This is a genomic window from Thermomonospora echinospora, assembly GCF_900108175.1.
Classification (GTDB): Bacteria; Actinomycetota; Actinomycetes; order Streptosporangiales; family Streptosporangiaceae; genus Thermomonospora; species Thermomonospora echinospora.
Map to the genome: position 1 here is coordinate 283,776 of NZ_FNVO01000005.1, position 112,994 is coordinate 396,769.

At 72.2% G+C, this 112,994-nt stretch carries 109 protein-coding genes and 1 tRNA gene (2 of these 110 cut by a window edge); 58 read left to right on the forward strand and 52 right to left on the reverse strand.

The features are described from left to right. The 19 genes from C4U03_RS14405 to C4U03_RS14495 form a co-directional block, all read left to right on the forward strand. On the forward strand, positions 1–346 hold the 3' end of the coding sequence (locus tag C4U03_RS14405; RefSeq protein WP_103938249.1) for a phage major capsid protein. Its footprint begins 1,058 nt before the window's first position; only the last 346 of its 1,404 coding nucleotides appear in the window; its start codon lies beyond the left edge, outside the window; its stop codon occupies positions 344–346. Between the two features lie 70 nt (positions 347–416). Further along, positions 417–632 (forward strand): hypothetical protein, encoded by a 216-nt coding sequence (locus C4U03_RS14410; protein WP_103938250.1) that lies wholly within the window; start codon positions 417–419, stop codon positions 630–632. 3 nt (positions 633–635) lie between these two features. Beyond that, on the forward strand, positions 636–1,205 hold the full coding sequence (locus C4U03_RS40415; RefSeq protein WP_160146985.1) for a hypothetical protein: 570 nt from the start codon (positions 636–638) through the stop codon (positions 1,203–1,205). Continuing rightward, positions 1,205–1,663 (forward strand): hypothetical protein, encoded by a 459-nt coding sequence (locus C4U03_RS14420; protein ID WP_103938252.1) that lies wholly within the window; start codon positions 1,205–1,207, stop codon positions 1,661–1,663. The genes C4U03_RS40415 and C4U03_RS14420 overlap by 1 nt, the downstream gene beginning before the upstream one ends. An 11-nt stretch (positions 1,664–1,674) precedes the next feature. Then, positions 1,675–1,890 (forward strand): hypothetical protein, encoded by a 216-nt coding sequence (locus C4U03_RS14425; protein WP_103938253.1) that lies wholly within the window; start codon positions 1,675–1,677, stop codon positions 1,888–1,890. Continuing rightward, positions 1,890–2,918: a phage tail tube protein gene (locus C4U03_RS14430; RefSeq protein WP_103938254.1), complete on the forward strand. Its 1,029-nt coding sequence runs from the start codon at positions 1,890–1,892 to the stop codon at positions 2,916–2,918. Before C4U03_RS14425 ends, C4U03_RS14430 begins: the two co-directional genes overlap by 1 nt. 6 nt (positions 2,919–2,924) lie before the next feature. Next, positions 2,925–3,443, forward strand: coding sequence for a hypothetical protein (locus C4U03_RS14435; protein WP_103938255.1), 519 nt, complete (start codon positions 2,925–2,927; stop codon positions 3,441–3,443). After that, positions 3,440–3,898: a hypothetical protein gene (locus C4U03_RS14440; protein WP_103938256.1), complete on the forward strand. Its 459-nt coding sequence runs from the start codon at positions 3,440–3,442 to the stop codon at positions 3,896–3,898. Before C4U03_RS14435 ends, C4U03_RS14440 begins: the two co-directional genes overlap by 4 nt. Positions 3,899–3,991: 93 nt before the next feature. Then, entirely contained in the window at positions 3,992–7,000 is a 3,009-nt protein-coding gene (locus tag C4U03_RS14445; protein WP_103938257.1) for an NlpC/P60 family protein, read from the forward strand. Further along, positions 6,997–7,455, forward strand: a complete 459-nt coding sequence (locus C4U03_RS14450; protein WP_103938258.1) for a hypothetical protein — start codon at positions 6,997–6,999, stop codon at positions 7,453–7,455. The genes C4U03_RS14445 and C4U03_RS14450 overlap by 4 nt, the downstream gene beginning before the upstream one ends. Beyond that, positions 7,455–8,156: a hypothetical protein gene (locus C4U03_RS14455; protein ID WP_103938259.1), complete on the forward strand. Its 702-nt coding sequence runs from the start codon at positions 7,455–7,457 to the stop codon at positions 8,154–8,156. Before C4U03_RS14450 ends, C4U03_RS14455 begins: the two co-directional genes overlap by 1 nt. A gap of 3 nt (positions 8,157–8,159) precedes the next feature. Continuing rightward, positions 8,160–8,477: a hypothetical protein gene (locus tag C4U03_RS14460; RefSeq protein WP_103938260.1), complete on the forward strand. Its 318-nt coding sequence runs from the start codon at positions 8,160–8,162 to the stop codon at positions 8,475–8,477. 10 nt (positions 8,478–8,487) lie between these two features. Then, a complete protein-coding gene (locus C4U03_RS14465) occupies positions 8,488–8,970 on the forward strand; it encodes a hypothetical protein (RefSeq protein ID WP_146087380.1) in 483 nt (160 codons plus the stop codon). A 2-nt stretch (positions 8,971–8,972) separates the two neighbouring features. Further along, on the forward strand, positions 8,973–10,514 hold the full coding sequence (locus tag C4U03_RS14470) for a hypothetical protein (RefSeq protein ID WP_103938262.1): 1,542 nt from the start codon (positions 8,973–8,975) through the stop codon (positions 10,512–10,514). A gap of 2 nt (positions 10,515–10,516) precedes the next feature. After that, positions 10,517–11,158, forward strand: a complete 642-nt coding sequence (locus tag C4U03_RS14475; RefSeq protein WP_103938263.1) for a hypothetical protein — start codon at positions 10,517–10,519, stop codon at positions 11,156–11,158. An 18-nt stretch (positions 11,159–11,176) separates the two neighbouring features. Then, positions 11,177–11,518: a hypothetical protein gene (locus C4U03_RS14480; protein ID WP_103938264.1), complete on the forward strand. Its 342-nt coding sequence runs from the start codon at positions 11,177–11,179 to the stop codon at positions 11,516–11,518. After that, the gene (locus C4U03_RS42825) at positions 11,515–12,042 is read left to right on the forward strand and encodes a collagen-like protein (protein ID WP_200827234.1); all 528 of its coding nucleotides are present in this window, start codon (positions 11,515–11,517) and stop codon (positions 12,040–12,042) included. Before C4U03_RS14480 ends, C4U03_RS42825 begins: the two co-directional genes overlap by 4 nt. Continuing rightward, on the forward strand, positions 12,042–12,779 hold the full coding sequence (locus C4U03_RS14490) for a peptidoglycan recognition protein family protein (RefSeq protein ID WP_103938265.1): 738 nt from the start codon (positions 12,042–12,044) through the stop codon (positions 12,777–12,779). Before C4U03_RS42825 ends, C4U03_RS14490 begins: the two co-directional genes overlap by 1 nt. 10 nt (positions 12,780–12,789) lie before the next feature. Then, the gene (locus C4U03_RS14495; RefSeq protein WP_103938266.1) at positions 12,790–12,972 is read left to right on the forward strand and encodes a hypothetical protein; all 183 of its coding nucleotides are present in this window, start codon (positions 12,790–12,792) and stop codon (positions 12,970–12,972) included. 62 nt (positions 12,973–13,034) lie between these two features. Here the strand turns inward: C4U03_RS14495 and C4U03_RS14500 are convergent, their stop codons facing one another. The 5 genes from C4U03_RS14500 to C4U03_RS14515 all read right to left on the reverse strand — a co-directional run bounded on the left by C4U03_RS14500 (position 13,035) and on the right by C4U03_RS14515 (position 15,118). Next, complete coding sequence (locus C4U03_RS14500) at positions 13,035–13,712, reverse strand: hypothetical protein (RefSeq protein ID WP_103938267.1); 678 nt, start codon at positions 13,710–13,712, stop codon at positions 13,035–13,037. A gap of 116 nt (positions 13,713–13,828) precedes the next feature. Next, positions 13,829–13,972 (reverse strand): hypothetical protein, encoded by a 144-nt coding sequence (locus tag C4U03_RS40420; RefSeq protein WP_160146986.1) that lies wholly within the window; start codon positions 13,970–13,972, stop codon positions 13,829–13,831. A gap of 47 nt (positions 13,973–14,019) precedes the next feature. Next, entirely contained in the window at positions 14,020–14,205 is a 186-nt protein-coding gene (locus tag C4U03_RS14505) for a hypothetical protein (protein WP_146087381.1), read from the reverse strand. A 113-nt stretch (positions 14,206–14,318) separates the two neighbouring features. Then, positions 14,319–14,555 carry a hypothetical protein gene (locus tag C4U03_RS14510; protein ID WP_103938269.1) on the reverse strand — a complete coding sequence of 79 codons (237 nt, stop codon included), beginning with the start codon at positions 14,553–14,555 and terminating at the stop codon, positions 14,319–14,321. Beyond that, positions 14,552–15,118: a hypothetical protein gene (locus C4U03_RS14515; protein ID WP_146087382.1), complete on the reverse strand. Its 567-nt coding sequence runs from the start codon at positions 15,116–15,118 to the stop codon at positions 14,552–14,554. The genes C4U03_RS14510 and C4U03_RS14515 overlap by 4 nt, the downstream gene beginning before the upstream one ends. A gap of 222 nt (positions 15,119–15,340) precedes the next feature. Between C4U03_RS14515 and C4U03_RS14520 the strand changes: the two genes are divergently transcribed. Next, positions 15,341–16,195 carry a helix-turn-helix domain-containing protein gene (locus C4U03_RS14520; protein WP_103938271.1) on the forward strand — a complete coding sequence of 285 codons (855 nt, stop codon included), beginning with the start codon at positions 15,341–15,343 and terminating at the stop codon, positions 16,193–16,195. Beyond that, complete coding sequence (locus C4U03_RS14525) at positions 16,195–16,389, forward strand: DUF397 domain-containing protein (RefSeq protein ID WP_103938272.1); 195 nt, start codon at positions 16,195–16,197, stop codon at positions 16,387–16,389. The genes C4U03_RS14520 and C4U03_RS14525 overlap by 1 nt, the downstream gene beginning before the upstream one ends. A gap of 218 nt (positions 16,390–16,607) precedes the next feature. Here C4U03_RS14525 and C4U03_RS14530 read toward each other — a convergent pair whose 3' ends face one another. Continuing rightward, positions 16,608–16,898 (reverse strand): hypothetical protein, encoded by a 291-nt coding sequence (locus C4U03_RS14530; RefSeq protein ID WP_103938273.1) that lies wholly within the window; start codon positions 16,896–16,898, stop codon positions 16,608–16,610. 85 nt (positions 16,899–16,983) lie between these two features. Here C4U03_RS14530 and xseA point away from each other — a divergent pair, with 85 nt between their 5' ends. Then, positions 16,984–18,195, forward strand: coding sequence for an exodeoxyribonuclease VII large subunit (gene xseA, locus C4U03_RS14535; RefSeq protein ID WP_103938274.1), 1,212 nt, complete (start codon positions 16,984–16,986; stop codon positions 18,193–18,195). Between the two features lie 10 nt (positions 18,196–18,205). Continuing rightward, a complete protein-coding gene (locus C4U03_RS14540; RefSeq protein WP_200827235.1) occupies positions 18,206–18,436 on the forward strand; it encodes an exodeoxyribonuclease VII small subunit in 231 nt (76 codons plus the stop codon). A gap of 34 nt (positions 18,437–18,470) precedes the next feature. On the opposite strand, the gene C4U03_RS14545 is transcribed toward C4U03_RS14540, so the two are convergent. Then, positions 18,471–19,187, reverse strand: a complete 717-nt coding sequence (locus C4U03_RS14545; RefSeq protein ID WP_235017858.1) for a DUF4245 domain-containing protein — start codon at positions 19,185–19,187, stop codon at positions 18,471–18,473. 20 nt (positions 19,188–19,207) lie between these two features. Further along, positions 19,208–19,894, reverse strand: coding sequence for a TetR/AcrR family transcriptional regulator (locus C4U03_RS14550; protein WP_103938276.1), 687 nt, complete (start codon positions 19,892–19,894; stop codon positions 19,208–19,210). Between the two features lie 212 nt (positions 19,895–20,106). Here C4U03_RS14550 and glpX point away from each other — a divergent pair, with 212 nt between their 5' ends. Continuing rightward, positions 20,107–21,159 (forward strand): class II fructose-bisphosphatase, encoded by a 1,053-nt coding sequence (gene glpX / locus C4U03_RS14555; RefSeq protein ID WP_407701429.1) that lies wholly within the window; start codon positions 20,107–20,109, stop codon positions 21,157–21,159. Positions 21,160–21,196: 37 nt separating this feature from the next. Here the strand turns inward: glpX and C4U03_RS14560 are convergent, their stop codons facing one another. After that, the gene (locus C4U03_RS14560) at positions 21,197–21,775 is read right to left on the reverse strand and encodes a DUF1707 SHOCT-like domain-containing protein (RefSeq protein WP_235017859.1); all 579 of its coding nucleotides are present in this window, start codon (positions 21,773–21,775) and stop codon (positions 21,197–21,199) included. Between the two features lie 138 nt (positions 21,776–21,913). Between C4U03_RS14560 and C4U03_RS14565 the strand changes: the two genes are divergently transcribed. Continuing rightward, positions 21,914–23,116 (forward strand): MFS transporter, encoded by a 1,203-nt coding sequence (locus C4U03_RS14565; RefSeq protein ID WP_103938279.1) that lies wholly within the window; start codon positions 21,914–21,916, stop codon positions 23,114–23,116. 9 nt (positions 23,117–23,125) lie between these two features. Here the strand turns inward: C4U03_RS14565 and C4U03_RS14570 are convergent, their stop codons facing one another. Continuing rightward, positions 23,126–23,365: a hypothetical protein gene (locus C4U03_RS14570; protein WP_103938280.1), complete on the reverse strand. Its 240-nt coding sequence runs from the start codon at positions 23,363–23,365 to the stop codon at positions 23,126–23,128. Positions 23,366–23,397: 32 nt separating this feature from the next. After that, a complete protein-coding gene (pdxR, locus tag C4U03_RS14575; RefSeq protein ID WP_103938281.1) occupies positions 23,398–24,801 on the reverse strand; it encodes a MocR-like pyridoxine biosynthesis transcription factor PdxR in 1,404 nt (467 codons plus the stop codon). An 86-nt stretch (positions 24,802–24,887) separates the two neighbouring features. On the opposite strand from pdxR, the gene C4U03_RS14580 reads away from it, so the two are divergent. Together C4U03_RS14580 and C4U03_RS14585 are read left to right on the forward strand one after the other, a co-directional pair. Next, positions 24,888–25,847 carry a DMT family transporter gene (locus tag C4U03_RS14580; RefSeq protein ID WP_103938282.1) on the forward strand — a complete coding sequence of 320 codons (960 nt, stop codon included), beginning with the start codon at positions 24,888–24,890 and terminating at the stop codon, positions 25,845–25,847. Between the two features lie 40 nt (positions 25,848–25,887). After that, positions 25,888–27,528, forward strand: a complete 1,641-nt coding sequence (locus C4U03_RS14585; protein ID WP_103938283.1) for a fumarate hydratase — start codon at positions 25,888–25,890, stop codon at positions 27,526–27,528. Between the two features lie 3 nt (positions 27,529–27,531). On the opposite strand, the gene C4U03_RS14590 is transcribed toward C4U03_RS14585, so the two are convergent. Continuing rightward, positions 27,532–29,007, reverse strand: a complete 1,476-nt coding sequence (locus tag C4U03_RS14590; RefSeq protein WP_200827236.1) for a serine/threonine-protein kinase — start codon at positions 29,005–29,007, stop codon at positions 27,532–27,534. 173 nt (positions 29,008–29,180) lie between these two features. Between C4U03_RS14590 and C4U03_RS14595 the strand changes: the two genes are divergently transcribed. Both C4U03_RS14595 and C4U03_RS14600 read left to right on the forward strand, forming a co-directional pair. Next, positions 29,181–30,437 carry a serine/threonine-protein kinase gene (locus C4U03_RS14595; protein ID WP_103938285.1) on the forward strand — a complete coding sequence of 419 codons (1,257 nt, stop codon included), beginning with the start codon at positions 29,181–29,183 and terminating at the stop codon, positions 30,435–30,437. 105 nt (positions 30,438–30,542) lie between these two features. Then, positions 30,543–31,943, forward strand: a complete 1,401-nt coding sequence (locus C4U03_RS14600) for a class II fumarate hydratase (RefSeq protein ID WP_103938286.1) — start codon at positions 30,543–30,545, stop codon at positions 31,941–31,943. Positions 31,944–32,008: 65 nt separating this feature from the next. Here the strand turns inward: C4U03_RS14600 and C4U03_RS41130 are convergent, their stop codons facing one another. From C4U03_RS41130 to C4U03_RS14650, 10 genes are all read right to left on the reverse strand, one after another. Beyond that, a complete protein-coding gene (locus tag C4U03_RS41130) occupies positions 32,009–32,509 on the reverse strand; it encodes an aggregation-promoting factor C-terminal-like domain-containing protein (protein WP_200827237.1) in 501 nt (166 codons plus the stop codon). Between the two features lie 221 nt (positions 32,510–32,730). Beyond that, positions 32,731–33,639, reverse strand: coding sequence for an aggregation-promoting factor C-terminal-like domain-containing protein (locus C4U03_RS14610; protein WP_235017860.1), 909 nt, complete (start codon positions 33,637–33,639; stop codon positions 32,731–32,733). Positions 33,640–34,065: 426 nt separating this feature from the next. Beyond that, positions 34,066–35,397, reverse strand: coding sequence for a PhoH family protein (locus C4U03_RS14615; protein WP_103938288.1), 1,332 nt, complete (start codon positions 35,395–35,397; stop codon positions 34,066–34,068). A gap of 168 nt (positions 35,398–35,565) precedes the next feature. Further along, positions 35,566–36,381 carry an isoprenyl transferase gene (locus C4U03_RS14620; RefSeq protein ID WP_200827238.1) on the reverse strand — a complete coding sequence of 272 codons (816 nt, stop codon included), beginning with the start codon at positions 36,379–36,381 and terminating at the stop codon, positions 35,566–35,568. 42 nt (positions 36,382–36,423) lie between these two features. Continuing rightward, on the reverse strand, positions 36,424–37,137 hold the full coding sequence (locus tag C4U03_RS14625) for a hypothetical protein (RefSeq protein WP_200827239.1): 714 nt from the start codon (positions 37,135–37,137) through the stop codon (positions 36,424–36,426). A gap of 78 nt (positions 37,138–37,215) precedes the next feature. Beyond that, complete coding sequence (locus tag C4U03_RS14630) at positions 37,216–37,737, reverse strand: hypothetical protein (protein WP_103938290.1); 522 nt, start codon at positions 37,735–37,737, stop codon at positions 37,216–37,218. 81 nt (positions 37,738–37,818) lie between these two features. Continuing rightward, positions 37,819–38,949: a C40 family peptidase gene (locus C4U03_RS14635; RefSeq protein WP_235017861.1), complete on the reverse strand. Its 1,131-nt coding sequence runs from the start codon at positions 38,947–38,949 to the stop codon at positions 37,819–37,821. Between the two features lie 301 nt (positions 38,950–39,250). Then, on the reverse strand, positions 39,251–41,239 hold the full coding sequence (locus C4U03_RS14640) for a thioredoxin domain-containing protein (protein ID WP_103938292.1): 1,989 nt from the start codon (positions 41,237–41,239) through the stop codon (positions 39,251–39,253). Between the two features lie 54 nt (positions 41,240–41,293). Continuing rightward, a complete protein-coding gene (locus C4U03_RS14645; protein ID WP_103938293.1) occupies positions 41,294–42,664 on the reverse strand; it encodes a dihydrolipoyl dehydrogenase family protein in 1,371 nt (456 codons plus the stop codon). Between the two features lie 90 nt (positions 42,665–42,754). Then, the gene (locus C4U03_RS14650; protein WP_103938294.1) at positions 42,755–43,690 is read right to left on the reverse strand and encodes a ribonuclease Z; all 936 of its coding nucleotides are present in this window, start codon (positions 43,688–43,690) and stop codon (positions 42,755–42,757) included. Between the two features lie 94 nt (positions 43,691–43,784). Here C4U03_RS14650 and C4U03_RS14655 point away from each other — a divergent pair, with 94 nt between their 5' ends. After that, on the forward strand, positions 43,785–44,231 hold the full coding sequence (locus tag C4U03_RS14655) for a pyridoxamine 5'-phosphate oxidase family protein (protein WP_407701432.1): 447 nt from the start codon (positions 43,785–43,787) through the stop codon (positions 44,229–44,231). A gap of 25 nt (positions 44,232–44,256) precedes the next feature. Here C4U03_RS14655 and C4U03_RS14660 read toward each other — a convergent pair whose 3' ends face one another. The 3 genes from C4U03_RS14660 to mca form a co-directional block, all read right to left on the reverse strand. Continuing rightward, positions 44,257–46,254, reverse strand: coding sequence for a hypothetical protein (locus C4U03_RS14660; RefSeq protein ID WP_103938296.1), 1,998 nt, complete (start codon positions 46,252–46,254; stop codon positions 44,257–44,259). 155 nt (positions 46,255–46,409) lie between these two features. After that, positions 46,410–46,718: a hypothetical protein gene (locus C4U03_RS14665; RefSeq protein WP_200827240.1), complete on the reverse strand. Its 309-nt coding sequence runs from the start codon at positions 46,716–46,718 to the stop codon at positions 46,410–46,412. Then, positions 46,709–47,563, reverse strand: coding sequence for a mycothiol conjugate amidase Mca (gene mca, locus C4U03_RS14670; RefSeq protein ID WP_103938297.1), 855 nt, complete (start codon positions 47,561–47,563; stop codon positions 46,709–46,711). The genes C4U03_RS14665 and mca overlap by 10 nt, the downstream gene beginning before the upstream one ends. A gap of 175 nt (positions 47,564–47,738) precedes the next feature. Here mca and C4U03_RS40425 point away from each other — a divergent pair, with 175 nt between their 5' ends. Further along, on the forward strand, positions 47,739–48,125 hold the full coding sequence (locus C4U03_RS40425) for a DUF4307 domain-containing protein (protein ID WP_160146988.1): 387 nt from the start codon (positions 47,739–47,741) through the stop codon (positions 48,123–48,125). 138 nt (positions 48,126–48,263) lie between these two features. Further along, complete coding sequence (greA, locus tag C4U03_RS14680; protein WP_103938299.1) at positions 48,264–48,764, forward strand: transcription elongation factor GreA; 501 nt, start codon at positions 48,264–48,266, stop codon at positions 48,762–48,764. Here greA and C4U03_RS14685 read toward each other — a convergent pair. After that, positions 48,749–49,384, reverse strand: a complete 636-nt coding sequence (locus C4U03_RS14685; protein WP_103938300.1) for an Lrp/AsnC family transcriptional regulator — start codon at positions 49,382–49,384, stop codon at positions 48,749–48,751. The genes greA and C4U03_RS14685 overlap by 16 nt on opposite strands. A 125-nt stretch (positions 49,385–49,509) precedes the next feature. On the opposite strand from C4U03_RS14685, the gene hppD reads away from it, so the two are divergent. The 5 genes from hppD (at position 49,510) to C4U03_RS14710 (ending at position 56,244) form a co-directional block, all read left to right on the forward strand. Then, positions 49,510–50,604, forward strand: a complete 1,095-nt coding sequence (gene hppD / locus C4U03_RS14690; protein WP_103938301.1) for a 4-hydroxyphenylpyruvate dioxygenase — start codon at positions 49,510–49,512, stop codon at positions 50,602–50,604. A gap of 76 nt (positions 50,605–50,680) precedes the next feature. Continuing rightward, positions 50,681–51,364, forward strand: coding sequence for an RDD family protein (locus C4U03_RS14695; protein WP_103938302.1), 684 nt, complete (start codon positions 50,681–50,683; stop codon positions 51,362–51,364). A 151-nt stretch (positions 51,365–51,515) separates the two neighbouring features. Continuing rightward, entirely contained in the window at positions 51,516–52,997 is a 1,482-nt protein-coding gene (locus tag C4U03_RS14700; RefSeq protein ID WP_235017862.1) for a M1 family metallopeptidase, read from the forward strand. A 105-nt stretch (positions 52,998–53,102) separates the two neighbouring features. Continuing rightward, positions 53,103–54,713 carry a M1 family metallopeptidase gene (locus C4U03_RS14705; protein ID WP_235017863.1) on the forward strand — a complete coding sequence of 537 codons (1,611 nt, stop codon included), beginning with the start codon at positions 53,103–53,105 and terminating at the stop codon, positions 54,711–54,713. 106 nt (positions 54,714–54,819) lie between these two features. Beyond that, complete coding sequence (locus tag C4U03_RS14710) at positions 54,820–56,244, forward strand: M1 family metallopeptidase (RefSeq protein ID WP_235017864.1); 1,425 nt, start codon at positions 54,820–54,822, stop codon at positions 56,242–56,244. Positions 56,245–56,309: 65 nt separating this feature from the next. Here the strand turns inward: C4U03_RS14710 and ilvA are convergent, their stop codons facing one another. Genes ilvA through C4U03_RS14725 form a run of 3 tightly spaced genes read right to left on the reverse strand, consistent with a single transcriptional unit; the run spans position 56,310 to position 59,692 of the window. After that, the gene (gene ilvA, locus C4U03_RS14715) at positions 56,310–57,527 is read right to left on the reverse strand and encodes a threonine ammonia-lyase (RefSeq protein ID WP_103938304.1); all 1,218 of its coding nucleotides are present in this window, start codon (positions 57,525–57,527) and stop codon (positions 56,310–56,312) included. Between the two features lie 54 nt (positions 57,528–57,581). Further along, positions 57,582–58,526 carry an ROK family protein gene (locus tag C4U03_RS14720; RefSeq protein WP_103938305.1) on the reverse strand — a complete coding sequence of 315 codons (945 nt, stop codon included), beginning with the start codon at positions 58,524–58,526 and terminating at the stop codon, positions 57,582–57,584. Next, positions 58,523–59,692: an FIST signal transduction protein gene (locus C4U03_RS14725; protein ID WP_103938306.1), complete on the reverse strand. Its 1,170-nt coding sequence runs from the start codon at positions 59,690–59,692 to the stop codon at positions 58,523–58,525. The genes C4U03_RS14720 and C4U03_RS14725 overlap by 4 nt, the downstream gene beginning before the upstream one ends. Before the next feature lie 154 nt (positions 59,693–59,846). Here C4U03_RS14725 and C4U03_RS14730 point away from each other — a divergent pair, with 154 nt between their 5' ends. From C4U03_RS14730 to C4U03_RS14740, 3 genes are all read left to right on the forward strand, one after another. Beyond that, positions 59,847–61,271, forward strand: a complete 1,425-nt coding sequence (locus C4U03_RS14730) for a sigma 54-interacting transcriptional regulator (RefSeq protein ID WP_200827242.1) — start codon at positions 59,847–59,849, stop codon at positions 61,269–61,271. Between the two features lie 90 nt (positions 61,272–61,361). Then, a complete protein-coding gene (locus tag C4U03_RS14735; RefSeq protein ID WP_103938307.1) occupies positions 61,362–63,335 on the forward strand; it encodes a vWA domain-containing protein in 1,974 nt (657 codons plus the stop codon). 34 nt (positions 63,336–63,369) lie between these two features. Then, positions 63,370–63,906, forward strand: a complete 537-nt coding sequence (locus C4U03_RS14740) for a hypothetical protein (RefSeq protein WP_103938308.1) — start codon at positions 63,370–63,372, stop codon at positions 63,904–63,906. A gap of 3 nt (positions 63,907–63,909) precedes the next feature. Here C4U03_RS14740 and C4U03_RS14745 read toward each other — a convergent pair whose 3' ends face one another. Together C4U03_RS14745 and C4U03_RS14750 are read right to left on the reverse strand one after the other, a co-directional pair. Beyond that, positions 63,910–64,896, reverse strand: a complete 987-nt coding sequence (locus tag C4U03_RS14745; protein WP_235017865.1) for an alpha/beta hydrolase — start codon at positions 64,894–64,896, stop codon at positions 63,910–63,912. A gap of 94 nt (positions 64,897–64,990) precedes the next feature. Continuing rightward, entirely contained in the window at positions 64,991–66,139 is a 1,149-nt protein-coding gene (locus C4U03_RS14750; protein WP_103938309.1) for a cystathionine gamma-synthase, read from the reverse strand. Positions 66,140–66,296: 157 nt separating this feature from the next. Between C4U03_RS14750 and C4U03_RS14755 the strand changes: the two genes are divergently transcribed. Further along, positions 66,297–68,456, forward strand: a complete 2,160-nt coding sequence (locus C4U03_RS14755) for an MMPL family transporter (protein WP_103938310.1) — start codon at positions 66,297–66,299, stop codon at positions 68,454–68,456. Between the two features lie 403 nt (positions 68,457–68,859). Here C4U03_RS14755 and C4U03_RS14760 read toward each other — a convergent pair whose 3' ends face one another. Continuing rightward, a complete protein-coding gene (locus C4U03_RS14760; protein ID WP_103938311.1) occupies positions 68,860–70,227 on the reverse strand; it encodes a cystathionine beta-synthase in 1,368 nt (455 codons plus the stop codon). A 202-nt stretch (positions 70,228–70,429) separates the two neighbouring features. On the opposite strand from C4U03_RS14760, the gene C4U03_RS14765 reads away from it, so the two are divergent. The 4 genes from C4U03_RS14765 (at position 70,430) to C4U03_RS14780 (ending at position 74,689) form a co-directional block, all read left to right on the forward strand. Further along, a complete protein-coding gene (locus C4U03_RS14765) occupies positions 70,430–71,464 on the forward strand; it encodes an SGNH/GDSL hydrolase family protein (protein WP_103938312.1) in 1,035 nt (344 codons plus the stop codon). A gap of 117 nt (positions 71,465–71,581) precedes the next feature. Continuing rightward, positions 71,582–72,901, forward strand: a complete 1,320-nt coding sequence (locus C4U03_RS14770; RefSeq protein WP_235017866.1) for an outer membrane protein assembly factor BamB family protein — start codon at positions 71,582–71,584, stop codon at positions 72,899–72,901. A 153-nt stretch (positions 72,902–73,054) separates the two neighbouring features. Continuing rightward, entirely contained in the window at positions 73,055–74,275 is a 1,221-nt protein-coding gene (locus C4U03_RS14775; protein WP_103938314.1) for an acetyl-CoA C-acetyltransferase, read from the forward strand. A gap of 186 nt (positions 74,276–74,461) precedes the next feature. Beyond that, on the forward strand, positions 74,462–74,689 hold the full coding sequence (locus C4U03_RS14780) for a DUF4287 domain-containing protein (protein WP_103938315.1): 228 nt from the start codon (positions 74,462–74,464) through the stop codon (positions 74,687–74,689). Positions 74,690–74,793: 104 nt separating this feature from the next. Here C4U03_RS14780 and C4U03_RS14785 read toward each other — a convergent pair whose 3' ends face one another. From C4U03_RS14785 to eno, 9 genes are all read right to left on the reverse strand, one after another. Then, entirely contained in the window at positions 74,794–75,579 is a 786-nt protein-coding gene (locus C4U03_RS14785) for a Bax inhibitor-1/YccA family protein (protein WP_103938316.1), read from the reverse strand. A gap of 90 nt (positions 75,580–75,669) precedes the next feature. Then, a tRNA-Leu gene (locus C4U03_RS14790) sits at positions 75,670–75,746 on the reverse strand. A gap of 156 nt (positions 75,747–75,902) precedes the next feature. After that, the gene (locus tag C4U03_RS14795) at positions 75,903–77,216 is read right to left on the reverse strand and encodes a class I SAM-dependent methyltransferase (RefSeq protein ID WP_103938317.1); all 1,314 of its coding nucleotides are present in this window, start codon (positions 77,214–77,216) and stop codon (positions 75,903–75,905) included. A gap of 18 nt (positions 77,217–77,234) precedes the next feature. Next, positions 77,235–78,599 (reverse strand): NAD(P)/FAD-dependent oxidoreductase, encoded by a 1,365-nt coding sequence (locus tag C4U03_RS14800; RefSeq protein ID WP_103938318.1) that lies wholly within the window; start codon positions 78,597–78,599, stop codon positions 77,235–77,237. Positions 78,600–78,865: 266 nt separating this feature from the next. Then, positions 78,866–79,699, reverse strand: coding sequence for a uracil-DNA glycosylase (locus tag C4U03_RS14805; RefSeq protein ID WP_103938319.1), 834 nt, complete (start codon positions 79,697–79,699; stop codon positions 78,866–78,868). A 76-nt stretch (positions 79,700–79,775) separates the two neighbouring features. Next, positions 79,776–80,702 carry a Ppx/GppA phosphatase family protein gene (locus C4U03_RS14810; protein ID WP_103938320.1) on the reverse strand — a complete coding sequence of 309 codons (927 nt, stop codon included), beginning with the start codon at positions 80,700–80,702 and terminating at the stop codon, positions 79,776–79,778. After that, positions 80,699–81,256 carry a DUF501 domain-containing protein gene (locus C4U03_RS14815; protein WP_103938321.1) on the reverse strand — a complete coding sequence of 186 codons (558 nt, stop codon included), beginning with the start codon at positions 81,254–81,256 and terminating at the stop codon, positions 80,699–80,701. Before C4U03_RS14815 ends, C4U03_RS14810 begins: the two co-directional genes overlap by 4 nt. Positions 81,257–81,279: 23 nt before the next feature. Further along, positions 81,280–81,705, reverse strand: a complete 426-nt coding sequence (locus C4U03_RS14820) for an FtsB family cell division protein (protein ID WP_103938322.1) — start codon at positions 81,703–81,705, stop codon at positions 81,280–81,282. A gap of 10 nt (positions 81,706–81,715) precedes the next feature. Then, complete coding sequence (gene eno / locus C4U03_RS14825) at positions 81,716–82,999, reverse strand: phosphopyruvate hydratase (protein ID WP_103938323.1); 1,284 nt, start codon at positions 82,997–82,999, stop codon at positions 81,716–81,718. Positions 83,000–83,213: 214 nt separating this feature from the next. On the opposite strand from eno, the gene C4U03_RS14830 reads away from it, so the two are divergent. The 3 genes from C4U03_RS14830 to C4U03_RS14840 are packed head-to-tail and all read left to right on the forward strand — an operon-like array spanning position 83,214 to position 85,943. Next, positions 83,214–84,266 (forward strand): ABC transporter substrate-binding protein, encoded by a 1,053-nt coding sequence (locus C4U03_RS14830; protein ID WP_103938324.1) that lies wholly within the window; start codon positions 83,214–83,216, stop codon positions 84,264–84,266. Then, positions 84,263–85,069, forward strand: a complete 807-nt coding sequence (locus tag C4U03_RS14835; RefSeq protein ID WP_103938325.1) for an ABC transporter ATP-binding protein — start codon at positions 84,263–84,265, stop codon at positions 85,067–85,069. Before C4U03_RS14830 ends, C4U03_RS14835 begins: the two co-directional genes overlap by 4 nt. After that, positions 85,059–85,943 (forward strand): ABC transporter permease, encoded by an 885-nt coding sequence (locus C4U03_RS14840; RefSeq protein ID WP_103938326.1) that lies wholly within the window; start codon positions 85,059–85,061, stop codon positions 85,941–85,943. The genes C4U03_RS14835 and C4U03_RS14840 overlap by 11 nt, the downstream gene beginning before the upstream one ends. Positions 85,944–85,996: 53 nt before the next feature. Here C4U03_RS14840 and C4U03_RS14845 read toward each other — a convergent pair whose 3' ends face one another. From C4U03_RS14845 to C4U03_RS41830, 6 genes are all read right to left on the reverse strand, one after another. Continuing rightward, on the reverse strand, positions 85,997–86,362 hold the full coding sequence (locus tag C4U03_RS14845) for a tetratricopeptide repeat protein (protein ID WP_103938327.1): 366 nt from the start codon (positions 86,360–86,362) through the stop codon (positions 85,997–85,999). Positions 86,363–86,400: 38 nt separating this feature from the next. Further along, a complete protein-coding gene (locus C4U03_RS14850) occupies positions 86,401–87,492 on the reverse strand; it encodes an NAD(P)-dependent alcohol dehydrogenase (protein ID WP_103938328.1) in 1,092 nt (363 codons plus the stop codon). Continuing rightward, complete coding sequence (locus tag C4U03_RS14855) at positions 87,489–88,253, reverse strand: helical backbone metal receptor (RefSeq protein ID WP_103938529.1); 765 nt, start codon at positions 88,251–88,253, stop codon at positions 87,489–87,491. The genes C4U03_RS14850 and C4U03_RS14855 overlap by 4 nt, the downstream gene beginning before the upstream one ends. A 125-nt stretch (positions 88,254–88,378) precedes the next feature. Then, the gene (gene icmF, locus C4U03_RS14860) at positions 88,379–91,606 is read right to left on the reverse strand and encodes a fused isobutyryl-CoA mutase/GTPase IcmF (protein WP_103938329.1); all 3,228 of its coding nucleotides are present in this window, start codon (positions 91,604–91,606) and stop codon (positions 88,379–88,381) included. 61 nt (positions 91,607–91,667) lie between these two features. Next, complete coding sequence (locus C4U03_RS14865) at positions 91,668–92,204, reverse strand: MarR family winged helix-turn-helix transcriptional regulator (RefSeq protein WP_103938530.1); 537 nt, start codon at positions 92,202–92,204, stop codon at positions 91,668–91,670. Positions 92,205–92,255: 51 nt separating this feature from the next. Beyond that, positions 92,256–92,510: a hypothetical protein gene (locus C4U03_RS41830; protein WP_235017867.1), complete on the reverse strand. Its 255-nt coding sequence runs from the start codon at positions 92,508–92,510 to the stop codon at positions 92,256–92,258. A gap of 189 nt (positions 92,511–92,699) precedes the next feature. On the opposite strand from C4U03_RS41830, the gene C4U03_RS14870 reads away from it, so the two are divergent. Both C4U03_RS14870 and C4U03_RS14875 read left to right on the forward strand, forming a co-directional pair. Further along, positions 92,700–94,349, forward strand: coding sequence for an FAD-dependent oxidoreductase (locus C4U03_RS14870; RefSeq protein ID WP_235017868.1), 1,650 nt, complete (start codon positions 92,700–92,702; stop codon positions 94,347–94,349). After that, positions 94,346–95,764 (forward strand): ATP-binding protein, encoded by a 1,419-nt coding sequence (locus C4U03_RS14875; protein ID WP_103938330.1) that lies wholly within the window; start codon positions 94,346–94,348, stop codon positions 95,762–95,764. The genes C4U03_RS14870 and C4U03_RS14875 overlap by 4 nt, the downstream gene beginning before the upstream one ends. 22 nt (positions 95,765–95,786) lie before the next feature. Here C4U03_RS14875 and C4U03_RS14880 read toward each other — a convergent pair whose 3' ends face one another. The 4 genes from C4U03_RS14880 to mfd all read right to left on the reverse strand — a co-directional run bounded on the left by C4U03_RS14880 (position 95,787) and on the right by mfd (position 103,480). Further along, the gene (locus C4U03_RS14880) at positions 95,787–98,162 is read right to left on the reverse strand and encodes a transglycosylase domain-containing protein (RefSeq protein WP_160146989.1); all 2,376 of its coding nucleotides are present in this window, start codon (positions 98,160–98,162) and stop codon (positions 95,787–95,789) included. Positions 98,163–98,270: 108 nt separating this feature from the next. After that, positions 98,271–99,257, reverse strand: coding sequence for a MazG family protein (locus tag C4U03_RS14885; RefSeq protein WP_103938331.1), 987 nt, complete (start codon positions 99,255–99,257; stop codon positions 98,271–98,273). Between the two features lies 1 nt (position 99,258). Further along, complete coding sequence (locus tag C4U03_RS14890) at positions 99,259–99,942, reverse strand: restriction endonuclease subunit S domain-containing protein (RefSeq protein WP_146087384.1); 684 nt, start codon at positions 99,940–99,942, stop codon at positions 99,259–99,261. 34 nt (positions 99,943–99,976) lie between these two features. Next, complete coding sequence (gene mfd, locus C4U03_RS14895) at positions 99,977–103,480, reverse strand: transcription-repair coupling factor (protein WP_103938533.1); 3,504 nt, start codon at positions 103,478–103,480, stop codon at positions 99,977–99,979. Between the two features lie 211 nt (positions 103,481–103,691). Here mfd and C4U03_RS14900 point away from each other — a divergent pair, with 211 nt between their 5' ends. From C4U03_RS14900 to C4U03_RS14935, 8 genes are all read left to right on the forward strand, one after another. Continuing rightward, on the forward strand, positions 103,692–104,405 hold the full coding sequence (locus tag C4U03_RS14900) for a class I SAM-dependent methyltransferase (protein ID WP_235017869.1): 714 nt from the start codon (positions 103,692–103,694) through the stop codon (positions 104,403–104,405). A 172-nt stretch (positions 104,406–104,577) separates the two neighbouring features. After that, complete coding sequence (gene cysC / locus C4U03_RS14905) at positions 104,578–106,059, forward strand: adenylyl-sulfate kinase (protein WP_103938334.1); 1,482 nt, start codon at positions 104,578–104,580, stop codon at positions 106,057–106,059. Between the two features lie 68 nt (positions 106,060–106,127). Beyond that, on the forward strand, positions 106,128–107,111 hold the full coding sequence (locus C4U03_RS14910; RefSeq protein WP_103938534.1) for a sulfite exporter TauE/SafE family protein: 984 nt from the start codon (positions 106,128–106,130) through the stop codon (positions 107,109–107,111). A 79-nt stretch (positions 107,112–107,190) separates the two neighbouring features. Continuing rightward, positions 107,191–107,976: a hypothetical protein gene (locus tag C4U03_RS14915; protein ID WP_103938335.1), complete on the forward strand. Its 786-nt coding sequence runs from the start codon at positions 107,191–107,193 to the stop codon at positions 107,974–107,976. A 123-nt stretch (positions 107,977–108,099) separates the two neighbouring features. Beyond that, the gene (locus C4U03_RS14920) at positions 108,100–109,371 is read left to right on the forward strand and encodes a hypothetical protein (protein ID WP_235017871.1); all 1,272 of its coding nucleotides are present in this window, start codon (positions 108,100–108,102) and stop codon (positions 109,369–109,371) included. A 182-nt stretch (positions 109,372–109,553) separates the two neighbouring features. Next, positions 109,554–110,762: a glycoside hydrolase family 26 protein gene (locus tag C4U03_RS14925; protein ID WP_103938336.1), complete on the forward strand. Its 1,209-nt coding sequence runs from the start codon at positions 109,554–109,556 to the stop codon at positions 110,760–110,762. Positions 110,763–110,816: 54 nt separating this feature from the next. After that, complete coding sequence (locus C4U03_RS14930; protein WP_103938337.1) at positions 110,817–111,548, forward strand: class I SAM-dependent methyltransferase; 732 nt, start codon at positions 110,817–110,819, stop codon at positions 111,546–111,548. Positions 111,549–111,572: 24 nt separating this feature from the next. Then, positions 111,573–112,298, forward strand: coding sequence for a class I SAM-dependent methyltransferase (locus C4U03_RS14935; RefSeq protein WP_103938338.1), 726 nt, complete (start codon positions 111,573–111,575; stop codon positions 112,296–112,298). Positions 112,299–112,413: 115 nt separating this feature from the next. Here C4U03_RS14935 and C4U03_RS14940 read toward each other — a convergent pair whose 3' ends face one another. After that, positions 112,414–112,994, reverse strand: partial view of a PKD domain-containing protein gene (locus tag C4U03_RS14940; RefSeq protein WP_235017872.1) — the end only. 2,173 nt of this gene lie beyond the right edge of the window; 581 of the gene's 2,754 nt are visible here — the last part of the coding sequence; the start codon falls outside the window, past its right edge — the gene reads right to left on this strand; it ends in the stop codon at positions 112,414–112,416.

A 112,994-nucleotide genomic window follows, 5' to 3' on the forward strand; every position in this document is an offset into this window, starting at 1 on the left:
GGGCGTCGTGCCCCAGACCCTCGGCGCGAACTACGCCGAGGTGTACGGCCGGGGAGTGCGCGGCATCCTGCCCAACGGCACGCCGGTGATCGTGGACAACAACATCGCCACCAACCTCGGCGCGGGCACCAACGAGGACGAGGTCTACCTGGTGGACCGGCGCGAGTGCCACCTGTGGGAGGACCCGTCCGCCCCGATGTACATCCGCGCCGAGCAGACCAAGGCCGCGACCCTGGGCGTGCTCATGGTCGTGTACGGCTACTACGCCTTCACCTTCCAGCGGCAGCCGCACGCCCGCAAGATCAGCGGCACCGGCCTGGTCACCCCGACCTTCACCGGCGCCTGACCACACCCGTCGACGCGCGTCCGGGGCCCGCACCGCGGGCCCCGGCGCCGTGAGGAGGAACGGAGGAACGATGGCCGACGAGCCGCAGACCGAAGACCCGATGGTCGCCGCGCTGCTGCGCGAGCGCGCCGGCTACGTGCAGCGCGGCCTGGACGACCGGGTGGCGGCCGTGGACGAGCAGCTGAAGCTGCGCGGCCACACCCCGCCCGACCAGGACGCGACCCTGCGCGAGACGGACCCGCCGCGGCGCCGCACCCGCCCCAAGAGCACCACGGCCAAGGACTGACCCGTGGGGGCGCTCGACATCATCTCGACGACCGACGCCAAGGCCCAGCTCAACATGTCCGACTCCACGTCGGACACCGAGCTGGCCGGCTACGTCTCGGCGGCCTCCCGGGTGGTGGAGAAGTATGTCGGCGCAGTCATCCACCGCACGGTCACCGACACCTTCGACGGCGGCCGCTCCCAGCTGCTGCTCAGCACTCTCCCGGTGGTGTCGATCACCTCGGTGACCGACACCGGCACCGCGCTGGCCGCTGACGGCTACACGGTCGACCTGCGGGCCGGGGTGCTGACCCGCCTGGTCGGCACCAGCCCAACGCCGTTCGAGGCCGGCTATCAGAGCGTGCAGGTGGTGTACACGGCCGGGCAGGCGGCGGACATCGCCGCGGTGGCCGCCGACCTGGCCGACTACCGGCTGGCCGCCCTCATCATCGTGCAGCACCTGTGGGAGACGCAGCGCCCGGCCGCCCGGGGCCCATTCGACCAAGGCGCCGACGACTACGACCCGCGGTACTCCTACAGCATCCCGCGCAGGGCGCTGGAGCTGCTCGGCGAGCCGGTCGGAGGGATCGCCTGATGGCCAGCAAGGTTCCCGACGCGATCGACCGGCTGTATGCCCTATTCGAGGCGGCGCTACCCGCTGCAACGGTGGTCGACGGGTTCCTGATCGCCTGGCCCCCCGGCGACTGGGCGGTGGTCGGTGGCGACGGTGCCGTCTCGGAGGAGGAGGACGCCGCCCGTTCCACCCAGATGTGGAAGGGCCTGGGCGCACGGATCCGTGACGAGTCGATCGACGTGATCTGCGCCGTCGGCAGTTCGACCGGCAACACCGAGGACGGGCCCCGCACCCGCCGGCAGGCGGCCTACGCGATGCTCACCGCGATCGAGGCCGGCCTGCGCGCCGACCCGGGTCTGGGGGGTTTCACGACGGGTGGGGCGGCTGCCATCACGGACCAGGCGCTGCGGTACGTCGCCAACGACAAGGGCACTGCGGCGGCGATCGTCTTCACGATCAACGTCCCGGTCCGCTCCTGAAGGAGAGAGGCATGCGCAAGAAGTTCGTCGGGCCGGTGAACCCGGGCCCGGACGGCAAGGACATGGGCCACGACGTGGTCATCGGCGGCCGGTCGCTCGGCAACGTCAAGCGAAACGACGTCATCGAGGTGCCCGCCGACATCGCCCAGATGGACCCGGCACCGGTGTGGCCGGAGGGCCTGTGGGAGGACGCTCCCGCCAAGAAGAAGAGCGAAGGTGAGAGCTGATGGGAACCCGGTCGGGTCTGGACGCGCAGCTGGGGTTCGCGGCTGAGAGCGTCTATGGAACGGGAGTCGTGCCGTCCCGGTTCCTGGAGTTCGACGAGGAGGACCTGCGGGAGACCCCCACCTGGTTGGAGGGTGAGGGGATCCGCGCCGGCAGGAAGTACAAGCGGTCCAGCCGTCTGTCGATCTCCCGGTTCGACGTGAAGGGCAAGGTCGACCTGAAGGCGCCGTCCAAGGGTCTGGGTCTGCTGCTGAAGCACATGATCGGGTCCAGCGCGACGGCAACGCAGATCGCGAGCACCACGGCCTACAAGCAGATCCACACCCCCGGCGACCACGTCGGCAAGTCGCTGACGTGGCAGGTGGGGCGGCCGGAGCCGGGTACGGGCACTGTGCGCCCGTTCACTTACCTGGGCTGCAAGTGCCTGTCCTGGGAGCTGTCCGTCTCCGACGGCGAGCACGTCAAGCTCAGCACGAACTGGTCGGGCCGGGAGGAGAGCACCTCGACTGGCCTGGCCGCCGCGTCCTACGCCAGCGGGGCGGGGCTGTACAACTTCTCGCACGCGTCGCTGAAGCTCGGCGGCACCGCGTCCACGTCCAGCGGTGAGATGTCGGTGTCGGGCGGCAGCGCGGTCACCACCGTCATCAACTCCATCAGCATCAAGGGTGAGAACCCGATGGCCGACGAGCGGTACGGCATCGGCAACAGCGGCCGCAAGAGCGAGCCGCTGGAGAACGACTACCCCACGCTGACCGGCAGCCTCGACGCCGAGTTCAGCAAGGCTGAGCTGTACGACGTGTTCAAGTCGGCCGACTCCATCCCGCTCGAGCTCGTCTTCGCGTTCGGCGACGCCGGCGGTGGCAACCCCTTCGAGCTGTCGTTCATCGGGCCCGCGATCACGATGAAGGAGGCGGCCCCCAGCGTCAACGGGCCCGGCCTCGTGCGGATGAGCACGGAGTTCGAGGTGTACGACGACGAGACGAACGCCCCCTACCAGTTCCGGTACGTCTCCACCGACACGACGGTCTGAGACGCCATGGAGGTGCACGTCCGGCACAGCGACCTGCGCGAGCTCGGCCGCGACTTCCGCGCGGCCGGGCGCCGGGACCTGTCGCGGGACATGCTCAAGGAGATGCGCGGCAGCGTGAAGCCGATCGTTCCCCAGCTGCGGTCGGCGCTGCGCGGTAGCCCATCGCGGACCGGCGACCAGCGGACCGAGTCCGCCCGCCAGGCCCGGCCGCGGGGGCTGCGCGATGCGATGGCGCGCGGCGTCCAGACCAAGGCGTCCCTGGCCGGGCCGCGGGTCGGCGTGCGCCTGCGCATCGACCCGCGGCATTTCCCGGACAAGCAGAAGAGCCTGCCGAAGTACCGGGAGGGCGTGCTACCTCGCTGGCGGTCCCCGAACTGGGGACGGGACGAGTGGAAGCAGCAGCAGAGCCACCCGGTGTTCTTCCCGACGATCCGCCCGCACATCCCCCGCGTGCAGCGGGACCTGCGCCGGATCGTCGATGAGTACGTCGACCGCGTCGCCCGAGAAACGGACACCCCCGAATGATCATCATCTCCCATAAGTGCCTCGTCGCCGGCTGCCCGGAGACCTCCCACAAATGGGAGTGGAACGGACAGCCGACCCTGCGTGAGCTGCTGTACGTCCAGGAGACCCTCGGCATGGAGCCGGCCGAGTACCGCGAGGCGCTCAACTCGGCGATGACCGGGCTGACGACCGCGGGCATCAAGGCGGCGCTCATGATGGTCCATCTGCTGCATCGGCGGGACGGCATCCTCACCCCGTTCGAGGACGTCGACCTGGACCCCACCCAGCTGGAGACCATCCTCGACCCGGCGCCGGACGACCCTGCCGAGAGCGAGGGAAAAGGTACCGGCACGCCGACGACTCCCTCCCGCCCCCTCGACGACGCCACGAGCTCAACATCTGGCCCCGCAGCCGAGGAGGGCTCAGAGCCCAGGTCGTCCACTACGCCGCCGACCTCTGGCGGTGGTACGGGCTGACCGTCGTCACCGTGTGGGACGTCGACCCGCCGACGTTCTCCGGGCTGATCACCGGCATCGACCGGGCGCGCGAAAGGGAGGAGGTGACGCCAGGTGGCTGACGAGCGGCGCAGAGTCCAATTCGACTTCATCGGCCGCGACCAGCTGTCGCAGGTGATGCGGCGCATGGGCGAGGACGCCGAGAAGCTCGACGGGCAGATGGCCGCCATGGGCGCCGCGGCCGGCGCGCTGGCCGGGCCGATCGCCGCCGCCGGCGCCTCCTTCCTGGGCTTCGCCGCCGTCGCGCGCCCGGCGATCATGGGCGTGGTCGAGGCGCAGGAAGACCTGGTCGGCAGTTGGGAGGACCTGAGCAGTACGCAGCGGGTCAGTGCTGCCGGGCTGCGGGACCTGCGGGGCGAGTTCCAGGAGCTCGCGGCCTCCTATGAGCCGCAGGCCCTGGCCATCTTCAACCAGGTGATGGACGACGCCACCGACCTGTTGCCGGAGTTCACCAAGCTCGCGGACGCCGGCGCGATCGGCGTGGACAGCCTGGTCGATCGGCTGGGCGCTTTCGCCACCGGTCCCGAGGTCGCCTCGTTCGTACAGTTCGCCGCGGAGACCGGCCCGGAGGCGATGGACCAGCTGGGGCAGGCGGCCACCACCACTGGTGAGATCGCTCTCCAGACGGTGCAGGACATGGCGCCGCTGGGCCTGAGCATGTTGCAGCTGGCCAACGGCACGCTGTCGGCGGTGAACGCCGCGGCGTCCTGGAATCCGGCGCTGGCGCAGATGGCCGTTACCACGCTGCTGCTGCGCGGCCCCCTCACTGCGATGGTCGGTGGCGTCGGGGGCATGGCCACCCGGATGCGGGAGGCCGCCGCCCCCACCCAGAACCTGTCCCGCGGGCAGAAGGCGCTGAACCTCGCCGCCGCGGCCGGGCCCGGCCTGTACATCGCGGCCGGAGCGGCGCTGGGCTTCCTCGCGGTCAAGACGCTGACGGCCAAGTCCGAGACGGAGAAGATGGCCGACTCGCTCCGGTCGACGTACCGGGCGTTCGGCAACAACGTCGAGGGCTTCCAGACCTGGGCCGGTGTGCTCCGGACCCAGTTCACCCAGGCGGTGGGCGGCGCCGACGTCGCGCTGCGGAAGGTCAACATCGGCGGGCGCGAGATGGAGGCCTGGGTCGACACCTCGACGGGCAAGGTGCGGATCCTGTCCTCCGGCCAGCAGGACCTCGCCGACAAGATCGCGTTCGCGGACGGGCATGTCCGCAAGCTGAACGGTGCCATCGCCCAGGTGGCGTCCACGTTCGGGATCTCCCAGGACGCGGCCAAGCGGCTGGCCGATGCGGCGGGCGTGGACCTGGCGGCGAGCCTGGACAAGTCGGGGAACCTGACGCAGGAGGCCGTGCTGAAGCTGGGCGCCTACCGCAGCGCGGCCCAGCAGGCCAACGACCCGTCGTGGCGTCTGTCGCAGACGATGAAGATCCTGGCCGACAATACGAGCACGGCTGAGCAGCGGACGCAGGCGCTGACCAGCGCGTACAACGCCGAGCTTGGTCCGGCCATCGCCGCGATCAACGCCAACCTTCAGCTGAAGGACGGGTACGCGCAGCTGTCGGAGCAGCTGTCCAAGGCCAAGGCCCGGATGAACGGCAGCGGCGAGGCGTCCCGCCAGCTGCAACAGAACCTCGTCCAGCAGATCGACACCGTGTGGCGGCTGTATCAGGCCAACGTCGAACAGAACGGGACCACCGAGCAGGGCACCGCCGCCGTGCGCCGGCAGCTGCCGGTGCTGTACGCGCTGGCCGGCCGCAACACCGAGCTGCGCAAGCTGGTGGACGCGCTGGCCCGCAGCACGGGCAACGTCACCGGCGTCACCGACATCTCCCGGCGGTCGTTCCTGCGGATGGCCGAGTCGATGAGGATCGGCCGCGCTGCTGCTGAGCGGCTCTGGGACGAGCTGAAGCAGATGAAGGACCGCAAGGTCGACATCCTCGTCCACGGCAAGGGCAACTGGAGCGTTGGCGGCGCGCACCCGGGGGCGAAGTTCCCGGGCATGGCGGCCGGGGGTGCCGTGCCGCTGGTGTCCGGCGCCGAGCCCGGCAAGGACAGCGTTCCGGCGTTGCTGATGCCGGACGAGCACGTCTGGACCACGAGGGAGGTCGCCGCCGCCGGCGGACACGAGGCGATGTTCCGGCTGCGGAAGGCGGCGCTAGCCGGGCACCTGAAGGGCTACGCCAAGGGCGGCCCGGTCAACATGACCTCTGCGCGGGTGTCTCCGCAGCGGGCGGCCGACATCATCACCGAGCCGATCTGGGAGGGCATGACCGGGCTGGTCGCCTCGATCGGCCGGGAGATGGGCCGCCAGTGGAAGAAGTACATGATGTCGGGCGGCGGTGTGGTTGCCGCGGCCCGGTCGATGATTGGCTACCCGTACAGCTGGGGTGGTGGCGGAAAGGGCGGCCCGTCCTACGGCATCGGCCGCGGCGCCCGGACGTTCGGCTTCGACTGCTCAGGTCTCACCGAGTACGCCTGGTGGAAGGGCCGCGGCATCTCCATCGGCGGCACCACCTACAGCCAGCACCCCAACAGCGTGGCGATCGGTACGCCGAAGCCCGGCGCGCTGGGCTTCCCCCACATGGGCCACGTGGTGATCGCCAGCAACCGGCCGGGCTACATCATCGAGGCGCCCTACACCGGCGCGCACGTGCGCGAACGGGCAGCCTCCAGCGGCTACGACTGGCGGTGGCCAAAGGCGGCCTTCTACGCCGGCGGCCCGGTCAAGCGGCTGGGTGAGCTGGCCACCACCCCCATGGCACTGCGCGCCGAACGGGAGATGGCCCGCCTCGCCCAGGTCATCGGCAACCCGTCCCGGCGCCGCGCGCACGGCGGCCCCATATCGGCTGGCCTGCCGTACCTGGTGGGCGAGATGGGCCCGGAAGTCGTCGTGCCCCGCGTCGGCGGGACGGTGCACCCCGCCGCCAGCGCCGCCGGCGGGACGACCATCACGATCGAGCGGCTGGAGCTGCGCTTTGCCGATGACCGCAACCTGGTCGAGAAGGGTCGCCAGTTCGCCGAGGCATTGCGCGCCTACAAGTCCAAGGGAGGGCAGCTCCCATGAGCGGCAGTGACGGCGTGTTCACCGTGGCCAAGGGCCGGGTCGGCCACTATGCCGGGCTGCCGGCCGCCGATGACGTGCTGGTCGGTGTGCTCCTCCAGGCCGATGGGCTGGAGGACGACAGCGTGCTGGCCGATCACGACACCCTGGCGTCGGTGCTGTCCGGAGGGAACGCTGAATGTGACTTCACCGGCTACGTGCGGCAGGTCCTGGCCGGGGTCGCCTGGGTGGTGGACGACGACGCGGGCACTGCGGACGGCAGCGTCGATGTCATCGTGTGGCCGTCGGCGGGCGGCGCCCACAACAACGCGGTGGGCAAGCTGCTGATCTGCTACCGGCCGGCGGCGGCCAGCACCGATGAGGAGATCGTGCCGCTGACCTTCCACTCGGTGGACGTGGAAACGAACGGGAGCACGGTCAGAGTGCGGCTGCCGTCCGGGTTTGTGCGGGTGGCGTGATGGCCGTCGCCTTCGTCGCCGCGACCGCGAACGCGGTCAACTCCACCACGTTGCCCCTGACGTGGCCGGCGGTGTCCAGCGGGCATGTGGCGCTGCTGGGCTGGTCGGGCCTGTCGACCGCGGTGTGGACGCCGCCGGCCGGGTGGACGCTGCTGGACGCGGTCACCGCCGACAGCGGCAACCACGCCTCCCGCGTCTACTGGCGGCCGTGCGACGGCAGCGAGTCGGGCACGATCACCCTGACGCACGACACCCTCAACAAGCAGTCCGCGGTCCTGATCGTCTGGTCCGGCGTGGACACCGCGACGCCGATCGACGCCTACGCCGTGCGCGACGAGAACACCGCGGGCACCTCGCATGCCTCGCCGTCGGCGAGCGCCACCATGGCCGGGGTGGTGGCCGTGGCCATGGTGTCCGAGCGGGTCACCGACTCCACCCCGTCCTACACCGCGCCGGCCGGGTACACGATCCGGGCGCAGCCGACGCCGATCGGGCTGGGCGGGTCGGTGTCGCTGGCCATGGCCGACCTGCTGACCGGCACCGGCGGCGCCACCACCGTCACCCCGGGCGCGTGGACCGGGACCGTGTCCACCGCCAACGTCCTGACCTGGACGATCCTGCTGCGCCCGCTCGTGGTCGTGGCTGGGGCGTCCCCTGTTCCGTCCGCCGCCCGGCGGCTTCGCCCCCTACTCGTGAGGTGACTCATGGCAATCGTCGTTGGCACGTCCCTGGACGCCGCCGCCACTCCGGGGCCGGGGGCGGTGGTGGACTGCGAGGCCACCACCTACCGGCTGCACACCGCAATCGTGACCGTCGCCGGCACGGCAGTGACCGACGTACAGGTGGCCCTGGAGGTCTCGCACAACACGACGGACTGGGCGCTGGCCGAGACGCTGGCGCTGCCCGGCGCGGGCTGCCAGCAGGTGACCTTCAGCAGCGCCGCCCGATACCTGCGGGCGAACCTGACCACCCTGAACGGTGATGCGGACACCACGGTCACCGCCGTCATCTCCAACGGCTGAGGAGGCCGCAATGAGTCTCGGAATGATGTACACCGCCGTGTTCACCGGCGTGGCCGTCACGGCTCAGCAGGACCTGTTCGAGCTGACCGCCCCGTCCACCCGGGCCGTGGTGATCCACCAGGTGGTGCTGTCGCAGTCCACGGAGGTGGGCGACGCCCAGGAGGAGAGCCTGTCGGTGCTGCTGCGCCGCGGGTCCAGCGCGACCACGTCCGGGTCGGGCGGCGGCACGGCGACCCCGGCCCGGCTGCAGTCCGGGTTCGCGGCGGCCGGGTCCACGGTCGAGATCAACAACACCACGAAGATGAGCGGCGGCACGATCACGACGGTGCACAGCGAGAACTGGAACGTGCGGGCGCCGCTGGTCATCCTGCCGCCGCCGGAGCTGCGGATCGTCCTGTCGCCCGGTGAGCGGTTCACCGTCGAGCTGGCGGCCACGCCGGCCGACTCCTTCACCGTGTCGGGCACGCTGTACTTCGAGGAGATCGGCGGCTGACCATGGCCCGCTCCTATCCGTCCCGCTCGTCCCGGCCGGGCGTCTACCGGCCGGCGTCGCGGCGTGCGTTCCGGCCGCGGCCTGTGGTGCCGCCGCTGAACGTCACCGACGTCACCGCCGGACCGGCGGCAGAGGCGTACACGGCGGGCTCGGCGGTGGTCGAGACGGTGGCGGGTGGGCTCACGCAGATGCCGCGCCTGATCGTGGAGGTCGCCTTTGCCAGCGGGGCCAGCACGGTCAGCAGTTACCTGACGGTCGATGACCCGACCCGTGGCCTGATCGGCGTCGGGAAGATCGCCCCCGCCGGAGGTGGCGGCGACTCCAGCCAGGATCCCGTCTGGACGGACATCACCGACTGGGTGCTGTCCGGGACGATCCGCCGCGATTCCGGTCGGATCGACTCGCCGGTGGTGCGCTACGAGCCGGGCACGTGCACGATCGCCCTGGACAACTCCGACAGACGATTCGACCCGACCAACGCCGCCGGACCCTACGTCGACGGCGACGGCGTCACCCAGGTCCGCCCGATGCGGGCCGTGCGGGTGCGCGCCGTCTGGGATGACGAGTACTACGAGCTGTTCCGCGGCTACGTCGATGAGTGGGGCATCACCTGGGAGGATCCCGGCTGGTCCACGGCGGTGCTGACCGCCACCGACGCCATGAAGGTGCTGCGCAACATCAAGCGCATCCCCGTGGCGGCCACCGGCACCGGCGACACCACCAGTACCCGCATCGGCCGCATCCTCGACTCGATCGCCTGGGACCCCGGCGACCGGCTGATCGGGTCGGGCAGCGTCACCGTCCAGGCCACGACCCTGGAGGGTGACGCGCTCGCTGAGCTCCAGCTGACCGCTGACACCGAGCTGGGCGAGCTGTACGTGGACGGCGGCGGCCGGGTCGTTTTCCGGGGGCGGGCGGCGGCTACGAGCGAGGACCGCTCGCGTCTGGCGCAGGCGGTGTTCAGCGACGGCGACGACGGCCTCACCTACCACAACCTGGCCATCTCGGCCGACCACGAGACGATGTTCAACCGGGTGCGGATCACGCGGGTCGGCGGGTCCGAGCAGAACGCCCTGGACTCGGTGTCGGTGACCGAGTACTTCGAGCGCACCTACCAACGTGACGACCTGGTGATGCAGACCGACGCGCAGGCGCTGGCCTACGCCCAGTACGTCCTGGCGCTCGCCCGTGCCCCGGAGCTGAGGTTCACCGAGCTTGCCGTTGAGCCGACCGCCGACCCGGCCGGGCTGTACCCGCACGCTCTGGGCCGGCAGATCGGTGACCGCATCAACGTCACCCGGCGCCCACCCGGCGGCGGCGCACCCATCACCCGGGACGTGTGGATCCGCGGCATCACGCACGAGTTCGACGACAGCACGTGGCGGACGCGGTGGACGCTTCAGCAGGCGCTGGACGGGGTGGCTCCGCCGCCGCAGCTGTCGCCACCCGGCCTGGACCGCCGCCACCACGTCCGTATCCGCCGCACGCCCGCCCTACGGGCCGCGCGGCGGCGTCCGGTTCCGTTGCCAAGCAGGAGGGGATAGAGATGGGATCTGGCTGGCGGGACTGGCAGCCTGGGGACACGGTCACCGAGCCGTTCATCCAGGGCTACCTCCAGGATCAGACGGTCATGGTGTTCGCCAGCGGGACTGCCCGGGACGCGGCGATCACCAGCCCACAGCGCGGCATGTGCGTGTACCTGCTGGACACCAAGCGGTTCAGCATCTACGAGTCGTCGGCGCCGGCCGGGTGGATCTCCAGCATCCAGATCGGCGAGTGGTCCACCTACACCCCGCAGCTGCTCGGCAGCATCCAGAACTTCGGCGCCGGCAACGGCAGCGCGACGGGCCGGTGGGCGAGGTGGGGCAGCCTGGTCACCTTCTACGCCGAGATCGTCTACGGCTCCACGTCGACGTCCGCGCTCGGGAACTTGTCGATGACGCTCCCGGCGACCGGGCCCAGGACCGGCAATGAGCAGTGGGTCGACTGCTCTCTCAAGGACGCCTCGGCCGGCAGGATCTTCCCCGGCCAGGCGGGGCCGCTGGCTGCCGCCTCCGTGCCGCTGTACACCCAGTCGGGCACTGGCGGGTCCCTGGAGCGGATGACGGACATCAGCCCCGCCGGGCAGGTGGTGACGAACACCGGCGACGCGATCCGCATGTGGGGCCAGTACGAGGTCGCCGTATGAGCACCGTGAGGGGGCCCGGTGCATGAGCCGACCACCGGTGAGCTCTCCCGCAGCTTGGCCGATGCGAAGACGGACTTCCGCGAGCGGTCCGCCGCCCTGTCCGCGCGCATCGACACCATGACCCCGCTGGCGCTCTACCAGGCACACGTCGAGGGCGCCCGCCGCGAGCATGACGAGCTCGCGGCCGACATCGCGGCCCTGTCCGCTCGGCTGGACGCCGAGCGAGAGCAGCGGGAGAACGCCGAGCGGCAGCGCGCGGCCGACCGGCGGATGACCCTCACCGCCATCTTCACCGCGCTGCTGGCACCACTGGCGCTGATGCTGCTCCAGTTCTATGTGATCAGCCGGGGCCGGGCATGAGCCGGGCGCGGATGGTGGGGCCGCCGCTGCTGATCGCGGCCGGCGCGACGCTCGTCCTGATCGTGATCGCGTCGCTGCTGCTCGACCAGGACCAGCGGATCGGGCAGCTGGAGCGCGACCGGGCGACCCTGGCCGAGCAGGTGCGGGAGATGGGCGGTGAGCCCCGGGTGCCGGTGCCCACGCCGCCGCCCGGTGAGCAGGGTCCGACTGGGGAGACCGGCCCGGCCGGTGCTCAGGGTGATGCGGGGCCGCGGGGTCCGGCCGGTCCGGCGGGGCCGTCCGGGGCGCCGGGTGTTGCGGGCCAGCGCGGCGAGCAGGGGGAGGCGGGGCCGGCGGGCCCAAAAGGTGACCCGGGCGAGCAGGGTCCGGCCGGTCCGCGCGGTGAGCCTGGGCCGCCTGGCGAGCAGGGCCCGTCCGGGCCGCCGGGTCCGGCGTGTCCGCCCGGGTGGCGGCGCGAGCAGGTGACCGTGATGACGCCCGGTGGCCCGCGTGAGACGACGACGTGTGTGCGAGAGGACGGCTGATGGAGTTCGAGCGGCGTTCGGTGTTCGGCTGGGGTGCGACCCCGGCTCCGTTTGCCCCCTGTGATGCGGGGCTGGTCGTCCACTACGACGGCTCGAATCAGGGCCTGGCCAGCAAGCCGCACTCGGCGTGCCGCCGCTACTGGGACCAGACCCGCGACTTCCACATGCGGGCCAACGGGTGGATTGACGTGGGCTACGGGTTTGCCGTCTGTCCGCACTCCATCGTCATGGAGGGCCGCGGCTGGCAGCGCGCCCAGGCGGCCCAGCCTGGTGGCAACACCACGTGGACGTCGGTGACGTTCATGAGCGGGCCGGGCGAGGACCCCACCGCCGGGCAGATCCGCGCCTTCAAGGAGTTGCGGGCGTGGCTGCGCGGCAAGGGCCTGGGGTCGGGGATCCGCGGCCACCGCGACTTCATCTCGACCAGCTGCCCGGGCGACCGGCTGTACCGGCTGGTCCGGGACGGCACCCTCACGGGCGCCCCCGCGAAGAACTGGACGGAGGACATGGTGAAGAAGCTGCCCACCCTCGGCAAGGGCGCCAAGCCGTCCGAGGACATGCAGACCCTGCGCTCTTTGCTGCTGGCCCGCTCGCACCCGGAGGTGGGCGGCATCGAGGGCGGGTTCGACGCGACCGTGGAGCGCGCGGTCAAGGCCGTCCAGGAGTGGGGCGGCATCGAGGCTGACGGGATCGTCGGCCCCAAGACGTGGCCCGTGCTCCTGCGGGTCCACAAGTAAGGAGATCGAGATGCGAGTCTCTGCCTACACGAAGTTCATCGTGGCCGCCCTGGCCGCGGTCGGCGTCGCGCTGAACCTGGCGATCGGCGACGACACCCTGACCACCTCGGAGATCGTGGACCTGGTCCTGGTCGGGCTGGGTGCGCTGGGCGTGTACGCCCTGCCGAACCGTCCGGCCGGGCCGCGCCCGTAGCAGCCCCTGCCGACAGAACGGCCCCGCCCCGATTCCCCGGGGGCGGGGCCGTCTTCCTGCTCTCAGTCCACCCGCAACCACAGACCGCAGTCCCGGCTGGTGAACCCGCCATCGCTCGGTGCGATGGTCACGGTCACGCCCTTCGGAGCGTTGGTGACGAAGTTGTTGTCGATCGTGTCGCCGCCACCTGTCGACCGTTCCCAGTAGCAGTCGGTCACTCCACCGTCGGTGCGGTAGGTGCCCGGCTTGATGTCCTCACCGACCTCCCACGTCCCGTCCTCGAAAGAGCCCTCCAGGCGCTTCTGCTCCTTCTTCAGCAGCGGCAGGTACTTGGGGCACAGGTGGGTGATCGCCGCCTCGTACAACGATTCGTCGGGGTTGTCGCGCAGGATCTTCGCCGTGGGGGGACCGTCCACGTCCGGGAACTCGTCGCCGGCGAGGTAGTCGCGGTCATCGCCGGTGCATGCATACCACCCGTTCCCGAGGGTTCCCTTGTGTTCGCTGGTGTAGGGCTCCTCTTCCCCCATCTCTTCCAGGAAGGCGCGCTCACGGTCGCTGAGGGCTGTTAGAGCGGTCTCGGTGGGGGAGGGTGTCGGGCTGGTGATGAGTGGCAGGTCGACGGGGGGTGGGGCGGCGGACTCGTCCCGGCCGGCGGCCAGCGCCCATACCACCAGGATGACGATCATGCCGGCTGTGATGATGGCCCCGGCTTTCTGGTGGCGGGTGGTGGGCTCGCTCATGGGGGTGCTCCAGGGTGAGGGGTTCGGACCTGTGACGCACGGCACTGCTGGGCGGTTCACACGAAGCGGCCCCGCTCCCCTCGCTGGGGGCGGGGCCGCTTCGTCGCGTCCGGGGATCAGGGCTCGTTGCAGGAGCAGCCGTCGCTGCTCCCACACCCCAGGCAGGCGTCCTCATCCACCATGGACAAGTCGTTGCAATGGCACTCCTTGTCCTCGGCGTTCGGGTATCGGACGTAGTCGCAGTTCCACGAGTGGTTCATGGTCACCTCCAGGTGCTCGTCATCGGGTACGGCCTGCCCGATGGGGGTCAGGCGTCGGGCTGCTCGTCCTGCTCGCCGCGAGCTCCCGGCCGCCGCTCCTCGAACGCGGCCAGCGCTCGCTCGGCGATCTCCGGGTCACCGTGGTCCGGGTGGCCGACCTTCGGCAAGTTGTCCAGCCACACCCCGAACGCGGCGGCCCGCTCGGAGATCCTGCGGCGCTCATCCCTGTCCATGGTCACCTCCAAGGGGCGGGCCCGCCGGTCCTCCCCTCCCAGGGAGCCGGCGGGCCCGCGCTTCGAGGGGCGGCGGCCCTCCCCGCGAGGCTGTACCTGCCGCCGCCCCAGCTCTATACGATGCCGAGCCGACCGAGCGCGAGCCGCGCCTGAGCAGCCGGCGAGTACTCCACCGTCCACCCCTCGCGCTTCAGGTCGCCCTCGCGCGGCCACCAGTGGATCGCGCACCACAGCTCACGCTCTGGCGTTCGCACCACAGCGGGAATCGGGTGGTCGCCGTGGATCGCCGCTTCGCACCACCGCTCGGGTGGCGCGGCGTCGACCCGGTAGACCAGCGCGTCGTCGCTCATGCCGCCGCCTGGACGAGTCCGAGCCGCTCGCCGAGCCGCCACATGCCATTGCGGCGGTGCGGCTGCGCGGGCGGGCTGGCGCTGGACTCGACCGGCCAGCCCTCCGCACGGCGGCTGTGGCGGGGGACGTAGGCCTCGTCCGTCGGGCTGGTGGGCGCGGTGGGGCGGGACGCCACGGGGTCGGTGGTCGGCGTCGACCGCGCCACCGCGCCACCCTCACCGGGCCGGGGCTGCTGGGCCGGGGCCGGGCGAGGGGTCTGGGAGGTGGCCCCGGCCGGCGCGCGGCGCTGGGTCGGACGCGCGGGCGCCGGACGGGGGGAACGGGGGTGCCGGGCGTAGTACTCGCCGAGCTCGTAGCGCAGCGCGCTCAGGCTGGCGGCGGACACCAGGCACTCGGAGTCGGCTCCGGCGGGGAGCGCCCACCAGGCGCCGGTCGCCTCACCGAGCCACACGACCGCGCGGGGGTGGTCGCGGCGGATCGCGGCCAGGTGCTGCTCGGCGGTGGTGGTGTGCACCGTCCAGGGTGCGGGCGTTACGGGGGCGCGTTCCTCGGTACGATTCATGACAGCCAGGACCTCCATCCTGGTCAGGTCCCGGACTCGGTGATAGCGCACCGGCCGGGGCCGCTTCGTGTCAGGGGCAGCCGCGCCGATCCCTTCTCGGGAGCCGGTGCGGCTGCCCCTTCACCATGCACGAATCCTTCATTGATCACAAGAAACGTTTCGATTTTCTTCGCTTCTCAGTGCCCGTATTGCTACCCACCGGTACGGGCGTAGCGTGCTCGCATGACCGAGCACGGACCCACCACCCGGCAACGTCGGCTGGCGGCCGAACTGCGCAAGCTCCGCGAGGCGAACGGTCTGACCATGGACCGCGCCGCTACCGCCCTCGGCTGGCCGCAGTCGAAGCTGTCCGAGCTGGAGACGGCAAGGCAGATCCCCAAGACAGGGGACGTGGAAGCGATCCTGGCGACCTACGGCGGCGTCGACCAGGCGGTCAAGCTCGCGCTGCTCCAGCTCGTCCGCGACGTCCGCCAGCGCGGATGGTGGGCGTCCTTCGGCGATGTGCTCTCCGGGAGCTACGCCGAACTTGAGTACGCCGCCGACCGCATCCGCATCTGGCAGGTCCAGCTCGTGCCCGGCCTGCTCCAGACCGAGGACTACGCCCGCACGCTGATCCGCCGCCACTTCCCCGACGAGTCGGACGCCGAGATCGACCGGCGCGTCCAGGTCCGTGTCACCCGTCGGGCGATGCTGACCCGCCAGAAGCCGCCACGCCTGGAGGTGCTGCTGGCTGAAGAGGTCATCCGTCGTCCGGTCGGTGGCCGGGAGATCATGCGTGGCCAGCTCGGCGCGCTGCTGCACGCCGGCCAGCGCCCGAACGTGTCCATCCGGGTTGTGCCGATCTCGGCGGGTGACTATCCGTCGATGGGCACTGGTGGGGTGGTCTTGTTCGAGTTCGATGAGAGTTCGGTGGTGGACCTGTCGGTCGCCTACCTGGAGACCATGGCGGGCAGTCGATACGAGGAGGACATATCGCAGGTCAGAGCTTGTAGTTTGATGTACGACCGCATCGCCGAATTCGCGCTGACCGAGTCGGATTCGGCGGACCTTATCCGCACCACCATGAAGGAGATGTGATGGGCGACTTCCCCAGCCCACGCCCGCAGTGGCGCAAGAGCAGCCATAGCGGTGGCGGGAACGACGCGTGCGTCGAGGTGGCCGACCTGGGCCAGGCCGTCGGGATCCGGGACAGCAAGGACCCCGACGGCCCGGCGCTGGCCGTCTCGCGCACCGCTCTGGGCAGCTTCCTGAAGGGCATCCGGAACAGCTGACCGTCCCCCTGGTTGCGCAACAGCCCCCGGCCCCGACGGGTCGGGGGCTGTTCCATTGAACCTCATGTCGGCCCAGTGCGCAGGCTGGTCGGGCCCCGCCCCGGGGCGACTTACCGGCGGATACCGGGGGCACATCGAGGGCACATCGACGCGGTAATAGCGGGTATCCGCCGGTATCCCCAGGTAACCCGTATCGGCAGGTCAGACGGCAACCGCGATCATCGCCGCAGGTCACAAAGCCCCCGGTTTCTGAAGTACGAGAACCGCATCGCCAAGCTCAACGGCACCGCCTGAGACGACAGCCGATGCCGGGAACGCCGCCGCTCGGCGCGTCCCCGGCATCGGCTTGCCCGGCCACGGGCCCGCGGCGGGCCGCCGTCGGTCAGCGAGCCCAGCACCGCCGTCTGCTGCGAGGTGACCGGCTGGTCGGCGCTAACCCGGCGCAGCAGCACCACCGCGCGCATCCGCAGGTTGAACTCCTCGGCGAGTTCCAGCTCGCTGCGGCCCACGATCACCTCTTAGATACTTAGCCAAGCTAACTTAGCCTTGCTAAGCGTTCATCGTGGGGCCGGTCACGCGGTTAGGCTGCCGGACATGGCGATGGAGACCTCGGCCGAGTCCCCGGTACCGGTGCGGACCGTGCTGAACGCGGTGTCCGGCTGGGTCGGCAGGCTGGGCCGCATCTGGGTGGAGGGCCAGATCACCGAGCTCAACCGGCGCGCCGGCACCGTCTACCTGACGCTGCGTGACCCGGTGGCCAACATGTCGGTGCGGGTGGTCGGCCCCCGCGCGGTGTTCGAGGCCGCCGGGCCGGCGGTGACCGACGGCGCCCGGGTGGTCGTCCACGCCAAGCCGGACTTCTGGGTCAACCGGGGCACCTTCTCGCTCAGCGCGCTGGAGGTCCGCCCGGTCGGCGTCGGCGAGCTGCTGGCCCGGCTGGAGCGGCTCAAGCAGGTGTTGGCCGCCGAGGGGCTGTTCCGGCCCGAGCGCAAGCGGCCGCTGCCGTTCCTGCCAGGGACGGTCGGGCTGATCTGCGGGCGCGACTCCGACGCCGAGCACGATGTGCTGCAGAACGCGCGGCGCCGCTGGCCGGCCGTGCGGTTCCGGGTCGAGAACACCGCCGTGCAGGGCTCCCACGCCGTCGGCGAGGTGCTGGAGGCGCTGCGCGGGCTGGACGCCGATCCGCAGGTCGAAGTGATCATCATCGCCCGGGGCGGCGGGGCCATGGAGGACCTGCTGCCGTTCTCCGACGAGGCCCTGGTCCGCGCCGTCGCCGCCGCCCGCACGCCGGTGGTCAGCGCGATCGGGCACGAGCAGGACAGCCCGATCCTGGACCTGGTCGCCGACGTGCGGGCCTCGACCCCGACCGACGCGGCCAAGAAGGTCGTCCCGGACGTCCGCGAGCAGGTCCAGCTCGTCCGGCAGTTGCGGGACCGGGGGCGGCGCTGCCTGTCCGGCCGGGTGGAGCGGGAGCGGGCCTGGCTGGAGGCGACGCGGTCCCGGCCCGCGCTGGCCGACCCGGTGCGGGAGGTCGAGCGCAAGGCCGAGCAGGTGCTGGCGTTGCGCGACCGGGCCCGCCGCTGCCTGTCGGGCGCCCTGGACCGGGCCGGCGACCAGTTGTCCCACACCCGGGCGCGGCTACTGGCCCTGTCCCCCGCCGCCACGCTGGACCGCGGCTACGCCATCGTGCAGCGGCCGGACGGGGCGGTGCTGCGGTCGGCGGCGGAGGCGGAAAAGGGCGGCGAGCTGCTGATCAGGCTGCCGGACGGGCGGCTGCGCACCACCGTCGAGGGGCCCGCCGACTAGGCTGAACGCCGTGACGGACGACAACAGGCCCTCCTACGAGCAGGCCCGGGACGAGCTGGCCGACGTGGTGCGGCGGCTGGAGGCCGGCGGGCTCACGCTGGAGGAGTCGCTGAACCTCTGGGAACGCGGCGAGAAGCTCGCCGAGATCTGCGAGGAGTGGCTGGAAGGGGCCCGCGCCCGGCTCGCCGCGGCGATGGCCGAGCCCGGGAACGGAGCCGGGCCCGAGCCCACCCCCTTCTAGCGGCCCCTCCTGCTCAGGGCCGGCGAATCCGGGCTCAGGGCCGGTCCGCCGGTGTGGCCGATGGAGACGTGCTCGCGGCCGGGGCCGACGGGGACGCGGACGCGCCGTTCTTGGGCTGCGGCTTGAGGGCGGCGGCCAGCACGGCCAGTTCCTCGTAGGAGGCGGTGCCGGTGACCACCAGGGTGAGCCCGGGCAGCGTGCGCACCAGCGAGCGCTGGTCCTTGTCCTTGCGGTAGTAGCGCTGCCAGGTCTGCCCGGCGACCTGCTGGACGCCGACCGGCTCGCGGGAGTTGGTCATCCGCCACAGGTACTCGCCGACGGGCCGCTCGTCGCTCTGCTCCAGCGCCGCGTACTCCTCCGACGGCGTCACCATGCCCAGGTGCCAGGCCACCGGCCCCTCGCCGTCCAGGCCGGACACCCGGGAACTGGTGGTCCGCCAGGTGAAGGGCAGGCCCTGGGGGGCGTACGGGGTGTAGGGGGCCTTGTTGCGCAGCGCGAACAGGTGGTTGCCGTAGTCGGCGGTCGGCAGGGTCTCCTTGTGCTCACGCGGAGTGATCAGCGCGATCAGGCCGACGATCAGCAGGCAGGACAGCATCGCGATGCTGTAGCCGCCCAGGCCGGTGGTCAGCCGTTTGTAGACCCCGGGCGTCACCTCGTACGGCCCCTCGGCCGCCGCGGCGGGGCCCGCGGCGGCCTGCCGAGCTGCGGTTCGCGCGGAGTCGACGGGCTGCTGGGAGGTCTTGTCGGTCACCCTGCCAGGATCGCGCACGTTCAGGACTGCTCCGCACGGGGGTTCCGGATCGTGCCGATGATGGTCATGATGTCGGAGGCCAGCCGCCGGGAGGCCGCCTCGTCCTCGCCGAGGGAGATCTCCGTCACGGCCGCCGCCATCGCGCCGGTGAGCACGGTGACCAGCGGCTCGTCCACCCCGCCGTCGGGGGTGTGGAACAGTGCCGCATTGCGGCGGGCCCACTTGCGCAGCCGTTTCTGCATCACCCGGTCGAATCCGGGCGGGCCGTCGCCCCGGATGAACAGCCGGGCGATCCGCCGGTCGGCCAGGCAGCCGTCGAGGTAGGCGGTGGCGCCCGCGATGAACAGCTGCATCGGGTCGTTCTCGCCGGCGGCGCGGGCGGCGTGCACCGCCTCGCGGGTGCGTTCCTGCTGGCGGACCTGGAACTCCTCCCACAGGGTCAGGTACAGGTCGGCCTTGCCGTTGAAGTGGTGGTAGAGGCTGCCGACGCTGGCGCCCGCGCGGGCGACGATGTCGGTCACCGCGGCCTGGGCGAACCCGGACTCGGCGAAGACGTCCCGCGCCGCGGCAAGCAGGGCGCTGCGGGTGGCGGCCCCGCGGTCGGAGACCCGCACCGCAGGCTCGCCGCCGACCGGGCCCCGGTCGGTGTCCCCGGCGGCACCGCCCGTCCCGGACTCGCCGGGCGGCACATGGATGTCGCTGCTCATGGAAGCAGAGATTACGCCCTAAGCGGCGGTGGCAACGATTCCTCGCTACGGCCCGTCATCTGATCGAAACGGCGGGGCGTGGGGGAGAACCGCCGTACCGGGGGTAGGTCCCCCTCGTCACCAGCGCCGTCGGTTGGTCTGGTCCAATTTTGCAGGCCCGGCCGGTCGAACGGAGAATTCCAAGCACCTGCCGACCGAAAGGGCTGTAACGCATGTCTGCCATGTCCGCCAGGTCCGACACCACGCCCGTCCCGTCCCCGCTCGCCACGGAGCCGGCCGCTCCCGACCGCAACCTGGCCATGGAGCTGGTCCGGGTGACCGAGGCCGCCGCCATGGCCGCCGCCCGCTGGGTGGGCCGCGGCGACAAGAACGGCGCGGACGGCGCGGCCGTCAACGCCATGCGCCAGCTGATCAACACGGTGTCCATGCGGGGCGTCGTGGTCATCGGCGAGGGCGAGAAGGACAACGCCCCCATGCTCTATAACGGGGAGGAGGTGGGGGACGGCGGCGGCCCCGAGTGCGACGTCGCGGTCGACCCGATCGACGGCACCCGGCTGACCGCGATGGGCATGCCGAACGCCATCGCGGTGATCGCGGTGGCCGCCCGGGGCTCGATGTACGACCCGTCGGCGGTCTTCTACATGGAGAAGCTCGTCACCGGCCCGGAGGCGGCCGACGTGGTGGACATCCAGCGGCCGATCGGCGACAACATCAGGGCGGTGGCCAAGGCCAAGGGGTCCTCGGTGGAGGACGTGACCGTGGTGATCCTGGACCGGCCGCGGCACGAGGCGATCGTCAAGGAGATCCGCGAGGCCGGCGCCCGGATCAAGTTCATCACCGACGGCGACGTGGCCGGCGCGATCATGGCGGCCCGCGAGGGCACCGGGGTGGACATGCTGCTGGGCATCGGCGGCACCCCCGAGGGCATCATCGCCGCCTGCGCGGTCAAGGCGATGGGCGGGGTCATCCAGGGCCGGCTGTGGCCGCAGGACGAGGCCGAGCGGCGCAAGGCCCTCGACGCCGGGCACGACCTGTCACGGGTGCTGACCACCGACGACCTGGTCACCTCCGACGACGTGTTCTTCGCCGCCACCGGCATCACCGACGGCGAGCTGGTCGGCGGGGTGCGCTACCGCAAGGGCACGGCGGTCACCCACTCGCTGGTGATGCGCTCGCGCAGCGGCACCATCCGCAAGGTGGAGAGCGAGCACCAACTGGGCAAGCTGCGCGCCTACAGCGCGATCAACTTCGACCAGGCGGTCTAGCCCGGTCCGGCCGGCCCGGCCCCCGGCGGGCGGGTGGTCAGGGCTCCTTGCGGAGCCGGCCGCGCATCCTCTCACGCAGCGTGCGTCGGGGGGCGCGGGCCCGCACCGAGCCCAGGACCATCCGTCCGCTGATCTCCACGGTGGGCCCGTCGTCGGCGGGCCTGACCCGCACCTCGCGGGTGCTCAGGATGCTACGGCCCGTCACGTCCACCCGTACGCCGTCCGGGACCAGCAGCCGGATGCGCCCGCACAGCACCAGCGAGTCCAGCACCACGTGGCGGCGCTGCAGGATGGCTTCGCGCAGGTCGAGTTCTACGGTGCCGAACAGGGCCAGCAGCGGCAGCCGCACCGGCATCACCCAGCGTCCCTCCCGCCGCAGGGAGCCGAAGGTGGCCTGCAGGGGCCGGTCGTCGACGAGGATGGGCTGCGCCTCGGCGGGGGTCAGGTCGCCGGTGAGGCCGGTCAGCTCGCCCAGTGTGCGGGCCGAGTAGACCAGGGAGGTGCGCTCGGCGTGCTCCTCGATGGTGAGCCGCCCGTCCGCGAGCGCCTCGGAGAGCACCTGCGCCACCCGCTCGCGGTCGGCGTCGGAGGCGCGCAGGTCGTGCACGCGCGTCACCGGCTCCGCGGGAACCGGGCGCCAAGGGACTTCCACACCTAGACGATAGCGTTCCCCCGCCATTGACCCCGGCGATCCGCGCTCCCTACGCTGACGTGAATCTCCTTCATGTTCATCGCCCGACCCGGAGGAACGCCCATGGGCTCACGGGACCGCCAGGCCCGGCTGTCGGCGTACGCCGCGTTCGCGGTCCAGGGGCTGTGCTTCGCCACGCTGGTGACCCGGGTGCCGCAGGTCCAGGACGCGCATGGCCTCAGTGACGGGGCGCTGGCACTGGTGCTGCTGCTGGTGCCGCTGATCGCCGGGGTGGGCAGCGTGGTGGCGGGCGCCCTGTTCGCCCGGCTCGGCAGCGGGCCGGTGCTGCGCGTCGCGCAGCCGGGGGTGTGCGTCGCCGTGACGCTGGTCGGTCTGACCGGTGGCGAGGTGCTGCCGCTGTACGCGGCCGTGGCGCTGTTCGGGCTGTTCGTCGGCGCGGTGGACGCGGGCATGAACGCGCAGGCGGTGGCGGTCGAGCGGCGGTACGGGGTGAGCCTGCTGACCGGCTTCTACGCGGTGTGGAGCGTGGCCGGCATCCTCGGCGGGCTGTGGGTGGCGCTGGCCAACCGGCTGGACCTGACGCTGCTGGCGGGCTTCGTCGTCCCCTCCGTGCTGGGCGTGGCCGTGGCGCTGGCCACCGGCCCGCGGCTGCTGCGCAAGGACGAGGAAGGGACAGGACCGAGCGCCGAGGAGCTCAAGGCGGCGGCGAGGCGGGTGCCCTGGCGTCCGGTCCTCGTCGTGGGCGCGGCCATGGGGGTCTTCTACCTGGCCGACGCCGCCGTCTCCAACTACAGCGCCAAGTACCTGCAGGACGAGCTCGGCGCCGGCGACTACGCCGCCCCGCTCGGGTACGTGGCGTACCAGATCGCCATGGTCGCCAGCCGGGCCGCCGCGGACCTGGCGGTGCGCCGCCACGGGGGCGTCCTGATCGTCAGGCTCGGCGGGCTGGTGGGGCTGCTCGGGATGATCGGTGTCGTGGCGGCCCCCAACGCCGCCGCCGCCATCGCCGCCTTCGCCGTGGCCGGGCTCGGGCTCGCCGTCGTCGCCCCGGTGGCGTTCTCGGCCGCCGGTCGGGTCGACCCGACCGGGCTGGGCGTGGCGGTGGCCCGGCTGAACGTCTTCAACTACGTGGGCTTCGTGCTGGGCGCGGCGGTGGTGGGGGCCGTCGCACCGCTCAGCGCGACCGACGGACTGCGGCTGGCCTTCGTCGTACCCGCCGCACTGGTCGCGACGATCGTCGTGCTGGCCCGGGGCTTCGCCCCGCAGCCGGTCACCGCGGCACGCCCGGCCACCGTGACCGGCTGACCGGGCCTGCTAGGCCGAGTGGCGTTCCTCCAGAGCGGCCACCGCCTGCTCGCCCTGGGCGGAGGCCTCCTCGGGACTGAGGCTGTGCAGCGCCTGCTGCAGTGACAGGGCCGCGGCGTCCACCGCCGCACGTGCCGTGATCACGTGCTCCTGCGCCCGCTCCAGATCGCCCAGCCCCACACAGTCGAACGCCACCTGTGCGTCGTGCACGGCCAGTTTGAGCTGGCGAGCCGTCTCGTCCAGACTCATCCGTCACCCCTCTTCCGTCTGGTCGCCCCCTCCTACCCGTGAATGCCACGGGCAATCACCCGATCCAGGATGTCCACCGCGGACCTCAGCCGGGTCTCGTTTACCCGCGCATAGCCGATGACCAGGGCGGGCTTTGCCGGCCTGGACCACATGGGGGCGGCGCCCTGCAGCAGCAGGCCGTGGTGGGCGGCCTCGGCGACCACCTTCTCCTCGTCGCACCCGGCGGGCAGTTCGACGTACAGGTGCAGCCCCGCCGCCACCCCCTGGACCCGTACGTCCGGCAGGCGGGCGGCGAGCGCGCCGGCCAGCGCGTCACGGCGGGCGCGGTACCGGCGCCGCATCGCCCGCAGATGCCGGTCGTAGGCGCCGGAGGCCAGCAGGTGCGCCAGCGCGTGCTGTTCGAGGACGGGCCCGCCGATGTCGGTGTTCATCCGGTGCATTCGCAGCCGTTCGGCCAGCGAGGCCGGGACGACCGCCCAGCCCAGCCGCAGCGCCGGGGCCAGCGACTTGCTCACCGACCCGGCCAGCACCACTCGCTCGGGCGCCAGGCCCTGCAGGCAGCCCACCGGACTGCGGTCGTAGCGGAACTCGGCGTCGTAGTCGTCCTCGATGACCAGGCCGTTCACCGCGCGGGCCCACTGGATCAGCTCGGCCCGGCGGCCGGGCGCCAGCACCACCCCGGTCGGGTACTGGTGCGCCGGGGTGACCAGCACCGCGCGGGCCGGGGAGGCGGCCAGCGCGGCGACGTCGATGCCGTGGGCGTCCACCGGGATCCGCACCAGCCCGACCCCGGCGGCCTCCAGCATCGGCGGCTGCCGGTGGCCGGACGGGTCCTCCACCGCCAGCACCGTGTGCCCGGCCGCCGCCAGCAGCCGGACGACCGAGGAGATCACGTGTGCGACCCCGTTCATCACGACGATCCGCTCGGGGACGGCGTGGGCGGCCCGCACCCGGCCCAGGTATCCGGCCAGCTCGCCGCGCAGCTCGGCGGCCCCGCTCGGCTCCGGGTAGGACAGCGCGTCGCTGGGGATCGTGCGCAGCGCCGTCCGGATCGCCGCCGCCCACAGCTCCCGGGGGAACGCCGACAGGTCCGGGCCCGGCCGCAGGTCGCACGGGCTTGTCCCGGCCCGCGCGGCGGGCTCCTCGTCCGGCCAGACGGGGGCCGACCGCAGCGGCGGCAGGTCCGGCCGGGCCAGCGGCGCCACCCGGGTGCCGTCGCCGCGCCGCGAGACCAGGAATCCCTCGGCGACCAACTGCTCGTAGGCGGTGACCACGACCCCGCGGGAGACGCCCAGGTCACGGGCCAGGTCCCGACTGGAGGGCAGCCTGGTTCCACCGGCCAGCCGGCCGTCGCGGACCGCGGCGCGCAGCCCGGCGGCGAGCTGCGCCGACAGCCGTCCGGCCGCCGGGTCCAGGGGCAGATGCAGGTCCGTCACATCGCTCTCCGGGGAGGGTTGGTCCGGGTTTTCGCGGGTCGATTGGTCCTGTCTCCCGGTCCAATCGGCTCCTAGCGTGACATGCCATGACCTCCTCCACCAGATCCCCGGCCACCGGGCCGCGCGGCGCCGCCGAGGCGGCGGCCGCCATGTTCCTTGTCGGGACGCTGACCGCCGTCTCGGCCACCATCGGCGGGTATCCGCTCTTCGGCGGGCAGGCGCTGCGTTACACCGTCGCCGCCGCGCTGCTGCTGGCCGTGGTCCGGCTGATGGAGCGGGGGCGGCCGGCGATCCGGCCGACGGGGCGGGAGTGGGCGCTGCTGGCGGCGCTGGCGGCGACCGGGCTGGTGGCCTTCAACGCGTTCGTGGTGGCGGCCACCGAGCACACCGGCCCCGCCACCGTGGGCACGGTGATCGCCACCGTGCCGGTCCTGCTGGCCGTGGCCGGGCCGCTCCAGCAACGCCGCCGCCCCGCCGCCCGGGTGGTGGCCTCCGCCGTGGTCGTCGCGGCCGGCGCCGGCCTGGCCACCGGGCTGGGCGGCGGCGACCCGGCCGGGGTACTGCTGTCTCTGGGGGCGCTCGCCGGCGAGCTGTGCTTCTCGCTGCTGGCCGTCCCGCTGCTGCCCCGGCTGGGGCCGCTGCGGGTGTCGGCCTACTCGGCGGCACTGGCCGTGCCGATGCTGGTGGCCCTCGGGCTGCTGGTGGACGGCCGCGCCCTGGTGCGGGTGCCGACCGCCGGGGAGGCCGCCGCGCTCGGCTACCTGGCCGTGGTCGTCACCACTGTGGCGTTCTTCCTCTGGTACGACGCGCTGGGCAGGTTGGGCGCCGACCGTGCCGGGCTGCTGGCGGGCGTCCTGCCGATCAGCGCCGTCATCACCACCATGGTCCTCGGGCTCGGCCGGCCGGGCGCCGCGGAGTTCGCGGGCGCCGTGCTGGTCGCAGCGGGCGTCGCGGTGGGGATGCGGCCCGACCGGCGGCCCGACCGGCGGTCCGGCCTGCGGTTCGCCGGCCCCGCGCAACACCGTCCCGGGCGCGTCGTAACCTGAGGGACGCCCCTGCCACTGGCGTGATGCGAGGAACGTGACGATGGCTGAGTTCTCCTATACCGATCTGCTGCCGACCGGCCCGGACGAGACCGAGTACCGGTTGCTCACCGCCGACGGGGTGTCGACGTTCGAGGCGGGAGGCCGGACGTTCCTCCAGGTCGAACCGGAGGCGCTGCGGCTGCTCACCGAGACCGCCGTCCACGACATCTCGCACCTGCTGCGCCCGGCCCACCTGCGCCAGCTCCGCCGGATCCTCGACGACCCCGAGGCCTCCCCCAACGACCGCTTCGTCGCGCTGGACCTGCTCAAGAACGCCAACATCGCCGCAGCCGGGGTGCTACCCATGTGCCAGGACACCGGCACGGCCATCATCATGGGCAAGCGCGGCCAGCACGTGCTCACCGACGGCCGCGACGAAGAGCACCTGTCGCGCGGTGTGTACGACGCCTACACCAAGCTCAACCTGCGCTACTCCCAGCTCGCTCCGCTGAGCATGTGGGAGGAGAAGAACACCGGCAGCAACCTGCCCGCGCAGATCGAGCTGTACGCCACCCCGGGCGAGGCCTACAAGTTCCTGTTCATGGCCAAGGGCGGCGGCAGCGCCAACAAGTCGTTCCTCTACCAGGAGACCAAGGCCGTCCTGAACCCCAAGCGGATGATGGCCTTCCTGGAGGAGAAGATCCGCTCCCTGGGCACCGCCGCGTGCCCGCCGTACCACCTGGCCATCGTGGTGGGCGGCACCAGCGCCGAGTACGCGCTCAAGACCGCCAAGTACGCCTCCGCGCACTACCTGGACGGGCTGCCGACCTCGGGCTCGATGTCCGGGCACGGGTTCCGCGACCTGGAGCTGGAGCAGCAGGTGTTCGAGCTGACCCAGAAGCTGGGCATCGGCGCCCAGTTCGGCGGCAAGTACTTCTGCCACGACGTGCGCGTGGTGCGCCTGCCCCGGCACGGCGCGTCCTGCCCGGTGGCCGTCGCGGTCTCGTGCAGCGCCGACCGGCAGGCCGTCGCCAAGATCACCGCCGAGGGCGTGTTCCTGGAGCAGTTGGAGACCGACCCGGCCCGCTACCTGCCCGACACCACCGAGGACCAGCTCGAGGGCGACGTCGTCCGCATCGACCTCAACCGGCCGATGGACGAGATCCGCGCCGAGCTGACCAAGTACCCGGTCAAGACCCGGCTGTCGCTGACCGGCCCGCTGGTGGTCGCCCGCGACATCGCGCACGCCAAGATCAAGGAGCGGCTGGACGCCGGCGAGCCGATGCCGCAGTACCTGCGCGACCACGCCGTCTACTACGCCGGCCCCGCCAAGACCCCCGAGGGCTACGCCAGCGGCTCGTTCGGGCCGACCACGGCGGGCCGGATGGACTCCTACGTCGAGCAGTTCCAGGCCGCCGGCGGCTCGTTCGTGATGCTCGCCAAGGGCAACCGGTCCCAGCAGGTCACCGACGCGTGCAAGGCGCACGGCGGCTTCTACCTCGGCTCGATCGGCGGGCCGGCGGCCCGGCTGGCCCAGGACTGCATCAAGAAGGTCGAGGTCCTGGAGTACCCGGAGCTGGGCATGGAGGCGGTCTGGAAAATCGAGGTGGAGGACTTCCCCGCGTTCATCGTGGTGGACGACAAGGGCAACGACTTCTTCGCCGACACCACGGGCCCGCTGCTGACGATCGGCCGCCGCTGAGCCTCAGCGGTCCTCGCCGCCGGGCGCCCTGCCCTCGTTCACCTGCTGACTCCCCTTTCCGTTTCCGTTCCCGTTGCCCTTTCCGTTGCCGTTGCCGCTCCCGTTGTCGTTGTCGTTCCCGTCGTCGGAGGGGGGCTCCTGCGACGGCGTGGGCTCGGGCTCGTCCGGCGGCGCGGTGATCGAGGGGCGGGGCTCAGGGGCCGGATCCTCCGGCGGCGGGGTGGGCGCCCCGGGCCGCGCCGGCCGCGTCTCGGTGCCCGAGGTGGGGCCGGCCGACGGCCGACCGACGCCGGGATCCCGCATCGGCCCACCGGCCGGCCCGGTCGCCGGGCCGGGCCTGGAGGACTCCGGCGCGGGCTTCCCGGGCACGGAGGCGGTCACCGTCACATGCAGGCGGGGCGGCGGCTCGGCGCTCGCGCCACCGTTCATGAGGCCGCTGCCGACGAACAGGCCGGCGAAGGCGCCCGCGCCCAGCGACACCGCCGCGGTGACCAGGCCCGCCCTCCGCCGGGACGGCTCACGCCGGCGGCGCGGCGGGGCGGCCTCCCCTGCCGCCCTCGGCTCCTGTGCCGCCTGCGGCGGGGCCGGCGTCCACAGCTCGGCGACCGCCAGCGCCGCGGTCTCCTCGGCACGGGGCTTGAGCAGGGTGCTGAGCAGGTCCTCGGCGGTCGGCCGCAGCGCCGGGTCCTTGGCGAGCGCGGCCTCGGCCAAGCTCCGCAGCGGCTCCTTCATCCCGGTCAGATCCGGCGGCATGGTGAGGATCCGCTCGGCGAGTTGCTCCCCGTCGCCCTCCCCGAACGGGTGACGGCCCAGCGCCGCGTAGGCGACCAGCAGGCCCCAGCCGAACACGTCGCAGGACGTCCCGGCGGCCCCGCCGGTGAGCCGTTCGGGAGCGATCCAGCCGGGGCTGCCCATGACCACCCCGGCCTGGGTCTGGCCCTCGGCCCGCTCCAGCGGGTGCGCGATGCCGAAGTCGATGATGCGCGGCCCGTCGTCGGCGAGCAGCACGTTGGACGGCTTGACGTCGCGGTGCACCACCCCGGCCCGGTGGATGGCGGCCAGCGCGTCGGCGACCCCGATGGCGACCGCGTGCTGCGAGCCCGGCGGCAGCGGCCCCCGCTCCTGCACGACCTGCGACAGCGGCGGCCCCTCGATGAACTCGGTGACCAGGTACGGGCGGGTGCGGGCGCTGCCGTCCTCGATGACCCGGGCGGTGCAGCAGGAATCGATCCGACGCGCGTAGGCGGCCTCGGCGCGGAAACGCCGCCGCGCCTCGGGGTCCAGGGAATGCGCCGGATACAGCGTCTTGACGGCGACCAGACGGTGCTCACCAGGATCGGCGGCGGGCTCGCCCAGGTAGACCATCCCCATGCCGCCGGCGCCCAGCCGCCCGAGCAGCCGGTAGGACCCCACCTCGGAGGGGTCTGCGGCCATCAGCGGCACCACGCCGGCCGGCAGCGAGCGCTCCTGTGCGTCCAACACCTGTCCTCCCACAGGAGACGGACGTCCAGGATGGCCCGTCTCTGATGTGCGCAGCCCTACCTTCCCCGAAGAACGCATCCGATGCAGGTCAGGGACGACCAACAATTCTTTCGGCGAAGGTGACTCGTTCTCCCCAGTGACAAGGGGGTCATTCCGGTATCTTTCTCGCCATGTCTCAGTCAGAGCGCCTCGTGCTGGCGACGCGCTATCGGCTGGTCTCCGAAATCGGACAGGGTGCCAACGGAACGGTGTGGCGGGGGCACGACGACCTGCTGGACCGCGCCGTGGCGGTCAAGGAACTGAGGCTGCCCGCCGATCTCGGCGAGGACGACCGGGTGGTCTTCTATCGCCGTACCCTGCGTGAGGCCCGCGCCCCGGCCCAGCTGCGCACCCCCTCGATCGTCGAGGTCTACGACGTGGTGATCGAGCAGGGCCGGCCGTGGATCGTCATGGAGCTGATCGAGGCGCCCAACCTGGAGCAGCTCATCGAGCGCGACGGCCCGCTGCCGCCCGAACGGGTGGCGCACATCGGCCGGCAACTGCTGGACGCGCTGGCGGTGGCGCACCGCTCCGGCATCATCCACCGCGATCTCAAGCCCAGCAACGTGCTGCTGGACGGTGACCGGGTGGTACTCACCGACTTCGGCCTGGCCTTCTCCCCCGGCGCGGCGCACCTGACCAAGTCGGGGCACTTCGTGGGCTCCCCCGCGTACGTGGCACCCGAGGTGGCCGCCGGCGAACGGGCCACCCCGCAGTCGGACCTGTGGTCGCTGGGCGCCACCCTGTACGCCGCGCTGGAGGGCCGCCCTCCGTTCGACCGGGGCAACGTGATGGCCACGCTCAGCGCGCTGGCCAACGAGGAGCCGGCCCCTCCGCAGAACGCGGGCCCGCTGGCCCCGGTGCTGACCGGGCTGCTGCAGAAGAATCCACTGCGGCGGCTCAGCCACGCCCGCGCGGTCGACCGGCTGGAACGGGCGATGTCCGCGCCCCGCGCCGCCCGCCGCCAGGCCACCCCGCGCTACCGGCTGGCGGTGGTGGTCGGGCTGATCGCGGCGACCGTCGCCTCCTGCGGCGTCGGCACCGGCGCGCTGATCGTCGGGATGATGAAGGAGAGCCCGGGCCGGGCCGCGGCCGGCGAGAGCCCGGCCTCGGCCACCGGGCGGCCCGCCGCGATGCCGCCGGCCGCCGCCGCCAACCCGCTGGTGGTACGGGCGATCGGCGACACCTGCAAGATCTTCGTGACCGAGGCGGGCTCGCTGAACTTCGAGTTCCGGGGCACCATGGCCCGGGGCGAGGAACGGGTCTTCGACAAGCCCCGGCTGTCGGTGGTCATCTACGACACCGCCGCCTGCGAGGTGTGGATCAAGGGTGTCAAGCAGCCCCAGGGGCAGCCCGGCACCCGCAGGGACCTGCTGGTCAACAGGTGATCGGGGACCGGCGGGCGCAAGATTCCGCCGGTCGGTGGGAATGCGACGGGCACTCCGGCGACTGCAATCTGACGGATGGGTAGGTTGCAGCCGGAGGTGACCAGAATGACCGAACAGGGCTACCGGGTCGAACGTGACTCCATGGGCGAGGTGCGGGTTCCGGCCGGGGCCAGGTGGCGCGCGCAGACCCAGCGGGCGGTGGAGAACTTCCCGATCTCGGGACGTCCTTTGGAGCCGGCGCAGATCGCCGCGCTGGGCCGCATCAAGGCCGCCGCCGCCGAGGTGAACGCCGAACTGGGGGTGCTGGACGCGGACGTGGCCGCGGCGATCGCGGCGGCGGCCCGCGAGGTGGCGGCCGGCGCGTGGGACGAGCACTTCCCGGTCGACGTGTTCCAGACCGGTTCGGGCACCTCGTCCAACATGAACGCCAACGAGGTGATCGCCACGCTGGCGGCCGAGCGGCTGGGCCGGCCGGTGCATCCCAACGATGACGTGAACGCCTCCCAGTCCTCCAACGACGTGTTCCCGTCCGCGATCCACATCGCCGCCACCGAGGGGGTGGTGCGCGAGCTCGTCCCCGCGCTGGGGCATCTGGCCGCCGCGCTGGAGCGCAAGGCCGCCGAGTTCCGCGACGTGGTGAAGGCGGGCCGCACCCATCTGATGGACGCCACCCCGGTCACGCTGGGCCAGGAGTTCGGCGGTTACGCGGCCCAGATGCGCTACGGCGTGCAGCGGCTGGAGGGGGTGCTGCCGCGGGTGGCCGAACTGCCACTGGGCGGCACGGCGGTCGGCACCGGCATCAACACCCCGCCCGGGTTCGCCGCCCGGGTGATCGCCGTGATCGCCCAGGAGACCGGACTGCCGCTGACCGAGGCCCGCGACCACTTCGAGGCGCAGGGCGCCCGCGACGCGCTGGTGGAGCTCAGCGGGGTGCTGCGCACCGTCGCGGTCGGGCTCAACAAGATCGCCAATGATCTGCGCTGGATGGGCTCGGGGCCGACCGCCGGGCTGGCCGAGATCCGGCTGCCGGACCTGCAGCCCGGTTCCTCGATCATGCCGGGCAAGGTCAACCCGGTGATCTGCGAGGCGGTCCTGCAGGTGGCCGCGCAGGTGATCGGCAACGACGCGGCGGTGGCGTTCGGCGGCGCGGCCGGCAACTTCGAGCTCAACGTGATGCTGCCGATGCTGGCCCGCAACGTCCTGGAGTCGGTCCGGTTGCTGGCCGCCGCCTCCCGACTGCTGGCCGACCGCTGCGTGGACGGCATCGAGGCCGACGCCGAGCGCTGCCGGACCTATGCCGAGTCTTCACCGTCGATCGTCACCCCGCTGAACCGCCACCTCGGCTACGAGGAGGCGGCGGCCATCGCCAAGCAGGCGCTGCGCGAGCACAAGACGATCCGGCAGGTGGTGCTGGAACGCGGCCATGTCGACCAGGGCAGGCTCACCCTCGAACAACTCGACGCCGCTCTCGACGTGCTCGCGATGACCGGTCGCCGAACGGACTAGACACCATTTTTGGTCCGATTTGCGAGCCATTTCGAAAATGGGGCCATCACCGGGCCCGCAGCGGCTCAGTACCAGCCGTTGTCCCGGAAGTACGCCCAGGCGCGGCAGGGCGTCCCGTAACGGATGTCGATGTAGAGCAGGCCCCACCTGATCTGGGTGCGCGGGTTGGTCCGCCAGTCGTCGCCGGAGCGGGCCATCTTGTCGCCCGGCAGCGCCTGCGGGATGCCGTAGGCGCCGGAGTCCGGGTTGTGGGCACGGTGGTTCCAGCCGCTCTCCGAGGTCCACAGCCGGTCCAGGCAGCGGTACTGCCGGGGGCCGCCGCCGTGGCGCCGGACGATTTTCCGGGCGAGCAGGCGGTTGCGGTCCGCCCTGGCCAGGCGCTGCCGGTAGGCGTGCCGCAGCGGTACGGACGGGTGTCCGCGCCGCTGCGGCGCGGACGAATGGACGTGCTGTCGTGGCGCCGACGAGGCGGCGGAGATTCCGGCGGGCTGCCGCGCGGGCTGTGCCGGAATGGCGGCGACGGCCTGTTCCGAGGCCGTGACCGTCGGCACGAGCGCGACCGTCATCGCGGTCAGCGCGGTTCCCGCCCGCCGTTTACGCAGTCGGCATTCAGCGTCGTTTCGATGTCGTGACACAGGTGTTAACGTGCGGCGGATCCATCGAATCAATGCATGGCGGCCGCCATTTTCTGCCGCCGCTTTACCGACTCCTCGACCACCTCATGCGTTGGCAGGCGGAAAGGGCGGGATCGTCGGCCCGCCCTTCTCCGCGCCGCCGGGCGGGCGGCTCAGTACCAGCCCACGCGCTGGGAGTGGCTCCAGGCTCCGCAGGGATTGCCGTAGCGACCCTTGATGTAGCCCAGGCCCCATTTGATCTGGGTGCGCGGGTTGGTCCGCCAGTCGGCGCCTGCGCTGGCCATCTTGGAGCCGGGCAGCGCCTGCGGGATGCCGTAGGCGCCGGAGGTGGGGTTCTGGGCGGTGTGCCGCCAGCCGCTCTCCTTCTGCCACAGGTTGACCAGGCAGCCGAACTGGGTGCTCGGGTCGAAGCCGAAGCTCGGCAGCATCGCCTTGGCGATCCGCTGCGCCTCACCGGCCGGGACGGGGTTGCCCGCGGGCGGGGCGTCGCCGTCGCCGCCGGCGGCCGACGTGGGCGTGGGGGTGGGGGTGTGCCCCTTGGCCTCCAGCTCCATCGGCTTGCCCGCGTCCTTGACGGCCGCGCGGGAGGCCCGGTCGAGGTTCTGCTGCCGCCGCTGCTCCTCCAGGACCTTCGGGTCCGGCGGCTTGGGGGCGTCGGCCAGCGCCCGGGGCTTGACGGTGGTGTTCTCCTCGCCGCCGGTCATCGCGAAGGCGGCCACGGCGCCCACGCCGACCAGCACCACCGCCGCACCGGCCACCGCGGCGAGCTTCACCGGAAGACGGGTCGCCAGGCCCTTGCCCGCCGCGCCGCTCCCGGGCGCCCCGGCACGGGCGGAGCCGTCGTCGTCGCCGATGGTGTCCGCCCCGTGCGGCCTGCCCGGCATCGACCCGTCGCCCTGGCCCGGCCCGGCCGGCGCCCCGAAGGGGTTTCCGGCGACCCGGACGTCCTCGGGGGGCACCGCCGGGCCGAACGGGTGCCGCGCCTGCTCGGGCGGGCTCGGCTGCCGCGCGTCGCTGTGCTCGTCTCGCCTACCAGGGGACCTCGGGTGGTCTCCGTACAAGGCGGCCCTTCCGACGGTCGCACGCGCATGGGCGCGCGTACGAAGGCGTCCACCTCCCGGCCGTCAGCCCGTCAGCGTCGCGGGCCTGGCCCGGAGCGGTGACCGGTCCAGCGGGATCGTCAAGGGGGTTCCGATGGACCCGCACCGCTCGGAGGTGCTTACGGCTGCTCACAATGCATGAGGTCAGGGGGTACTTCGCAACAAGAACGAGACATTTGTGTCGCCTGCGACCGCTGTCAACCCACCGCCGGGCGCCCTGAATCCAGGGCGAGAGCTGGGATTCCGCCGGATTGGCCGGGTTCGTGTGGCGTTAGTCACATTACTGCACAACGCGTTTAACGATCTACACGCTGTGACGGATTGTGCTCTTGCGAGACATGCGAAGGCCCGCGACCGGCCGAAGCCGATCGCGGGCCCACGCGCCTCTCAGGCGCCGACGTCGCCGAGCAGGTCGGTCACCAGCGCGGCGATCGGGGAACGTTCCGAACGGGTCAGGGTCACGTGCGCGAACAGCGGGTGCCCCTTGAGCTTCTCCACCACCGCGACCACCCCGTCGTGCCGGCCCACCCGCAGGTTGTCGCGCTGGGCGACGTCATGGGTGAGCACGACCCGCGAGCCGGCGCCGATCCGCGACAGCACGGTCAGCAGCACCCCGCGTTCCAGCGACTGCGCCTCGTCCACGATGACGAACGCGTCGTGCAGGGAGCGGCCGCGGATGTGGGTCAGCGGCAGCACCTCGAGCATGTCACGGTCCAAGACCTCCTCGATGACCTCCGGGGTGGTCACCGCCGACAGCGTGTCGTAGACCGCCTGCGCCCAGGGCGACATCTTCTCGTTCTCGGACCCGGGCAGGTAGCCCAGCTCCTGGCCGCCGACCGCGTACAGCGGCCGGAAGACCACGACCTTGCGGTGCCGGCGGCGCTCCAGCACCGCCTCCAGGCCCGCGCACAGCGCCAGCGCCGACTTTCCGGTGCCCGCCCGGCCGCCCAGGGAGACGATGCCCACGTCCTCGTCCATCAGCAGGTCCAGCGCGACCCGCTGCTCGGCGGACCGGCCGCGCAGCCCGAACACCTCCCGGTCGCCGCGCACCAGCCGTACCGACTTGTCCGGCTGCACCCTGCCCAGCGCCGAGCCGCGCTCCGACAGCAGCCGCAGCCCGGTGTGGCAGGGCAGTTCCCGCGCCTCCGGCAGATCCAGCGACCCGGTGTCGTAGAGCTCCTCGACCTGGGCGGCGGTCGCCTCCAGCTCCCGCATCCCGGTCCAGCCGGACTCCACCACCGCCAGCTCGGCGCGGTACTCCTCGGCGGCCAGGCCCACCGCCGAGGCCTTCACCCGCAGCGGCAGGTCCTTGGAGACCAGGACCACGTCCTTGCCCTCCCGGGCCAGCCAGGCGGCCACCGACAGGATCCGGGTGTCGTTGTCGCCGAGCCGGAACCCGTCCGGCAGCACCCCGGGGTCGGCGTGGTTGAGCTCGACGCGCAGCGAACCGCCCAGCTCACCGAGCGGGATGGCCTCGTCCAGGCGGCCGTGCTCCACCCGCAGGTCGTCGAGGATGCGCAGCGCCTGGCGGGCGAAGTAGCCCAGCTCCGGGTGGTGCCGCTTGGCCTCGAGCTCGGTGATGACGACGATGGGGAGTACGACCTCGTGCTCGGCGAACCGGGTCATCGCCCCCGGATCGGCGAGCAGGACACTGGTGTCGAGGACGTAGGTGCGCCGCTGCGGCTGCTCGGTGTCGCGGCGCCTGGAGGAAGTGGCCACTCGCTCTCCTTCGGGTCCCGCCGCCGGATCGCCGTCGCGAACCCTTGGGCGGACGCCCCTTGGTGTGGTCCGGAGGAGGCCCTCCGGATCGACGGAGCGCCCCGGCCCGGTACCGTCACCCGCCGAGTGTGCGGGGCCGGCGGACAGGGCGTCCCGCCGGACCACGGGTCAGGAACCGAAGCGCCGGTGCCGCGCGGCGTAGGAGCGGAGCGCACGCAGGAAGTCGACCCTGCGGAAGTCCGGCCAGTGGACCTCGCAGAAGTGGAACTCCGAGTGGGCGCTCTGCCAGAGCAGGAAGCCCGACAGACGCTGCTCTCCCGAGGTGCGGATGACCAGGTCGGGATCGGGCTGGCCGCGCGTGTAGAGATGCTCGGCGATGTGCTCGACTTCGAGGACCTCGGCGAGTTCCTCGATGCTGGTGCCCTTACCCGCCTGCTCCAGGAGCAGTGAGCGCACCGCATCAGCGATCTCACGCCTACCTCCATACCCAACGGCGACGTTCACAATCAGCCCAGGGCGGTCGGATGTGGTCTCCTCGGCCTGTTTGAGGACGCGGGCGGTCGAGTCGGGCAGCAGGTCCATCGCGCCCACCGCCTTGACGTGCCAGCCGTCGGCGGCCAGCTTGGCGACGGTGTTCTCGATGATGTCCAGCAGCGGGTCCAGCTCCTTGGCGGGCCGGTTGAGGTTGTCGGTGGACAGCATCCACAGCGTGACCAGCTCGACGCCGGCCTCGGTGCACCAGTGCAGCAGCTCGGTGATCTTGTCGGCGCCACGCTGGTGGCCGGTGTTGACGTCGGCCAGGCCCATCGAGCGGGCCCAGCGCCGGTTGCCGTCCAGGATCACGCCGACGTGGCGGGGCACGTTGTCGGTGGGCAGCGAAGCCTCGACGCGGCGCTCGTACATCCGGTAGATGGACTCCCGCAGCGCCCCGTACATCCCGCTGCGCCTGATCGCCGCGGTCAGCCTTTCCCGTCGGACAGTCATGGGCCTACCTCCCGCGCGCGTCCCCCGTCAGACGACGCCTAATTATGGCCCGGATCGTCGTGAGTGCGGCCCATCCGTAACATCTCGCCCGATCCGGACAGGAGCGGGCCCGGGGCCGGGACCGGCCCGGCGTTCGGCCTCGGCGAGCAGTCCGGACAGGAATCCGGCCAGCTCGGCGGAGGTCAGCACGGCGCGCACGCCGCCTCCGTCGTCGCCCCACGCCTCCACGATCGCCCGGCGCGCCACCCGCCAGCGGCCCCGCAGGGAGGACGGCGGGGCGCCGGGGTCGGCCGGGCCGGGCAGCCAGACCGCCGAGGTACGCACCGAGCAGCGCAGCTCGCCCGTGCTGGGGAGGTCCACGCGGTCGCGGTACCGGAAGGAGAACAGCTCGGGGTCGGCCGGAGGCTGCCCGGGTACCCCGGCTCCCCGGCCCTCGCACGGGCAGCGCGCCGTATGGGTGCCACGCGGATGACCGGCCTGGGGCGGCACCACGTACGACCGGCCGGCAGGCGGCACGGGAAACCGGTCGTCGGGGTCGGGCCACCGCAGGGCCTCGGGCGAGCCGTCGGCGCGCGCGGCGGCCAACCGGTCGGCCACCACGGCCAGCAGGTGACCACAGCGCTGGCCGACCACGCCGAACCGCCGGCCGTCCCGGCGCAGCTCCAGCGTGACCTCGTACGGCGTCCCGCCGCGGTCGCGCTCGGCCACCGGGACCACCGTCAGCGACGACCCGTCCGTGCAGCGCAGGCTTCCCACATCGGCACACTAGGGCGGGTCGGCGCCCTGATCACACCCGTGGTACGCCGCGTTCGCGTAAGGGCGCGTAAGGGATGGCTAAACCCGGGGTCCGGCGGCGCGGGCCCGTTCGACGTGCTGCAGGGCCTCGCGCAGCTCCGCCAGCCACTCGTCGGCGTTGCGGCCCACCAGCCGCACGCACCAGGCCAGCGCGTCGCTGCGGCTGCGCGCCACGCCCGCCTCCACCAGGGTGTCCAGAACCCGGCGCTCGGGCTGTCGCAGCCGGGTCATCACCGGGACCGACAGGGTGGTGAACATCTCCCGCAGGCCGCCGCATTCGACGCCCCAGGAGACCTTGTGGCCGAAACGGTGCTCGGCCTCGCGGGCGATGGCGATGCGCCGTTCCCGGGTCTCCTCGCGGAACCGCTGGACGTGCCCGGCCAGCATGGCGGTGCGCTCGGCGTCGGACATGCCCTCGGCCGCCGGCGGCGGGGCCAGCGTGCCGATCACGCTGACCTCCTCGCGGTCGACGACGACCTCCGGCGGCCCGGCGAACCAGTCCTGCGGCAGCCGGCCGGTGAACCAGCCCCGGAGCTTGTCCGCCGCTTCGCTTGTATTCATGTAATCAATATTACAAGCCTACGGGTGCGCTGCCCAGACCGCACCGCCCCCATAACGGCCTGGGGGTCGCGGGGAGGGGGATCAGAGGCCGGAGGCGGCCAGGCGGGCGCCCATCCGGGGGTTCACGCGGACCGCGCCCTTCATGTTGCGGGTGTAGACGTTCTGGATCTGCACCACGGTGCCGCGGCGGGGGGCCGCCAGCATCTTGCCCCCGCCGAGGTAGAGGGCGATGTGCGAGATGTAGCCGGGGGCGGTGGGGTCGTTGGCCCAGATCAGCATGTCGCCCGGCCGGGCCTTGCTGTAGGGGATCACCCAGCCGGCGCGGGCCTGGTCGGCGGCCACCCGGGGAAGCCGGATCCCGGCCCTGGCGAAGGCGTACTGCATCAGGCCGGAGCAGTCGTACCCGCCCTCGGCCTCCGACTCCCCGCCCCACACGTACGGCCAGCCCAGCCTGCTGTGCGCCGCCTTGATCACGACCTGCACCTGCTCGGCGGTCATCACCTGGCCCCTGGCGGCGGGCAACTGGCCGCCCGGCGCCGGGTAGTCGATCTTGGGATCGACCTCGATGGTCCTGGCGCCCTTGGGCAGCACCTTGCGCAGCGCCCGCACGAGCTTGCCGCGGTCGGCCTTGGGCGCGCTGATCAGCAGCGCGTTGCCGGCCGGCACCCCCAGCGCTCGGGCGGCCGAGCGGGAGACCACCGCGTCCACGTCGCCGAGCCCCATGGTGGCGTACGCGCCGACGCGCAACTGCGTCTGCCGCTGCTGCCCACCCACCGGGATCCGGGTGCCGAGCTGGACGCCGCCGTCATTGCCCATGGTGAACGAGATGGCGATGTCGCCGCCGGCGATGTTGCGCCACAGCGCGTCGGACTCGGCGGTGGGCTTGGGAGTGAACGCGCGGAAGGTGGAGGGGTCCACGCCGATCAGGCCGACCCGCTTGCCACCGACCATCGCCTGCGCCGCGTCCAGCACCTCCACCCGCTTGACGCCCTTCGCCCGGCGCACCCGCTCCACCACGTCGGCGGGCAGCGTGGACGAGGCGGCGACCATCAGGTGCGGGGTCACCCGGTCCCGCAGCGGCGCCACCGCGGTGGGCGCGATCCACGTGCCGGAGGAGGCCGCGACGTAGTGCTGCCGCTGGTCCAGCCGCTGAACGGGATCGGAGGACCGCCACGAGACCAGGACCGCGCCGTTGGCCGCCAGGGTCGTCACCACTCCTACACCGATGACCGTCGGGAGAACACGGCGGCTCGGCCTTCGCACTGCAACACTCCCTCGTCAGCGACCCCGTCGGCCGTCGGTCAACCCGGCCGGCACAGACCCCCCATGACTATCGCCGATGGATCGGGCGATCGTCCAGATACCTGGACGCATCACGGACCCCCGCGGTTGTCAGGACGGCGAACCGCCGGGGAGGCGTGCGTTACTCAGTGGTAACACCAAGCGGGGACGAGATCAAGGTCACGTCCCGGTCGAATTGCACCGCGAGTCCAATGAGAGGGCCGGCGCGAGGTCAGCCACCCGCCAGTTCGCTCGCCAGATCGGCGGGGGTGGTGACCGGGAGCCGGCAGGCGAAGTCGCGGCACACGTAGGCCGCCGGGGCGCCGTCCACCAGGCCCCGGCCCCGCAGCAGCGGGACGTCCCCCGCCTCGGCGCCGGTGCCCAGGGTGACGACCGCGCCGGGGGCCACGGAGGACAGCGCGGTGGTGTGCAGGGCCCGGGTGCGCTCGTCGGACGGATCACCGACGATGGCGATCTCCAGGGGGCCCGAGACCAGCGCCTCGGCCACCGCCAGGCTCCACCCGGTGAACCTGGCGTGCTTGTCGGCCAGCAACGCGGCCGGACCGAGCGCGGCGACGGCGGCCTCGCGGTGCCGGGCCGAGCCGGTCAGCGCCGCGTACGACAGCAGCGCCCCGGCGGCGGCGGACTGGCCGGAGGGGGTGGCGTTGTCGGTGGGATCCTGCGGGCGCCGGAACAGCCGTTCGGCGTCGTCGGCGGTGTCGTAGAAGCCGCCGTCCCCGTCCGGGAAGTGCGTCAGGACCGCGTCCAGGAGCGTCCCGGCCGTACGCACGTGGGCGGGGTCGCCGGTGACCGCGTGCAGGGCCAGCAGCCCCTCGGCAAGGTCGGCGTAGTCCTCCAGGACGCCGGCGTTCGCGCCGGGCACGCCGTCGCGGGAGGTCCGCACCAGGCGCCCGTCGGACAGGTGGACCTGCTCGATCAGACGGGCGACCTGCTCGGCGGCGACGATCAGGTCGGGCCTGCCGAGCAGCGCCCCGCAGTCGGCCAGCGCCGCGATCGCCAGCCCGTTCCAGGCCGCGACCACCTTGTCGTCGCGGGCCGGCGGGACGCGCTCCTCGCGCGCCGCCAGCAGCCGGGCGCGGACCCGCCGGTACACCTCCGGGTCGGCCGGGTCCTCGGGCAACTGCAGCACGGACGTGCCGTGCTCGAACGTGCCGGAGTCGGTGACCTTGAACAGCGCCGCCGCCTCGGCCCCGTCGGCGTCCCCGAGCACCTGGCGCAACTGCTCGGGCGTCCACACGTAGAACCTGCCCTCCACGCCCTCGCTGTCGGCGTCGAGCGCGGAGGCCAGACCGCCCTGCGGGGTGCGCAGGTCGTTCAGCATCCAGTCGCAGGTCTCCAGGGCGACGCGCTTGGCCAGCGGACTGCCGGTCAGCCGCCACCAGTGCGCGTAGACGCGGGCCAGCAGCGCGTTGTCGTACAGCATCTTCTCGAAGTGCGGCACCAGCCAGTTCTCGTCCACCGAGTAGCGGGCGAAGCCGCCGCCGAGCTGGTCGTAGATCCCGCCCCGCGCCATCGCCTCCAGCGTGTGCGAGGCCATCGCCAGGGCCTGGGCGTCCTGGGTGCGGGCGTAGTGGCGCAGCAGGAACTCCAGCACCATCGACGGGGGGAACTTGGGCGCGCCGCCGAAGCCGCCACGGGCGGTGTCGTAGGAGGCCGACAGCGACCCGACCGCCCGCGCCAGCCGCTCCTCGGAGGGCGGCTCGGCCCCGCCCGCGAGCGGGCCGCGCGAGGTCAGCGCGTCCACGACCTTGCGTCCCTGGCTCACGACGTCGTCGCGTTCCTCGCGCCAGGCCCGGGTGACCGCGTTCAGCAGCGCCTGGAAGTGCTGGCGGGGGAAGTAGGTGCCGCAGTAGAACGGCGCCCCGTCGGGCGTCATGAACACCGTCATCGGCCAGCCGCCCTGGCCGGTCATGGCCTGGGTGGCCTCCATGTAGACGGCGTCAACGTCGGGCCGCTCCTCCCGGTCGACCTTGATGTTCACGAACAGGTCGTTCATCAGGCGCGCGGTCTCGGGGTCCTCGAAGGACTCGTGTGCCATCACGTGACACCAGTGGCAGGCCGCGTAGCCGACGCTCAGCAGGACCGGCACGTCACGCCGTCGGGCCTCGGCGAATGCCTCGTCACTCCACTCCCACCAGTCCACGGGGTTGTCCGCGTGCTGGAGCAGGTACGGGCTGGTCGCGTCCTTGAGGCGGTTCATACGAGCGATCCTCCCCCATTTCGGCGCCATGACCCTCGCCATAGGCGGGGCGTCCTACACCTCCAGGTCCTTGACGGCGGTCTCGATGGCGCGGTGGAAGGTCGGATAGGCGTAGATCATGTGCCGGAGCCGCTCGACCGGCACCTCGCCGTGCACGGCGACCGCCAGCGCGCTCAGCACCTCGCCGCCGGCCGGTCCCGCCGAGGTCGCGCCGACCAGGACGCCCCGGTCGGCGTCCTGGACCAGCTTGATGAAGCCGTCGTTGCCCGCCTTGTGGATCCAGCCGCGCGAGGACTCGGGGATGCGGGTGAGGCCGGTGCGGACGTTGATCCCCCGCTCCCGCGCCTGCGCCTCGGTCAGCCCGACGGCCCCCACCTCCGGGTCGGTGAACGTCACCCGCGGCACCGCCCGGTAGTCGGCGGGCGGCCCGCCCTGCCCGAGGATGTCGCGGACGACGATGTCAGCCTGGTACATCGACATGTGCGTGAAGGCGCCCTTGCCGGTGACGTCGCCGATCGCCCACACTCCCTCGGCGGCGCGCATCCACTCGTCGGTCTCGATCGTCCGGGCGTCCGCGTCAAGGCCGATCGCGCCGACGCCCAGCTCGCGCAGCCGGGTGCGGCGGCCGGTCGACACCAGCAGCGCCTCGCCCCGCACGGTCTCCCCGCCGAGATCCACGGTGAACGCGCCGTCCGCGTGGCGGACCGCGGTGGCCCGGGCGCCGGTCCGCACGGTGATGCCCTCCCGCTCGAAGACCTCCCGCAGCAGGTCGCACGCCTCGGGCTCCTCCACCGCCAGCAGCCGGTCCCGCGACTCGACCACGGTGACCCGGGTGCCGAAGCGGGAGAACGCCTGCGCCATCTCGGTGCCGATGGCCCCGCCGCCCAGCACGACCAGCGAGCCCGGCGCAGCCTCGGCCCGCACGGCCTCGCGGTTGGTCCAGAACGGGGTGCCGGCCAGCCCGTCGATCGGCGGTACGACCGGCTCGGTGCCGGGGTTGAGCACGATGCCCCGGCGCGGGCGGAAGACCTGGTCGCCCACGGTGACCTCGCCGGGCGCGGTGATCCGGCCGTACCCGCGCACCAGCCGCCCGCCCCGGCCGGTGAACCGCTCGGCGGCCACCCGGTCGTCCCAGGAGTCGGTGGCCTCCTCGCGGATCCGCTTGGCGACCTGCGTCCAGTCGGCCGTGACGGTGGCGTCACCGGCCAGGCCCGGGATCCGGCGGCCCTCGGCCAGCAGGTTCGCGCCCCGGATCATCATCTTGGTGGGGACACAGCCGTAGTACGGGCACTCGCCGCCGACCAGCCGGGCCTCGACGCCGACCACCGACAACCCAGCCTCGGCCAGCCGCCCGGCCGCGTCCTCACCTCCCGGGCCCATCCCGATGACGACGACATCGACCTCTTCCGCGTTGTGGACAGCCATGTCCCGAAACTACCCGCCGGAACGGCGTGGGCACCTACCGCCTCGGTGGCGGGCGGGACCGGGACCAGGCCCGAGCCGGACCCGGAAGGCTCAGGCCCGGCGCCGGGCCGGGACGGAGATGCGGTCGAGGTCGCGGGCCAGGACGATGTCGCCGCCGTAGCACTCCGCGGCCTGCTCGGCGAAACGCGGGAAGTCCTCGGCTCGGTAGCGCTCGGAGAAGTGGGTCAGCACCAGCCGCCGGACGCCGCCCTTCGCGGCGATCTCGCCGGCCTGCCGCACGGTCAGATGGGCGTACTCGCGGGCGAGGGCCGCGTCCTCCTCCAGGAAGGTGGACTCGATGACCAGCATGTCGACGCCGTCCGCCAGTTCGTAGGCCGCCGCGCACAACCGGGTGTCCATCACGAACGCCAGCTTCTGCCCCGGCCGGGGGACGCTGCACTCCTCCAGCGTGACCGTGCGGCCGTCGCGCGCGGTGACCCGGCCCTCCCGCTGGAGGCGTCCGACCAGCGGGCCCCCGACGCCGTGCTCGGCGAGCCGGTCCGGCAGCATCGTGACGCCGTCGGGCTCCTCCAGCCGGTACCCGTACGCCTCCACAGGGTGGTCCAGCCGCCGCGCGGACAGCGTGAACGGGGAGCCGCCGGAGTCGATCTCGGCGTGGGCGCCGTCGAGGGGCCGCTCGTGGACGACCTCGGTGTCCCGGAACGCGGTCGCGTGCCGCAGCCGCTCCCAGTAGTGCTGCCCGGCGGCCGGGAAGACCGCCCGCACCGGATGCTCGACGCCGTCCCGGGCGATGCGCTGGATCACCCCCGGCACGCCGAGGCAGTGGTCGCCGTGGAAGTGGGTGACGCAGATCCAGTCGATGTCGTGCGCGGCCACCCCGGCGCGGACCATCTGCCGCTGCGTGCCCTCCCCCGGGTCGAACAGCAGTCCCTGCCCGTCCCAGCGCACCAGGTAGCCGTTGTGGTTGCGGGACTTGGTCGGAACGGCGCTGGCAGTGCCGAGAACCAGAAGATCGCGGGTCGACATGTCTCCATTGTGGGACCGGGCGTTATCGTGGCCGCGTCCGACGACGGCGCCGAGCGAGGAGAACCCGGTGGGCGGCAAGCGTGACCAGATCAAGATGACCCCCGACGAGGTGGCCGCGTTCCTCGCCGAGCAGTTCAAGGTGCAGGTGGCCACCCTGGACCCCGATGGCGCCCCGCACCTGGTCACCATGTTCTACGCGCTGCTGGACGGCCGGATCGCCTTCTCCACCTACGCCTCCTCGCAGAAGGTGGTCAACCTGCGCCGCAACCCCGTCATGACCTGCCTGGTGGAGGCCGGCACCGAGTACGCCGAGCTGCGCGGGGTCAAGCTCAAGGGCAAAGGCCGCATCGTCGAGGACCCCGACGTCAGGCTGAAGGTCGGCGCCGTGGTGGGCTCCCGGCTGGCCGGCCTGCCGGTGCCGGAGCTCGGCGCCCCGCTGGACCCCGGCTTCGCCGAGGCCCTGCGGCAGTCGATGGCCAAGCGGGTCATCATCGTCATGGACCCTGACCACGTCGCCAGCTGGGACCACCGCAAGCTGTGACCCCGTCCGCAGCCGTGCCCGGCGGCTACTCCCGGGCCGGCGCGGTGCAGGGCGCTCCGGCGCAGACGTCCACGACCTCGCCGGTCTCCAGGAAGATCGCCTTCTGCCGGCGGGCGTCGGCGGAGTTGCGCGGGTCGGCGTGCGGGTCACGGCCGTACTGCGGGCCGGACGGCGGCGTGTTGGTCAGCGGCTGGTACGGGGTGCCGCTGTCCCAGATGACGAGGGCCGAGCCCCGGTACGGGTAGCCGCCGATCGCGGGGATCCCCCAGTAGGGCACCCGGTCGGGGTTGCGTCCGGGCGCGACCGCCGGGGTGTGGAGGCGGGCCCCGATGGTGCGGGCCTCGACCTCGGCCGCCGTCGGCGACACCTGGTGGTCGCCGAAGGCCACGTGCATCAGCACCCGGTGGCTCGGCGTCCCCGGCAGCGGCCGGTCGGTCATGTGCTGGGCGTAGCCGTTGGCCTCGCCGCGGTCCCACAGCATCTGGATCAGCGCGAAGCACAGTTGCTGGTCGAGCTTGTCGGGGTAGGCCGCGTTCAGCACGACCGAGTACTGGTCGAAGTCGACGCTGCGGTTGAGCAGCGTGCTGTAGTTCATGGCGGGCACCCCGAGCACCGCCCGGCGGACGTCGGTGGACACGGCGGTGAGCGCGCCGCCCATGATCCCGCCCTGGCTGTTGCCGTCGAAGACCAGCCCGGCCCCGGTGTCGATCAGCGGCCTGCCGTCCGGCGTCCGGAACGCCCGGTGCGCGGCCAGCCCCCGGTCGTGGATCATCGCCCGGCCCAGCCACAGCATGTTGAGCATGCCCTGCTGCAGCCGGTCGGCGACCGTGGAGAACCGGCTCAGGTCGGCCAGCACGGTCACCACGTTCGGCACGTCGTCCCTGGACATCCCGGCCCACTTGGTGGCGCAGAACAGGAAGCCGTGCTCGTCGGCCATGTCGCGGACGTTCCCGGCGCCCACCTCGCTCTCGGCGCCCAGCAGCCCGTGCCCGTACAGCGCGGGACGGGCCGGCCTGGTGAACGCCGCACGCGGGATCGTGCACTGGAATGTCGGGGCCTGCGTGTTGCCCGGCAGTCGTGCGGGCAGGCCGTCGCGCCCGTAGTGGAAGCCCGACCCCGGCGGGCCGCCCGGCAGGTTGAGGTAGCTGGGGACGAGGATGCGGCCCTTCACCGTCCGCGCCGTCCGGTCCTCTGGCGGGTTGTCGGTGACCTCGGTGACGACGAAGCGCGGCGCCCTGTCCCCCAGCCCGGCGAACGAGTCGTCGCGGATGCGGAGCATCCTCTCCGACAGACTGCGGCGGCTGGCCACGGTGAAGTCCCAGGCCAGGTAGAGGTCACCGGTGCCGATCCCGTGCCTGGCCAGGTCCGCCAGCGCCCGGCGGGCGTGCCGCTGGCGGGCGTGCAGCGGGTCGCCCTTCGGCAGCGTACGGCCCTTGATCCGGGCGAACGCCCGCCCGGCGGGAATCGTGGCGCCCCGCCCGTCCTTGAGCCGCCGCAGCGCCACCACGTACCGGTGGCCCTCCAGGAAGTTGCGGGCCGGCCGGATGATCAGCGCCTGCCGGTCCGGCCGGGTCGCCTGCGCGTCCAGTTCCGCCCAGTGCGGCCAGCGCCGTCCGGTCGTCGTGTCGATGATCACGATCGGCGAGTCCGCGGCCAGCGACCGCCCGATGTCGGTGATCGGCGCCGCCCCCGACCTGGCCAGGTCGACGCCGGGCACCCGGGTCAGCACCGGCGACCCCGGCGAGAACCCGTCGCTGCGGTTCCACTCGGCCGGGTCGATCGCTTTGCCCAGCCGGTTGCGCGGCATGGCGGCGGCCCGGAACGCCACCCGCCGCCCGGTCGCGGTGGACCGGTCGGCCACCGTGAACCAGTCGTTGGGGAACGGCATCAGGCAGTCCGCCGGATCCACCGGATCGCATCCCCGCGCCGTGACCTGCGCGGCCGCCGGGCTCGCCGGCCCGGCCGGCACCACGAGCCCGCTCGCCCCGACAACGGCCGCCACGAGCAGACCCCGGATTCGCACCGATGACCTCCAGGCACAGCGACGGTGGAGCCAACCTGAAAAAGGCTCACATACCGCCGCCCAGAATGCGCCCGCCCGTCTCGGGAGTCAACGCCCGTCCCACCGCTCACGGCGGCGACGGCCGGGACCGGTCGGCCGGTGGCGGAGGAAGGAGGTCAGTCCCTGCCGTCGTCCCCAGAATCCCGGTCGGCCTGCCCGGCGGCCTTCCCGGCCTTGGCGGTCCCGGCAGGCTCGGCGGCCTTGGCGGGCTCAGCGGCCCGGTTCCGCTCCCACGCCTCCTGGTCGAGGTCGGCCTGCCGCGGGGCCTGGATCTTGCGCATCTGCCGGTTCATGGAGCGGATCAGCAGGAAGACCGCCACGCACAGGGCCGCGAAGACGGCGAAGCCGAGCAGGCCGGGGCTCACGGTGTCGTCGTTGAGCGGGAAGTCGTTGCCCGGCTCGGCGAGCAGCAGCGCTACAGACATACCTTCTCCCTGACCCCCGCGAACAGGTCGTCCTCGGGCAGTTCGGTGTCCACCAGGGACCTCGCCAAATGGTAGTCCTCGGTCGGCCATGCCCTGCGCTGCAGGTCCAGCGGGCACATGAACCAAAAGCCGTTCGGGTCGATCTGGGTCGCGTGCGCCAGCAGCGCCTTGTCCCGGGTCTCGAAGTGGTCGGCGCACGGCACCCGGGTGGTGACCGCCCACGGGGCGGGGCCGTCGTCGAACCGCTTGAGCCAGTCGCCGTACGGGGACTCCAGACCGGCCTCCTCCATCGCCGCGTGCAGCGCCACCAGCCGGTCCTTGTGGAACGTCATGTGGTAGTAGAGCTTGAGCGGCTGCCAGGGCTCGCCGGTGCCGGGGTAGCGGTCCGGGTCCCCGGCGGCTTCGAACGCCTCCACCGACACCTCGTGGCACTTGACGTGGTCGGGGTGGGGGTAGCCGCCCTTCTCGTCATAGGTGAGGATCACGTGCGGGCGGAACGCCCGTACCGCGCGGACGAGGGGCTCGGCCGCCACCTCCAGCGGCTGCAGGGCGAAGCAGCCCTCCGGCAGCGGGGGCGGCGGGTCGCCCTCGGGAAAGCCGGAGTCCACGAAGCCCAGCCACTCCTGCCGGACACCCAGGATCTCGCGGGCCCGCGCCATCTCCTGCTCGCGGACGGCGCCGATGTTCGCCTTGATCTCCGGCTTGTCCATGGCCGGGTTGAGGATGTCGCCGCGCTCACCGCCGGTGCAGGTGACCACCATCACCTCGGCGCCGTCCGCGACGTAGCGGGCCATGGTGGCCGCGCCCTTGCTGGACTCGTCGTCGGGGTGCGCGTGGACGGCCATCAGCCGCAGCGGGCCGTCATCGCACGAGGTCGTACCGGTCGGTACTTCGGACACCACAGCGTCTCCCTGTCAACCGTTCAGCAGCGCCCGCGCCGACCCCCCAGTACGGGGCACCCGCCGCGGCAGACGACAATTGTCCCTGACAACATCGATCGTCCGCACGGAGATTCCCGCCATGAGCACCAGCGTCAGCCAGGCCCCGGACCGCCGACCGCGGCGCGGCGGCCGGCTCGGTTACGTGATCATCGGCCTGGTGGTGGCGGTCTGCGCGGTGGGCTGGGCCGTCATCATGGCCAACGCGGGCCGGACCCCGGGCATCAGCCAGCAGACGATCACCTACCGGATCCTCGACGACTCCCGGGTCGAGGTCCGCTGGCAGGTCGCCAAGCCGTCCGGCAAGCGCGTGCGGTGCCTGGTGGACGCGGTGGACGTCAACTTCGCCCCGGTGGCCGAGCGCGAGGTCATCGTGCCGGCCGGCCAGTCCACGCTGAAACGCACCGATCTGCTGCAGACCACCCGGCGCGCCACCGCCGCCCGGGTCAAGGAGTGCCGCACCATGTGACGGTCTGACGGATTGCGGGTGAACGCAGAGGGGAACCTTTACTCTCACATACCAGATAGGCTTGAGGTTTCGCCCGGCCCGCAGGTCGGCCCGCCGGAGGCGGGCCGAGGATCGATACGTGTGGACAGAGGAGTATCCGTGACCGAGACCCGTGCTGACAACGTCAACTGGCTCACCCAGGAGGCGTACGACCGGCTCAAGGCTGAGCTGGAGCATCTGTCGGGCCCGGGCCGCATCGAGATCGCGCAGAAGATCGAGGCGGCACGGGAGGAGGGCGACCTGCGCGAGAACGGCGGCTACCACGCGGCCAAGGAGGAGCAGGGCAAGATCGAGGGCCGGATTCTCCAGATCCAGCACATCCTGGAGAACTCCCAGGTCGGCGAGGCCCCCCGCACCGACGGCGTGGTCGGCCCCGGCATGACGGTCACGGTCGCCTTCGAGGGCGACGACGAGGAGGTCACCTTCCTGCTGGCCTCCCGCGAGGAGAGCGGCGCCCCCATCGACGTCTACTCCCCCAAGTCCCCGCTGGGCGCCGCCATCAACGGCAAGAAGGTCGGCGAGAAGGCCACCTACACGCTGCCCAACGGCCGCAGCATGACCGTGGAGATCATCGACGCCACGGCCTACGCGGGCGCCTGAGGCGACCCGACCGATCCACTCCGGGCATCCCTGACGACCCGCCGGCGCACCTCACCGGCGGGTCGTCCGGCATGTTCCGGCCTTTCGCCGCCGCCCCGGCCGTCCCGGCCGCCCCCACTGCCGCCCTGGCCACCCCCGCCGTCCCCGCCGTCCGTGCCGGACACCGCCCGTACCAGGGGGAGGGTGCGGAACGGGATCTGGGTGGCCAGAGAGATCACCGAGGACGCGCGCTCCACCCCGGAGACCGCGACCACCAGGTCGATCACCCGCTGCAGGTCGGCGTTGCTGCGGGCCACGATGCGGCACAGCATGTCGCCGGCCCCGGTGATGGTGTGCGCCTCGATGACCTCCGGGATGGCGGCCAGCCGCTCGGCCACCGGGTCGTGCCCGCCCGGCTGCCGGATCTGCAGGGTGACGAACGCGGTCACCCCGTAGCCCAGCGCCCCCGGATCGACCTGCGGGCCGTAGCCGCGGATCACCCCGTCGCGCGCCAGCCGGTCCAGCCGCGCCTGCACGGTGCCGCGGGCCACCCCCAGCCGCCGGGACGCCTCCAGCACCCCGATGCGGGGCTCGGCGGTGAACAGCTCGATCACCCGCCCGTCCAGTTCATCGATCGGCAACGGGATCTCCCGGGGATGGTCAGGCTGTACAGATGTTCCGGGGCTTTCCGGATCTGGCTGTACAGATTGCTCAGCTTTTCAAGTCACTCTTGCACACCCTGTAGGGCCCATCGGACATTGACGTCATGAGTGACGTATTTCCGGTCAAGGGCATGGACGCCGTCGTCTTCGCCGTCGGGAACGCCAAGCAGGCCGCGCACTACTACTCCACCGCGTTCGGCATGCGCCGGGTGGCCTACCGAGGGCCGGAGACCGGCTGTCCCGACGAGGCCGCCCACGTGCTGGAGTCGGGCGGCGCGCGGTTCGTGCTGCGCGGGCCGGTGCGGGCCGGCACCGACCTGGGCCGCCACGTGGCCGACCACGGCGACGGAGTGGTGGACCTGGCGATCGAGGTGCCCGACGTCGAGGCCGCCTACCGGCACGCGGTCGCGCAGGGCGCCCGGGGCATCGAGGAGCCGTACGCGCTGGAGGACGAGCACGGCAAGGTGATGCTGGCCGCCATCGCCACCTACGGCCAGACCCGGCACACGCTGGTCGACCGCTCCAACTACTCCGGCCCCTACCTGCCCGGGTACGTGGCCGCCGAGCCGATCGTGGAGCCCCCCGCCAAGCGCTTCTTCCAGGCCATCGACCACTGCGTCGGCAACGTGGAGCGGATGGACGAGTGGGTCGACTTCTACCACCGGGTGATGGGCTTCACCGACATGGCGGAGTTCATCGGCGACGACATCGCCACCGAGTACTCGGCGCTGATGTCCAAGGTGGTGGCCGACGGGACGCGCAAGGTCAAGTTCCCGCTCAACGAGCCGGCCGAGGGACGCCGCAAGTCGCAGATCGAGGAGTACCTGGAGTTCTACGGCGGGCCCGGCGTGCAGCACATCGCACTGGCCACCAACGACATCCTGGCCTCGGTGGACCGGATGCGGGCGGCCGGGGTGGAGTTCCTGGACACCCCCGACTCCTACTACGACGACCCCGAACTGCGGGCCCGGATCGGCCAGGTCCGCGTCCCGGTGGAGGAACTGCGCAAGCGCCGCATCCTGGTGGACCGGGACGAGGACGGCTACCTGCTGCAGATCTTCACCAAGCCGGTGCAGGACCGTCCCACCGTGTTCTTCGAGCTGATCGAGCGGCACGGCTCGCTGGGCTTCGGCAAGGGCAACTTCAAGGCGCTGTTCGAGGCCATCGAGCGGGAGCAGGCCCGGCGCGGAAACCTGTGACCGACCCCCGCTAAAGATCGTCTCTCTTCCGCGGGGGCCGGGGTTAGCCGGGGCCGCGCATGCCCATGTTGACGGTATGACGCAACCGCCGCACGGCCCGTCCCCCGACGAGCAGCCCTGGAAGCCGCCGCACGAGCAGCCTCATCCGGGATGGCAGCCCGGTCCGTACGGCGGGGGCCGGCAGCCCCCGCCGTACCCGGGCCCCTACGGCGGCCAGCCGCCCCCGTACGGCGGTTACGGGGGCCTGCCGGGCTACCCGGGAGAGCCGGGCGGTTATGTGGATCCGGCCGCGGGGCTGGCCAGCCGCTGGGCGCGGCTGGCCGCGGCGATCGTCGACCTGGTCCTGCTGACCATCATCATCGGGCTGGTGACCTTCCCGTTCATCAACTACCGCAGGATCATCGAGACCGGGAACACCGGGGCCGTCCCGGCCGGCCAGTGGGCCGCCAACTTCGTCAGCGTCGTGATCGCCTTCCTGTACTACTGGCTGCTGACCTACAAGTGGGGCCAGACACTCGGCAAGAAGCTGCTGGGCATCCAGGTCGTGCGAGCCGCGGACGGCGGTGCGGTCACCCAGGGGCAGGCGGTGGGCCGGTCGGCGTTCTTCACCGTGCTGGGCGGTCTGTGCGGATGCATCGGCTTCATCGACGTGCTGTGGCTGCTGTGGGATCCGCGCAGGCAGGCGCTGCACGACAAGGTCGCCCAGACGGTGGTGCGCAAGGTCCCACCGGGCGGCCCGGACCCCTACGCCGGGCGCTGACACCGGCCCCGGCGCCGTCGGCCGGTGGTGGCCGGGATGTCGCGTGACGATCCGAGCCGCCGGTTCGTCCGTCTAGGCTGTGCACGTGATGACGGCCGGAAGACCCCGCCTTGCCCTCCCGTTCGCCCCCCGTCCTGTAGTGCGCGGGGCCATGGCGCTCACCCTGGCGGCCTCGCTGACGGCATGCCAGGTGTCCTTCCGCAGCGACGGCTCCCAGCCGTCCGAATCCGTCCCCGCCCCGACGGCCGCCGGACCGAACGTGCCGGGCGGGCTGGACAGCGCCGGCGACGACTACGTGCCCGGGGACGGCAACGGCGGTTACGACGTCCAGCACTACAAGCTCGACCTGGACATCCGGCCCGGCCAGTCGCCCGAGCTCAGCGCCACCGCCGACATCACCGCCAAGGCGACCCAGCGGCTCAGCCGGTTCAACCTCGACCTGACCGGGCTGAACGTCGCCGAGGTGAAGGTGAACGGCGGCGCGGCCCGGCACGAGCGGCAGGGCAGCGAGCTGGTCGTCTCCCCGCCGCAGGCGCTGGCCAAGGACGCCGACTTCACCGTGACGGTGCGCTACTCCGGGACGCCGCGCCCGGTCTCCAAGCCGCCGCTGGGCATCTACGGGTGGGTGCGCACCTCCGACGGGGTGTTCGTGGCCTGCCAGCCCAGCGGCGCGCACACCTGGTTCCCGAGCAACGACCACCCCAGCGACAAGGCCACCTTCGAGTTCCGGGTGACCGTGCCGCAGGGGCTGACCGCCATCGCCAACGGCGAGCCGGACGGCGCCCTGCCCAGCGGGTCGCCCAGCCCCGGCCCCAGCACCGGGCAGACCGGCGGAGCCGGTGTCGTCCCGGTGGCCCACCGGGCGGCCGCCCCGGTCACCTGGCGGGTCAAGGAGCCGATGGCGCCCTACCTGGCGACGGTGACCGTGGGACGGTTCGACGTGCGCACCGGCAAGTCGCCCGGCGGCATCCCGGTCATCACCGCCGTCGACCCGGCCGTGGTCAACACCGACGTGGCCGAGTTCCACGCCAAGAACGCGGAGATCACCGACGCGTTCGTGAAGATGTTCGGCCCCTACCCGTTCTCCTCCACCGGCGGGCTGGTCGACAATGCGGACGTGGGGTTCGCGCTGGAGACGCAGACCCGCCCGGTGTACGGGTCGTTCGGCGCGGACGAGGGGATCGTCGCCCACGAGCTCGCGCACATGTGGTTCGGCGACAGCGTCAGCGTCACCCGGTGGAAGGACATCTGGCTGAACGAGGGCTTCGCCACCTACGCCGAGTGGATCTGGTCCGAGCGGGTCACCGGGAAGTCCCCGCAGCAGCAGTTCGACGAGCTGTACCGGCAGGCCGACAACCCGAGCCTGTGGAAGGTCGCCACCGGCGACCCCGGCCGGGACGAGATGTTCAGCTCCGACGCCGTCTACAACCGGGGCGCGATGACACTGCACGCGTTGCGCAAGAAGGTCGGGGACGACACGTTCTTCAAGATCCTCAAGACCTGGACCGACAGGTACCGGCACGCCAACGCCACCACGCCGCAGTTCATCGAGGTGGCCGAGCAGGTCTCCGGGCAGCAGCTGGACTCCTTCTTCCAGGCGTGGCTGTACCAGCGCAGCCGCCCTGCCCTGTAAAGGCCGGACAGGCGACCCCGCCGTCGGGTGAACGGCGGGCAAAGGACCGCCTAAGTTACGGAGAGTAACGAGCGGTGACGGTTCGGCGTCAGCAGGGTGGGCAGGGTGAACGCCCACGTCCCGCTCGGCAGAGTGCCCCTGCCCCTCAAGATCACCAGCATGGTGGCCGCCGCCACGGCCCTCGCGCTGTCGGCCTCCGGCGGTAACGCCGCCACCACCTCGGCCGGTCAGCAGACCGGCCACGGGCCGGCGGCCGGACCGCCGCCACGGCCATGCCCCGTGTCCGGGCCGTCCCCGCAGCCCCGCAGGACCGGATCCGCCGGGACCGGCTGCTCGCCCGCCCAGGGGCGGATCGTGGCCAACCCCGCTCCCCGGCCCATCCGGCCGGCGCTCCCCCTGTCGCCCGCCGCCCCACGGGGAAAACGGGGCGCGACCGGGCTGGGCGACCCCTACTACCCGGCGGCCGGCAACGGCGGCTACGACGCCCTCGACTACGACGTCGCCCTCGACTACAAGCGCAGCCGGCGCATCGAGGCCACCGTGACCATGACCGCAAAGGCCACCCAGGACCTCAGCGGCTTCTCCCTCGACTTCCGCGGCCCCAAGGTCAAGGACGTCCTGGTCAACGGCCGCGGCGCCGCGTTCTCCCGCAAGGGACAGGAACTGATGATCACCCCGGCGGCGGGGCTGCCGACGGGCCGGACGTTCACCACGCAGGTCCGCTACGCCGGCAGCCCCGGCCCGCTGACCAACGACCGGCTCGGCACGTACGGCTGGATCCCGACGCGGGAGGGCGTCATCACGGTCTCCGAACCGGACGGGACGCCCTCGTGGATGCCGGTCAACGACCATCCGCTGGACAAGGCCACCTACACCTTCCGGGTGACCGTCCCCAACGGGATGCAGGTCATCGCCAACGGCGCGCCGTCCACCCCCGTGCACGAGGCGGACACCACCACCCACACCTGGTCGGTGCGGTCGCCCATGGCCAGCTATCTGGTCATGGTGGCGATCGGCGAGTTCAAGGAGCTGCACGGCAGGGCCGGCGACATCCCGGTCATCACCGCCGTCGACCCCCAGTACCAGAGCCACGCCGCCAAACTGCACCGCAACACCATCACGGTGACGAAGTGGCTGACCGAGAAGTTCGGCCCCTACCCGTTCGCCACCTCCGGCGGTCTCATCGACGACCAACGGCTGGGATACGCGCTGGAGACCCAGGAACGCCCGGTGTACGCGGGGTTCGTCCCCTCGATGAACTTCGTCGTCCACGAACTGGCCCACCAGTGGTTCGGCAACAGCGTCAGCATCCGGCGGTGGTCGGACATCTGGCTCAACGAGGGCCTGTCCACCTACGCCGAATGGCTGTGGCAGGAGGACCGCCGCCGGGGGAACACCGCGCAGAAGATCTTCCGCCGCTACTACCGGCAGCCGGCCGACTCGGTCGTCTTCAGGCCGCCGCCGGGACGGCCGGGGCGTCGCGACCTGTTCGGCTACTCCGTCTACATCCGCGGCGCGATGACCGTCCACGCGCTGCGCCGGCGGATCGGCGACGAGGCGTTCTTCCGCACCCTGCGGGCCTGGAACGAGCGGTACCGGTACGGCAACGCCCAGACCGACGACTTCGTCGCGCTGGCCGAGAAGGAGTCCGGCAAGCGGCTCGACCGGCTGTTCCGGGTCTGGCTCTACACCAAGGGCAAGCCCGTGAACTGGTGAGACCACTGGGGGCACTGGTCCAATCGAGACCGAATCGCGCTTGTGCCGTCCGTTCCCCGCTGGAAGTTTGGGGATCATGGAGACGTTCAACACTCCGAGGACCCCCATGCGCACAGCCCCCCGAGCCCTGGCCACCGTCGCACTGACCGTCGCCGCGGGCCTGGTCGTATCGGCCGTTCCCGCACACGCGGCTCCCCGGTTCACGCCGGGCGCCCCGGGCGCCGGTGACCCCTACTTCCCCGACATGGGCAACGGCGGCTACGACGTGGCCCACTACGACGTGAGCCTGCGGTACACGCCCGCGAACAAGGGCATCAAGGCCACCACCCGCGTCCAGGCCAAGGCCACCCAGCACCTGTCGCGCTTCAACCTCGACTTCCTCGGGCCGCTGAAGGTGCACTCGGTCACCGTCAACGGCAAGGCCGCCGCCTTCCGGCGGACCGGCGCCCAGGAGCTGGTGATCACGCCGAAGCAGGGGCTGCGCAAGGGCAAGCGCTTCACCGTCGCGGTGTCCTACTCCGGCGTCCCCCAGCGGATCGACGACGAGACGCTGGGCACCTCCGGCTGGGTGGCCACCGACGACGGGGCGGTGGCGCTCAACCAGCCGTTCGGCACCGCCACCTGGATGCCGGTCAACGACACCCCCAGGGACAAGGCGTCCTACAGCTTCGCGCTCACCGTGCCGAAGGACCTGCAGGCGCTGTCCAACGGCGACTTCGCCGGCCGCAAGACCTCCGGCGGCCTGACCACCTGGCGGTGGGAGATGCCCAGGCCCATGGCCAGCGAACTCGCCATGGTCGCGATCGGCAGGTACAACCTCACCTGGGGCAGGACCCCCAAGGGCGTGCCCAACATCACGGCCATCGACAGCAAGCTCGACACCGCCGTCGACCAGGGCAAGAACTTCCACAAGCTCACCGCCGACATCACCGACTGGGGCTCGAAGCTCTTCGGGAAGTACCCGTTCGGCTCCACCGGCGGCATCGTGGACGCCATCGGCGTCGGCTACGCGCTGGAGACCCAGGGCCGCCCGGTCTACGACCGCATCAACCGTCCGGGCGTCAACCCCAGCGCCTCCCTGGTCGCCCACGAGATCGGCCACCAGTGGTTCGGCAACAGCGTCACCCCCGAGCAGTGGAAGGACATCTGGCTGAACGAGGGCTTCGCCACCTACACCGAGTGGCTGCAGAGCGAGCAGTCCGGTGGCGACACCGCCCAGCAGATCTTCGACGAGGTCTACGCCACCCCGGCCGGCGACGCGCTGTGGCAGGTCAAGGTCGCCGACCCGGGCCGCGACGACATCTACGCCCACGCCGTCTACGACCGCGGCGCCATGACCCTGCACGCCGTCCGCCAGACCGTCGGTGACAAGAAGTTCTTCCAGCTCCTGAGCACCTGGTACGCCCGCAACCGCGACGGCAACGTCACCACCGCCGACTTCGTCGCCCACGCCAAGAAGTACGGCGACGCCAAGCGGCTCGACGCCCTCTTCAACAAGTGGATCCACACGACCGGCAAGCCGGCCCTGTAACCCCGTCCCACCAACGGGCGTGCCCACTGCGGGCACGCCCGTTTCTCGTCACCCTGCCGTAGGGCTCAGCTCAGTTCGAGGGTGTAGCCCTTGGAGCGCAGGCGGCCGAGAACCTCGTCGCAGTGGTCCGGACCCCGGGTCTCCAGCTGGAGGAGGACCTCGGCCTCCTCCATGTGCAGGCGGGCGGCCACGCGTTCGTGCATGACGTCCAGGACGTTCACGCCGAGTTCGGCCAGTTCGCGCAGGAGGATGACCAGGGCGCCGGGGCGGTCGGCGAGGCGGCAGCGCACGACCAGGTAGCGGCCGGCGCCGGCCAGGCCGTGGCGGAGGACTTTGGACAGCAGCAGGGGGTCGATGTTGCCGCCCGACAGGACGGCGACGACGGGCGGCTCGAAGGCGTGGGCGTGCTCCAGGAGGGCGGCCACGGCAGCGGCTCCGGCGGGCTCCACGACCTGTTTCGCGCGTTCCAGGCACAGCAGCAGGGCCTGGGAGATGGACTCCTCGGTGACCGTCACCACCGTGTCGACCAGCTCACTGACCAGGGCGTAGGTGAGCTCTCCGGGGCTGCCCACGGCGATGCCGTCGGCCATGGTCGGCCCGGGACGGATGTGCACCGGGTGCCCGGCGGCCAGCGACGGCGGAAACGCCGCGGCGCGCTTGGCCTGAACGCCGACGATCGGGACGCCCCCACCTGCGTGGGGCGCGCCCGCGGCCGCCACCGCGATACCGGCCGCGAGGCCGCCGCCGCCCACCGGCGTCACGATGGTGCGGACATCCGGGCACTTTTCGAGGATCTCCAACCCGATCGTGCCCTGGCCGGCAATGACATCCGGGTGGTCGAACGGATGGACCAGGACGGCCCCTTGCCTGTCGGCGTACTCCCTGGCCGCGATGAGGCACTCGTCCACGCTCGGGCCGGGGAACAGCACCTCGGCGCCGTAGGAGCGGGTGGCGGCGACCTTGGGCAGCGGGGCGCCCTCCGGCATGAACACGGTGGCCTTGCAGCCCAGCAGGGACGCGGCCAGCGCGACGCCCTGGGCGTGGTTGCCCGCGCTCGCCGCGACCACGCCGCGGGCCCGCTCGTCCTCGGTGAGCCGGGCGATCCTCACATAGGCGCCGCGCGCCTTGAACGAGCCGGTGCGCTGCAGGTTCTCGCACTTGAGCAGCACCGGGCCGCCCAGCATCTCCGACAGCACCCGCGAGTGCAGCAGCGGAGTCTCCACGATCACGTCGTGCAGCAGCTCACGGGCCGCACGTACCTCATCCACGCTGACGAGTGCCACGACGGCAGTGTAGGACCCGCCCGCGGCCCCGGGTGGCCGCGAGCGGGCGCGCCTTCAGTCCGCGCTCCAGTAGCGGTCGGCGGCGAAGACCAGGGCGGCGGCGCCGATCAGCCCGGCGGTCTGGCCCAGGGCGGCGGGCACCACCCGCACCTCGCGGGCGAAGTCCATCCGGGCGTGCGCGCGGAACGCCTCCTCCAGCGGGTCGAACAGCAGCGGTCCGGCCTGGGACAGCCCGCCGCCCACCGAGACCACCTCCAGGTCGCACAGGTGGGTGGCCGAGGCGATCGCCACGCCGAGCGCCCGCCCGGCCCGACGCATCGCGGCGGTCGCCACCGGGTGGCCACGGCGGGCGTCGTCGGCCAGCTCGACCCCGGTGACCTCGGCGCGGTCGGGCCGCCAGCCCTGCTCCTGCGCCCAGGCGACCAGGCCGGGGCCGCGGGCGACGGCCTCCAGGCAGCCCCGGCCGCCGCACTTGCACGGCGGCCCCTCGGGGTCGACGACCACGTGCCCGATGTGCCCGGCGTTGCCGCTGGCCCCGTCGATCAGGTGGCCGCCCAGGATCAGCCCGCCGCCGACCCCGGTGGAGACCACCATGCCGAGCACGTTGTCGCGGCCCCGCCCGGCGCCGCGCCAGTGCTCGCCCACCGCCATGCAGATCGCGTCGTTGTGGACACGGACGGGCAGGCCCGGATGGCGGGCCCGCAGCCGTTCGCGCAGCGGGAAGTCCCGCCAGGCGGGGATGTTGAGCGGGGAGACCTCGGCGGACGGCCAGCGCATCGGCCCGCCGCAGCCCACCCCGACACCGGCCAGGTCACCGCCGCCCGCCTCGGCCAGCAGCTTGTCCAGCAGCGCCTCCAGGCTGCGCCACAGGCCCTCGGCGTCCAGGTCGACCGGGGTCTGCATACGGTCGTAGTGGGCGATCCGCCCGCCCGGCTCGACCAGCGCGGCGGCCAGCTTCGTCCCGCCGATGTCGACGGCCAGCGCGAACACCGGGCTCATCCGCGACCCGCCGGGCCGAAGGCGAGGATGGAGGCGGTGAAGCCGTGCACGTGGTTGCGGCCGGAGACCGGGCCGATCTCGCCGGCGGCGAAGAATCCGCCGACCCCGGCCCGGCCGAAGATACGGTGCAGCAGCCGCACGTCGTGGTCGGAGCTGGGGAACATCGCCCGGCCCCGCCCGTTGCAGGAGAACAGCAGCGCCCCCTCGACCGGGGCGAGGTCGAAGCGCTCCAGCAGCTCGGCCAGGTCCTCGTCGGCGGCCCCGGCGTCACGGACCTGGAAGCGGACGGTCCGGCCGACCTCCACCACGTCGCCGATGGCGATGGCGCCGGTGTCGGTGTCGGCGCCGACCACCCCGCGCACCAGGAAGTCGCCGTGCTCGTGCTCCTCGGCGTACTCGTCCATGGCCACCCCGATCAGCAGCCCGCCGGCGGCCATCTCCTGCTCCTCCTCGGGCAGGGTGAGCACGATTTGCTCCAGCTTCTCCAGCGCGGGCATCCCGGCCAGCTCGTACAGCACGTTCTCGTCGGCCTTGGTGACCACCATGTCGGGGCCGATCGGGCGGGCGCCCTGGCTGACCACGGTGGCCGCGGTGACGGGACCGCCCAGCACCACGCCGACCGCCCCGTCGGAGAAGACCTCCTCGTTGAGCATCAGCCGGGTTCGGCCCGGGCCCTGGCCGCCGGCCAGCCCGCCCACCAGCGGCAGGCCGGGCAGCGCCTCGCCGGACCGCTCGACGAAGGCGTCCACCGGGAAGGTGTAGGGGTCGGCCAGCAGCATGCCGACCACGTCGTCGTCGCGGCCCTCCGGCATGCCGACGACCACCAGCCTGTCCTCGGCGCGCAGGGTCTCCAGCCGGAACTCCTCCAGCCGAGCCTCCGGCAGCACCCCCGCCCAGGCGCTGACCGCGCTGGCTTCCTCAACCCCGCGGTTGCCGCCGATCACGCCGCTGCCGTTGCAGCCGATCACAATGCGGGCGCCCGCGCCGGTGGCCATCCGCATGGCCCGGCGGGCCGCCTCCTCCACCGCGGCGGGGTCCTCGGAGCCGACGAACACGCACACAAGGTCGGGGGGTGCGGTGAGCGGTGCCAGCGCCTGCCGGACGGCCGACTCGGCGGCACTGGTCAGATCGGGTCCGAGGGCCAGGCCGTCACCGAAGCGCGCCATCGGCCTCCCCTCCCTCGCGCTGTCCCTGAATCCGGGTCATCCTTCGATTCTCCCCGTTCACCTGCCCGGTACCCAAGGTCCGCGGCGGTGCCGGCGGGTGGTTTTCCCGGGGAGCCGGTGCGAGTACGCCGGTCGGCGACGTACTGTCGATCTCGTGCCTTCTACAACGAACGAATCCGCGCCGGCCGACACCACCGTCGGCGCGCTGCGCGCCGACGGCCACCTCCAGCGGCCGGTGAAGGCCGAGATCAGGCACAACCTGCTGGAGCGGCTGAGATCCGGGCGTTCCCGCTTCCCCGGCATCGTGGGGTTCGACGACACCGTGCTGCCGCACCTGGAGCGGGCGCTGCTGGCCGGGCACGACATGGTGCTGCTCGGCGAGCGCGGCCAGGGCAAGACCCGGCTGATCCGCACCCTGGTGGGGCTGCTGGACGAGTGGACGCCGGTGGTGGCCGGCTGCGAGATCAACGACCATCCGTACGCGCCGGTGTGCGTGCGCTGCCGGCGGCTGGCCGCCGAGCTGGGCGAGGAGCTGCCGGTCGGCTGGCGGCACCGGGACGAGCGGTTCGGCGAGAAGCTGGCCACCCCGGACACCAGCGTCGGCGACCTGATCGGCGACGTCGACCCGATCAAGGTGGCCGAGGGGCGCACCCTGGGCGACCCGGAGACGGTGCACTTCGGGCTGGTGCCGCGCACCAACCGGGGGATCTTCGCCATCAACGAGCTGCCCGACCTGGCCGAGCGGATCCAGGTGGCGCTGCTGAACGTGCTGGAGGAGCGGGACGTGCAGATCCGCGGCTACGCGCTGCGGCTGCCGCTGGACGTGCTGCTGGTGGCCAGCGCCAACCCCGAGGACTACACCAACCGGGGCCGGATCATCACCCCGCTCAAGGACCGGTTCGGCGCCGAGATCCGCACCCACTACCCGCTGGCGCTGGAGGACGAGCTGGACCTGATCCGCCAGGAGGCGGCGCTGGCCGAGCTGGACGCCCAGGTGCCCGACCACCTGCTGGAGGTGGTGGCCCGCTTCACCCGGCTGGTGCGCGACTCGAACGCGGTCGACACCCGGTCCGGGGTGTCGGCCCGGTTCGCCATCGCCGGGGCGGAGACGATCGCCGCCGGCGCGGTCCGGCGGGCCGCGCTGACCGGGGAGCGGGAGGCGGTGGCGCGGGTGTGCGATCTGCCCGCCGTGGTGCCGACGCTGATGGGCAAGGTGGAGTTCGAGGTCAGCGAGGAGGGCCGCGAGCAGGAGGTGCTGGAGCACCTGCTGCGCCGGGCCACCGCCGAGACCTACCGCCGCACCCTGGGCGCCGCCGACCTGAGCGGGCTGCTGGAGAAGTTCGACGCGGGCGACAGCGTGGAGTCCGGGGAGCTGGTCCCGGCCACCGAGCTGCTGCGCCGGATCGGGCAGGTCCCCGGGCTGGCCAAGCTCGTGCAGCGGCTGGGGATGTCCGGGGAGTCGCCCGGCCAGGCCGCGGCCGCCCTGGAGTTCGCGCTGGAGGGGCTGTTCCTCACCCGCCGGCTGTCCAAGGACGTCTCGCAGGGCGGGGCCGACGGGACCGCCACCTACCGCACCTGAGGACGTGACGGCGATGAGCCGACATCCGGCCCGTGGCGCCTACCACGACAGGCCGTACCCGCACCGCCTATCGGATCGGGGGACATGGCGATGAGTCGTTATCGGTACGGTGCTTATCACGACGGGCCGGATCCGCTGGCCCCGCCCTACGACATCCGGTCGGCGCTGGACGCCATGGGCGACTCGGTGCTGGAGGGTTCCAGTCCCGGTGAGGCCCTGCGCGAGCTGCTGCGCCGGGGGCTGCCCGGCGAGCAGGGCGACCGGTCCCGGCGGGGGCTGGACGACCTGTTGCGCCAGGTGCGGGAGCGGCGGCGGGCGCTGCGCGACCGGGGCCGCCTGGACGGCACCCTGGAGCAGGCCCGCGCGCTGCTGGACACCGCGATCGGGCAGGAGCGGGCCGAGCTGTTCCCCGACCCGAGCGACGAGGCCCGGCTGCGCGAGGCCGAACTGGACACGCTGCCCGACGACACCGCGCAGGCGATCCGGCGGCTGTCGGACTACGACTGGCGGTCGGACGCGGCCCGCGCCACGTTCGAGGAGCTGCGGAACCTGCTGCGCCGCGACGTCCTGGACGCCCAGTTCCAGGGCATGCGAGACGCGCTGGCCAACTCGGACCCGCAGGCCATGGAGCGGGTCAAGGACATGATGGCCGCGCTGAACGCGATGCTCGACGCCGACGCCCGCGGCGAGCACACCCAGGCCGACTTCGACGACTTCATGCGCGAGTACGGGGACTTCTTCCCCGACGCCCCCGCGAACCTGGAGGAGCTGGTCGACGCGCTGGCCCGGCGGGCGGCGGCGATGGACCGGCTGATGGCCTCGCTGAGTCCCGAGCAGCGCGAGGAGCTGGCCGGGCTGATGGCGCAGGCGATGGAGGACGCCGGGCTGGCGATGGAGATGACCCGGCTGGGCGACGCGCTGCGGGCCCGCCGCCCCGATCTGGGCTGGGGCGTCCCGGAGCGGATGACCGGCGAGAACCCGCTGGGCGTCAGCGACGCCACCACCGCGCTGGCCGAGCTGGCCGACCTGGCCGAGCTGGAGGCGGCGCTGGCGCAGGACTATCCGGGCGCCCGCCTCGACGACATCGACGAGGAGGCGGTCCGCCGGGCGCTCGGCCGCCGGGCGGTCGACGATCTGGCCGAGCTGCGCCGGATCGAGGCCGAGCTGGAGCGGCAGGGCTACCTGCAGCGCAAGGGCGGCAACCTGGAGCTGACGCCCAAGGCCGTGCGCAGGCTGGGCGAGACCGCGCTGCGCCGGGTGTTCGCCCATCTGGACGGCGGCCGGCGCGGCGACCACGACCAGCGGGACGCCGGGCAGACCGGCGAGCTGACCGGGGCGTCGCGGGAGTGGCGTTTCGGCGACGAGCAGCCGCTGGACGTGGTCCGCACCGTGAGCAACGCCATCCGCCGCAGTGCCGCCGCCCCCACCGGGGACCGGTCGGTCCGGCTGGCGGTGGACGACTTCGAGGTGCTGGAGACCGAGCGGCGGACGGCGGCGGCGGTGTGCCTGCTGGTGGACCTGTCGTACTCGATGGTGCTGCGCGGCACCTGGGGGGCGGCCAAGCAGACCGCGCTGGCCCTGCACTCGCTGGTCACCGGCAAGTATCCGCAGGACGCCATCCAGATCATCGGGTTCTCCAACTACGCCCGGGTGCTGCAGCCCACCGAGATGGCCGGGCTGGACTGGGACATGGTGCAGGGCACCAACCTGCACCACGCGCTGCTGATCGCCGGACGGCACCTGGACCGGCATCCGGACTTCGAGCCGATCGTGCTGGTGGTCACCGACGGCGAGCCGACCGCCCATCTGCGGCCGGACGGGCGCTCGCTGTTCGACTACCCGCCGTCCCGGGAGACGCTGACGCTGACGCTGGCGGAGATCGACAAGATGACCCGCCGGGGCGCCACGATGAACGTGTTCATGCTGGCCGACGACCGGCGGCTGGTGTCGTTCGTGGAGGAGGTCGCCCGGCGCAACGGCGGCCGGGTGTTCGCCCCGGACGCGGGCCGGCTGGGCGAGTACGTGGTCAGCGACTATCTGCGGATACGCCGCGGCCACCGGTGAGGGAGGGTCGCGCCCTGCTGGGTAGGGTTCCGGCATGTCGACCTCCGACCGCCTGCTGCTGATCCTCCATGTCGGCTTCGCGATCTTCACGCTGGGGCCGCTGACCGCCGCGACCATGGCGACCCCCCGCTACATCCGGCACCGGAATGTGGGCGTGCTGCGCTATCTGCACCGGGCCACCCGCCTGTACGGGCTGCTGACCCTGGGCATCTTCCTGTTCGGGCTGTTCCTGGCCAAGGGGCAGTTCGCCCAGGTCTGGCTGTCGGCGTCCATGACGCTGTTCATCGTGGCGATCGGCCTGCTGCTACTGGTCGAACGCGACCAGCGCAGGGCGATCCACCTGCTGGAGGTGGCCGCCGCGGAGGGCGTCCAGGCCCCGGCGCCGGCCGCCGGGAAGGTCCGCGGGCCCGAGGAGCAGACGGCCACCGCCACTGAGCCTGAGACGGCGCCAGCCCCGGCCCCGGCCCCGGAGATCGCGCAGGTGGAACGGGGCCGGATCGCGGCGATCTCCGGTGTGATCGCGCTGCTGTGGCTGGTGATCCTGATCCTGATGATCTGGTACGGCCGGTAGTGCTCAGCCCTTGGCGACCGAGTCGATCCAGGCGATGACCGACTCCCGCAGCCGCTCGTCGTTCAGCAGCGTGCCGCCGTGCGCGTCGCCCGGCACGGTGCGCACCGTGACCGGGACCCCGGCGGCCCGCAGCGCCTCGGCCAGCCCTTCGCTGTGGGACACCGGGACGAACTCCTCGGCGCTGTGCACCAGCAGCATGGGGGCGTCCCCGGCGCCGGCGTGCGCGGCCGACGAGGCGTCCTCCAGCCGGTCGAGGCACTCGGGGGCGCCCTCGTCGGGCGAGCATCCCACCAGCATCTGCACCGCGTGCCGCAGCTTGACTCTGGGGTAGTCGGCCCCGGCCAGGCCACCGTCCTGGTAGGCCTGGGAGGGCGAGACCACCGGGGACAGCGCGACGACCCCGCGGACGCGCCGGGCGCCCTCGCCGTAGGTGCCCAGCTGGGTGGCCAGGTGACCGCCTGCCGAGGAGCCCAGGACCACGATGCGCGACGGGTCGAGGTTCCACCGGTGGGCGTGGCTCCTGATGTAGTCCAGCGCCGCCTCGACGTCCTCGCGCTGCGAGGGCCACCGCGAACTCGGGATGAGCCGGTAGTTCGCCGAGAAGACCACGTACCCGCGGGTGACCAGCCTGCGGGCCATGTACCTCCAGGACCCCTTGTCCCCGGACATCCAGTAGCCGCCGTGCAGGATCAGGACCGCCGGCCGGGGGGCCGCGTCGTCCGGGCCGGAGTCGCGCCAGTAGGCGTCCAGCTTCTGGCGGGCGCCCTTGCCGTAGGAGTAGGTGGCGGTTTTCGGCGGTAGCGGGGTGACCATGACGGCCCGCGCGGTCACCCCGACGCCGCCGCCGGGATTCGTCTGTACGGTCCCGCGCCCCGGCGTGACCGGGGCGTTCACGGCCGGGCCGGGCTCCGTGTGAGCCTCGGCCGGAACGGCCACGGTGGACAGCGAGGCCGCGGCCAACGCCGTACCGAACACCAGCACCTTGCGCACCAATGCCACCTCCGAGGAGGAACCTAGCGCAATCCCGGCGGAATTTTGACCTTGTCCAGATCAAGATCGACCGCCGTGGCCGGTGCCTGCCCGGTCAACCGAGTGCGCTCCGCAGATCGGCCAGCAGGTCCTCGACGTTCTCGATGCCGACCGACAGCCGCACCAGATCGGCGGGGACCTCCAGTGGAGAGCCCGCCGCCGAGGCGTGCGTCATGCGTCCAGGATGCTCGATGAGCGACTCCACACCGCCCAGCGACTCGCCGAGGGTGAACAGTTCGGTGCGCTCGCACACCCGCACGGCCGCCTCCTCGGAGGCCATCCGGAACGACACCATCCCGCCGAACGCCCGCATCTGCTTGACGGCGACCTCGTGCCCGGGGTGGTCGGGCAGCCCCGGGTAGAGCACCGTCCGCACCGCCGGGTGGCGGGTCAGCATGTCCGCCACCGCGACGGCGTTGGCGCAGTGCCGGTCCATCCGCACGCCCAGCGTCTTGATCCCGCGCAGCGTCAGCCAGGCGTCGAACGGGCCGGCGACCGCGCCCATGGCGTTCTGGTGGAAGGCCAGCCGCTCCCCCAACTCCGCGTCGGAGGTCACCAGCGCGCCGCCGACCACGTCGGAGTGGCCGCCGAGGTACTTGGTGGTGGAGTGCACGACCACGTGGGCGCCCAGGTCCAGCGGGCGCTGCAGGTAGGGGGAGGCGAAGGTGTTGTCGACCACCAGCAGCGCCCCGGTGTCCCGGGCGACGGCGGCCAGCGCCTCGATGTCGGCCACGCCGAGCAGCGGGTTGGTCGGCGTCTCCACCCAGATCGCCTTGGTGTCGGGCCGGACGGCGGCCCGCACCGCGTCCAGGTCCCCCAGCGGCACCGGGTCGTAGGCGACCCCCCAGCGCTCGTACACCTTGGCGAACAGCCGGTACGTGCCGCCGTAGGCGTCGTTGGGCACGATGATGTGGTCGCCGGGCACGCAGAGGGTGCGCAGCAGCGCGTCCTCGGCGGCCAGGCCAGAGGCGAACGCCAGCCCGCGCACTCCCCCTTCCAGAGCCGCCAGGCACTCCTCCAGCGCCGTGCGCGTCGGGTTGGCCGAGCGGCTGTACTCATAGCCGCCGCGCAGCCCGCCCACGCCGTCCTGCTTGTACGTGGAGACCTGATAGATCGGAGGTACCACCGCACCGGTCGTGGGGTCGGGTTCCTGCCCCGCGTGGATGGCCAGTGTCTCGAAGCCCTGTTGAACGTCCTTGTCCATGAAACACGAGGTTAGTAGGCCCTCTCCCCTCCTGGAGGAGGAGGTGCTCCCTCCCAGGTATCACTTCGGATTTCCCCGCCCGGACCGACTCGCACCATTGATCTGACCCGTACCGTTCTGGGGGTAATCAACAAAGTTCCCACTAAGGAAGGCGCGGATGTTCGCTGCACTGGCACGCGTCGTCGTAAGACACCCGTGGTGGACGATCGCGGCCTGGCTGGTCGCCGCGGCGGTCATCATCGGGCTGTCCCCCAGTCTTGAAACCGAATCCGACCAGGGCGAGTTCCTGCCCTCCGGGTACGAGTCCGTCCAGGCCGCGGAGCTGGCCGAGAAGGCGTTCCCGCAACAGGCGGCGATGACCGCACTGATCGTGGTGCAACGCGGCGACGGCGGGCAGATCACCCCGGCCGACACCGCCAAGGTGACCCGGGCGGCCCAGAACCTGACGGCCAAGAAGTACCCGACGGTCCAGGGGTTCGTGACCGGGCCGCAGGCGGTGGCGCCCAACAAGGCCATCCAGCTGATCAGCGTGCCGATGGAGGCGGCCACCGGCGAGGCCGCCAAGAAGCAGAGTCAGGCGATCAAGGACATCCGCACCCAGCTGCCCAAGGAACTGGGCACCGGGCTGCAGGCCAAGGTCGGCGGCGAGGTCGCCGCGTTCGTCGACAACGAGGACTCCTTCACCGATTCGTTCAAGATCATTTCCATTGCCACCTTCGCGCTGATCATCGGGCTGATCCTGCTGATCTTCCGGGCCCCGCTGGCGGCGGTGCTGCCGATCGTGGTGATCTTCGCCACCGAGATGGTGTCGATGAAGCTGATCGGCGCCGCCTCCAAGCTGCTGGACTTCTCCGGTGACGACAGCCTGCAGATCATCCTGACCATCGTGCTGTTCGGCGTCGGCGCCGACTACTACCTGTTCCTGCTGTTCCGCTACCGGGAGCGGCTGCGGGCCGGCGATGACAAGAAGACCGCGCTGATCGTCGCGGTGGAGCGGGTCGGTGAGGTCATCACCTCCGCGGCGGCGGCCATCGCGGCCACCTTCCTGGTGCTGATGCTGGCCTCCTTCGGGATCTTCGCCGCCTGGGGCCCGTCGCTGGCCATCGGCGTGCTGGTGATGGGCATCACCTCGCTGACGCTGTTCCCGGCCATCCTGTCGCTGCTGGGCACCGCGGTCTTCTGGCCGTCGAGGTCGTGGAGGAAGCAGCCCAAGGCCACCACGTCGGCCCGGCTGGGCCGGCTGGTCGGCGCGCGCCCGGCCCTGGTCGCCCTCGGCTCGGCCGCCCTGCTGGTCGCGCTGGCCGTCGGGGCGATGAGCTTCAAGTCCGACTACGACTTCCAGTCCAGCTTCCCGCAGGACACCGAGTCCGCGCAGGCCATGAAGGACCTGCAGAAGGGCTTCCCGGCCGGTCAGAACACCCCGGTCCAGGTGATGGTCCAGTCCACCGACGGGCAGCCGCTGAGCAAGGCCGAGCTGGACGCCTTCGGCCAGCGGGCCATGAGCCTGCCGGGCGTCGGCGGGGTTCAGCCCGCCGAGCGGAGCAAGGACCCCGCGGTGGCCCGGGTGAACCTGGTGCTCAAGGGCAACCCGGTCGACAACGACGCGGTCAACCTGGTCAAGAACGAGCTGCGGCCGGCCGTCCACGACGTCGCGCCACAGGGCACCAAGGTGCTGGTGGGCGGCGAGACCGCGATCTACGGCGACATCAACAAGGTGGTCAACCGGGACCTGTCGGTGATCCTGCCGGTCGCCGGGGTGCTCATCGCGCTGATCCTGCTGGCGCTGCTGCGCTCGGTGGTCGCGCCGCTGTACCTGGTCCCGGCGGTGCTGCTGGGCTTCGCCGCCACCCTGGGTGCCGCGGTGTACGTCTTCCAGGGCCTGATGGACAAGCCCGGCGAGATCTTCCACCTGCCGATCATGCTGTACCTGTTCGTGCTGGCCATCGGCACCGACTACAACATCCTGATGACCGCCCGGCTGCGCGAGGAGGCCAAGGAGGGCAACGAGCCGCGCAAGGCCGCCGCGCTGGCGGTCGAGCACGGCGGCCCGACGGTCGCCGCCGCCGGGCTGATCCTGGCCGGCACGTTCTCGGTGATGCTGCTGGCGAAGGTCTCGATGCTGCAGCAGATGGGCTTCTCCATCGCGCTCGGCATCGCACTGTCGGCCTTCGTGATGGCGATCTTCCTGGTGCCGGCCGTCACCGCCCTGCTGGGCCACCGGGCCTGGTGGCCGGGCCACGGCGACGAGCCCAAGACGCCCAAGGCCCCACCGGCGTCCGACGACCGGTTCGCCCCGGAGACCGCCGGACACCGCTAGAGCCGCCGGGGCGCGGCCGGGCGGCACAGAGAGCCGCCCGCGCAGGCCGCCCGCCCGCGCCCCGGCACCCGACATGAGAAGGGCCCGCGTTCTCGCGGGCCCTTCCCCTTTCCCCAAGCCTTACAGCTCCCCCACCCCAGACCTCGCACCCCTCCGGTACCGAAGACCACCCGCGAGCGGTACTCCAAAGACCCTGCACCTTCGGCCTTGAAGACCACCCGCGAGCGGGCCCGCGCGGTCTGGACTGAGGAGCGGTGAAGATCGCGAGGAACGAGCGATCTTCACCGCGACGAGGGAAGACCGCGCGTCCCCAGGCCCGCTCGCCGTCGCGGCGAAGCCGCGACCATAAGCACGCCCGCGAGCCGTCGCGGCGGAGCCGCGACCATGAACACGCCCGCGACCATTAACTCGCGAGGTAGGCGAGCAGATCCTGGCGGGTGATGAGGCCGGTGGGCTTGCCGTCGTCCAGGACCACGGCGGCGCCCGCCTTCTCCAGGACGCCGACGGCCTTGCTGACCGGGTCGCCGGCGCCGACCATGGGCAGCGGCTCGGCCATGTGCACATCGAGCTGGTCGGCGAGCTTGGCGTGCCCGCTGACCAGGGCGGACAGCAGGTCGCTCTCCCGGATGGCGCCGACCACCTCGGCGGCCATGACGGGCGGCTCCTCCTTCATCACCGGCAGCTGCGAGACGCCGTACTCGCGCATCACCGAGATCGCCGCCTCCACCGTCTCGTAGGGGTGGACGTGCACGAACTGCGGCAGCCCGGAGTTCTTGCGGGCCAGCACCTCGCGGATGCGGGCCTCCTCGGTGGGGGTCGACAGGAAGCCGTAGCTGGCCATCCAGTCGTCGTTGAAGATCTTGGACAGGTAGCCGCGCCCGCCGTCCGGCAGCAGCACCACGATCACGTCGTCCGGGGCCGCCCGCTCGGCCACCCGCAGCGCGGCGACCACCGCCATCCCGCAGGAGCCGCCGACCAGCAGCGCCTCCTCGCGGGCCAGCCGGCGGGTCATGGTGAAGGAGTCCTTGTCGGAGATCGCCAGGATCTCGTCGCAGACGTCGCGGTCGTAGGTCTCCGGCCAGATGTCCTCGCCGACGCCCTCGACCAGGTAGGGACGGCCGGTGCCGCCGGAGTAGACCGAGCCCTCCGGGTCGGCGCCGATGATCTTCACCCGGCCGCCGGAGACCTCCTTGAGGTAGCGGCCGGTGCCGCTGATGGTGCCGCCGGTGCCGATGCCCGCCACGAAGTGGGTGATGCGGCCGTCGGTCTGCTCCCACAGCTCCGGGCCAGTGGTCTCGTAGTGCGAGCGCGGGTTGTGGGGGTTGGCGTACTGGTTGGGCTTCCAGGCCCCGGGGATCTCGGCGGCCAACCGGTCCGACACCGAGTAGTAGGACTCCGGGTGGTCGGGGGCCACGGCGGTGGGGCACACCACCACCTCCGCGCCGTAGGCCCGCAGCACGTCGATCTTGTCCTGGGCGACCTTGTCGGGGCAGACGAACACGCAGCGGTAGCCGCGTTCCTGCGCCACGATGGCCAGGCCGATGCCGGTGTTGCCGGAAGTCGGCTCGACGATGGTCCCGCCGGGGCGCAGCCGCCCGGAGGCCTCGGCGGCGTCGATCATCCGGACCGCGATGCGGTCCTTGACTGAGCCGCCGGGGTTGAAGTACTCGACCTTGGCCAGCACCTGGGGGGCCAGTCCCTCGGTCACCTTGCGCAGCCGGACGAGCGGGGTGTCGCCCATCAGCTCGGTCAGCGAATCATGAACACGCACGGTCGACGTCCTTGTCGGATCGGGGCGCGAAGAGATGTTGCGCCCACGTTTCCACACCGTGCACCTGCGATGCGCAGCACGCACGGTCGGATAGATTTCTCTACCTGACGGTAGCCGACAACAGCGTACGAGGGGATCACACCTTCACAGGGTCGTCACGCCGTGTGATCGACACGGCTGGCTGGGACGGGGCGGGTGAGCGATGCTGAGGGCACTGACGGCGCGGCGGATCGCGACGGCGGCGGTCTACGGGGGCGGCGGCATCACCGCACTGGGCGGGCTGACCTTCGGCCTGGTCGTACTGGAGGCCAGGCTCGCCCGGCGGATCATCCAGGCCACCCCGAACGGGGACCCGCCGGTGGCCGACGGGCTGTACGGTGCGGCGCTGCCCGGCGAGCCGGTCTCGTTCGCGGTGCTGGGCGACTCCACCGCCGCCGGGCTGGGCGTGCACCGGCCGGACGAGACCCCGGCCGCACTGCTGGCCACCGGGCTGTCGGCGATCGCCGGCCGGCCGGTGCGGCTGACCAACGTGGCGCGTTCGGGGTCCCGCAGCGAGGTGCTGGACGGCCAGGTCACCCAGGCGCTGACGGCCCGGCCGGACATCGCGGTCATCATGATCGGCGCCAATGACGTGACCGCTCGGATCCCCCCGGCGGTGTCGGTGCGCCATCTGGACGACGCGGTGCGGCGGCTGCTGGCGGCCGGCTGCCAGGTGGTGGTCGGTACCTGCCCGGACCTGGGGTCGGTCGAGCCGCTGATGCAGCCGCTGCGCTGGATCGCCCAGCGGGCCAGCCGGCAGTTGGCCGCCGCCCAGACCATCGCGGTGGTGGAGCGGGGCGCCCGTTCGGTGTCCCTGGGGGACCTGCTGGGACGGGAGTTCGCCGCCGAGCCGGGCGAGATGTTCTCCAAGGATCGTTACCATCCGTCTGCGAGAGGTTACGCCGCGGCGGCCATGGCGCTGCTACCGTCGATGGCGGCCGCGCTGGGGCTGGAGCCCGAGGAACCCGAGCTGATGCCCGATCCCAGCCGCGGCGTAGGCGTCCTGCCCGTCTATCTCGCGGCGGCCGAGGCCGCTGAGGAGCCCGGCATGGAGGTGGCCGGCACCCGGGTCGCGGGCCGTGAGCGCGGTCCCCGGGGCCGTTGGGCCACCCTGCTGCGGCGCCGCGGCGCGCCGGCCGACGACGAGGCCGACGGTCCGGCGGCCGAGGTGGCGCCGGGTCCGACGGGCGCCATCTGACCGGCGCCCGTACCCCGGGCGACGTCCGACCCAGCAAGCGTCCCGCAGACCCCCAGGAGTCAGCCCATGGTCCCGCACGCCATCTTTCGACTACCGTCCGCAGTCAGTTCTGCACGATTGGCCATCGGGGCCGTGCTGCTGGGCACCGCGGGATGCACCGGCAGCGCCGGCGGCCATGTCGCCGAGACCGTCGCGGCCTGGTCGGACACCTCGGTCAACGCGGTCAGCCGGCCGATGAGCCGGGGCGGTGTCACGGCGGTGACCGGGCTGCGGCCCGACGGCCGGCTGGAGACCGCCGTATACGACCTGGCGACCGGCCGGCGCCGGTGGTCGCAGCCGGCCGCGATGGCCGGGCGGCTGCCGGGGATGGGCGTCCAGCCGCCCGCGGTGGCGGGGCCGGCCCGGGCGCCGGTGGTGGCCGCCCTGGAGCCCCGCGGGTCCGGACGGGGGCGGGCGACGCTGGTGGTCCGGGACGCGCGGACCGGCGCGCAGCGGTGGACCAGGCCGGTGGACTCGACGTTCGGCCCGGTGCGCTGCGGCCCGCAGCTGTGCATGTCGGAGTTCACCACCGCGAGGAACGCCCGGTTCGTGGCGCTGGACTCCGCCACCGGCCGCACCCTGTGGAGCATGCCGGGGGTCGCCGAGGTCGAGGCGTCCGACGAGCGGCGTGCGGTGGTGTACCGGATGGCCCGGCATCCGGTGCTGGAGAGCCGTGATCTGCGGACGGGCCGGACGCTGTGGTCGTTCCCGGTGGAGCGCGCGGTGGGTGAGGGGGTCGCGCTGTCCGGCGGCTGGTCGTTCACCGCCCTCGGCGACACCATGGTCGGCTATCTGGCCCCCTATCAGGAGGCCAAGGGCCGCCCGCTGTCGGCGTTCGGGTTCTTCGGGCTGCGGATGGCCGACGGCAGGCCGGTGTGGACGCGCAAGCGGCTGCTGCGCGTGTATCCGGGCGCCAGTCCCGCGGTCTCGTTGATGGCCCGGGAGGTCGATGCCAGGGGCGGGTACGGCGGCTTCGCGCAGCTCGACCCGCGCACCGGCCGGACCATCGCGCGGGTGCCGGCCGACCGGGCACCCAGGACGGCGTGGTGGCTGGCCTTCCCCGACGACCTGTCCAAGCTCGGCTTCCTCTCCCAGAACGGCCGGGGGACAGCGTTCGACCTGCGGCGCGGGGCCGAGGTGCCGGCACGCGGCCTACGCGCCTGGTCGTTCTGCACGGTCAACCCCGCCGAGCTGCGGATCGAGGGGCACCGCGGGTTCTACCCGATCGCCCCGCTGTGCGCCTACGACCTGGGCACCGGGCGCAGGGTGGCCGACCCCGGCCCGCCGCCGGCCTGGTACACCGGCGCGGTCGACGGATGGCGGGTGTGGCGGGACGAGCAGGGGGTGCTGCACGCTGTGCGCGACACCACCACGACGATCCCCGGAATGTACGGCTGACCAGGCCGGTTTCGGTACGTGACGTAAGCGTGCACTTATTGGATGAAAGGGTCAATAAAGCCCCACCCCGACGTGTGCGGAACGGGCGGCAGCGACTAGGTTGCCCTTATGACCGGACAGTAACACCGGTCGCCGACCACAAGGGAGACCGATATGCCCGAGGCCGTCATCGTCTCGACCGCCCGTTCGCCGATCGGACGCGCGTTCAAGGGGTCGCTGAAGGATCTGCGCGCCGACCTCCTGACCGCGCAGATGGTCACCGCCGCGATGGCGAAGGTGCCGCAGCTGGGCGCCGACGACATCGACGACCTGCTGCTGGGCTGCGGGCTGCCCGGCGGCGAGCAGGGCTACAACATGGCCCGCGTGGTCTCGGTCCTGCTGGGCTGGGACCAGGTGCCCGGCGCGACGATCACCCGTTACTGCTCGTCCTCGCTGCAGACCACCCGGATGGCGATGCACGCGATCCGGGCGGGCGAGGCCGACGTGATCGTCTCGGCCGGGGTGGAGATGGTCAGCCGCTTCGCCAAGGGCAGCAGCGACGGCCTGCCCGACACCAAGAACGAGCTGTTCGCCGACTCCGAGGCGCGCAGCGCCAAGGCCGCCGAGGGCGGCGCCGGGGTCTGGCACGACCCGCGCGAGGACGGCCAGATCCCCGACGTCTACATCGCCATGGGGCAGACCGCCGAGAACGTGGCCTCGCTGCGCGGCGTCTCCCGGCAGGCCCAGGACGAGTTCGGTGTGCGCTCGCAGAACCTCGCCGAGAAGGCCCTGGCCAACGGGTTCTGGGAGCAGGACATCACCCCGGCGATCCTGCCCGACGGCAGCACCGTGACCAAGGACGACGGTCCCCGGCCCGGCACCACGCTGGAGAAGGTCAGCGGGCTCCAGCCGTCGTTCCGGCCGGATGGCACGGTGACCGCCGCCAACTGCTGCCCGCTCAACGACGGCGCCGCCGCGGTGATCGTGATGAGCGACACCAAGGCCGCCGAGCTGGGCATCACCCCGCTGGCGCGGATCGTGTCCACCGGGGTCAGCGGGCTGTCCCCGGAGATCATGGGCCTGGGCCCGGTGGAGGCCTCCCGCCGGGCGCTGGCCCGGGCCGGCATGACCATCGACGACATCGACCTGGTGGAGATCAACGAGGCGTTCGCCGCCCAGGTGCTGCCGTCCGCCGAGGACCTCGGCGTGGACATCGACAAGCTGAACGTCAACGGCGGCGCCATCGCGGTCGGCCACCCGTTCGGCATGACCGGTGCGCGGATCACCAGCACGCTGATCAACAGCCTGCGCTTCCACGACAAGCAGTTCGGGCTGGAGACCATGTGCGTGGGCGGCGGCCAGGGCATGGCCATGGTGCTCGAGCGCCTGAGCTGACGCCACGCCGCTGCCACCGGTCCGACGGGCCCGGCTCACCGAGGCGGCCCGTACGTCGTGCGGGCCGCCTCGCCGTCACCAAGAATGATCTACGTTACGGATTGGATAGGTCCCCGTTAGGGGGTTGTCACTTTGTGAGCCGTGTTGCAGAGTCAACAGGAAGAGCCCTGCGACCTGGAGGTGCCGATGTCACTGAGCCACTCGCCGGAAACGCACACCAAGCTCCTCGCGCGCATCCCAGCGGTCACGGGACGTGACCTCCCCGAGTGGTTCGAGACCATCGAGAACGGGCCGTCGTTCCTGCGCTGCACGGAACGTTCACACTGGCTGGCCGACGAGCACGGGATCTCGCACGGCTACGCCACCGCCCTCGTCCGGGAGCACGAGCGCACCCGGCGCCTGCGTCACTACTAGCGCGGGCGTGCCCCGCCGCGGACATGAGTCGGCCCCCGCCGGATTCCGGCGGGGGCCGACTCATGTCACCTCGCGAGTGTCGCCTCGCGAGCCGGTCGCGCGGGCTAGTCGCGGAAGTACGACAGCAGCCGCAGCAGCTCCAGGTAGATCCACACCAGGCTCAGCACCAGGCCGAACGCGCAGTACCAGGCGAACTTCTCCGGGGCCCCGGCGCGCACCCCCTGCTCGATGGTGTCGAAGTCCAGCAGCAGGAAGAAGCAGCCGAGCAGGATCGCCACCACGCTGAAGGTGATGCCCATCGGGCCGTTCTCCCGGATCCCGATGCCGGTGTCGTTGAACAGCGAGATGACCAGGTTGACCAGCATCAGGCCGACCATGGCGAAACCGGCGGCGACGACGAACCGGGTCAGCTTGGGCGTCACCCGGATGACGTGCAGCGAGTGCACCGCCAGCATCGCGGCGAACGCCAGCGCGGTGCCGATCACCGCCTGGAGGACCACTCCGCTGTAGAGCGTCTCGTAGTAGTGGCTGATCGCGCCCACACCGACGCCGTACAGACCGGCGAACGCCAGCACGAGCGGCGCGTTGGCCTTCTGCCCGAAGCTGATGAACATCGCCAGCCCGAACTGCAGCAGGAAGGCGACCACGGCCACCGCCAGCGCCGTCTGCAGCGGGACGAACGCCCAGGTCAGCGCTCCGGTCAACACCAGGGTGCCCAGCGCCAGGAAGCTCTTGACGACCACGTCGTCGTAGGTCATCGTGCGCTGCGCCGGCGGCGTGTACGCCGGCTGGTTGTACATGTCCTGCAACATCTGCGGGGTGGGCGCCTGCCCCTGACCCATGTGCTGGCCGAAGCGGTCGCTCCGGAAGGCGGGGTTCCGGCTGTCCATGTTGGCCTCCGAACTACACAGTCGTTCGACAAGTGTAGACGTCGCAGCGGCCCGCAGAGTTCCCGGGACGTGACGGGTCGGTATCGATGCTGGTGCCCCCGGTCGGATTCGAACCGACACCAAAGGCCCTTTTAGGGGGCCCGCCTCTCCCGTTGGGCCACGGGGGCGGCGCCAGCCTATCGAAACCGACGGGAAAGAAACGCGCTCCGATATTGGACCGAGACCGGCTTTTGCCCATTCCGGGTCCAGCTATTTCCTAAAGCCTGGCGAGTCCCCGCAATTCACCCACGTTCCGGGGCCGGCGAAGGCCCGGCGACACGCCCTCACCGTCCGGCGCCGTGCACCGCCAGCGCGTCCACCAGGCTCTCCCCCGCCCGGCCGTCCCGGTCGCGGCGTACGGCGTAGATCTCGTGCACGCCGATCCGGCCGCTCTCGCAGGCCAGCGCCGAGGCGGCCAGGTACAGCAGCCACACCCGGGCCCGGCCGGGGCTGGCCAGCTCACCGGCCTCGGTCCAGTGCCGGCGCAGGCCGGCCGCCCACGAGCGCAGCGTGCGGGCGTAGTGCTCGCGCAGCGCGGTGACCCCGCGCACCTCCAGCCCGGCCTCCTCCAGCAGCGAGACCACCTCGCCGAGCGGGCGCAGCTCACCGTCCTCGGGGAACATGTAGCTGGTGGTGAACGTGCGACGCACGTGGTGCGGGCCGGGCCTGCGCAGGGTCTGCTGCACCAGCAACCGCCCGCCGGGGGCCAGCAGCTCGTACAGCCGGGCGGCGGGCAGCGCGGCCGAGCCGACCCCGCCGCCGAGGTCGGCGCCGCCCAGCCCCACGATCGCGTCGTACGGGCCGTCGCCCGCCGCGGTCAGGTCGCCCAGCCGCGGCTCCACCCGGTCCGACAGCCCCTCCTCCGCCGCGCGCCGCCGGATGTGGTCGGCCTGGGCCCGGGACCGGACGAGGCCGACCACGCGCACCGGCTCCCGCGTGGCGGCGTGGAAGGCGAACGCGCCCCATCCGCAGTTCAGGTCGAGTACCCGGGCCCCAGGGAAGAGGCCGAGCCGGGAGGTAACGGCCTCGCGCATCGCGCGCTGGGCCTCGTCGAGGTCCCGGGCACCCTCCCAGTCGCCACAACCGTAGGCCAGGCTGTCCCCCAGCAGCAGCCGGAAGAAGGCCGCCGACTCCCCGAACGGCCCGGCCAAGCCGGGATTGTCGGTGTGACGCCCGGTGGGGAACTCCTCGGGCGGCGGCTTGGGCTCGGGGCCGACCGCGCCGAGCATCACGGCGGTGCGCACGATCTCGCGCTTGTCGTCGCTGCCCAGCCGGATCGGCTCGTCCCCGTGCCGCATCACCCGCTGGACGGCGCCCAGCGCGGCGAAGATGTCGCCCTCGATGTCCAGCTCACCGGCCACGTAGGCACGCACCAGGCCCATCTCGCCGGGCTTCCACAGCATCCGGCGCAGCGCCCGCCGGTGCCGGATCACGAACGTCGGGGCCGTGTCCGGGCCGATCGAGCTGCCGTCCCAGGCCCGTACCCTGATCGGCAGCTCGGCCGCCGCGACCTGCGCGTCCCGGTCCCCGGAGTGCTCCGGGCCGAGCAGGATCCTGGTGAGCAGCGGCGCGAGCCGTGGGGCGACACCGTCCTGCATGCCAGGCCCACCTCCCTGTCATCGCTGGAGGGATGCCTCGCGCCGGCCGGTGGCCAGCGCGAACTCCTCCCGTGGACGATGGATCTCGCCCATCGAGACGATCTCACGGCGGAAGAACGTCGAGAGCGTCCAGTCCGCGGTCACCCGGGCCTTGCGATTGATCGTCGGCATCCGCGACAAATGGTATGTGCGGTGCAGGAACCAGGCGGGGAACCCCCGCAACTTCGTGCCGTAGACGTTCGCCACACCCTTGTACAGCCCCAGGCTCGCCACCGAGCCGACGTAGGCGTGCCGGTACGGCTGCCGTGGCTGACCCCGCAGGTCGGCCACGAGGTTGTCGGCCAGTCGGCGGGCCTGCCGGACCGCGTGCTGGGCGTTGGGCGCGCAGTACTGGCCGGGTTTGGTGAGATCGGGCACCGCCGCGTTGTCCCCGGCGGAGTAGACGCCCTCGACGCCCTCCACCACCAGTTCGGCGGTGACCTTGAGCCGTCCCCGCTCGTCCAGCGGGAGGCTGGTGGCGGCCAGCACCGGGTTGGGCTTGACCCCGGCGGTCCACACCAGCGTGCCGGACTCGAACTCCTCGCCGTCACTGAGCACGATGGTGCCGTCCTCGGCGGACTTGAGCTGGGTGCCGAGCTTGACCTCGATGCCGCGGCGGCGCAGCGTCTCCACCGTCCACCGCCCCATCTCCTCGCCGACCTCGGGCAGGATCCGCCCGGTGGCCTCGACCAGGACCCAGCGCATGTCGCCGGGCGTGATGGCGGGGTACCACTTGCAGGCGTCGCGGGCCATGTCCTCCAGTTCGCCCAGCGCCTCCACCCCGGCGTAGCCGCCGCCGACGAAGACGAACGTCAGGGTCCGGCGGCGGACCCGCTCGTCCTCGCTGGACGCCGCGATGTCCATCTGGGCGAGGACGTGGTTGCGCAGGTAGATGGCTTCGCCGAGGGTCTTGAAGCCGATGCCGCACTCGCTCAGGCCAGGGATCGGCAGCGTCTTGGAGACCGAGCCGAGGGCCACCACCAGCCGGTCGTAGGTCAGCTCCCGCTCGCCGTCCGCCATCAGTTCGGCGCCCACCACCCGGACCCTGGCCCGCCGCGCGGCGTGGTCGATGCTCAGCACGCGGCCGTTGAGGATGGTGCAGCGGTTGAGCACCCGGCGCAGCGGGGCGACCACATGTCGGGGCTCCAGGTTGCCGGCCGCCGCCTCGGGCAGGAACGGCTGGTAGGTCATGTAGGACTGGGGGTCGATGACGGTGATGTGCACCTGGCCTCGGGAGATCTCACGGCGGAGCTTGCGTTGCAGCCGCAGGGCGGTGTACATGCCGACGTAGCCGCCGCCGACGATCAGCACTCGGGTGGTCTTTCGCGCGTTCGTAGCAGGCATGGGGCTCCGGTACCCGCAACCACCGGCCTCATCCGCACCGGGACCGCGCTCCCGCCGCCGGGGGCGGCGTCCGGATCTTCACAGAAAAACCAGGAGTTCCTCCGAACCCCGGGCCCCGCATCGGCATCTCACCTCGTGTACGGGGAGCGTCGGCGGGTCAGGGCCCGACGGGGGCCTCAGCGGCCACGCCGCTGGGCAAGGCCCTGACCCGGCCCGCACCACGGGCCAGACCGGCCGCTCCCCCGGGTTCCCGGCGGTTTCCGGCGCTAGGCGGCCGGCGGGTCCGCCAGATCACGGGCCCGGGTGAACACCGCGTCGAGCATCTCCTCGGTGACCCGGCCGGTGAAGGTGTTCTGCTGGCTCGGGTGGTAGCAGCCCAGCAGCGTCACCGGTCCCGGCCCCGATCCCGCGGGCGGGGTCAGTTCCACCTCCACGCCGTGGCCGAACGGGGGGCGCGGCCGAGGCACCTCGTATCCCGCCTTCTTCAGCGCCGGCCACACGCCCTGCCAGGCGTACCCGCCCAGGGCCACGATCGCCCGTACCCTCGGGGCCACCTCCGCCACCTCGTGTTCCAGCCAGGGCAGGCAGGTGGCGCGCTCGGCCGGGGTGGGCTTGTTGTCGGGAGGGGCGCAGCGCACCGTGGCCACCACCCGCGTGCCCAGCAGGCGCTGCCCGTCCGCGGCGTGGACACTGGTGGGCTGCGCCGCCAGACCCACCCGGTGCAGCGATGCGAACAGCCAGTCGCCGCTGCGGTCACCGGTGAAGATCCGCCCGGTGCGGTTGCCGCCGTGCGCCGCCGGGGCCAGCCCGACGATCAGGACGCGCGGCCGCTCCTCGCCCCAGCCGGGGATGGGCCGTCCCCAGTACTCCTGGTCGGCGAACGCCCGGCGCCGCTCGACCGCCACCCGCTCGCGCCACTCCACCAGCCGGGGGCAGGCCCGGCACACCGACTCGCGGGCGCACAACTCGTGCAGCGTCGGCGCCCGGTCGGCCAGTTCCCGTACCTCCTGCGGGGTGCGGGCGACGGGCGTGCCGGGGGTCGCCGGGTCACCCGGCCATCCGCTGCCCGGCGGGACGAAGGGGGCGTTCACGGTGGTCACGGCCCGATCCTCGCACAGCCCCTGCCCGGCCCGCCGGTCGGATGGGGCCGGATGGGGCCGGATGGGATCGTTCCGGTCAGGCCAGCGACCAGGCGATGCCGTCGAGGATGTCGTGCTCGCTGACCACCACGGCGCCGAAGCCGTACTCGCGCATGATCCGGTCGAGGATCAGGGCGCCCATGCCGATCACGTCGACCCGGCCGGGGTGCATGACGCCGACCGCCGCCCGCTCGTCGTGGGACATGTGCAGCAGGTCGCGGGTGACCTCGTGGACCTGCGAGGCGGTGATGCGGGACAGGTGGATGCGCGCCGGGTCGTACTCGGTCAGCCCGAGCGCCATCCCGGCCACGGTGGTGACCGAGCCGGCCAGGCCGACCAGCGTGCGCGCCTCGTCCACCGGCACGCGTCGCCGGACGTCGGCCAGCGCGCCGTCGATGTCGGCCACCGCGGCGGCGATGCGCTCCGGGCTGGGCGGCGCGCCACCGGTGTCGCGCACGTGCCGCTCGGTCATCCGTACGCAGCCGATGTCCACCGAACGGGACGCCTGCGCGTGGGAGGAGCCCAGCACGAACTCCGTCGATCCGCCGCCGATGTCCACCACCAGGTAGGGGCGCGGCGGGCGCAGCTCGGCCAGCTCGCGGGTGGCGCCGAGGAACGACAGCTCGGCCTCCTCCTCACCGGTGACGACCTCCGGCTGCACGCCGAAGATGTCCACCACCCCGGCGACGAAGTCGGCCCGGTTGGCCGCGTCGCGGGTGGCGCTGGTGGCCACCACCCGGGTGCTCTCGGCGCCGTGCACGTCGATGAGCTTGGCGTAGGCGCGCATCGCGGTGAACGTGCGCTCCAGCGCCTGCGGCGCCAGCCGCCCGGTCTCGTCCACGCCCTCGCCCAGCCGGACGATCTCCATCCGGCGTTCCAGGTCGGTGAGCCTGCCGTCGGCGATGTCGGCGATCAGCAGCCGGACCGAGTTGGTCCCGCAGTCCACGGCCGCCACCCGGGTCATCGGGCCTCCTCGGTCTGTACGCAGGGTCCTTCGCACCACCAGTCGGGCAGCGCGTCCAGCGCCTCCCGGCCGAACGGGTTGACGCCCGGCACGGCCAGCTCGTGGCCGACCAGGGCGTGCAGGCATTTGACCCGCTCGGGCATGCCGCCGGCGCTCTGGGTGCCCGGCGGGAGCGGCTCGACACCCTCGTCCCGGGCCGCCTCGGCACGGCGGCGCAGGTAGTCGTCATGGGCGGCGCGGTAGCGGGCGGCCAGGTCCGGGTCGGTGGCCAGCCGCTCCTGCATCCGGCGCATCAGCCCGCTCGCCTCCAGGGTGCCGATGGCCGAGGCCGCCTTGGGGCAGGTCAGGTAGAACAGGGTCGGGAAGGGCGTGCCGCCGGGCAGCCGCGGGGTGGTCTCGATCACGTCGGGCAGCCCGCACGGGCAGCGGTGGGCCACCGCGCGCACCCCGCGCGGCTGTCGTCCCAGCTGCGCGGCGACGGCGGCCAGGTCGGCGCGCCGGACCGGCTCACCCGGGCCGCGGCCGCCGGGTTCGCCCTCGGGTCGCTCGCTCAAGCCTTCCTCACAATCGCGCCGGGTCAGCGGCCGTCGGCGGTCTCCACCGACCGCCACAGCGTCTGGTACCACGGCGGCCGCTGCCGTGCGCCGGGCTGCTGCGGGCGGTCGTCACCGCCGCCGCCGTCCAGCACGACGAAGCACTTCTCCCCCGGCATGCAGTAGTGCAGCCGCCGCCGGGCCTCCTGTTTAATGTACGACTCGTCGGCCAGCCGCTTCTGGTGGCGCTGCAGCCGCTCTACCTGCTGCTGGGCCAGGCGCTCCTGGTGCCGCAGCTCGGCGATCTCCTGGCGCTGGGCGATGTACTCGCGCACCGGATAGGCCAGGGTCAGCGCGATAGCGCACACCACCAGCGCCAGGATGGCCGCACGGCCGGTCAGATGGCCGCCGCCGGGCCGCCGGGACGCGGGGCGTCCGGCGGCCGGCGAGGGACTACGCTCGCCCGGCACGGCGGGGCGGTCAGCCGTTCCAGCCGAAGCGCGGGAACGCGGCGGCACCGGCGTAGCGGGCGGCGTCGCCGAGCAGTTCCTCGATGCGCAGCAGCTGGTTGTACTTGGCCACCCGGTCGCTGCGCGCCGGGGCGCCGGTCTTGATCTGGCCGCAGTTGGTGGCCACCGCCAGGTCGGCGATGGTGGTGTCCTCGGTCTCGCCGCTGCGGTGGCTCATCATGCAGCGGTAGCCGTTGCCGTGTGCCAGCGCCACCGCGTCCAGGGTCTCGGTGAGCGTGCCGATCTGGTTGACCTTGACCAGCAGGGCGTTGGCGGTGTCGGCCCCGATGCCGCGGGCCAGCCGCTCGGGGTTGGTGACGAACAGGTCGTCGCCGACCAGCTGGAGCCGGTCGCCCAGCCGCTCGGTCAGCGCCCGCCAGCCGTCCCAGTCCTCCTCGTCCAGCGGGTCCTCGATGGACACCAGCGGGTACGCGTCGGCCAGCTCGGCATAGTAGGCGGCCATCTCCTCGGCGCTGCGCTTGCCGCCCTCGAAGGAGTAGACGCCGTCGGAGCAGAACTCGGTGGCGGCCACGTCCAGGGCCAGCGCGATATCGGTGCCGGGGGTGAAGCCGGCCCGGCCGATCGCCTCCAGGATCAGGTCCAGCGCCTCGCGGTTGCTGGGCAGCTCGGGGGCGAAGCCGCCCTCGTCGCCCAGCCCGGTGGCCAGGCCGCGGCCCTTGAGCACGGCCTTGAGCGCGTGATAGACCTCCGCGCCCCAGCGCAGCGCCTCGCGGAAGGTGCCGGCGCCGATCGGGGCGACCATGAACTCCTGAATGTCCACGCTGGTGTCGGCGTGCGCGCCGCCGTTGAGGATGTTCATCATCGGCACCGGCAGCAGGTGCGCGTTGGGCCCGCCGACGTAGCGGAACAGGGGCAGCTCGGCGGACTCGGCGGCGGCCTTGGCCACCGCCAGCGAGACGCCCAGCACGGCGTTGGCGCCGAGCCGGGACTTGTCCGGGGTACCGTCCAGGTCGATCAGCCGCTGGTCGACCAGCCGCTGGTCGCTGGCCAGGTAGCCGACCAGGGCCTCGTCGATCTCGTCGTTGACGGCCTTGACGGCCCGCTCCACGCCCTTGCCGCCGTACCGGTCACCGCCGTCGCGCAGCTCCACGGCCTCGAACTGGCCGGTGGAGGCGCCGGAGGGCACCGCGGCGCGGGCCTCGGTCCCGTCGTCGAGGAGCACCTCGACCTCGACGGTGGGGTTTCCGCGGGAGTCGAGGATCTCCCGAGCGAACACTGCCTCGATCGAGGACACGGATCACTCCCTGGTGATGACGGCTGAGCTGTTCCTCCCAGAGCCTAGCCGGGGCCCCTCGGCGCCGACCAACTGGCACGCCGCTCCCGGCATATCAGGCGCCACCGACCAATCCGCGTTATCGATCCGTGTCCGGCGAGCGACTTGACCTAATCCCTATCGATATTGTCTACTACTCGCGGCTAACCGACATGATTAGTAGGGAAACTGTCCAATGCTACGCACGCTGAAGCGACGCACCGTCGCGGCCGCCCTCCTCCTGTTCGCCGGCACGGGGGCGCTGGCCGCCTGTGGCGGCTCCGACGACGACGGCGGCTCCGGTGGCGGGGACGGCCAGCTCAAGCTGGGCTTCTTCCCGAACATCACGCACGCCACCGCCCTGGTCGGGGTGGACAAGGGGATCTTCGCCAAGCACCTGGGCACCGCCCCCAAGACCGCCACCTTCAACGCGGGCCCCGCGGCGGTGGAGGCGCTGTTCGCCAAGGGCGTCGACGCCACGTTCATCGGCCCCAACCCGGCCATCAACGCCTGGGCCAAGTCCAAGGGCCAGGGCATCAAGATCATCTCTGGGGCGGCCTCCGGCGGCGCCTCGCTGGTGGTCAAGCCCGAGATCAAGTCCATCGAGGACCTGAAGGGCAAGAAGATCGCCACCCCGCAGCTCGGCAACACCCAGGACGTGGCGGCGCGGTCGTACTTCAAGTCCAAGGGGCTGACCGCCAACAAGGACGGCAGCGGCGACATCAAGATCGTCCCGCAGGAGAACTCGCAGACCATCGACACCTTCAAGCAGGGCGCCATCGACGGCGCCTGGGTGCCCGAGCCGTTCGCCTCCCGGCTGATCCTGGAGAGCGGCGGCAAGGAGCTGCTCAACGAGAAGGACCTGTGGCCGGGCGGCAAGTTCGTGGTCACCCACCTGATCGTGCGGACCGACTTCGCCAAGGAGCACCCCGACACGGTGCGCAAGCTGATCGAGGCCACCGTCGAGGCCACCGACTACATCAACACCAACCCCGACGAGGCCAAGAAGTCGGTGAACGCCCAGCTGACCAAGCTGTCGGGCAAGCCGATCAAGGACGACGTGCTGGACGCGGCGTTCAAGAACATCACCTTCACCACCGACCCGGTCGCCTCCTCGCTGCTCACCGGCGCCAAGAACGCCGAGGCCGTCGATCTGCTGGAGCCGGTGGACCTGAACGGCATCTACGACCTCACCACCCTCAACGAAGTCCTGAAGGCAGGCGGAAAGGCACAGGTCAAGGCAGCATGAGCCAGGCCACTACGGCCACGCCGAGCCGGACCGCGGCAGCGGTCCGGCTCAGTGGCGTCTCCAAAGCATTCGGTTCCGGCGACACGGCGCTGCTCGCGCTGGACAACGTCTCCCTGGAGGTGTCCCCGGGCGAGTTCGTCTGCCTGCTGGGCGCCTCCGGGTGCGGCAAGAGCACCCTGCTCAACCTGGTGGCCGACCTGGACAAGGTCACCGCGGGCAGCATCGACGTGGGCGGCGCCCGGGTGGCGCTGATGTTCCAGGAGCCCGCGCTGTTCCCCTGGCTGACCGTCACCGGCAACCTCGAACTGGCGCTGCGTCAGCGCGGCGTGCCCCGGCAGGAGCGCCGGGCCCGCGCCGCCGAGCTGCTGGCCTCGGTGCATCTGAGCGGCTTCGAGAAGAAGCGCCCGCACCAGTTGTCGGGCGGCATGCGCCAGCGGGTCGCGCTGGCCCGCGCGCTGGCCCTCACCGTGGACGAGGACGGCGACGGCGGCCGGGGCACCGTGCTGCTGATGGACGAGCCGTTCGGGGCGCTGGACGCGATGACCCGCGACCTGCTGCACGACGAGATCGAGCGGATCTGGCGGGAGCGCGGGCTGACCGTCCTGTTCGTCACCCACAACGTCCGTGAGGCGGTGCGGCTCGGCGACCGGGTGGTGCTGCTCAGCAGCCGGCCCGGCCGGGTGGTGGAGGAGTTCGCGGTGCCGATGGAGCGGCCCCGCCGGATCGACTCCACCGAGGTCGCCACGCTGGCCGCCACGATCACCGACCGGCTGCGCGCGGAGGTGGGCCGTCATGGCGCTTGAGACCCGCAAGCCCGGGACCGGCAGATCGCCCGACGTCAACCGGGAGCTGGCCGGGCTGGACGCGCTGGAGCTGGCGGCCGGCGCCCGGCGGAGCCCGCTGTCGCGGCTGTGGTCGGCGGTGTGGCCGATGCTCGTCGCCGTCGCGATCGCGCTCGGCGCCTGGGAGCTGGTGGTGCTCAGCGGCTGGAAGGAGCCCTGGGTGCTGCCCGGCCCGCGCGACGTGCTGCCGGAGTTCTGGAACGTGGTAACGGACGGCCGGTTCTGGGACGCCGTGGGGCTGACCATGCAGCGGGCCGTGATCGGGTTCGCGGTGGCGACCGCGATCGGCGTGCTGATCGGCGCGGTGGTGTCCCGGTCGATGATCCTGCGCCGGGCCTTCGGCTCGCTGATCACCGGGCTGCAGACCATGCCGTCGATCGCCTGGTTCCCGCTGGCCATCCTGCTGTTCCAGCTCAGCGAGAGCGCGATCCTGTTCGTGGTGGTGCTGGGCGCGGCCCCGTCCATCGCCAACGGGCTGATCACGGGGGTCGACTACACGCCGCCGATCCTGCTGCGGGCGGGCAAGGTGATGGGGCTGCGCGGGCTGGGCCTGTACCGGCACCTGATCATCCCGGCCTCGCTGCCGTCCTTCGTGGCCGGGCTCAAGCAGGGTTGGGCGTTCGCCTGGCGCAGCCTGATGGCCGGCGAGCTGCTGGTGATCATCGGCGACACCCAGTCGGTGGGCACCCTGCTGCACTTCGCCCGCGAGCTGTCGGACACCGAGCGGATGATCTCGGTGATGATCGTGATCCTGATCATCGGCATCCTGGTCGACCAGCTGTTCGCGCTGGCCGACCGGACGCTGCGCAACCGCTGGGGGCTGAACACCGACTGAGATGCCGGCCGACCCGTCGTTCCGGGGGGCGCACCGGCCCCCCGGAACACGGTTCAGACGAGGTCGGCGGCCGTGACCGAGACCTCGATCTCCGCGCTGGACTCGGCGCCGAGGGCCCGCGCCAGCCTGCGGTGGCGCCCGGCCTCGTCCGGGCGTCCGGCGCGCTCCAGAGTGCGGGCCAGCGCCTCGTAGGCCCAGCCGTCGGCCGGGTCCAGCTCCACCAGCCGGCGGAAGGCGCGCTCGGCCCGACCGAGCGAAGCGCTGTGGAAGTGGGCGCGGCCCAGCAGCTCGGTCACCGCGCGGTTGCCCGGCTCCCGCTCGGCGATGGGGGCCAGGATCCGGCTCGCCCCGGCGTAGTCCTTGGCCTCGAAGAAGTCGACGGCGCGGCGGTACTCCTCGTAGAGGTCCAGTTGCTTCATGAAACCCACTAACACGGCGGTGCGCGCCGATGTTCCCGTCAGAAGATCAGGACCGGCTTGACGGCCGCGCCGTCGCGGGCGGCGGCCATCGCCTCGTTGACGTCGGCGAAGGAGAACGTGCGCACCAGCCTCTCCACCGGCAGCTCACCGGCCCGGTGGTGCTCGATGAGCCGGGGGATGAAGCGCTGCGGGATGGCGTCGCCCCCGACCGAACCCCGGATCCCCCGGCCCATCACCAGCATGGTCTGGTCCAGCCGGACGGGGTTGGCCCGCCCCTGGAAGCCGACGGTGACGCACATGCCCGGAGTCGCCAGCGAGGCGACCGCCGCCTGCACCACGAAGGGCAGGCCGGAGCATTCGACGGCGTGGTCCACCCCGCCGGTCAGCTCGACGACCGCCTCCGCCGGGGGGCCCGCCGTGGGGTCCACCACGGCGGTGGCGCCCAGCGCCTCGGCCAGGGCGCGGCGGTGGGGGTCGGGGTCCACCGCGACGATCGGCTCACAGCCGGCGATCCTGGCGGCCATCACCGCGCTCAGCCCCACCGCACCGGCCCCGAACACCGCCAGGGAGGAGCCCTTGCGGGGCCGCAGCGCGTTGAGCACGGCCCCGGCGCCGGTCTGCACGCCGCAGCCCAGCGGCGCCAGGTGCTCCAGCGGCAGGTCGGACGCGACACGGACCACGTTGCGCTCGGTCGTCAGGGAGTAGGCCGCCCAGGACGACTGGCCGAAGAAGTGGGACCGGATCGGCTCGCCGTCCCGGCTCATGGCGGTGCTGCCGTCCGGCCGCGTCCCGTGGTGGTTCAGCTCCAGGAAGCTGTCGCAGTAGGCCATCCTGCCCTGCCCGCACTTGGCGCACAGCCCGCACCAGCCATAGCTGAGCACGACGTGGTCGCCGGGCTGCACGGCCTCGACGTCGGCGCCCACCGCCTCGACGACCCCGGCGCCCTCGTGGCCGAGCACCAGCGGCGGCGCCGCCGGATCGTGGCCGGCGGCGGTCACCAGGTCGGTGTGGCAGACGCCGGCGGCGACCAGCCGCACCAACACCTCGTCGGGCCGCGGCCCCTCCAGTTCGGTCTCCTCCAGCGCGAGCGGCTCGTGCGGGGCCCGCAGCACGGCGGCGGTGATCTTCATCGAACCTCCTGGGCGAGCTGTGCGCGCAGCACCTGGGGCGCGGTCACCAGCGAGGGGCCGTACCAGGTCAGATGGCGTCCGCTGACCAGGGCGCAGGCGATCTGGGGAAAGCTCTCCGGGCCGTCCTCGGCGGTGAACCGGTAGGGCTCGTCCGGCAGCACCACCAGGTCGGGGCGGGCGGCCACCAGCGCGCCGACGCCGATCCTGGGATAACGCTCGGCATGGCCGGCGTACAGGTTGTCCACGCCGAGCCGGGCCAGCACGTCACCGGCGAAGGTGTCGCGGCCCACCACCATCCACGGCCGCCGCCACACCGGGATCACCGCACCGCGGCGCCGCTCCGGCTCGGGCAACGCCGCCCACACCCGTTCGGCCTCCTCCAGCCAGGAGGGGACGGGCAGCCGGCAGGCGCCGGTGAGCAGGCGGCGCAGCGAGGCCAGCGCCTGGTCCACGGTGCGGATGACGGTGACCCAGACCGGCAGCCCGGCCTCCCGCAGCGCGGCCAGATCCGGGGCCCGGTTCTCCTCCTCGTTGGCCAGCACGACGTCGGGACGCAGCGCCCGGACGAGTTCGACGTCCGGGTTCTTGGTGCCGCGCACCCGGGTGACCTCCAGCCCGGCCGGGTGGCTGCACCAGTCGGTGGCGCCGACCAGCAGCCCGGGATCGGTGGCGGCGACCGTCTCGGTGAGCGAGGGCACCAGCGAGACCACCCGCCGTACCCGATCCGGTACGGGCACCTCGGCCCCCGTGTCGTCGCGCAGCACCACCACTCCCCTGCTCACCCTGAACCGAACCTGATTCTAGGGGTGGCGCCGCCCGGATGCGCGGCGGCCACGCGCGGCGGCCGCCGCCTCCGGCGCGTTCCCGCGGTGCCGGCCGCCGCCTCCTACACGTTCCTGCGGTACTGGCCGCCCGCCTCGAACAGGGCCTCGGTGATCTGCCCCAGGGAGCAGACCCGCGCGGTGTCCATCAGCACCGCGAAGGCGTTCTCCCCGAAGGTGGCCGCCTCACGCAGCCGCCGCAGCGCCGCCGGGGCCTCCTCGCGGTGGGCCGCCTGGAACTCCGCCAGCCGCCGCAGCTGGCCGCGCTTCTCCTCCTCGGTGCCCCGGGCCAGCTCGATCGGGCCGGACGGCTCCTGCGAGGCCTCGGAGGTGAAGGTGTTGACTCCGACGATCGGCAGGCTGCCGTCGTGCTTGCGCTGCTCGTAGAGCATCGACTCGTCCTGGATGCGGCCCCGCTGGTAGCCGGTCTCCATCGCGCCGAGCACCCCGCCGCGCTCGCTGAGGCGCTCGAACTCGGCCAGCACCGCCTCCTCCACCAGGTCGGTGAGCTGCTCGATGATGAACGAGCCCTGGTTGGGGTTCTCGTTCTTGGCCAGACCCCACTCGCGGTTGATGATCAGCTGGATGGCCAGCGCGCGGCGCACCGACTCCTCGGTCGGGGTGGTGATGGCCTCGTCGTAGGCGTTGGTGTGCAGGCTGTTGCAGTTGTCGTAGATGGCGATCAGCGCCTGCAGCGTGGTGCGGATGTCGTTGAAGTCCATCTCCTGGGCGTGCAGCGACCGCCCGGAGGTCTGGACGTGGTACTTCAGCTTCTGGCCGCGCTCGCTCGCCCCGTACCGCTCCCGCATGGCGATCGCCCAGATGCGGCGGGCGACCCGGCCGAGCACCGAGTATTCGGGGTCCATGCCGTTGGAGAAGAAGAACGACAGGTTGTGGGCGAAGTCGTCGATGTGCATGCCCCGCGCCAGGTACGCCTCCACGTAGGTGAAGCCGTTGGCCAGCGTGAAGGCGAGCTGGCTGATGGGGTTGGCCCCGGCCTCGGCGATGTGGTAGCCGGAGATCGACACCGAGTAGAAGTTGCGGACGCCGTTCTGGACGAACCACTCCTGGATGTCGGCCATCATCCGCAGGCTGAACTCGGTGGAGAAGATGCAGGTGTTCTGCCCCTGGTCCTCCTTGAGGATGTCGGCCTGCACGGTGCCCCGCACCGTGGCCAGCACGGCGGCGCGCACCTCGGCGGCCTCCTGCTGCGACGGCTCCCGGCCGTGCTCGGTGGCGAAGCGCTCCATCGCCTGGTCGATGGCGGTGTTGAGGAAGAACGCCAGGATCGTCGGGGCCGGCCCGTTGATCGTCATCGACACCGAGGTGGTCGGGTCGGTGAGGTCGAACCCGTCGTAGAGCGCCTTCATGTCGTCCAGCGTGGCGATCGACACCCCTGAGGTGCCCACCTTGCCGTAGATGTCGGGGCGTTCGGCCGGGTCCTGGCCGTACAGCGTCACCGAGTCGAACGCGGTGGACAGCCGGGTGGCGGGCTGGCCCTGCGAGAGCCTCTTGAAGCGCCGGTTGGTGCGGAAGGCGTCGCCCTCCCCGGCGAACATGCGGGTGGGGTCCTCGTCGTCCCGCTTGAACGGGAAGACCCCGGCGGTGAACGGGAACATGCCCGGCAGGTTCTCCAAGCGCAGGAATCGCAGCAGGTCACCGTCGTCGGACAGCCTCGGCAGCGCCACCCGCGGGATGCGGGTGCCCGACAGGGTCTCCCGCCACAGCGGCGTGTGGATCTCCCGGTCCCGGACGCGGACCACCAGTTCGTCGCCCGAGTAGGCGTCCCGGGTCTCGGCCCAGCCGTCCAGCAGGGCCCGCGCCTCGTCGCCGACCTCCTCCTCGGCCGCGGCCAGCAGCCGTTCCAGCTCGGCGACGTCCCCGCCGGCCTCGGCGAGCAGCTCGCGGGCGGTCCGCAGCCGCTGGCGGCGGCGGGCCGCCTCGGCCTGCGCCTCGGTCTCGGCGTGGTAGGCGGCCACGGTCCGGGCGATCTCCGCCAGGTAGCCGGCGCGTTCCGGCGGGATGACGGCCTGGATGCGGGAGGAGACCCTGCCGGGCACCCGGGCCAGCGCGCCGGGGGCGGCGGGCAGGCCGTGCTCGGCGAGGCGCTCGCGCAGCTCGTGGTAGAGCGCGGTGACCCCGTCGTCGTTGAAGCGGGCGGCGATGGTGCCGAACACCGGCATGTCCTCGGGCCGGGCCCCGAACGCCTCCCGGTTGCGCACCAGCTGGCGGCGCACGTCACGCAGCGCGTCCTCGGCGCCGCGCCGCTCGAACTTGTTGATCGCCACCGCGTCGGCGAAGTCCAGCATGTCGATCTTCTCCAGCTGGGACGCGGCGCCGAACTCCGGGGTCATCACGTACAGCTTGACGTCGGCGAACGGCACGATCGCGGCGTCGCCCTGCCCGATGCCCGGGGTCTCCACGATCACCAGGTCATAACCGGCGGCCTGGCAGGCGGCGATGACGTCCCCGAGGTGCTCGGGCAGCTCGCGGGCGCCCCGGGTGGCCAGCGACCGGAAGAAGGTGGTGCCCTCGTGCAGGGAGTTCATCCGGATCCGGTCACCCAGCAGCGCGCCGCCGCTGCGGCGGCGGGTGGGGTCCACGGCGATCACGGCGATCCGCAGCTTGTCCTCGGTGTCCACCCGGAAGCGGCGGACCAGCTCGTCGGTGAGCGAGGACTTGCCGGACCCGCCGGTGCCGGTGATGCCCAGCACGGGCACGGTACGCCCCGCCGCGGCCTCCCGCACCGCCCGCAGGCCGTCCTCGTCGGCCTGGCCCGCCTCGATGACCGTAATGGCGCGGGCCAGCGCCCGGACGTCCCCGCCGGTCAGCCCCTCGCCCGGCAGGCCGCCCGCGGCCGGGTCCACGTCGCAGTCCCGGATCAGCTCGTTGATCATGCCGGTCAGGCCGAGCCGCTGGCCGTCCTCCGGGGAGAAGATCCGCGCCACCCCGTGGGCGTGCAGCAGTTCGATCTCCTCGGGAACGATGACGCCGCCGCCCCCGCCGTAGACCTTGATGTGCCCGGCGCCACGCTCGGCCAGCAGGTCCACCAGGTAGCGGAAGAACTCCACGTGGCCGCCCTGGTAGGAGCTGATGGCCACGCCCTGCGCGTCCTCCTGGATCGCGGCCTCGACGATCTCGGCGACCGAGCGGTTGTGCCCCAGGTGGATCACCTCGGCGCCCTGGGACTGCAGGATCCGCCGCATGATGTTGATCGCCGCGTCGTGCCCGTCGAACAGCGCCGCCGCGGTGACGAACCGGACCGGGTGGACGGGCTTGTACAAGGTGGCCATGACCAAATACTAGGACGTCCTACTATTTGGCGTCCACACAAGGGGGTGCGGGAACCGGGGCTCAGTGCGCGGTGCTCGTCCAGGGATCGGCCACCTCAGGGCCGAAGTCGCCGGCCGCCCGCCGGATCCGGCGCAGCAGCCCGCTCAGCGTCACCGCGTCCGGCTCCGCCAGCGCGCCCAGCCCGAAGTCGATGGCGTTGAGCACCTCGGTGGCCGCCGCCGCCACCTCGTGGCCGCGCTCGCTGATCTCCGCCAGCACCCGCCGCCGGTCGGCCGGGTCCGCTACCCGCCGCACCAGCCCGGCCGCCTGCAACCGGTCGATGGTGTTGGTGACGCTGGTCGGATGCACCATGAGCCGCTCGCCCATCTTGCCCAGCGGCAGCCGCCCCGCCCGGCTGAAGTGCAGCAGCACCAGCGCCTCGTAACTGGCGAACGTCAGCCCGTACGGCTTGAGCGCGCGTTCCACCTCGCCCAGCAGGATCTGCTGCACCCGCATCACCGAGGTGATGGCGGCCATGTGCTCGGCATGCTCGGGCCACCGCCGCAGCCACTGCCGGCGGGCCTCGGCGATCGGGTCAAGGGGGGCTCCGGACGTCATCACCGGTCACCGTACCGTTCGCCGGGCCGGGTGGCCGCGACGAGGTACGGCTCAGGTCTCGTCGTCGTCGTCCTCGTCCGGCCGGCCGAGCTCGTCGAGCAGCCGGTCGCGTTCGGTCTCCAGGGCCGCGACCAGGGCGGCGCGCTCCTCGCGCGCGGCGAGGTCCCCCCCGGCGTCCCCGAAGTCCTGGGGCTCACCGGTGGGCGGGCCGAGTTCGGCGCGCAGGGCGGCCAGGTCGATCTCGATCTCCCGCAACCGTGCCCACCTGTCGTCGGCGGTTCGACCGCCGGCAGCGTCCGTGCCCATCTGCCCCCCTTTGTCCGCCGCTCTGGTGGAGGCACTTTCCCGCGGCCCCGCCGCCCAATCCGGCCGGTGCCCTCCGCCCCGTTCGGCCCGGCCGGTGCCGGCGGGAAGGCCGAAACGACCTTCCCGGGCGTTCCATCACGCTCCACACCGCCTACGCTCCGTTCCGAGTGGCGAACGAAGGGACTGAGAGTGTCGAAGCCTGTGATCTTGACGGTGGACGACGATCCGGGGGTGTCCCGGGCCGTGGGCCGGGATCTGCGCCGCCGGTACGCCGAGTCGTACCGGATCGTCCGCGCCGAGTCCGGGCCGCAGGCCCTGCAGACGCTCAAGGAGGTCCGGCTGCGCGGCGACGAGGTCGCACTGCTGGTCGCCGACCACCGGATGCCGGAGATGACCGGGGTGGAGTTCCTGGAACAGGCGATGGACCTGTACCCGTTCGCCCGGCGGGTGCTACTGACCGCCTACGCCGACACCGACGCGGCGATCCGGGCGATCAACGTGGTCGACCTGGACCACTACCTGATGAAGCCGTGGAACCCGCCCGAGGAGAAGTTCTACCCGGTCATCGACGCCCAACTGGACGCCTGGCAGCGGCAGGACCGACGGCTGCCCGGCGAGCTGCGGGTGATCGGGCACCGCTGGTCGACCCGTTCCTACGAGGTGCGCGACTTCCTGGCGCGCAACCAGGTGCCCTACTCGTGGATGCTGGAGGAGGACCCCGAGGCCGCGCCGCTGCTGGCGGCGGCCGGGGACGGGTGCGAGCTGCCGCTGGTGGTGACCGCCGACGGCGAGGTGCTGCAGGCGCCGACGGACGCCGAGCTGGCCGCGGCGGTGGGCCTGGCCACCGTCCCGGACGCCGACTTCTACGACCTGGTGGTGGTCGGCGGCGGCCCGGGCGGGCTGGGCGCCGCCGTCTACGGGGCCTCCGAGGGGCTGCGCACCGTGCTGGTCGAACGGCACGCCACCGGCGGGCAGGCCGGACAGAGCTCCCGCATCGAGAACTACCTGGGCTTCCCCGACGGGCTGTCGGGCTCCCAGCTGGCCGAGCGGGCCCGGCGCCAGGCCGTCCGGCTCGGCGCCGAGCTGCTGACCGCCTGCCAGATCGTCGCGCTGGAGCAGCGCGGGCGGGCCCGGGTGGTGCGGCTGGCGGACGGCCGGGAGATCGCCGCGCACGCGGTCATCCTGGCGATGGGCGTGAACTACCGCCGGCTGGACGCGCCCGGGCTGGAGGACCTGGTCGGCCGGGGCGTCTACTACGGGGCCGCGCTCACCGAGGCGCCCAACTGCTCCGGCCAGGAGGTGTACGTGATCGGCGGGGCCAACTCCGCCGGGCAGGCCGCCGTCCACCTGGCCAGGGTCGCCGAGAAGGTGCACATCCTGGTGCGGGCGGACGGCCTGGAGAAGTCCATGTCGCACTACCTGATCCAGCAGATCGCCGAGACCGGCAACATCGAGGTGCACACCCGCACCGTGGTGAAGTCCGGCGCGGGCGAGGACCATTTGGAACGGCTCACCCTGGCCTCCCCCGAGGGCGAGCGGACGGTGGACGCTCAGTACCTGTTCGTCTTCATCGGCGCCGAGCCGCACACCTCCTGGCTGGAGGGCGTGGTCGAACGAGACGCCCGCGGCTTCGTCCTCACCGGGCCGGACCTGGTCGCCGGGGGGCGGCGGCCGGCCGGCTGGCCGCTGCAACGCCAGCCCTACCACCTGGAGACCAGCGTGCCCGGGGTGTTCGCGGCCGGGGACGTACGGGCCGAGTCGATGAAACGGGTCGCCTCGGCGGTCGGCGACGGCGCCATGGCCGTCGCGCTGGTCCACCGCTACCTGGAGAAAGCATGATGGGAACGCCGATCACGATCGACGAGCTGCGGCCGCTGTTCCTGTTCGAGAAGCTGACCGACGAGCAGCTGACGCTGCTGGCCGCGCACGGCCACGTCCACGAGTACAAGGCCGGCGTCGAGGTCTGCCGGCAGGGCGATCCGGCCGAGTACCTGTACGTGCTGCTGGACGGCGAGATCGCGCTGACCAAGAACGTGGGGGGCCACGAGGTCGAGCTGACCCGCGGCGCCCGGCCCGGCGTCTACGGCGGCGCCACCCAGGCGTACCTGGGCGACCGGATCGAGCAGCGGTACCAGAACACCGTGCGGACGGTGCGGCGCACCAGGCTGTTCGCGCTGCCCGCCCGCAAGTTCGCGCACATCGTCAGCGAGTGGTTCCCGATGGGCATGCACCTGCTGGAGGGCCTGTTCTTCGGGTTGAGCAGCACCAAGCAGCTGGTGGACCAGCGCGAGCGGCTGACCGCGCTGGGCACCATCACCGCCGGGCTCACCCACGAGCTCAACAACCCGGCGGCCGCCGCCGCGCGGGCCAACGCCGAACTGGGCGAGCTGCTGGCCTCCTCCCAGCAGCGGCTGGCCAAGCTGGCCGCGCACGGGGTGGACTGCGCGCGGCTCGGCGACCTGGTGCTGACGCAGGAACGGCTGGCCAAGCGGGCCGCACAGGCCGCCTCCCGGACCCCGCTGCAGGTCAGCGATGCCGAGGACGAGCTGGGCGACCGACTGGAGGAGCTGGGCGTGGCCGACGCCTGGGAGCTGGCGCCCAGCCTGGTGGCCGCCGGGTTCGGCGGCGCGGACATCACCGAGGTCGCCGACCTGGTCGGCGCGGAGCACCTGCCGGCGGCGCTGCGCTGGCTGGCCGAGGTGCTGGAGATCGCCCAGCTTCAGTCGGAGATCACCGACGCGCTGACCCGGATCACCGCGCTGCTGGGCTCGGCCCGCCAGTACTCCCAGATGGACCGGGCGCCCGACCAGACGGTGGACCTGCGCGAGCTGCTGAACAGCACCCTCACCATGCTCAAACGCAAGATCGGCGAGGGCGTCCGGGTGACCACCGACTACACCGCGGACCTGCCGCAGGTCCAGGTCTACGCCGCCGAGCTCAACCAGGTGTGGACCAACATCATCGACAACGCCCTGTACGCCATGGGCGGCTCGGGGACGCTGACGGTCCGCACCGCCCGGGAGGGCGACCACGCGCTGGTGGAGATCGGCGACACCGGCCCCGGTATCCCCGAGGACGACCTGCCGCGGATCTTCACCCCGTTCTTCACCACCAAGCCGGTGGGTGAAGGCACCGGGCTCGGCCTGGACATCTCCTGGCGGATCGTGGTCGACCGGCACGGCGGCGACATCCGGGTGCACTCGCGGCCCGGCGACACCCGATTCCAGGTGCTGCTCCCGCTCACCGTGAGGTGACCGCCGGGCGCGGGCGGCGGGATCAGTCCGGCAGCCGCGGGCCGTCGGGGAAGGGCAGGTCCGGGAACGGGTCCTCAGGATCGTCGTCCGGCGGCTCCGTGGGATCCGGCTCCGGCCGCCCGTCGCTCGGGTAGAGGGTGACGTACGTGCCGGGCTCGGTCCGCGCGCCCGGTGCCGGGGACATGTCGGCGACGGTGCCCTTGGGGTACTCCGACTCGACCCCCCCGCCGACGTTCACCCGGAACCCGGCGGACCGCAGCCGGGCGATGGCCGCCGACAGTTTCAAGCCCCGCACGTCCGGCAACGTGACCAGGTCCTCGCCGGAGCCCCGGCTGAAGTAACGCGAGGGCGGCCGGTGGAAGGAGCCCGCCTCCCGTCCCGCCAGCGCGCCGATCATGCTGTCGCGCCAGATCGGCGCGGGGATGGTGGCGCCGAACACCGAGCCGTAGCAGCGGCCGTCCATGCACAGGCTGGTCATCGGGTACTTGTAGCCGCCGCGCGGGTCGCCCACCCACACCGCCGCCGCCAGGTCGGGGGTGTAGCCGGCGAACCAGGCGGCCGAGAAATTGTCGACGGTGCCGGTCTTACCGGCGGCCGGGCGGCCGATGCCCATGCCGCGGGCGGTGCCGCTGGTCAGCACGCCCTTCATCACGTGGTTGACGGCGTCGGCGGCGCCCTTGTCCATCACCTGCTCGCAGTCGGCGCGGGGCACCTTGAGCTTCTTGCCGCTGCTGTGCGTCACGGACGTGAGGGCGATGGGCTTGCAGTACTTGCCGCGGGCGCCGAACGCCGCGTACGCCGCCGCCATCCGCAGCGGGGAGACGGTGTTGAACCCCAGCGTGAACGACGGGTACTGCTGCAGCGGCTTGCCGTTGGCCTGCCGCATCCCGAGCTTCTCGGCCATCTCCACCGTGTCGCACAGCCCGACCTCGCGCTGCAGGGCCAGGAAGAAGGTGTTGACCGAGTGGTGGGTGCCGGTGACCAGGCTGAAGGAGCGCCCGCCCTCCCCGTCGGCGGAGTTGCGCAGCGGGGTGGTGGCGTTGACCGGATCGCCGTCGCAGTTGCGGTAGCCGGTGGGGATGAACCGGACCGGCGCCATCAGCCGGGTGCCGAACGGCATCCCCTCCTCCAGCGCCGCCGCCAGGGTGAACGCCTTGAAGGTGGAGCCGGCCTGCATGCCGATGCTGGAGCCGTGGCTGGCGTCGGCGGCGAAGTTGATCCAGGTCTTGCCGCGCTCGGAGTCGGGTCCCAGCTTGCGGTCGACCACCATGCCCTTGATCTCGCCGGTGCCCGGCTCGACCAGCACCTCGGCGGCGGCCTTGCCGGCGGAGTTCTTCGGCGGCACGTGCCGGTCGACGGCGCGCTGGGCGGCCTGCTGGGTCTGCGGGTCCAGGGTGGTGCGGATGGTCAGGCCGCCCCGCTTGAGCAGCCGCTCGCGCTCCTTGGCGGTCTTGCCGAACACCGGGTTGGTGAGGATCTCCCGCTGGACGTAGTCGCAGAAGAACGGGGCCTTGCTGACCGTGCAGCCGTTCGGGGTCTCAGTGATCTTCAGCTTGACCTGGTCGGCGGCGGCCCGGCGGGCCTCGTCCGCCGGCAGCCAGTCCAGCTCGACCATCCGGTTCAGCACGGTGTCCCGGCGCTGCCGGGCCGCGCCCGGGTGCAGCCGGGGATTGTAGGCCTGCGGGTTGCGGGTGACCCCGGCCAGGGTGGCCGCCTCCGCCAGCGTCAGCTTGGCGGCGGACTTGGAGAAGTAGCGCCGGGAGGCGGCCTCGATGCCGTACGCGCCGTCCCCGAAGTAGGCGATGTTGAGGTAGCGGCGCAGGATCTCGTCCTTGGGGAACCGCTTCTCCACCGCCACCGCGTACCGCAGTTCGCGGATCTTGCGGGCCGGGGTGAGCGCCAGCGCCTGCTGCTGCTCGGCCTTGGTGTCGGCCTGCTCCAGCAGCAGGTTCTTGACGTACTGCTGGGTGATGCCCGATCCGCCCTGGGTGACCTCGCCGGAGTTGAGGTTGCTGAGCAGGGCCCGCAGCGTGCCCTGGGAGTCCAGCGCCCCGTGCTGGTAGAACCGGCTGTCCTCGATCGCCAGCACCGCCCGCCGGGCGATCGGGGCGATCTGGTCCAGCCGCACCTCGACCCGGTTCTGGTAGTAGAAGGTGGCGATGGTGGAGCCGTCGGCGGCCAGGATCTTCGAGCGCTGCGCCGACGGCCGCAGGTCCAGGTCCTGCGGCTCCTCCTGGAACCAGTGGGCACTGTCGCGGGCCCCCACCCCGACCGTGCAGGCCACGGGCAGCACGAGCAGGGCGACCAGCACCCCGGCCAGCAAGCCCATCCCGGCCAGCCCCCGCAGGGCGCCGGCCGGGCCCTTGCGCTGCGGGCGTTCGAATGATCGTGGCGGCACGCCCCTAATGTAGACCGGGCGCCGGGCGTGCCCCTAGCCCGCCGCCCCGCACCTGCGATCTTGTCGCCGGGCCGCGCGGCGATCGGTGACGAACGCCCGGAACGCCCCTCAGTCCCGCCGCCCGGACTCCCAGTCGCGCACCCGCGCGGCGTACGCGCGGGCCACCGCGCGCAGCGCGGCCTCGGGATCCTCTCCGGCGTCCTGCGCCCGCCGGACGATCCGGAACAGCTCGGCGCCCAGGTCCTCGCCCAGGCCCGCGTACAGCTCCTCGGGGGCTCCGGCCCGTACGGCGCGGCGGTACAACTGTGCCGCCAGCGACAGGGCGGGCTGTCCCATCGCGACGCCGTCCAGCGCGGACGGCTCGGTGCCCTTGGCGGCCCGTTCGGCGGCCTTGATCTGCTCCCAGTTGGCGTTGACCTCGTCGGCGTCGGCCACCGTCACGTCGCCGAAGACGTGCGGGTGCCGGCGCACCAGCTTGTCGACGATGCCGCCGGCCACGTCGTCGATGGTGAACCGGGTGTCGTCGGTGCGCTCCTCGGCCACCCGGGCGTGGAAGGCCACCTGCATCAGCACGTCGCCGAGTTCCTCGCGCAGCGCCTGGTAGTCGATGTCCTCCGCGTCGTTCACCGTGTCGGCCAGCTCGTAGGCCTCCTCCAGCAGGTGCGGCACCAGCGTGGCGTGGGTCTGCTTGCGGTCCCATGGGCACTGGCGGCGCAGTGTGTCCATCACCGACACCAGGTCCAGCAGCCGCGCCCCCGGCAGGTCGTAGGAGCCGTGCAGCACCTCCACGTCCACCGGCTCGGGCGCCTGCACCACCAGTTCGCCGACCCGGCGCATCAGCTCCTCGTCGCCCCCGGGGTCGGCCACCCACACCACCGTCCCGGCGGCGGCGGCCGACACCAGCGCCGGGGCCAGCAGCATGGGCTCGTCCGGCTCGGCGATCTCGACGGTGACGCCCGCCTCCCGCAGGTACGGCAGCTGGGGCTGTCCCCGGCGGGCCAGCACGCGGTCGGCCGACCGCAGCACGTCCCAGGCCTGCCAGGTCAGCAGCCCGTCCGCCACCCGGTGGGTGGTCGCCAGCATGATCAGGCCCATGTCAGCCGGTGTTCCCCGGGAGCAGGCCGGTACCGGTCTCGCCCCTCGACAGCCGGTAGGTGACGGGGGCGACCATGAGCTGGGCCGTGTCGAAGTCCCCGTAGCGCGGGTTGACCTTGACGCCGAGCCGCCGGACGACGTCGGTGTAGACCGCGATCGCCCGCTGCTGCGCCTGCCGGGCGGCCGGGCTGCCCTCGACCCCGTCGAAGCCGTGCCGCCGCAGCAGCGTCAGCTGGATCAGCTGGTCCCGGATCAGGTCCCGGGTGTAGCGGCCCGGCAGGCCCATCGCCAGCGTGGTGGACTCGGCCTCGCGCGGCCCGCCCGACTGGTCGATGACCTGGTCGATCTGGTCGGCCGGGACGTCGATCCGCTCCTGGCGGGCGACCTCGTCGCTGATCCGGATCCGCACGATCCGGGTGAGCGCGTCGCGCATCTGCGAGTCGGAGACGGCGTCCATGGGCAGCCGCTGCTGGCCCGGGGTGGCCGAGCCGGTGCGCTTCATGTTGGCCTCGGGGCTGGCGCGGAACTGCTCGTTCCACTCCTGGACGGTGCGGTCCAGCGAGGCGGTGGTGATCCGCTCGTCACCGATGATGACCGCCGAGCCCATCTTCACGGGCCCGCAGGCGGTCAGCGCCAGGGCGGCGACCCCGGCCACCAGCGCCGTCTTCACAGTGGTACGGAACACGAGGCTCCCATCGTCACGTTCGTTTCGGGGCATCTCAGGTGCGCGCCGGCTCCAGGAACATCGCCTCCACCAGGTCGGTGGCCCACTTCAGCAGGGCGGTGTCCCGCAGCGGGCGGCCGCCCAGCGGCGCCGTCTTCGGCGCCGGCACCAGCAGGGTATTGGTCGTCGGCTTGTAGATGCTCCTGGGGTAGAGCCGTTGCAGCCGCACCTGCTTGGAGTCGGGCAGCTGGACGGGCGCGAACTTGACGTGGTTGCCCTGCACGGTGACCTCGGTGAGCCCGGCCCGGCGGGCGCGGGCCCGGAACCGGGCCACCTCCAGCAGGTTCAGCACCGGCTCCGGCGGCGTCCCGAACCGGTCCGTCAGCTCTTCCAGCACGCCGGCGATCTCCTCGTCGGAGGTGATCGCGGCGATCCGCCGGTAGGCGTCCAGTCGCAGCCGTTCCCCGGGCACGTAATCGTGCGGCAGGTGCGCGTCGACCGGCAGCTCCACCTTGGTCTCGGGCAGCTCGGCGGGCTCGGCCTCGCCGCCGGCCTTGGCCTTCAGCTCGCGGACCGCCTCGCCGACCATCCGCACGTACAGGTCGAAGCCGACGCCGGCGACATGCCCGGACTGCTCCACGCCCAGGATGTTGCCGGCGCCCCGGATCTCCAGGTCCTTCATCGCCACGTACATGCCGGCGCCCATCTCGGTGTGCTGGGCGATCGTGGCCAGCCGCTCGTGCGCGGTCTCGGTCAGCGGAGTCTCCGGCGGGTACAGGAAGTAGGCGTAGCCGCGCTCACGGCCCCGGCCGACCCGCCCGCGCAGCTGGTGCAGCTGCGACAGGCCGTAGGTGTCGGCCCGGTCGACGATCAGGGTGTTGGCGTTGGGGATGTCCAGGCCGGACTCGACGATGGTGGTGGCCACCAGCACGTCGTAGTTCTTCTCCCAGAAGTCCACCATGACCGCTTCGAGCTGCTGCTCGTTCATCTGGCCGTGCGCGGTGGCGATGCGCGCCTCGGGGACCAGCTGCTGGAGGGTGGCGGCCACCCGGTCGATGGAGCGGACCCGGTTGTGCACGAAGAACACCTGGCCCTCGCGCAGCAGCTCACGGCGGATGGCGGCGGCGATCTGCTTGTCGTCGTAGGGACCGACGAACGTCAGGATCGGGTGCCGCTCCTCCGGCGGGGTCAGGATGGTGGACATCTCCCGGATGCCGGTCAGGCCCATCTCCAGCGTGCGCGGGATCGGGGTGGCCGACATCGCCAGCACGTCCACCTGGGTGCGCAGCCGCTTGAGCTCCTCCTTGTGCTCGACGCCGAACCGCTGCTCCTCGTCGATGATCACCAGGCCGAGGTTCTTGAAGCGGCTCTGCGCCGCGAACAGCCGGTGCGTGCCGATCACCAGGTCCACCGTGCCGTCGGCGGCCCCGCGCAGGGTCTCGGTGATCTCGGCGTCGGTCTGGAACCGGCTGACCGGCTTGACCACCACCGGGAACGGGGCGAACCGCTCGGAGAACGTCGACAGGTGCTGCTGCACCAGCAGCGTCGTGGGTACCAGCACCGCGACCTGCTTGCCGTCCTGGATCGCCTTGAAGGCCGCGCGCACCGCGATCTCGGTCTTGCCGTAGCCGACGTCGCCGCAGATCAGCCGGTCCATCGGGACCGGCTTCTCCATGTCGCCCTTGACCTCATCGATGGCGGCGAGCTGGTCGGCGGTCTCCACGTAGGGGAAGGCGTCCTCCAGCTCCCGCTGCCAGGGGGTGTCGGGGGCGAACGCGTGGCCGGGAGTGGCCATCCGCGCCGAGTACAGCCGGATCAGCTCCCCGGCGATCTGCTTGACCGCCTTGCGGGCCTTGGACTTGGACTTCTGCCAGTCGGCGCCGCCGAGACGGTGCAGCGTCGGCGCCTCCCCGCCCACGTAGCGGGTGACCTCCTCCAGCTGGTCGGTGGGGACGAACAGCCGGTCGCCGCGGGCGTACTCCAGCACCAGGTACTCGCGGGTGGCGCCCTGCACGGTGCGGCTGACCATCTCGACGTACCGGCCGACGCCGTGCTGCTCGTGCACCACGTAGTCGCCGACGCGCAGTCGCAGCGGGTCGATGCCGCCGCGCCGCCGCGACGGCAGCCGCCGCATGTCCTTGGTGGAGGCCCGCTGGCCGGACAGGTCGGTCTCGGTGAGCACCGCGAGCCGGGCCGCCGGCCAGACGAAGCCGTTGTCGAGCATCCCGGTCGTCACGTTCACGACCGAGGGCTCAGGGGGCTCGGGCAGGTCCGCCAGGCGGGCGCCCAGGCCCTCCTCGCGCAGCACCTCCACCAACCGTTCGGCGGGGCCGTGCCCGGCCGTCACCAGCACGACCCGCCACTGGTCGTCCACCCAGCGCTTGATGTCGCCGATCACCCGGGCGGTGTCGCCCCGGTACTGCTCGGCGGCGTGCACGTCGAGGCCGAGCGCCTCGCCCTCGGGGTTGAGGGCGGTCACCGTCCAGCGGGGCAGCCCGAGCCGCGCCGCCTGCTCCCGGACCTCCTCCAGGGTGCGGAACGCGGCGGCCCCCAGGTCGATGGGGACCTGTCCCCCGGCGGCGGCGTTGACCCAGCTCGCCTCCAGGAACTCCTGGCTGGTACGTACCAGCTCGTGCGCGCGGGTGCGGATCCGCTCCGGCTCGCACACCAGCAGGGCCGACTCCGGCGGCAGGAGGTCCACCAGCAGTTCCATCCGGTCGGCGAGCACCGGGGAGAACGCCTCCATGCCCTCGACCGCCTCGCCGTCGGCGATCCGGGTGAGGATCTCCTGCAGCGCCGGATGCTGTTCGGCCAGCTCGCGGGCCCGTTCCCGGACGGTCTCGGTCAGCGGCAGCTCGCGGCACGGCGGCGCCCACAGCCCGTCCCGGGCGGCTTCCAGGGAGCGCTGGTCGGCGGCCTTGAAGTAGCGGACCTCCTCGACGGTGTCGCCCCAGAACTCCACCCGCAGCGGGTGCTCCTCGGTGGGCGGGAACACGTCGAGGATGCCGCCGCGCACCGCGAACTCGCCGCGCTTCTCGACCAGGTCGACCCGGTGGTACCCGGCGTCGGCCAGCCGCCGCACCACGTCGCCCGGGTCGGCGTCCTCACTGGCCCGCAGCCGTACGGGCTCCAGGTCGCCCAGCCCCGTCACGATCGGCTGCAGCACCGCCCGCACCGGCGCGACCACCACGTCCAGCGGGCCGCCGGCGGGGTCGTCCGGATCGGGGTGGGCCAGCCGCCGCAGCACCGCCAGCCGCCGCCCGACGGTGTCCGAGCGCGGCGACAGCTTCTCGTGCGGCAGGGTCTCCCAGGCCGGGAAGTGCGCCACCCGGTGCGGGTCCAGGAAGCAGGTCAGCGCCGCCTCCAGGTCCTCGGCCTCACGGCCGGTGGCGGTCACCGCCAGCAGCGTGCCCGACCCGGCGGTCCGCGCCAGCGCCGCGGCCAGGATCGGCCACAGCGGCGCCGGGGCCACCACGTCGTGGTCCACCCGCGCCCGCGCCAGCGCCTCCGCCAGGGCGCGGTCGCGAACGGCGACATCGAGAAGTCCAGTCAGAGTCATGATCACCCAGAGTCCGGCCGGCCAAGCCGACAGCCATGCCCAGCGTCCGGGGCAGCCCGAAGACCCGGGCTCCGTCGATGACCCCCGGGTCGCCCTCAGTCTACGCGTCGCGGTCCGGCCGCCGCCCGGCCCGTCGGGACGGTTGCCATGGGACACGTCAAGATGGCGTAAATAACGGACGCTGCGCAGTCGGATGACTACCCTGCGAAGCGTGACCGATCTCCGCACACCGCCGGTCAACGACGGCGATCTGTTCTCCGCACGTGCCCGCCAGTACGCCTGCGAGCACCGCGGGCAGGTCCTCCAGGTCCTGGAGGCGGGCTGCGGCTGGGGGGCCGGACTCGACCTCGGCGACCGCGAGCGCCAGGTGACCGGTGTGGACCTGGACGTCCCGGCACTGCGCGCGCACACCGAGGCGCGCACCGATCTGCACGCCTTCCACCTGGGCGACCTGCGCACGGTGCCGATGCCGCCGCGGGCCTACGACATCGTGCACGCCCCGTTCCTGATCGAGCGGGTGCCGCACGCCGAACTGGTGCTGGACCGGATCGTGGCCGCGCTCCGGCCGGGCGGGCTGCTGCTGCTCCGGCTGCGCGACCGCGACACCGCCTTCGGTCTCGTGGACCGCCTGCTGCCCGCCCGGCTGCCGGTCCGGCACCGGTCCCGCCAGGCCGCCGCCGGGCCGCCGCCGGCCGTCTACGAGAGCGTGGCCTCCCGCAAGGGCATGCAGTGGTACTGCATGATGCGCGGGCTGGCCATCGCCGAGGAGTACGTCTCCGGCGAGCTGGCGGCCGAGGCCGGGCGCGGCATCGCCGGGATGTGCCGGCTGGTGGCGGCGTTCAGCCGGGGCAGGCTGCCGGCCGGCCACAGCGAGGTGACCATGGTCGTCCGCAAGCCGGAGAACCGCTTCGCCCGGGTCATCTGACCCGGTGGTTCCGGACCCGCGAGGACGAGGCCGGCCGGCCCGCACCGCGCCGTACGACCCCGACCTCGACCCTGGGTGTGCGCCCGGCCGCCCCGCGGCAGTATTTTTTGGCGCGTACCCCAACTGACCTGGCCGGCCCGGCACGACCCCCGGGCCGGGAACGGAGACTGCGGTGACCGCCGAAGCCGGCCTTCCCGACACGCTGCGCGACCTGCCGGCCTGGACGCCCGACCCGGTCGAGCTGGCCGACCTGGAACTGCTGCTGACGGGCGCCTACCACCCACTGACCGGGTTCCTCGGCTCGTTCGACGCGGCGATGGTGATCGCCGGCGGGCGGCTGGCGGACGGCACCCCCTGGCCGGTGCCGGTCACCCTGGCGGTCCCCAAGGAGCTGACCGTCCACGAGCGCCTGGTGCTGCAGGACCCCGAGGGCGTGCCGCTGGCCGTGCTGCGGGTCGCCGAGGCGTGGCAGGACCCCACCTCGTCACGGTGGTGCCTGGCGGGCCCGCTGGAACCGCTGCGGGCCCCCGCGCACGGACCGTTCCACCGGCTGCGGCGCCGCCCCGAGGAGATCGCCGGCGGGCTGCCGGACGGCCCGGTGCTGGCGGTGGCCACCCGCGAGCCGCTGCACCGCAAGCAGCTCGGCCAGCTCCGCCAGCTCACCGACAAGCTCGGCGCGAACGTGCTGATGCTGCCGCTGCTGGGCGGCGACCACGACGAGGCTCTGGTGCGGGCGCTGCTGGCGGTGCGGCGGGACCTGCCGGAGGGCGCCCGGCTCGTGCCCGTGCCGCTGCCGCCGCGCGGGGACGGGGACGCCCGGCGTGACCTGCTGCTGCGCTCGCACGTGGCGGCCGCCTACGGGGCGACCCACATCATGGGCGAGCAGGAGGCCGAGGGCACCGCGATCCCGGTGGTCGTCCCCGAGCCCTGGGCCTACGACGCCGACGTGGAGGTGTGGCGGCCCGTCGCCCGCATCGAGCCCGACCACGTCCAGGCGGAGCTGACCCCGGCCGAGCTGGCGGAGCTGCTGGACCGGGGCGAGCCGATCCCCGAGTGGTTCACCCCGCCCGCGGTGGCCGCCGAGCTGGCCGTGGCGCGCCCGCCGAAGCTGCGGCGCGGCCTCACGGTCTTCTTCACCGGGCTGTCGGGCTCGGGCAAGTCGACGGTGGCGCGCGGGCTGGCCGACGCCCTCGTCGAGCGGGGCGGCCGCACCGTCACACTGCTGGACGGGGACGTGGTGCGGCGGTTGCTGTCGGCCGGGCTGACGTTCTCCCGGGCCGACCGGGATCTCAACATCCGGCGGATCGGCTATGTCGCCGCCGAGATCACCCGGCATGGCGGAGTGGCGATCTGTGCGCCCATCGCCCCGTACGCGGCCACCCGCGCCGAGGTGCGGCGGATGGTGACGGCGGCCGGCGACTTCGTACTGGTGCACGTGGCCACCCCGCTGGAGGAGTGCGAGCGCCGCGACCGCAAGGGGCTGTACGCCAAGGCGCGGGCGGGGCTGATCCCGGAATTCACCGGTATCTCCGACCCCTACGAGGAGCCCGACGACGCCGACCTGGTGCTGGACACCTCCCGGCTGTCGCCCGAGGAGGCGGTGGGCCGGGTCCTGGATCTGCTGGTGGCCGGAGGGTGGGTCCGGCCGGAGTAGTTTTCGGCCGGCGCGTATCCTCATAGGCGCTTTGCCGGAATTCTCCACTTATCAAGTAGGTCATGCCGATGCACTTTGACTACACCATGGCGTTCGGCTCGTTCCTGGTGGCCATCGTCGTCGGACTCACCGGCATGGGCGGCGGGGCGCTGATGACGCCGATGCTGGTGACCTTCTTCGGGGTGCCGCCGCTGACCGCGGTCTCCAGCGACCTGGTGGCCGCCGCGGTGATGAAGCCGGTCGGCAGCGCCGTGCACTACCGCCAGGGCACCATCAACATGCGCCTGGTGGCCTGGCTGTGCGTCGGCTCGGTGCCGGCCGCCTTCTGCGGGGTGCTGGTCGCCAGAGCCCTCGGGGACGGCGAGGAGGTCCAGAACTTCATCGAGAAGGCCATGGGGGTCGCCCTGCTGATCGCCGCCACCGGCCTGGCCGTGCGGATCTACCAGGCGATGGTGGACCGGGTGGCCCGGCACTCGGGCGCCCGGCGGCGCACCGCCGCGCCCGGCGACCCGGCCGCCGTGGAGCCGCCCGAGATCAGGGTGCGGCCCGTCGCCACCACCCTGGTCGGCGCAGTCGGCGGGCTGGTGGTCGGCATCACCTCGGTGGGCTCCGGCTCGCTGATCATCGTGGCGCTGCTGGCGCTGTACCCGGCGCTGAAGGCCAACCAACTGGTGGGCACCGACCTGCTGCAGGCCGTCCCGATGGTCATCTCCGCCGCCCTGGGCCACCTGCTGTTCGGCGACTTCCACCTGGAGGTCACCCTGGCGCTGCTGGCCGGCTCCATCCCGGGCGTCTACATCGGCTCGCGGATCTCCTCCCGCGCCCCCGGTGGCCTGATCCGCCGCCTGCTGGCCCTGGTCCTGCTGGCCTCGGCCCTGAAGATGTTCGGCCTGGGCCCGGTGCCGATGGCCTGGACGATCGTGGGCGCGGTACTGGCCGCCGTGGTGGTGTGGATGTTCGTCCGCCACCGCCACGGCCTGCCGTTGATGGCGCTGCGCCGCACCGCCGCCGAGCCCGATGAGCCCGAGCAGGCACCGGTGTCCAGTCGCTGAACGCGGCCGATCGCGCGCACCGTGACCGGTCGGGCCGATCGTGAGACGCCGCGTCCGGCCCGCGGTTAAGGTGACCGCCATGCGCAACGGGGACAGAGCCGGCTATATCTCGGCGGCCTACTACGGAATCCTGTGCTTTCTACTCGCCGCCGTCCTGCTCGATTTCCTGGGCGACCTGCTCCCGTTCGGCGCCAAGCACATCGCCCGCAATAGCGAGGGTCTCACCGCGGCGATCATCGTCGGGCTGTGGGTCCAGTTCGCCCGCCCCCGGTTGCACGGCTCCCGCTGGGAGTGGCCGCTCACCGCGGCGGCCTCGCTGGGCTTCCTGACGGTGGCGCTGGTGTTCTACCACGCCGGCTCCTGGCCGACCCGGGTGACCACCCTGAACGAGACGCTGTTCGCACTGGTCGCGGTCATCCCGTTCGTGCAGGCGAGCCGCCGGCGTCCAAGGCCCGCACTGGCGGTCTCCGGCCTGGTGCTGGCGGTCATCCTCGTCGGCCAGGGCATCGATCTGGTGACGAACATGGCCGAGACCCTGGCCATCCTGCTGCTGGTGCCGATCGGGCTGGATTTCATCGACCGCGGCATCCTCGATCCGGACGGTCCCACCCGCCGCGCCGTCCGCTACGGCTGGTACCTGTTCCTCATCGTGGCCCCCGTCGCATTCCACGTCCTGCAATACCGGATGGATTCCACGGGGTGGCTGGGCGACATCGTCCAATACGGCGTCCGCCTCAACGAGGCGTTCATCTTCATGCTGCTGTTCGAGGTGTACTTCACGTTCGGACTCGGCCGGGCCGGAAAGCCGGCAGAGCGCGGCCGGCCCCGGCCCGCCGCGGTCACCGACCTGCGGTCCCCGGCCTGACCACGACCGCCCGGCAGGGCCGTCGCGACCGGCGAAAGATCCGATTCACCTGACGTGCCTCACGCCGTGTGGTACACAAGTCCAGTTCCTCGCGCCCCCTCCAGAGCCAACCGGGAGCAAATCATGCGGCGACGCGTCACCGTGACGGCGATGGCCGCCACACTGGCGTTCACCGGGGCCATCTCACCCCCCCACGCAACGGCCGACATCAAGCATTCCGCAGTGGTCACCGCCAATCCCATCGACCGGACCCCCCACGTGCTCGACGGCACGGTACGGGCCATCGCGGTGGTGGGCGGCAAGGTGATCGTCGGAGGTAATTTCACCAAGGTCCGCGAGGCCTCCTCCAAGACCGAGATCGCCCGCAAGAACCTCTTCGCCTTCGACTTCGCCACCGGCAAGATCGACACCAAGTTCAAGCCGTCGGTCAACAGCACCGTGTACGCGCTGCAGACCGGCGACAACAACACCGTCTACGCCGCGGGCGGCTTCTGGATCGTCAACGGCGTGCAGACGGGCTCGCTGGTCAAGCTGAACGTGCCGAGCGGGTCCACGGTCACCGCCTTCAAGCCCAACGTGGGCGGCGGGTTGGTGTACGACATCAAGCGGCACGGCTCGCGCGTCTACCTCGGCGGAATGTTCACCAAGGTGCGCGGGGTGGCCCGCAACACCCTGGCCCGTGTCGACGCCACCTCCGGCGCCGTGGACACCGCCTTCGACATCAAGCCCAGCGACCCACGCGCCGGTGACCTCAAGGTCTACAAGATGGCGCTCAACCCGGCGGGCACCCGGCTGCTCATCAACGGCACCTTCACCAGGGTGAACGGCCAGCGCCGGGTGCAGATCGCGATGATAAACACCTCGACGTCACCGGCCGGGCTGTCCAGTTGGGCCACCGAACGGTACGCGGCCACCTGCAACATCAACGCCTTCCACACCTACATGCGGGGCATGGACTTCTCCCCGGACGGCTCGTACTTCGTCGTGGTCACCACCGGCGGCCCGTACGGCAACGTGACCCTGTGCGACACGGCGGCCCGGTGGGAGACCGACCGCAGCGGCGGCGGCCAGCAGCCCACCTGGGTGAACTGGACCGGCGGCGACACCCTGCTGTCCACCGCGGTGACCGGCGCGGCGGTCTACGTCGGCGGGCACCAGCGCTGGCACGACAACCCGCTCGGCAGCGACTTCGCCGGACCCGGCGCGGTGTCCCGGCCCGGCATCGCCGCGTTGAACCCCACCACCGGCAAGGCCCTGTCCTGGAACCCGACCCGCACCCGCGGGCACGGTGTGGAGGCACTGGTGGCCACCTCCCAGGGACTGTTCGTCGGCAGTGACACCGACCAGCTCGGCAAGGAGTACCACGGGCGCATCGGGTTCTTCCCGCTGCCCTGAGCGGGGACGCCGACCGTGATGCCCGGGGCCCACGGCCCCGGGCATCGTCGGTTCCGCACCGGTTCCGTCGGCGGCCCCGACACCGCATTTACCCATTACGGGTGGTGCCCCTGACAGCCCAGTGATAACGAAACACGGCGAACCCTGGTGGGCGGGAAACCGTATAACTATAGTCTTCGGCCATGGCCACGCGACGTTCCCGTTCTCCGCACACCGGCCGCCGTTTCCGGATCCGCCCCGTCCTCGCCGCCGTCACCGGGGTCTGCTGCGGAGCCGTCGCCACGATGGTCGCCTTGGACCCCGGCACGCCGTCCGGGCAGGCATTCTCCGCCTCCCAGGCCGTTCGCCAGGAGGGGCCACGGCCGGTTCCCCCGCCCATCGAACGATTGCCGGATGTTCCCGGCAACGCCGTCCCCGACAGCCGCGACGCGGCGCCCGCCGCCCCGCGGCAGACCGGCGAATGCACGGTGGACAGACTGCTGGTTCCCTCGTGCGGGGCCTGGTGGGGCGCGGCCGTCTCGGACTTCCCGCAGGATCAGGCGGTGCGCGATTTCGAGCACAAGATCGGTCGGCCGCTGGCCATTTACCACGACTACCATCGGGGCCGCAAACTCTTCCCCACCGAGACCGACATCGCCATCGCCCGGGAGCCCGGCAGAAGGCGGCTGCTGCTGCTCAACTGGAAGCCCGACGACGGCGAATCGTGGGCCCAGGTCGCGGCCGGGTCCATGGACGACCATATCGACGTGCTCTCCCGGCACATCAAACGGAATTTCCCGGAGCGCTTCTGGCTGGCCATCCACCACGAACCGGAGGACGAGGTACGGGAATCGCCCGGCTCCGGCTACACCGCCACCGACTTCCGCAACATGTTCCGGCACGTGGTGCAGCGGTTCCGCGCCAACGGGGTGGACAACGCCATCTTCACGGTCGTCTTCATGGCCTACTCCGGGTATGTGATCAAACCGTGGTACAAGAAGCTCTACCCCGGTGACGACGTGGTCGACTGGATCGGCTACGACGCCTATGCCTTCGCCACCACCAAGACGTTCTCGCAACTGGTGGACCAGGCCGCGCCCAACGAGCACAAGCAGGGCCTGGAGGGCTTCTACCGGTGGTCACGGCGCCACTTCTCCGACGACAAGCCGATGATGCTCGGCGAATGGGGCGGCAGCGAACTGAGCGGCGATCCGGGCGACAAGGCCCGGCTGTTCCGCAGCCTCGGCCGGCAGATCAAGAACTTCCCGGCCCTCAAGGCGCTGGTCTACTGGGAGCATCCGAACGGGCCCAAGTTCGGCGACACCCGGGTCGACTCCAGCCCGATGGCGTTGCAGGCATATCGCGAAATCGGCCGACTGCCCTACTTCAATCCGCCCGTCCCGCCGCGCTGACGCGGTTCCCCGCATCACCACGCTGACCAGGTCAGTTCCGGTAGTATCCGCTTTATGCCGACTCTTCAACGTCAGCCGACCGTCTCCTACGACAGCCAGCAGTTCGAACGCCGCATTCGCGAGTACGCCGCGGAGCGGCCCGGCATGCGACTGCGCATCCTGGAGGCCGGCTGCGGGCGGCGCTGGACGCTCGACCTGGAGGGAGTCGACTACCACCTCACCGGGTTGGACGCCAACGAGCATTCGATGCGGATGCGCATCGACGAAGTCGGCGACCTCGACGAGGCCATTGTCGGCGACCTCCGCACGGCGGAACTGGAGCTCGGCTCCTACGACGTGGTGTTCAACTCGTTCGTGCTCGAGCACATCGCGGGCGCGCGGCAGGTGCTGGACCTGATGGTCGGCGCGCTGCGGCCCGGCGGCCTGCTGCTGCTGCGCATCCCCGACCGCGACTCGATGTACGGGTTCATCACCCGGCACACCCCGCACCGGCTGCACGTCACCTACAAGCGGCGGATCCGGGGTAAGAAGCTGGCCGGCACCCCGGGCCGGGGCCCCTTCCCCACGGTCTACGACAAGGTCGTCTCCTACAGGGGCATCGTCGACTACTGCGCGTCCGCCGGGCTGGTCATCGAGAGCGCCTACTCCTCCAACCACCACATCGACTTCTTCGGGCGTCTGGCCCCGGTCGTGGACAGAGGGCTACGCACGGCCGCCGCGCTGTCGTTCGGCCGGCTCACCGCCGACCACAGCAACCTGTCGTTCATCATCCGCAAGGCAGCGTGAGGCAGCACCGCCCTGGGAGGGCAGATGGATAAGCAGCTCGGGCTCGGCAAGTCCAGCGCGAAGGGCGAGCGGGGCATCACCAAGCGCCTGGACGCGCTGTCCAGACAGACCGCACTGCGCGGCGACCGGCTGCTGGACGTCGGCTGCGGCGACGGCGTCTACACGGTCCGGCTGGCCGACGGCTTCTCCGGGGTCGAGGCGATCGACATCCAGGAGGACCGGCTGGCGCTGTTCACCGAGCGCATCAAGGACACCCCGCTGCAGCGGAGCATCACGGTGCGGGCCATGTCCGCCGCCGAGCTGGACTACCCTGACGCCAGCTTCGACCTGGTGACGGCCATCGAGGTGATGGAGCACGTCGCGGAGCTGCCCAGGACCCTGGCCGAGATCCACCGGGTGCTGCGCCCCGGCGGGCGGCTGTGCATCACCACCCCGAACCGGTGGTTCCCGTTCGAGACGCACGGCGTGCTGTACCGAGGGCGGCGCTACCCGAGCAGCCGGGCACCGTTCGTCACCTGGGTACGCCCGGTACACCGGCGCTTCTCCGACGCCCGCACGTTCACCGCCGCCGAGCTGCGGCAGCACCTGGCCGAGGCGGGACTGCGGACGCTGTCGGTCGACTACATGATGCCGCCGTTCGACCGCTCCGGCATCGGCAGGCGCATCCGCGACGTCACCGACCGGATCGAGCGGTCCCCCCTCAGCTTCTTCGGCATGACCCTGATCGTCACCGCGGAGAAGCCGGCCTAACGCCGGGGCCGGCACCCCCACGGCGGAGGGCGGCCCAGAACCAGCCAGAACCGGCCAGAACCGAAAGGCCCGGCCCGGGGAGTCCCCGGGCCGGGCCTTCGGCCTCGTCGGCGTGCTAGCTCTTGCGGGCCAGCACGATCGTCCACATCAGCGCCCGGCTGGCCGCGTCCGTGGTGGCGGTGAGGCCGCCGTACGAGCCGGTCTGCACCGCCCCGCCACTGTCGGCCACCAGCGAGGTCACCCGGCCAGAGCCGGTACCGATGCTGGTCGCCCGGGTCGTCACGCTGCCCGGCGCGGTCCAGGTGTTCGTGGTGGAGGACTTGTCGCCCCAGTAGGAGACGACCCAGCTACCGCCGCCGGCAACGTTGGCGGACGGTGTGGTGTGGTCGACCACCGACGCCGGGTCCGCGGCCTGGCCCACCGCCGCCACCGGATCGGTGGCGCTGGTGCCGGAGTAGGCCAGCAGCCTCAGGTCGGCCTTGGCGTAGGCGTCGAGGGCCACCTCCACGGTCTTGCCGGCGTCATCGGCCTGGGCGACCCGCTGCCAGACCGTCGACCGGGCGATGCCGGACTGGGTGGCGACCTCCTGCCATCCGGCCGGCGGCGTGATCCCCACACCGGTGCCGTTGACGTTCAGGATCAGCAGCATCCCGTCGCCCGGCTGCACGTTCGCCGGGACGGTGACGGTGGCCTTGA

What these genes read in the sequence shown, in the direction of transcription:
- C4U03_RS14410 (WP_103938250.1), top strand. Translation starts at nt 417, where the DNA reads ATGGCCGACGAGCCGCAGACCGAAGACCCGATGGTCGCCGCGCTGCTG.
- C4U03_RS14420 (WP_103938252.1), top strand. Translation starts at nt 1,205, where the DNA reads ATGGCCAGCAAGGTTCCCGACGCGATCGACCGGCTGTATGCCCTATTC.
- C4U03_RS14425 (WP_103938253.1), top strand. Translation starts at nt 1,675, where the DNA reads ATGCGCAAGAAGTTCGTCGGGCCGGTGAACCCGGGCCCGGACGGCAAG.
- C4U03_RS14430 (WP_103938254.1), top strand. Translation starts at nt 1,890, where the DNA reads ATGGGAACCCGGTCGGGTCTGGACGCGCAGCTGGGGTTCGCGGCTGAG.
- C4U03_RS14435 (WP_103938255.1), top strand. Translation starts at nt 2,925, where the DNA reads ATGGAGGTGCACGTCCGGCACAGCGACCTGCGCGAGCTCGGCCGCGAC.
- C4U03_RS14440 (WP_103938256.1), top strand. Translation starts at nt 3,440, where the DNA reads ATGATCATCATCTCCCATAAGTGCCTCGTCGCCGGCTGCCCGGAGACC.
- C4U03_RS14450 (WP_103938258.1), top strand. Translation starts at nt 6,997, where the DNA reads ATGAGCGGCAGTGACGGCGTGTTCACCGTGGCCAAGGGCCGGGTCGGC.
- C4U03_RS14455 (WP_103938259.1), top strand. Translation starts at nt 7,455, where the DNA reads ATGGCCGTCGCCTTCGTCGCCGCGACCGCGAACGCGGTCAACTCCACC.
- C4U03_RS14460 (WP_103938260.1), top strand. Translation starts at nt 8,160, where the DNA reads ATGGCAATCGTCGTTGGCACGTCCCTGGACGCCGCCGCCACTCCGGGG.
- C4U03_RS14465 (WP_146087380.1), top strand. Translation starts at nt 8,488, where the DNA reads ATGAGTCTCGGAATGATGTACACCGCCGTGTTCACCGGCGTGGCCGTC.
- C4U03_RS14470 (WP_103938262.1), top strand. Translation starts at nt 8,973, where the DNA reads ATGGCCCGCTCCTATCCGTCCCGCTCGTCCCGGCCGGGCGTCTACCGG.
- C4U03_RS14475 (WP_103938263.1), top strand. Translation starts at nt 10,517, where the DNA reads ATGGGATCTGGCTGGCGGGACTGGCAGCCTGGGGACACGGTCACCGAG.
- C4U03_RS42825 (WP_200827234.1), top strand. Translation starts at nt 11,515, where the DNA reads ATGAGCCGGGCGCGGATGGTGGGGCCGCCGCTGCTGATCGCGGCCGGC.
- C4U03_RS14490 (WP_103938265.1), top strand. Translation starts at nt 12,042, where the DNA reads ATGGAGTTCGAGCGGCGTTCGGTGTTCGGCTGGGGTGCGACCCCGGCT.
- C4U03_RS14495 (WP_103938266.1), top strand. Translation starts at nt 12,790, where the DNA reads ATGCGAGTCTCTGCCTACACGAAGTTCATCGTGGCCGCCCTGGCCGCG.
- C4U03_RS14500 (WP_103938267.1), bottom strand. Translation starts at nt 13,712, where the DNA reads ATGAGCGAGCCCACCACCCGCCACCAGAAAGCCGGGGCCATCATCACA.
- C4U03_RS40420 (WP_160146986.1), bottom strand. Translation starts at nt 13,972, where the DNA reads ATGAACCACTCGTGGAACTGCGACTACGTCCGATACCCGAACGCCGAG.
- C4U03_RS14505 (WP_146087381.1), bottom strand. Translation starts at nt 14,205, where the DNA reads ATGGACAGGGATGAGCGCCGCAGGATCTCCGAGCGGGCCGCCGCGTTC.
- C4U03_RS14510 (WP_103938269.1), bottom strand. Translation starts at nt 14,555, where the DNA reads ATGAGCGACGACGCGCTGGTCTACCGGGTCGACGCCGCGCCACCCGAG.
- C4U03_RS14515 (WP_146087382.1), bottom strand. Translation starts at nt 15,118, where the DNA reads ATGAATCGTACCGAGGAACGCGCCCCCGTAACGCCCGCACCCTGGACG.
- C4U03_RS14520 (WP_103938271.1), top strand. Translation starts at nt 15,341, where the DNA reads ATGACCGAGCACGGACCCACCACCCGGCAACGTCGGCTGGCGGCCGAA.
- C4U03_RS14525 (WP_103938272.1), top strand. Translation starts at nt 16,195, where the DNA reads ATGGGCGACTTCCCCAGCCCACGCCCGCAGTGGCGCAAGAGCAGCCAT.
- xseA (WP_103938274.1), top strand. Translation starts at nt 16,984, where the DNA reads ATGGCGATGGAGACCTCGGCCGAGTCCCCGGTACCGGTGCGGACCGTG.
- C4U03_RS14550 (WP_103938276.1), bottom strand. Translation starts at nt 19,894, where the DNA reads ATGAGCAGCGACATCCATGTGCCGCCCGGCGAGTCCGGGACGGGCGGT.
- glpX (WP_407701429.1), top strand. Translation starts at nt 20,107, where the DNA reads ATGTCTGCCATGTCCGCCAGGTCCGACACCACGCCCGTCCCGTCCCCG.
- C4U03_RS14565 (WP_103938279.1), top strand. Translation starts at nt 21,914, where the DNA reads ATGGGCTCACGGGACCGCCAGGCCCGGCTGTCGGCGTACGCCGCGTTC.
- C4U03_RS14570 (WP_103938280.1), bottom strand. Translation starts at nt 23,365, where the DNA reads ATGAGTCTGGACGAGACGGCTCGCCAGCTCAAACTGGCCGTGCACGAC.
- C4U03_RS14580 (WP_103938282.1), top strand. Translation starts at nt 24,888, where the DNA reads ATGACCTCCTCCACCAGATCCCCGGCCACCGGGCCGCGCGGCGCCGCC.
- C4U03_RS14585 (WP_103938283.1), top strand. Translation starts at nt 25,888, where the DNA reads ATGGCTGAGTTCTCCTATACCGATCTGCTGCCGACCGGCCCGGACGAG.
- C4U03_RS14595 (WP_103938285.1), top strand. Translation starts at nt 29,181, where the DNA reads ATGTCTCAGTCAGAGCGCCTCGTGCTGGCGACGCGCTATCGGCTGGTC.
- C4U03_RS14600 (WP_103938286.1), top strand. Translation starts at nt 30,543, where the DNA reads ATGACCGAACAGGGCTACCGGGTCGAACGTGACTCCATGGGCGAGGTG.
- C4U03_RS41130 (WP_200827237.1), bottom strand. Translation starts at nt 32,509, where the DNA reads ATGACGGTCGCGCTCGTGCCGACGGTCACGGCCTCGGAACAGGCCGTC.
- C4U03_RS14620 (WP_200827238.1), bottom strand. Translation starts at nt 36,381, where the DNA reads ATGACTGTCCGACGGGAAAGGCTGACCGCGGCGATCAGGCGCAGCGGG.
- C4U03_RS14630 (WP_103938290.1), bottom strand. Translation starts at nt 37,737, where the DNA reads ATGAATACAAGCGAAGCGGCGGACAAGCTCCGGGGCTGGTTCACCGGC.
- C4U03_RS14640 (WP_103938292.1), bottom strand. Translation starts at nt 41,239, where the DNA reads ATGAACCGCCTCAAGGACGCGACCAGCCCGTACCTGCTCCAGCACGCG.
- C4U03_RS14645 (WP_103938293.1), bottom strand. Translation starts at nt 42,664, where the DNA reads ATGGCTGTCCACAACGCGGAAGAGGTCGATGTCGTCGTCATCGGGATG.
- C4U03_RS14650 (WP_103938294.1), bottom strand. Translation starts at nt 43,690, where the DNA reads ATGTCGACCCGCGATCTTCTGGTTCTCGGCACTGCCAGCGCCGTTCCG.
- C4U03_RS14655 (WP_407701432.1), top strand. Translation starts at nt 43,785, where the DNA reads ATGACCCCCGACGAGGTGGCCGCGTTCCTCGCCGAGCAGTTCAAGGTG.
- C4U03_RS14665 (WP_200827240.1), bottom strand. Translation starts at nt 46,718, where the DNA reads ATGTCTGTAGCGCTGCTGCTCGCCGAGCCGGGCAACGACTTCCCGCTC.
- mca (WP_103938297.1), bottom strand. Translation starts at nt 47,563, where the DNA reads ATGGCCGTCCACGCGCACCCCGACGACGAGTCCAGCAAGGGCGCGGCC.
- C4U03_RS40425 (WP_160146988.1), top strand. Translation starts at nt 47,739, where the DNA reads ATGAGCACCAGCGTCAGCCAGGCCCCGGACCGCCGACCGCGGCGCGGC.
- hppD (WP_103938301.1), top strand. Translation starts at nt 49,510, where the DNA reads ATGAGTGACGTATTTCCGGTCAAGGGCATGGACGCCGTCGTCTTCGCC.
- C4U03_RS14695 (WP_103938302.1), top strand. Translation starts at nt 50,681, where the DNA reads ATGACGCAACCGCCGCACGGCCCGTCCCCCGACGAGCAGCCCTGGAAG.
- C4U03_RS14700 (WP_235017862.1), top strand. Translation starts at nt 51,516, where the DNA reads ATGGCGCTCACCCTGGCGGCCTCGCTGACGGCATGCCAGGTGTCCTTC.
- C4U03_RS14710 (WP_235017864.1), top strand. Translation starts at nt 54,820, where the DNA reads ATGCGCACAGCCCCCCGAGCCCTGGCCACCGTCGCACTGACCGTCGCC.
- C4U03_RS14720 (WP_103938305.1), bottom strand. Translation starts at nt 58,526, where the DNA reads ATGAGCCCGGTGTTCGCGCTGGCCGTCGACATCGGCGGGACGAAGCTG.
- C4U03_RS14725 (WP_103938306.1), bottom strand. Translation starts at nt 59,692, where the DNA reads ATGGCGCGCTTCGGTGACGGCCTGGCCCTCGGACCCGATCTGACCAGT.
- C4U03_RS14735 (WP_103938307.1), top strand. Translation starts at nt 61,362, where the DNA reads ATGAGTCGTTATCGGTACGGTGCTTATCACGACGGGCCGGATCCGCTG.
- C4U03_RS14740 (WP_103938308.1), top strand. Translation starts at nt 63,370, where the DNA reads ATGTCGACCTCCGACCGCCTGCTGCTGATCCTCCATGTCGGCTTCGCG.
- C4U03_RS14750 (WP_103938309.1), bottom strand. Translation starts at nt 66,139, where the DNA reads ATGGACAAGGACGTTCAACAGGGCTTCGAGACACTGGCCATCCACGCG.
- C4U03_RS14755 (WP_103938310.1), top strand. Translation starts at nt 66,297, where the DNA reads ATGTTCGCTGCACTGGCACGCGTCGTCGTAAGACACCCGTGGTGGACG.
- C4U03_RS14765 (WP_103938312.1), top strand. Translation starts at nt 70,430, where the DNA reads ATGCTGAGGGCACTGACGGCGCGGCGGATCGCGACGGCGGCGGTCTAC.
- C4U03_RS14775 (WP_103938314.1), top strand. Translation starts at nt 73,055, where the DNA reads ATGCCCGAGGCCGTCATCGTCTCGACCGCCCGTTCGCCGATCGGACGC.
- C4U03_RS14780 (WP_103938315.1), top strand. Translation starts at nt 74,462, where the DNA reads ATGTCACTGAGCCACTCGCCGGAAACGCACACCAAGCTCCTCGCGCGC.
- C4U03_RS14785 (WP_103938316.1), bottom strand. Translation starts at nt 75,579, where the DNA reads ATGGACAGCCGGAACCCCGCCTTCCGGAGCGACCGCTTCGGCCAGCAC.
- C4U03_RS14795 (WP_103938317.1), bottom strand. Translation starts at nt 77,216, where the DNA reads ATGCAGGACGGTGTCGCCCCACGGCTCGCGCCGCTGCTCACCAGGATC.
- C4U03_RS14800 (WP_103938318.1), bottom strand. Translation starts at nt 78,599, where the DNA reads ATGCCTGCTACGAACGCGCGAAAGACCACCCGAGTGCTGATCGTCGGC.
- C4U03_RS14810 (WP_103938320.1), bottom strand. Translation starts at nt 80,702, where the DNA reads ATGACCCGGGTGGCGGCCGTGGACTGCGGGACCAACTCGGTCCGGCTG.
- C4U03_RS14830 (WP_103938324.1), top strand. Translation starts at nt 83,214, where the DNA reads ATGCTACGCACGCTGAAGCGACGCACCGTCGCGGCCGCCCTCCTCCTG.
- C4U03_RS14835 (WP_103938325.1), top strand. Translation starts at nt 84,263, where the DNA reads ATGAGCCAGGCCACTACGGCCACGCCGAGCCGGACCGCGGCAGCGGTC.
- C4U03_RS14840 (WP_103938326.1), top strand. Translation starts at nt 85,059, where the DNA reads ATGGCGCTTGAGACCCGCAAGCCCGGGACCGGCAGATCGCCCGACGTC.
- C4U03_RS14845 (WP_103938327.1), bottom strand. Translation starts at nt 86,362, where the DNA reads ATGAAGCAACTGGACCTCTACGAGGAGTACCGCCGCGCCGTCGACTTC.
- C4U03_RS14850 (WP_103938328.1), bottom strand. Translation starts at nt 87,492, where the DNA reads ATGAAGATCACCGCCGCCGTGCTGCGGGCCCCGCACGAGCCGCTCGCG.
- icmF (WP_103938329.1), bottom strand. Translation starts at nt 91,606, where the DNA reads ATGGCCACCTTGTACAAGCCCGTCCACCCGGTCCGGTTCGTCACCGCG.
- C4U03_RS14865 (WP_103938530.1), bottom strand. Translation starts at nt 92,204, where the DNA reads ATGACGTCCGGAGCCCCCCTTGACCCGATCGCCGAGGCCCGCCGGCAG.
- C4U03_RS41830 (WP_235017867.1), bottom strand. Translation starts at nt 92,510, where the DNA reads ATGGGCACGGACGCTGCCGGCGGTCGAACCGCCGACGACAGGTGGGCA.
- C4U03_RS14875 (WP_103938330.1), top strand. Translation starts at nt 94,346, where the DNA reads ATGATGGGAACGCCGATCACGATCGACGAGCTGCGGCCGCTGTTCCTG.
- C4U03_RS14885 (WP_103938331.1), bottom strand. Translation starts at nt 99,257, where the DNA reads ATGGGCCTGATCATGCTGGCGACCACCCACCGGGTGGCGGACGGGCTG.
- mfd (WP_103938533.1), bottom strand. Translation starts at nt 103,480, where the DNA reads ATGACTCTGACTGGACTTCTCGATGTCGCCGTTCGCGACCGCGCCCTG.
- C4U03_RS14910 (WP_103938534.1), top strand. Translation starts at nt 106,128, where the DNA reads ATGCACTTTGACTACACCATGGCGTTCGGCTCGTTCCTGGTGGCCATC.
- C4U03_RS14915 (WP_103938335.1), top strand. Translation starts at nt 107,191, where the DNA reads ATGCGCAACGGGGACAGAGCCGGCTATATCTCGGCGGCCTACTACGGA.
- C4U03_RS14920 (WP_235017871.1), top strand. Translation starts at nt 108,100, where the DNA reads ATGCGGCGACGCGTCACCGTGACGGCGATGGCCGCCACACTGGCGTTC.
- C4U03_RS14925 (WP_103938336.1), top strand. Translation starts at nt 109,554, where the DNA reads ATGGCCACGCGACGTTCCCGTTCTCCGCACACCGGCCGCCGTTTCCGG.
- C4U03_RS14930 (WP_103938337.1), top strand. Translation starts at nt 110,817, where the DNA reads ATGCCGACTCTTCAACGTCAGCCGACCGTCTCCTACGACAGCCAGCAG.
- C4U03_RS14935 (WP_103938338.1), top strand. Translation starts at nt 111,573, where the DNA reads ATGGATAAGCAGCTCGGGCTCGGCAAGTCCAGCGCGAAGGGCGAGCGG.